This window comes from Acinetobacter sp. BIGb0196 (assembly GCF_011759595.1).
Lineage (GTDB): Bacteria > Pseudomonadota > Gammaproteobacteria > Pseudomonadales > Moraxellaceae > Acinetobacter > Acinetobacter guillouiae.
Map to the genome: position 1 here is coordinate 1,730,138 of NZ_JAAOZA010000002.1, position 115,343 is coordinate 1,845,480.

The window sequence follows — 115,343 nt, forward strand, 5'->3', positions numbered from 1 at the left end:
CGTGAATTACCGTGTATTTTAACGTTATTGGATTTGGTGAAAGAACCCATCGATATGATTGTGATTGATGGCTATGTCTATTTAGGCACTGAACAAACAGCAGGTTTAGGACAGCACTTATATGCTGCCTTAGCTGATAAAACCCCTGTGATTGGGGTGGCTAAAAATGAATTTAGAGGAACACCAAAGGAATTTGAAATTTTACGTGGACAAAGTGTTAAGCCATTATACGTCTCTGCCATCGGAATAGAATTAGTGCAAGCGAAACATAATGTACAGTCCATGTACGGGAAATACCGTATTCCTGAGCTACTCAAGCAAGTTGATCATTTAAGCAGAACAACGCAAAAATAATTTTTTGTTATCCTATATTTAGTGGTTTAAATGTATTATCAATTGACTCATATTTTATTTTCTATAGAACAATATTTTATAAATTTAAGGAGAAACATCGATGGATCAGTCAGCGGCTCGTCAAAAAATTTCCATTAACTATATTGAATTTAAGGTGAAAGACGTCGTACAAAGCAAAAGGTTTTATCAAAACTTAGGCTGGACTTTTACCGACTTTGGTCCTGAATATTGTGAGTTTGATTCAGGGGAGATAAAAGGGGGCTTTGCTCAGTCTGATGATGTGCAAAGTTCTGGTGGTGCATTAATTGTTTTGTTTAGTGCTCAGTTAGAACAAAGCTTAGTGTGTGTGAAAGAGGCGGGTGCAACCATCGTACAAGAGATTTTTAGTTTTCCTGGTGGACGTCGTTTTCATTTTAAAGATTTAGATGGATATGAAATTGCAATTTGGTCGCATTAAATAAAAATCTACAAACACAAAAACCTATACATAAAATCTAATGCAAAAAAACCACGCTAAAAAGCGTGGTTTTTTTATGTGTTGAGGGTCTGTTGATATTTCATAAATGGCTTGCGTTGTAGGTTAAAATTGAGCAGGCAAGGCATGAAACGAAGAGAATAGCGAGACTATTTTCGAGTTTCATAACGGAGGCTGAGATAATTTTAGCCACAACCCTTCGGGACTAGCGTGTTTTTTGCCGTTACGTCGTTACGAACTACTTATTTAGAATGACTAAATTTCGTATTTCGCGCCTAGTATCGCCTAAAAAACACAGGTTGTCGCAAACATAGACGAATTGTCAACAGACCCTAATCTAATTCAAGAATTAGATTTTACCAACTAAGTCGATTGAAGGTGCAAGAGTTGCATCGCCCTCTTTCCATTTAGCTGGGCAAACTTCTCCAGGATGACCGTGAACGTATTGAGCTGCTTTAACTTTACGAAGAAGTTCAGAAGCATCACGACCAATACCACCAGCATTGATTTCGATGATTTGGATTTTACCTTCAGGATCGATAACGAAAGTACCACGGTCAGCAAGACCAGCAGATTCGATTAAAACTTCGAAGTTTTTAGCAAGAACCCAAGTTGGGTCGCCAACCATTACATATTCAATTTTTTTGATTTCTTCAGAAGAATCGTGCCAAGCTTTGTGCGTGAAGTGTGTATCTGTAGAAACAGAGTAGATTTCAACGCCTAATTTTTTAAATTCAGCATAGTTGTCAGCAAGGTCACCAAGTTCTGTTGGGCAAACAAAAGTGAAGTCAGCTGGATAGAAGAAAACTACAGACCATTTACCTTTAAGATCGGCTTCTGTAACTTCGATGAATTGGCCGTTTTGGAAAGCTTGTGCTTTAAAAGGTTTAACTTCAGTATTAATTAAGCTCATCATTATCTCCATGATTGAGGTGTTTATCTAATATTTAACTAGAATAATGAATTTTAGATTATTGGGGAAATAGTATTTTTTTATCGCTAAGATCGGAAAATCAAATTAGCGTGCTCCAGATACATTTCACCAAAAACCGTTGTTTTGTCAGTATTTCATCAACTAAAGCAAATAAAGATGATGTTTGAATGACAAAGCATCCTTTTTTAATCTGTTACAAACATGATGCTTCTGGGGCTATATTTCAAGGGCGATTTCTAAAAAAGATATAAAATTTATTTCAAAGTATAGAATTTGTTCATATAAGATAAATTGAATTTTAACTACATCACATTTCAATGTTGTACAGCGAGCAAATGATACGGGTGGCTGCTGTTTTGTACTTAAGCATCACTTCAAGCAGCCTGATTGATGTAGATCATACAGCAATAGATTTAGGTCTATATGAATATTTGCAGCCACAGACAGTTGCTTAGTTGAGTGAGCTTTAGCAGCTTTTAAATATTATTTTTATAATACATGTATAACGCAAACGTGAATTCACTTTGATTGGACTATCTCTCCTGTGCTTTACAGCGTAAAATATTCCGTTCAATTTTAAGTATTAGGATAATGCATCTGTGCCAAATCAGTTAAATGTCGATCAATGGGTTATGGTACGAGATCGCCATCGTTTAAATCGACTGAAAAAAGGAAAAGATGCTCATCCTGAAAAATTCCAAGAACTGTTTGAGAAATCAAACCATCAAGTCAAAAAAAGATTAGCCAGTCTACCGACAATCAAACTCAATCAGGATCTACCGGTTACCCAGTATGCAGATAAACTGATTGAAGCGATTCAAAAGCATCAGATTATTATTGTTGCAGGGGAAACGGGTTCTGGTAAAACCACACAATTACCACAGATCGCAATGCTTGCAGGTCGTGGTTTAACTGGGATGATTGGTCATACTCAGCCTCGACGTCTGGCAGCACGAAGTGTATCGCAACGTATTGCTGAAGAAGTTGGTGAAAAGCTGGGTGAAAGCATCAGTTTTAAAGTGCGTTTTAATGAGCAAGGATCAAATGATTCGATCGTTCGCTTAATGACGGACGGTATTCTTCTTGCTGAACTTTCTAATGATCGTTATTTAAATAAATATGACACGATTATTATTGATGAAGCGCATGAACGTTCATTAAACATTGATTTCATCATGGGTTACCTGAAGCAACTGGTAAAAAAGCGTCCTGATTTAAAAATCATTATTACTTCAGCGACATTAGATGTGAATCGCTTTAGCGAATATTTTAATGGCGCACCGATTTTTGAAGTGGAAGGACGTAGCTTTCCAGTAGAACTGCGTTATCGTCCGATTTCTGAGATGACGATCGGCGGCAGTGATGATGATGACTTTGATGATTTTGAAGAAAATTTACCACGTGCGGTGGTACAAGCTGTAGAAGAATGTTTTAAGGATGCTGAATCTAAGGGGCATCCTGAACATGCGGATATTCTTATTTTTTCAAGCACTGAACAAGAAATTCGAGAACTACAAGAGACCTTACAAAAATTTGGTCCTAAACATACGCAAATTTTACCTTTATATGCACGTTTAGCTTTGGCAGAGCAGCAGAAAATCTTTAATCCTTCTGGTGGTGGGCGACGTATTATCATCGCGACCAACGTTGCTGAAACAGCATTGACTGTACCGAATATTCGTTATGTGATCGACAGTGGCTTTGCGCGTATTTCTCGCTATAACTATCGTTCACGGGTACAGCGTTTACCAATTGAAGCGATTTCTCAAGCTGCTGCAAACCAGCGTAAAGGACGATGTGGTCGTATTGCACCAGGTGTTTGCATTCGCTTATACAGTGAAGATGATTTTCAAAGTCGTCCAGATTTTACTGAACCCGAAATTAAACGGACCAATTTAGCATCAGTTATTTTACAGATGCAAAGTCTGGGTTTAGGTGCTGTAGAAGATTTTGATTTTATTGAGCCGCCAGACCATCGTTTGGTCAATGATGGGCGTAAGTTGCTGATTGAATTAGGTGCTATCCATGAAGTGCAAAATTCAAATAATCTTCCTCAAGCGGTTGCACAAAGTGAAAGTGAGGTTTCCCAACAGGGAGTAGTAGATGGTGCTAAAGCAAAAAAACTTGCTCAAACTGCTACTAAAAAAGCCGAACTTCAAAACAACAGTTTAACCAAAATCGGTCTACAAATGGCAAAAATGCCAATAGACCCACGCCTTGCACGGATGATTCTCGGTGGTGCTCATTTTGGGGTGCTGAATGAAGTTTTGATTATTGTTGCGGCGCTTGCAGTACAAGATCCACGCGAGCGTCCTGCTGATAAGCAAATGCAGGCGGATCAAAAACATGCATTATTTAAAGAAGCGGATTCAGATTTTCTATTTTATATTAAACTGTGGAATACACTGACTGAAAATCGTGAAACTTTGAGTGAAAGCAAAAGACGTAATTTTGCTAAACAGCATTTTCTTAGCTGGTTACGTTTACGTGAGTGGAAGAAAACTCATGAACAATTACTGGATTTAGCACAGGGCTTAAAACTTTCATTCAATGAAAAGACAGCCAGTTATGAAAATTTACATCGTGCTTTATTGACAGGATTATTGTCCTTTATTGCCAATAAAACTGACGAACGTAATATTTTCATGGCAGTTCGTCAGCAAAAAGCCCGAATTTTTCCTGCATCGACCTTACATAAAACCAATACCCCATGGGTAATGGCATTTGAAATGGTCGAAACCTCACAGGTGTATTTACGTACACTGGCAAAAATTGAGCCTGAGTGGATTCTTTTAGCTGCGCCTAACTTATTAAAACATCATTATTTTGAGCCACATTGGGCGAAAAAACCGGGTGTGGTCAATGCTTATGATCAGATTTCATTATTTGGGCTGATCATTGAACCGAAACGCGCCACCAATTATGAAAAAGTGGATCAGTTGGCTGCGCATGAAATTTTCTTAAGAGATGCACTAACCACAGGAAACTTGGGAACAACGCCACCATTCTTAAAACACAACCTATTAAAGCTTGAAGAAGTCGAGCGTGTGGAAGACAAACTGCGTCGTCGTGATTTGGTTGTCGATGAAGAAACCATTTATCAGTTTTATGCCGCAAAAGTGCCTACTGAAATTGCCAGTCGTCGTAGTTTTGAAGATTGGCGAGCAACAGTAGAACCGCAGAATCCTCGTTATCTGTTTGTTGATGATGATGATTTATGGATGAATGACCGTCCGACCACGCAACAATTTCCAGATTATTTACATAATGGACAATTACGTTTAGCTGCCAGCTATCGTTTTGATCCAAGTCATGATGAAGATGGCGCAACAGTAAAAATTCCGGTACAAGCCTTAGCGCAAGTTGATGAAAATATTTGGTCTTGGGGGATTCCGGGCTGGCGTTTGGATTTAATCGAAGCGTTATTAAAAGCCTTACCAAAAGATAAACGTCGTAATTTGGTGCCGATCCCAGATACAGCCAATAAATTGATCAAAGCAGTCGATGCGCAACATTTGCATCAGCATATTTTTGAGTTTTTGGCATTTCAATTACGTGGTGAACAAATTACCAGTAAAGATTTTTCTTTTGAACGTATTGATCAGTACTTAATTCCATTTATCAAAGTAATTGATGAAAAAGGCCGCGTGATTGAAAAAGGTCGTGATCTTGCCGAACTTAAAGCACGTTGTCGTACTGAAACACACAGTCCGGTCAAACAGTTAAAAGGTGAGTTTACTACTTTCCCTGAAAGCTTTGTATTTGAGGCCTCTCAGAAAGTAACCGGGGTTGTGGTTAAACAATATCAGGCACTGGTCCCAAGCAAAGACTTTGCTAAGTTAGAGTTGAAAGATGACTCTGGTATTGTGATTCAGACTTTTAATGATCAAAGTGAAGCGATTAAGCAGCATCGTGAAGGCGTAATTCGTTTGATTCATATGCAATTGGGGGATTTGATCCGTCAATTGAAAAAGCAAATTTCCAAGCCACTGGCATTGGCATATTCACCTTTGGGTGATAAAGCACAACTTGAGCAAATGTTGGTGTACGCAACATTACAAATGGCAATTCAAGATTTACCCATTAATGCTGAAGAATTTGCGATAGTCATGGCTGATGTGAAAAAGTCATTTTTAAGTCATGGTCAGGAAGCATTAAAGCTGATCAGTGAAATTTATATTCAATGGCAGGAAATACGTCAGCAATTGCTGATGTTGGATCAAGACGTATTTGCTAAAAATATGAATGATATTGAAGATCAACTGGATTTAATGAACTTATCCAATTTTGTTTATTCAAAATCTTCCGATATTTGGCAGGAATATCCACGTTATTTAAAAGCATTGTTATTGCGTTTAGATCGATTGCCGAATAATCTAAATCGTGATGATGCTGCAATTAAAGAAGTAGATCCTTGGATGGATAAACTGTTTAAGTTTAAGTCGGATGTTCGTGTTAAAGAAGTCTACTTCATGGTTGAGGAACTACGTATTTCATTATTTTCTCAACCGATGAAAACCAAGATGCCGATTTCGTCAACCAGAATACAAAAAGTATGGGAAAAGCTTGGAATCGGTTAGAATAGAAATAATTTGAAATATTTGTGAATTTAAAAAAGGAGTTTTACATGGGCATCCGTATTACAGGTACAGGTTTGTACCATCCTGAAGAAGTGATTACCAATGAAGAATTGGTGGATTGTTTAAATGCTTATGTGGAACAATTTAACAGTGAAAATGCTGAAAAAATTGAAGCGGGTGAAGTTGTTGCCCGTCGTGGTTCAAGCGCAGAATTTATTGAAAAAGCATCAGGCGTAAAGCGTCGTTATGTCATTGAAAAATCAGGTGTCCTAGACATTAATCGCTTACGTCCCCGTTTAGAAGAACGTTCAGATGAAGAGCTTTCAATCCAAGCAGAGTGGGGCGTAATTGCAGCAAAACAAGCGATGGAAAATGCAGGCGTAATTGCAGAAGACATTGATGTGGTGATTTTGGCTTGTTCAAACTTACAACGTGCTTATCCTGCTGTTGCAATTGAAATTCAAACGGCATTGGGTATTCAGGGCTATGCCTATGATATGAATGTGGCGTGTTCAGCTGCTACATTTGGTTTAAAACAAGCCTACGATGCTGTAAAAACGGGTGCACGTCGTGTGTTATTGGTTAATGTGGAAATTACCTCAGGCCATACTGACTATCGTTCACGTGACTGTCACTTTATTTTTGGTGATGTTGCAACAGCTTCAATTATTGAAGAAACGGACAGCAAAACAGGGTTTGAAATCGTAGATACCCATTTGTTTACCCAATTCTCCAATAACATCCGAAATAATTTTGGTTTCTTAAATGGTTCAGAATTAACTTCTCGTGATGATAAGCAATTCCGTCAAGATGGCCGCAAAGTATTTAAAGAAGTGTGTCCATTGGTTGCGAAAATTATTTCTACGCAATTGGAAAAGAACAGTATTCAACCTGAAAACGTAAAACGTTTTTGGTTGCATCAAGCCAATGCCAATATGAATGAATTAATTTTAAAACTCATTGTCGGCAAAGAAGTTGCAGAAGCGGATCCTGATTTGGTACCAATCATTTTAGATGAGTTTGCCAATACGTCTTCAGCAGGTGTGATCATTGCATTACATCGTAGTGCGGATCAGGTGAATGATGGCGAATATGGTGTGCTGTGTTCATTTGGTGCAGGTTATTCTGTGGGTTCAATCCTTGTGCAAAAGCATGTTGCTTAAATCATAATTTTATAAAATCTCCCTCCTTGTGCCGCGAAAAGTGCAGTTCAGCTACTTTGAAAAAAAGGGGGGGAGATTGTCGAGGATTTAAGTTATTTTATTTGTGTAAAGCTCTTCCCTGAAAAAGGAGGAGTCATACGCTTAAGGCCAAGATCAAATAATGTTGAAAAGTATTTGTAGAGATACAGCATGACTGAAAAAACCTTGAAAATACGACACAACGCTAAATTGATTCGATTAATAAGCAGCTTACAGCGCTTTTACTTTCGTCCAACATTTTTAGGTACTGAAAATTTAGTGCCGAATAAACCAGCCATGTATGTCGGTAATCACACCATCTATGGTGTTTTAGATTCTCCGATTCTGATTGATTATTTATTTACAGAACATAAAATCGCAGTGGTCAGTTTAGCTGATCATATGCATTTTCATATTCCGATTTGGAAAGAAGTGGTTAAACGTGTCGGTGGGGTTGATGGTGTACAAGAATATGCCAAAGAAGCGATGCGACAAGGTTATTCGATTCTGGTTTTTCCAGGCGGCGGTCGAGAAGTCATTAAACGTAAAGGTGAAGCCTATCAACTGATCTGGAAGCAACGCTTTGGTTTCTTAAAGTTGGCTCAGGAATTTGGTTATGAAATTGCTCCTTTTGTGGCTTTAGGTGGTGATGAAGTTTTTGATTTAGCTTTTGATGTAAACGTGCTGCTTAAACAAAAGTGGTTTAATAAAATATTATCAAATCCCAAAATAGGTTCATTGCTTAGACAAGGTGAAGTTATTCCTTCGATTCCGAAGCATATTATTCCAAAGCGAATCCCTTTTTATTTTAAATTTATGCCACGGTTATCTATTGACCAGATAGAAAACATGGACGATATGATTGTATTTCGTGATCAATTGCAAGCGAGCATTTATACTGAAATTGAGTCGTTAAAGTCCTATCGAGCACATGACTTGGAACAAAAACCTTAGAACAAAAACCTTAGAACAAAAAAACAACCTTTGAGATCGTATAATGTTTGAACTGCATACCAATTTTAAACAGATACTTAAGCTCTTTAATCCGCGAACTCAACCCATTCAAAGTACTGTGACTTTTCTTCAAGATCCTTATTATCTCGAATTTTTAGGACAGTGTAGCGATACTGAAATTACCCCTGATATTGATTTATTTGGCTATGAAACTACGATAAAGGAAAACCAGTATTTCGCAGAGCATGTGGAAAATTTATCCCAACAACTATGGAAAATTGGTCGTACAGGTCAAGGTGATGAATGGTTTTTAGATCGGAATAGTTTTGATATTTTATTCTATGATCATGATTTAGGTATGGACTTAGATGAGAATTTAAAACGCGATCAGTTTCAGTCGATGCAAATCAACTTTTTACAATTTGCTTTACTTCTGCAAGCGCTGGAACAACACTTGGATAAAAATCCATTATCTAAGGTGGAGTTGGAGCAATTTCAAGATACCGTGAATCGCATTCATCCTGAACTTTTTTCACGTTATCCATTTGATTATTTATAAGTTATAAGCGTTACAATTGATTGATAAAATGAGTTTACTCACAATATAGAGGAATAAAAATGTATACAGCTTCATGCCTTTGTGGTGGTATTCAACTGAGAATTCATAGTGAAATCCCTCAAATATTTGTCTGTCATTGTCAGCAATGTCAAAAAGCCCAAGGTTCAGCATTTGTAGCGATTGCTCCTATTCAGACTAAAGATTTAGAGATTGTTCAAGGACAGGCATTGTTTCAAGAATATTATGCCACTGAAAATAAAAAGCGAACGTTCTGTAAAAGATGTGCATCCCCATTATTTAGTGCGCGTTTAGACCTACCTGAGGTCGTGAGATTACGTGTAGGCATTGTAAATGAGCCTGTTCAAGGCAAGATTGTTTCACATGCGTTTACTGATAACAAAGCTGCTTGGTTTGAAATTTTGGATGATGCCCCACAATTTGCTCAAGCGCTTTGTTAAAGAGTGAAGTTATATGTGAACAACAAGAATGCTGGATATTTATTGTTTAAATAAGATTTTGTGCGCTATCTTACTTATTTTTAAGTATCTGAATTTTATATTTTTATAAATAATTCAGAAATCAGTTTAAGTCATTTGTATATATAAATACCTTCTGTATAATTTTAAAAAAATACACTTTAAATCAATAGAAGGTATAAATGACAAGAATAGTCGTCGCTGCAAAACAAGACAAAATATTACTACAGGATTCTCAAGCAAAAACGGTCAGTTTAGATCAACCCGCTATTATTCAAATTGGTGTCACACAACAAGATGTGAAAACACTAGAGCGACTAGGCGATAAGCTGATTATTAGTTTAAATAATGGTGAGCAAATTGTTTTAGAGGGTTTTTTTCAAGCCAATTCAACCACAACGCATTCTTTAACGTTCCCCAAAGCAGATGGAAGTTTCTCACTTGCTCACTTTGATGCCAATGGAAAATTTACAGACTATAGCGGTTTGCAAAAACTCGATACTTTACTCTATGAAGGCGCCAATACTGCGGCTGTTCAACAAGTCTCTGCCTACGAAGACTCAACCCCTGAGTTTTCATTTTCAAATCTATTTTCTTCAAGTGCAGTGAAAGCAGGTGTCGGTCTTGTTTCTGCAATTGGTTTAGGTTTGGCATTGATTGATGATGGTGGAGGTAATCAATCAAAGGGTGTTACTGACATTATTGCACCGAAAACACCGACTGCAACATTGAATGCAGAGGGGACTGAAATTAAGGGTACCGCTGAAGCGGGTGCGACTATTTATGTGATTGATAAAAACCAGAAAGTGATTGCCACAGCAGTGGTCGATAAAGATGGAAATTATTCTTTGACATTGCCAGAGGCTTTGCTAAACAACAATACTTATTATATCAATGCAAAAGACAAAGCTGGAAATGCTTCAACCTATACCTCGGTTGTTGGCACGAAAGATACCATTGCACCCAATGAGCCTCAAGGTCAGTTAAATGAGCAAGGAAATATTGTTACTGGTAAAGCAGAAGCGAATGCCACAATTAATGTGTATGACTCAGCAGGTCAACTGATTGGTACTGCAAAAGCCAATGCGCAGGGACAATTTTCTGTTGCCATTTCTCCTGCTTTAACCGCAGGCCAGATCGGTACAGTCGAAGCAATTGATGCATCTGGAAATAAATCAGAAAAACATAATATTGAAGTGGGTAAAGATACTATCGCACCTGATCAACCCAAGTTTGAGGTGTCTAAAGAGGGGACATCAATACACGGAACAGCAGAAGCAAATGCTAAAGTGATTATTCAAGACTCAACAGGTGCGGTGATTGCAACGGGTACTGTAGACGCCAATGGTAAATTCAATATCACTATTTCTCCTGCTTTAGATGCAAGCAAGACTGGCAAAATTATTATTGAAGATGCTGCAGGAAATAAGTCGAGTGCTGTAGAAATTAAAGCAGGACAAGATGTTTTAGCACCAGATAAACCCGTGGCCAATTTAAATGCTGAAGGCACTGTGATCACGGGTACCGCTGAAGCAAACTCTAAAATTTCAGTCTATGACAGTGCAAATAAATTATTAGGCACAGCAACAACGGATGCAAACGGAAATTATTCTGTCACGCTTTCAACAGCATTGACTGAAGCAAAAGTTGGCAGTGTATATGCAACAGATGCAGCTGGAAATCAGTCAGTGCTTAGCTCTGTAACAGGTACCAAAGATGTAACCGCGCCTGCAAGTCCAAAAATCACAGATGTGGTTGATGATGTGGGGACAACTGTAGGTTCTGTTGCTGCAAATGGGACGACAGATGACAAGCGCCCTGTGATTTCAGGAACCGGAGAAGCTGGGGCAACTTTGATTATTTATGATAATAATCAGGCAATTGGAAAGGTCACAGTCGGTGCAGATAGTAAATGGTCATTTAGTTTTGCTTATGATTTAACTCTGGGGAGTCACAGTATTACTACTGTACAAACGGATAAAGCAGGGAATACCAGTTTAGTGAGTGATGCTCGAACATTTACTGTAGTCGAAATCGCCGCAAAAATGGCAGTTTTTGATGAAGCGTCAGCTTTTCATGCTGATTTAGCTAATTCGAATATTGATTCAGTTAAAAGTGCTGATGCGATTGGGTCAGGTGTTTTAAATTCTGAGCCAGAAAGTAGCGCTCAAGTATTTGATCAATCGACACCAATAGAAAATCAATTCTCGCAGCTCCATTCAAATGTTTCAGATTTAGATCATACCGCTATAGCTGGCAGTTCAGCTATTCTCAGTACAAGCATAGCGACTGTACTGCAAGATGCGCTTGAGAATACCAAGACAGGCAATACGGATTCTCATGGAAGCACGACCATTTCAGTCGATGAATTGTTAGCAAAGGCTTCAGTCAATGATTTAACTGCAAATCAGATTGATGATGTGCTTGCTCGAACAATTGATCAAAGTGCTACATCCGTTGTCGATGATGCTAAAAATACTGAATTGGTCGCTTTCAATAAAGCCGAAAATCTATCAGCGCAAGATATACCTGTATTGCAATCTGATCTGATCAAAGACTTGTTTGATCCACAATTACTGACCTTTTGATTGAAAATAACCAGATAAGCACCTACGGGTGCTTTTTATGGAAACCAGATTTTATAGCGCTGGTTTAGCTTAAAATTGATGCATAAGGCTTTCAAATAAACGCTGAATAATTTTATTCAGCGTTTATATTTTTATCTAAAACGTGAACTTATACATATAAAATACCCAATTTCAGGTATATCTCTATATTTCCCCATTTGATCTAATGATTGATATTTGATCAAAAACTAGATTTGGGGATTGTCATGAACAAAATTTATAAAGTTATTTGGAATTCACAACTTAGGTGCTGGCAAGCTGTTTCAGAATTGGCAAAAAATCATAGCACTTCACAAAGTACTGTGGATCATAAAAACGCGCTGACGGGCACTGTTCAAAAAGTATCTGGGATAAATTTAATCCGATTGGCTTTTTGGGGGCTAGCTTTATTGCCATTATCGATTTATGCCGCAATTTCTAATACGGAACTGCCTACAGGCGCCAATATCACTCAAGGTTCAGCCAATATTTCCCAAAATGGCAACGTTTTAAATATTCATCAGAATAGTCAAAATCTTTCGACCAACTGGAATACTTTTAATATTGGTAAAGATGCGACGGTTAATTTTAATCAGCAAAACCAGTCATCTATAGCCATTAATCGGGTTTTGGATAGCAATGCATCGCAGATTATGGGACGTTTAAATGCCAATGGGCAGGTGTTTTTACTCAATCCAAATGGTGTGATTTTTTCTAAGACGGCTCAAGTGAATGTTGGTGGTTTGGTTGCTTCAACTTTAAGTTTGAACGATGCGGATATTCAAAATGGCAAATATACTTTAAAAGCCAATGCCAATAGCACAGCAACGATAGAAAATAACGGTACTATTCAAACTTTATCAGGTGGAACGGTTGCGCTGATTGCGCCCAATGTTAAAAATACCGGCTCTATTGTGACACCAAACGGAGTTACCCATCTCACTGCTGCCAGTCAAGTCACTCTTGCTTTACAGGATGGTTCACTCACCCAGTACCAAGTTGATCAAGGGGTATTAAAAGGCTTGGTGGACAATGGCGGTGCAATCCTTGCCGATAATGGGGCTGTATATTTAACTGCAAAAGCCAAAGACAGTTTAAGTAAAGCCGTGGTCAATCATAGCGGGATTATTGAAGCCAATCGTTTAAGCCAAAATGCCAAAGGTGAAATCATTTTGTTAGGTGATATGCAAAATGGTGAAACAAATGTCAGTGGTCTGCTTAAAGCTGAAGGGAAAAATGGTCAAGATGGTGGGTTTATTGAAACCTCCGCAGCTCAAGTAAAGATTGAGAATAGTACCGTGGTGTCCTCTCATTCTGAGGGCGGGAAAATCGGAAACTGGTTGATCGACCCTACCGATTTCAGTATTAATTCGGGTAATGCATCAGCAAGCAGTAGCGGCATAGGCGCAACCACTTTAGCAAGCAGTCTTGCAACCAGTAATGTCATATTGCTAACCAGCACTACGGGTAACCAGAAGGGTGATATCAATGTTAATGCTGATGTGACTTGGGGGAGTGCGAACAGCCTGACTTTAAATGCACAAAATGACATCAACATTAATGCCAACATCACAGCGACCAATAATAGTGGCAAACTTAATTTGATATATGGACAAAACACGGCCAATACCAGCGCAAATTATTATATTAATAATGGTGCAAAAATAAACTTAAAGGCTGGGCAGAATTTTAGTACCAAAAAAGGAACGGCTGCTACGATTAACTATCAAGTCATTACGGCTTTGGGCGCACAGGGTTCGACTACAAGTCAAGATTTACAAGGGATCAACGGTAACCTGAGTGGTAATTATGTGTTGGGTGCAGACATAGATGCCAGCAGTACATGGCAGTGGAATGGTTATACCGGATTCGACCCAATTGGCTTTTATAATGCAAATTTGAGTCCAACGGATCTCTCACAGCAGGCTTTTCGTGGACGGTTTGATGGATTAGGTCATGCGATTAGTGGATTAAGTATTGAGTCTATGTATCAGGGGATTGGACTGTTTGCGATTACGCATCAGGATACACTTATACAAAATGTTGGATTGAATAATATAAGTTATTCAGGTTATGGGAAAACAGGCGGGATCGTGGGGATTAATCTTGGCACGATTAATAATGTTTATGTCAATGCAGGCTTAGTCACAGGTAATACCGAGCAATATGGCGGATTGGTGGGCTGGAACTATAATTCAGGAAATATCTTAAACTCTTATGCAAATGTAACTGTAAAAGGAAAATATTCGAATAATAATTATATTGGCGGTCTGGTTGGTTATAGTGATGGTGTTGTAAGTTCTTCTTTTGCAACAGGCGCGGTGACAGGAAATAATTATATTGGTGGTTTAGTTGGTGGAATATCAGGACAAATTAACAACTCTTATGCAACAGGTACTGTTATTGGAAGTCAGTATGTTGGAGGGTTGGTTGGGTTCAATGGCGGTAGGGTTGACAAAAATTATTCTTCAGGAAGTGTAACTGGTGGGCAGTATGTTGGTGGTCTTGTTGGTGGTGGTAACGGTACAACCACAAATAGTTTCTGGAACACCAGTACTTCTGGAAGAACAAGCAGTGGGGGTGGTGTAGGAAAAACCACAACAGAACTTCAGCAAATTTCTACTTTTGCAGGTTGGGATATTGATGATGCAGGTGGTACAGGAAAAGTTTGGCGTATTTATGAAGGACGATCTGCGCCATTACTACGTCATTTCCTAAAGCCCTTGGTCACAGAAATTGTCGCTAATTTTTCTGACAAAATTTATGATGGATCGATAGCTTCTGGAACGCTGGCTTCAGGGCTGAATTATAAAACAACCAGTAAAAATGCAGGGATTTATAGTTTAAATGATGGCTCAATCCTGATTAGTGGTGTTCCAATCGCGGCTAATACAACTCAGTTTGGTGATGATGTAATTTATAAAGAAAATGGTGGTTCGGGCTCATTAACAATAGCAAAAAGAGATTTAAATATTAATGGCTTGAGCGTTGCTGACAAAGTCTATGATACATCAAAAGTAGCAACATTATCGGGTACTGCTGGAGTGACAGTGCTGTCAGGTGATTCAGTGACACTTTCGGGTATTGGATTTGGATCATTTACTGATAAAAATGTGGGGAATAATAAAAATGTGATTGTGTCGGGTTATACGCTGACTGGAACAGATGCTTTAAATTACAACTTGCTACAGCCGACAAATCTTAAAGCCAGTATAACGCCTGCAGTTTTAACCATTAATGGAATAAGTGTTGCAGATAAAACGTATGATGGCTTGTTCAATGCGACCTTAAATGGTACTGCTTCAATCAATCCATTTGCTGGAGATTTTGTTGGATTGACTGGTAGTGGTATAGGCACATTTACAGATAAGAATGCAGGAATCCGGTCTGTGATCGTAACAGGCTATAACTTAACAGGTGCGGATGCAGGAAATTATACTTTTAGTCAGCCTATAGGTTTAAGTGCCACAATTCACAAAGCACAAGCCATTGTAACGGCCAATAGTTTAAATACAGTCTATAACGGTAAAGATCAAACGGCTGCTGGCTTTAGTGCAACAGGCTTGGTCAATGGTGAAACTGAATCTGTATTGTCAGGTGTTTCGGCAACTGTCACAGGCAAAGATGCAGGCAAATACACCAACACAGTAACAGGCGTAGATAAGAACTATGATCTGACACTTATTGATGGCTCATTAGATATTGCGAAAGCGAAAGCCACCGTAACCGCCAATAGCGTATCAACCACCTATAACGGTAAAGATCAAACGGCTGTTGGCTTTAGTGCAACAGGCTTGGTCAATGGCGAAACTACAACTGTATTGTCAGGTGTTTCGGCAACTGTCACAGGTAAAGATGCTGGTAGTTATGCCAATACAGCCACAGGTACAGATAAGAACTATGAGCTAAGTTTTGTTAATGGCTCTTTGGATATCGCCAAAGCTAAAGCGACAGTAACAGCCAATAGTGTAACAACGACCTATAACGGTAAAGATCAAACAGCTGCTGGCTTTAGTGCAACAGGCTTGGTCAATGGCGAAACTACAACAGTATTGTCAGGTGTTTCTGCAACTGTCACAGGTAAAGATGCAGGTCAGTACACCAATACCGCCACAGGTATAGACAAGAACTATGAGCTAAGCTTTGTTGATGGCTCTTTGGATATCGCCAAAGCCAAAGCAACCGTGACTGCCAATAGCGTATCAACCACCTATAATGGTAAAGATCAAACGGCTGCTGGCTTTAATGCGAAAGGCTTAGTCAATGGTGAAACAGAATCAGTATTATCAGGTGTTTCATCAACGGTGACTGCTAAAGATGCAGGCAAATACACCAACACAGTAACAGGTATAGACAAGAACTATGATCTAACGCTTATTGATGGCTCTTTGGATATCGCCAAAGCTAAAGCGACAGTAACAGCCAATAGTGTAACAACGACCTATAACGGTAAAGATCAAACTGCTGCTGGCTTTAGTGCGACTGGTTTAGTCAATGGTGAAACTACAACAGTATTGTCAGGTGTTTCTGCAACTGTCACAGGTAAAGATGCAGGTCAGTACACCAATACCGCCACAGGTATAGACAAGAACTATGAGCTAAGCTTTGTTGATGGCTCATTAGATATTGCCAAAGCGAAAGCCACCGTAACCGCCAATAGCATATCAACCACCTACAATGGCAAAGATCAAACGGCTGCTGGCTTTAGTGCTATAGGTTTAGTCAATGGTGAATCAGAATCTGTACTCTCAGGTGTAACTGCAACGGTTACCAGCAAAGATGCTGGCAAATACACCAATACCGCAACAGGTCTAGATAAAAACTATGAGTTAAGTTTTGTTGATGGCTCATTAGATATTGCTAAGGCTAAAGCCACTGTTACGGCTAATAGTGTATCAACCACCTATAACGGTAAAGATCAAACGGCTGTTGGTTTTAGTGCAACTGGTTTAGTCAATGGTGAAGATACATCGGTACTCTCAGGTGTAAGCGCATCGGTGACTGCTAAAGATGCAGGCAAATACACCAACACAGTAACAGGTGTAGACAAGAACTATGATCTGACGCTTATTGATGGCTCTTTGGATATTGCCAAAGCCAAAGCCACTGTAACCGCCAATAGTGTATCAACTACTTATAATGGTAAAGATCAAACGGCTGTTGGTTTTAGTGCGACAGGCTTAGTCAACGGTGAAACTGAATCTGTATTGTCAGGTGTTTCTGCAACTGTAACAGGCAAAGATGCAGGTAGTTATGCGAATAAAGCCAGTGGAGCAGATAAAAACTATGAACTTAGTTTTGTCGAAGGCTCACTAGATATTGCTAAGGCTAAAGCGATAGTAACAGCCAATAGCGTAACAACGACCTATAACGGTAAAGATCAAACGGCTGTTGGTTTTAGTGCGACAGGCTTAGTCAACGGTGAAACTGAATCTGTATTGTCAGGTGTTTCGGCAACTGTCACAGGTAAAGATGCCGGTAGTTATGCTAATACAGCCACAGGTATAGATAAGAACTATGAGCTAAGTTTTGTTAATGGCTCTTTGGATATCGCCAAAGCTAAAGCGATAGTAACAGCCAATAGTGTAACAACCACCTATAATGGTAAAGATCAAACGGCTGCTGGTTTTAGTGCGATTGGTTTGGTCAATGGCGAAACTACAAGTGTATTGTCAGGTGTTTCTGCAACTGTCACAGGTAAAGATGCAGGCCAATACACCAATACCGCAACAGGTCTAGATAAAAACTACGAGTTAAGTTTTGTTGATGGCTCGTTAGATATTGCCAAAGCGAAAGCCACTGTTACAGCCAATAGCGTATCAACCACCTATAACGGTAAAGATCAAACAGCTGCTGGCTTTACTGCGACAGGTTTGGTCAATGGTGAAACTGAATCCGTACTCTCAGGTGTAAATGCTACAGTTACTGCTAAAGATGCAGGTCAATACACCAATACCGCAACAGGTCTAGATAAGAATTATGATTTAAGCTTTGTTGATGGGGCTTTAGATATCGCCAAAGCTAAAGCCACCGTAACTGCCAATAGCGTATCAACTATTTATAATGGTAAAGATCAAACTGCTGCTGGCTTTACTGCAACAGGCTTGGTCAATGGCGAAACTACAACTGTATTGTCAGGTGTTTCGGCAACGGTGACTGCTAAAGATGCTGGCAAATATACCAATAGTGCAACAGGTCTCGACAAAAATTATGATTTAAGCTTTGTTGATGGCTCTTTGGATATTGCTAAGGCTAAAGCCATTGTTACTGCCAATAGTGTATCAACCACCTATAACGGTAAAGATCAAACGGCTGCTGGCTTTAGTGCTATAGGTTTAGTCAATGGTGAAACTGAATCTGTATTGTCAGGTGTAAGTGCAACGGTGACTGCTAAAGATGCAGGCCAATACACCAATACTGCAACAGGTATAGATAAAAACTACGAGCTAAGCTTTGTTGATGGCTCTTTAGATATCGCGAAAGCTAAAGCCACTGTGACCGCCAATAGCGTATCAACCACCTATAACGGTAAAGATCAAACAGCTGCTGGTTTTAGTGCGACTGGTTTGGTCAATGGCGAAACTACAAGTGTATTGTCAGGTGTTTCGGCAACAGTTACCGCTAAAGATGCAGGCCAATACACCAATAGCGTAACAGGTGTAGACAAAAATTACGACTTAAGTTTTATTGATGGTGCATTGGATATTGCTAAGGCTAAAGCCACTGTGACCGCCAATAGTTTAAATACAGTCTATAACGGTAAAATTCAAACGGCTGCGGGCTTTACTGCGACAGGTTTAGTCAATGGTGAAACTGAATCAGTCTTATCAGGTGTTTCAGCAACGGTGACCGCTAAAGATGCAGGCAAATACACCAATACCGCAACAGGTCTAGACAAGAACTATGATCTTAGTTTTATTGATGGCTCTTTGGATATTGCTAAGGCTAAAGCTACTGTGACCGCCAATAGTGTATCAACTACTTATAAAGGTAAAGACCAAACTGCTGCTGGCTTTACTGCGATAGGTTTGGTCAATGGCGAAACTGAATCTGTATTGTCGGGTGTTTCAGCAACGGTGACTGCTAAAGATGCTGGCAAATATACCAATAGTGCAACAGGTCTCGACAAAAATTATGATTTAAGCTTTGTTGATGGCTCATTAGATATTGCCAAAGCGAAAGCCAGTGTTACAGCTAATAGTGTAACAACTACTTATAACGGTAAAGATCAAACTGCTGCTGGCTTTACTGCGATAGGTTTGGTCAATGGTGAAACAGAATCAGTATTATCAGGCGTAACTGCCACGGTGACTGCTAAAGATGCAGGCAAATACAACAACACAGTAACAGGTGTAGACAAGAACTATGATCTGACGCTTATTGATGGCTCTTTGGATATTGCGAAAGCTAAGGCGACTGTGACTGCCAATAGCGTATCAACCACCTATAATGGTAAAAATCAAACTGCTGCTGGCTTTAGTGCGACAGGTTTGGTGAGTGGTGAAAATGAATCAGTACTCTCTGGTGTCAGTGCAACGGTTACCGGCAAAGATGCAGGTCAATACACCAATACCGCAACAGGTGTAGATAAAAACTATGAGCTAAGCTTTGTTGATGGCTCTTTGGATATCGCCAAAGCCAAAGCCATTGTAACTGCCAATAGTGTATCAACTACTTATAACGGTAAAGATCAAACGGCTGCTGGCTTTAGTGCTATAGGTTTAGTCAATGGTGAAACTGAATCTGTATTGTCAGGTGTAATTGCAACTGTGACTGCTAAAGATGCAGGTCAATATACCAATACGGCAACGGGTCTAGACAAGAACTATGAGCTAAGCTTTGTTGATGGCTCTTTAGATATCGCCAAAGCTAAAGCGACAGTAACAGCCAATAGTGTAACAACCACCTATAATGGTAAAGATCAAATAGCTGCTGGCTTTAGTGCAACAGGCTTGGTCAATGGTGAAACAGAATCAGTACTATCAGGTGTAACTGCAACGGTGACTGCTAAAGATGCAGGCAAATACACCAACACAGTAACAGGTGTAGACAAGAACTATGATCTGACGCTTATTGATGGATCATTAGATATCGCCAAAGCGAAAGCCACTGTGACTGCCAATAGTTTAAATACGGTTTATAACGGTAAAGATCAAACGGTTGCTGGCTTTACTGCAACAGGTTTAGTGAATGGTGAAACTGAATTAGTACTCTTAGGTGTAAGTGCAACAGTTACCGCTAAAGATGCAGGTCAATACACCAATACCGCAACAGGTCTAGATAAAAACTACGAGCTAAGCTTTGTTGATGGTTCATTAGATATTGCTAAGGCTAAAGCCATTGTTACTGCCAATAGTGTATCAACTACCTATAACGGTAAAGACCAAACGGCTGCTGGTTTTAGTGCGACAGGCTTAGTCAACGGTGAAACTGAATCTGTACTCTCAGGTGTAACTGCAACGGTTACCGCTAAAGATGCAGGCCAATACACCAATACCGTAACAGGTCTAGACAAGAATTATGATCTTAGTTTTATTGATGGCTCATTAGATATTGCTAAGGCTAAAGCCACTGTTACAGCTAATAGTGTATCAACTACTTATAACGGTAAAGATCAAACGGCTGCTGGCTTTAGTGCGACAGGCTTAGTCAATGGTGAATCAGAATCTGTACTCTCAGGTGTAACTGCAACAGTGATTGCTAAAGATGCAGGCAAATACAACAACACAGTAACAGGTGTAGACAAGAACTATGATCTAACGCTTATTGATGGCTCATTGGATATTGCTAAGGCTAAAGCCACTGTAACCGCCAATAGCATATCAACTACTTATAATGGTAAAGATCAAACGGCTGCTGGTTTTAGCGCGACTGGTTTGGTCAATGGTGAAGCTGAATCAGTCTTATCAGGTGTTTCAGCGACGGTTACCGCTAAAGATGCAGGTCAATACACCAATACCGCAACAGGTCTAGATAAAAACTATGAGCTAAGCTTTGTTGATGGCTCTTTGGATATCGCCAAAGCCAAAGCCACTGTAACTGCCAATAGCGTATCAACTACCTATAACGGTAAAGACCAAACGGCTGCTGGTTTTAGTGCGACTGGTTTGGTCAATGGCGAAACTACAAGTGTATTGTCAGGTGTTTCGGCAACTGTCACAGGCAAAGATGCAGGCCAATACACCAATACCGCAACAGGTCTAGATAAAAACTACGAGCTAAGCTTTGTTGATGGCTCATTGGATATTGCTAAGGCTAAAGCCACTGTTACGGCCAATAGTGTATCAACTACTTATAACGGTAAAGATCAAACGGCTGCTGGCTTTACTGCAACAGGTTTAGTCAATGGTGAAACTGAATCAGTACTATCAGGTGTCAGTGCAACAGTTACCGCTAAAGATGCTGGTCAATACACCAATACCGCAACGGGTCTAGACAAGAACTACGAGCTAAGCTTTGTGGATGGTTCATTAGATATCGCCAAAGCTAAAATTAACCAAGTGACAGGCATTAGCGCCAATAATCGTATTTATGATGCAACCACCAACGCAACATTAAATACTGGATCAGCACAATTCACTGGTATGGTTGCAGGCGATGAATTGAAAGTTGCTTCAGCAACAGGACAATTCAGTGATAAAAATGTGGGTATAGCAAAACAAGTCTCGATTCAGGGTGTCAGTTTAAGTGGTGCAGATGCACACAACTACGAGTTGGTGAATAACACTGCACAAACTACGGCAGATATTCGCCAAGCCAATATTCAAAGCATTGCTGGAATTACGGCCAACAATCGTACTTATAATGGATTAACTGCCGCTGAGCTTAATCTCAGCAACGCACAATTCAACGGCATTTACGCTGGGGATAATTTAAACGTTGCAACAGCAACAGGACAATTTGACAGTGCGACCACAGGGCAAGCAAAAAATGTATCGATTACAGGTTTAAGTCTAGGTGGCTTAGATGCTCAAAACTACAAACTTGTGGATACCACCGCTGTGACCACAGCTGATATTTATCTGTTAACCCCTGTAGCGTATTTACAAGCCATACAATTCAAACGACCTCGTTATTTGCCTGAAACCAATAACGTCTTAAATACAGTTGATTTAGATGTACGCCAAGGTGGAGTTAACACTGCAGGTATTCAAATTTTGGCAGGGGAGCACTAATTGATGAAACAACAACATAATATATTGGCAATATCTGTAGCTGCTTGTCTGATGCTTTTGACCAGCAGTAACTATGCAGCGCCAGCACCTAATGCGGGTCAACTGTTACAACAACAGCAACAAGGACAAAGCCTTGAACCACAGGCTGCTGTTCAGGTAGAAAGTTCAGCAAGTAATAACGTACCCAATTCACCTGATATCCAAATCTCTGTACGCAAAATTGAAATCACTGGAAATAGTCGTTTTAGCACAGCGCAATTGCATCACTTAGTGGCGGATGCCGAAGGTAAACAATTGAGTCTTCAGCAACTTTGGCAAGTTGCCCAAAAGATTACCACTTACTACCAGCAACAGGGCTATGCCTATAGTCGGGCTTATCTGCCTCAGCAGAATCTAAGTCAGGGCGTAGTACGTATCAATGTACTCGAAGCGTATTATGATCAAACCCAGATTGACAATCAAAGTCGAACGCAAAACTGGCTGATTGAACAAACCGTTGCGCCACTTAAACAAGGTGAGCGGATCAACAGTGACCAGATGCAACAACAACTCAAACTGCTCAATCGTTTAAATGGAGTCAATACCCGAAATGTTTTGACCCCTGGTGCAACAGTCGGAAGTAGCCAACTCAATGTTGAAGTACAAAATGCAGCCATGTTGAATGGTTATATTGGCGCAGATAACTTTGGTAATCGTTATACCAGTCAAGTGCGTGGAACCGCTGGAATTTCGGCCAACAATCTTGCAGGCTTAGGTGATGAACTGAGCTTTGATGTGATGACTGCGGGTAAACGCATGAACTATGGACGTGTGGGTTATGCCTTTACTTTTACAGGAATGGGTACTCGGGCAGGCGCAAGTTATTCTTATTTAGATTATGAACTTGGAAAAGAGCTGAAAAACATTGGCGCAGAAGGGAGTGCTGCACAAAGTAGCGTATTCATTAGCCAACCTGCCTTACTGACCAATAATGCAGAAGTCCTTCTCAGCTTACAATACGATCATAAACAACTGAAAGATGATATTCAGCTCAATCAATATTACAAACATCGAAATATTGACGTGGTGACTGCCCGACTGGATGGCTCGCAGTTTGATCAATTCTTGGGTGGAGGCTTAACCCAATATGGTGCCTCAACCAGTTATGGTCGTGTGAAATTTAAAAACGATGATGCTGCTGCTTTAGATGCGCAAACAGCGAAGACAGCTGGAGACTACTATACAGCTACATTGAATCTGTCACGCTTACAAAACCTAAGCAATAAGGGCACGCAAGGATATTTGGGAATTTATGGACAATACAGTCCTTATAATCTAGACAGTGCAGAGCAATATCTAGGTGGTGGTCCATTTAATGTTCGTGGTTATGAATCGAGTCAATTTGCAGGCTCTACAGGTTATTTGGCCACAGCAGAACTGAGACAAAGTTTATTTGCCGATGCAAAGCATCAGCTAACAGCGAAAGTATTTATCGATACAGCAGAAGTCAAGTTAAATGCTAAGCGTTGGGCAGGTGTGACAGGCGATAATCAAGTTCAAATCAGTAGTGCAGGTTTAGGTTTGAACTGGACGAGTGCGTGGAATATTCAAGCCAATGCAGAAGTTGCCTTTCCAATTGGAAATACCCCAGAGCAGTTGCAAGACCGCGATAATCACCAGTACTGGTTGAGTTTAAGAAAGACTTTCTAATTTGATTGAATAAATAAGGAGGCTTTTGCCTCCTTATTTATGTCGCCACGCGATAGCAAAACGCTGTATGGTTAAACTCAATTTATTTGAGTAACGAAAAACTCCCTCCTTTAAAAAAGGTGAGAAGTATTAACTTTGCATGGGGGAGGATTCAAACAATCTGAGTAAAAACTTAGCAAAAGGGATTTAAAAACCTAGCTGATGAGAATAAAACTTACACAGCCACACTTTACATTTAAAGTTTAAATTCTTTTGCGTAGACGAAGTCAAACCTTGCGCTGCAAACAAAGCCGATTAATATTCGTTGGGTGACCGCTACACCATCTATGATTAAATGATGCAAAAGCAAAATGATTAAATTGATATAAGTTGGAATGCCATTGATGAGTAATGGATATTTTTATCATGATTATTTGTATAGGCTTGTATATACAAATAACATCGACTCAAGATACAATGATTTAGAATATTTTGTATGAGTTTTAGCCAATGTCAAGAGCGTCAAAGCACAATGATCTAGACTTATCTCTAGAAGAAGATAGTCCTGTTCCTTTGTATTTGCGCGTGAAGCAAATGATTTCACAAAAAATTTATGAAGGAACATGGACTGTAAATAAAAAAATTCCTTCAGAAAGTGAGTTGGTGAATTTACTAGGCTGTAGTCGTATGACAGTCAATCGGGCATTGCGCGAACTGACCAGTGAAGGCTTATTAGTCCGTATACAAGGTGTTGGCTCTTTTGTCGCTGAAGGACAAGGTCGTACAGCATTATTTCATGTGAACAATATTGCAGAAGAAATTATTGCGAGAAATCATAAACATCATGCTGAAGTATTGGTACTTGAACAAATTCAAGCCAATGAAGAACAAAGTCGGTTAATGCAAATTCGAGAAGGACAACGCTTATTTCACTCGATCATTGTGCATTATGAAAATGATGTGCCTGTGCAGATCGAAGATCGTTTAGTTGATCCTGTGCTAATTCCAGATTACTTGGCACAAGATTTTAAAACAATCACACCTAATGCCTATTTAATGTCAAAAGCACCTGTTACTGAAGGTGAGCATGTGGTTACTGCGATTCTTGCTTCAGCACAAGAATGTAAATGGCTAAAAATCAATAAAACAGAGCCTTGTTTATTGATCCGCCGTAGAACATGGTCCAATAAACAACTGATTTCCAGTGCAAGGCTAATTTATCCTGGCAGTCGCTATTATTTGGAAGGTAAATTTACCCAATGATTGAGCTTTTAAAAGCCAGCCATTACAAAAAAATGCGATGGAAAAATGGCGAAGGCTATACGCTTGAAATCGCCCGTAGTGTCGGTGAAAGCTTAGCTGAGTTTGATTGGCGGATTTCGATGGCCGATGTGAAAACATCAGGGGATTTTTCCAAATTTAATGGGATGAATCGCTTTTTGACGGTATTGGAAGGTCAAGGTCTTTCACTGTGTATAGATGATGATTTTAAGCATTTAAAAACATTGCAGTCCGTCGAGTTTGGTGGAGACAGTGTGGTCAGTTGTCAATTGCTGGCAGGGCACATTCGCGATTTTAATTTGATTTATAATCCAAAAAAGTTTGATGCACAGTATCAGTGGATTTTCTCTCCAGAAGCCTTAGAAATACCTATATTATCTGACGTGATGTTTATTTTTAATCAGAGTGTTGAGGTGTTAGTTATCGAAATTGGTCAACAGATTTTTCATTTGGAACATCAGGACAGTCTTAAACTTGAAAATGAAAAATCATTGCAAGCTATCACATTAAATCAGCAATTTTTAAAGCAAACTTGTCTTATACAGCTCACAAAAATCTAAATTTTATTGATTTTACTTAAACGCATACAACCTGAAGTTGTCTGCGTTTTTTTGTTTTTATGAAAAATAAATCTATTTATTTTATATGTTTATAAATTTTTTTAAAAATAATTAGAAAAGCATCTTTTCAATATTAAAGATTTGTGTAGTATATAGATGTATATACAAGTTAGTACATTGCTATACAGTGAATGCAGTTTAATTTGCTGGTTTAAACTCAAAGGAAGGAGTCCTATTGTGACAACAACGACAACAAAATTTCGTGATGTAGAAATTCGCGCACCTCGTGGTACTAAGCTCAATGCAAAAAGTTGGTTGACTGAAGCTCCACTGCGTATGTTGATGAATAATCTTGATCCTGATGTCGCAGAGAATCCAAAAGAGCTCGTTGTTTACGGTGGTATTGGTCGTGCTGCACGTAATTGGGAATGTTATGACAAGATTGTTGAAACACTTAAAACTTTAGAAAATGACGAAACTTTATTGGTTCAATCAGGTAAACCAGTTGGAGTGTTCAAAACACATAAAGATGCACCACGTGTTCTTATTGCCAATTCAAACTTAGTTCCACATTGGGCAAATTGGCAACATTTCAACGAGCTAGATGCTAAAGGCTTGGCAATGTATGGCCAAATGACCGCAGGTTCTTGGATCTATATCGGCAGCCAAGGCATTGTACAAGGCACCTATGAAACTTTTGTTGAAGCTGGTCGCCAGCACTACAACGGTGACTTAACAGGTCGTTGGGTGTTGACTGCTGGTTTAGGTGGAATGGGAGGGGCTCAGCCTTTAGCTGCGACTTTGGCAGGCGCTTGCTCGCTCAATATCGAATGCCAGCAAGCCAGTATTGATTTCCGTTTACGTACACGTTATGTCGATGAACAAGCTACAGATTTAGATGATGCTTTGGCGCGTATTGACCGTTATACCAAAGAAGGCAAGGTGATTTCGATTGCGTTACATGGCAATGCAGCTGAGATTTTACCTGAATTGGTTCGCCGTGGTGTTCATCCGGACATGGTGACGGATCAAACCAGTGCACATGATCCTCTCAATGGCTATTTACCAATTGGTTGGACATGGGAAGAATATCGCCAACGTGCCAAAACTGAACCAGAAGCAGTGGTAAAAGCTGCAAAACAATCTATGGCAAAGCATGTACAAGCAATGCTGGATTTCCAAAAAATGGGTGTTCCAACCTTTGACTATGGCAATAATATCCGTCAAATGGCGCAGGAAGAAGGCGTAGAAAACGCATTTGATTTCCCAGGTTTTGTACCAGCCTATATCCGCCCATTATTCTGTCGTGGTATTGGACCATTCCGTTGGGTTGCACTTTCAGGTGATCCAGAAGATATCTATAAAACAGATGCAAAAGTTAAAGAATTGATTCCAGACGATGAACATTTACATCGTTGGTTAGACATGGCAAGAGAACGGATTAGCTTCCAAGGCTTACCAGCGCGTATTTGCTGGGTTGGCTTAGGACTACGTGCAAAATTAGGTCTGGCATTTAACGAAATGGTACGTAGCGGTGAGCTTTCAGCACCAATCGTCATTGGTCGTGATCATTTAGACTCAGGTTCGGTTTCCAGTCCAAACCGTGAAACTGAAGCAATGCAAGATGGTTCTGATGCTGTATCTGATTGGCCATTGCTGAATGCCTTACTTAATACAGCAGGTGGTGCGACTTGGGTTTCATTACATCATGGCGGTGGTGTAGGAATGGGCTTCTCTCAACACTCAGGTGTCGTGATTGTTTGTGATGGTACGGATGAAGCAGCAGCACGTATTGCTCGGGTGTTGACCAATGACCCAGCAACAGGCGTGATGCGACATGCAGATGCTGGTTATGATATCGCCGTTGAATGTGCCAAAGCGCAAGGTTTGAACTTGCCGATGATCACCAAATAAAAGACATGGACATTACGATGCTTTTTGCAATTGTGTAAGCGGCATCGTAAGAGAACAATATAGCGCAAAACAGGACGTCAAAATGGAACTCTTAATTCAACCAGGCAAGCTCACACTCGCAGATCTTCGCCAAGCGTATTTAAATCCAATTAAAGTTAAACTGGATGACAGTGCTTATGCTGGCATCAATGCAAGTGTTGCGTGTGTCGAAAAAATTGTGAATGAAGGACGCACAGCTTACGGAATCAATACTGGTTTTGGCTTACTCGCTTCAAGTAAAATTGCCCCTGAAGACTTAGAACAATTACAACGCTCATTGGTACTTTCTCATGCCGCTGGTGTGGGCGTACCTTTAGATGATGCGATGGTTCGCTTAATTATGTTGTTAAAGGCCAATAGTTTGGCACGTGGGTTTTCTGGTATCCGTCCTAAAGTGATTGATGCAATCCTTGCCTTGATCAATGCAGAAGTCTATCCGCATATTCCATTAAAAGGTTCAGTCGGCGCTTCTGGTGACTTGGCACCCCTTGCACATATGTCTCTGGTTTTACTCGGTGAAAGTAAAGCACGCTATAAAGGGGAATGGTTACCAGCAGTGGATGCACTTAAAATTGCAGGTTTAGAACCTATTACTTTAGCGGCTAAAGAAGGTTTGGCACTTTTAAATGGTACTCAGGTTTCAACAGCATACGCATTACGTGGTCTATTTGAAGCAGAAGATTTATTTGCTGCTGCGACCGTTTGTGGTGGATTAAGCGTTGAGGCTATGCTCGGTTCACGTGCACCATTTGATGCACGTGTCCATGAAGTTCGTGGTCAGCGTGGTCAAATTGATGTTGCCGCTGCATATCGTGACTTATTGACTGAATCAAGTGAAATCGCTCATTCACATGAAGATTGTAGCAAGGTTCAAGACCCGTATTCACTGCGTTGCCAACCTCAAGTGATGGGGGCTTGTTTAACGCAAATTCGTCAAGCAGCAGAAGTATTAGCGATTGAGTCGAATGCAGTTTCAGATAACCCATTGGTGTTTGCGGCAGAAGGTGACGTAATCTCAGCAGGTAACTTCCATGCTGAACCCGTTGCAATGGCTGCTGATAATTTGGCCTTAGCGATTGCTGAGATTGGCTCACTGTCTGAACGTCGTGTTTCCATGATGATGGATCGCCATATGTCACAGCTTCCTCCATTTTTGGTTGCCAATGGTGGGGTGAATTCGGGCTTTATGATTGCTCAAGTAACAGCCGCTGCGTTGGCCAGTGACAATAAAGCACTTGCACATCCTGCCAGTGTTGATAGTTTACCGACCTCTGCAAATCAGGAAGACCATGTTTCCATGGCGCCTAATGCAGGAAAACGCTTGTGGTATATGGCTGATAACGTTCGCGGCATTCTTGCAGTTGAGTGGTTAGGTGCATGTCAAGGACTTGATTTCCGTGAAGGATTGAAAAGCTCTCCTAAACTTGAACGTGCCCGCAAAATTCTGCGTGATCAAGTGGCGTATTACAGTGAAGATCGTTTCTTCGCGCCAGATATCGAACAAGCAAGTGAATTGCTCGCAAGTGGTTGCCTGAACGAATTGCTCATTGCGAAGCTATTACCGAGCTTGTCTGAAGTGTGATCAATAAAACGGTCACATGGAGTGACCGAATCTAACTAAATTTCCTCAAGGATTGGAGATTATAATGTCACAACACTCCACATTACAGCGGGGGTTAAACACCCGTCATATCCGCTTTTTGGCATTGGGTTCAGCGATTGGCACGGGGCTTTTCTATGGATCAGCAACGGCAATTAAAATGGCAGGTCCGTCTGTTTTAATTGCTTATATGGTTGCAGGGATTGCAATTTATATTGTGATGCGAGCATTAGGGGAAATGGCTGTTCATAACCCCGTATCAGGTTCTTTTAGTGAATATGCCTCAAATTATATTGGTCCTTTAGCTGGTTTTACCACAGGTTGGACCTACGTTTTTGAAATGATCATTGTCGCCTTGGCTGACGTGACTGCTTTCGGTATCTATATGGGGTTTTGGTACCCAGATGTACCACGATGGATCTGGATTTTATCGCTGATTATGTTCTTAGGGGCAATTAACCTGATTCACGTTAAAGTCTTTGGTGAAGTCGAGTTCTGGCTATCCATCGTCAAGGTCAGCGCTATTGTTGCCATGATTTTGGGTGGTTTTGGTCTGATGTTCTACGGCTTTAATGCAGATCACACAGGCTTTGTACCCGGTATCCAAAACCTATGGATACATGAAGGTTTTATGCCCAATGGGATTATGGGTTTAGTTGCCTGCTTATCAGTTGTGGTATTTGCATTCGGTGGCATCGAAATCATTGGGATTACAGCGGGTGAATCACAAGATCCGAAAACGTCGATTCCTCGTGCGATTAATGCGGTTCCTGTACGTATCTTACTTTTTTATATTCTGACAATTTTTGTATTGATGTCGATTTTCCCATGGAATCAAATTGGTAGCCAAGGCAGTCCATTTGTACAAATTTTTGAAAATTTAGGCATCAAATCTGCAGCAACTGTTTTAAATATTGTGGTGATTACAGCTGCAATTTCCGCGATCAATAGTGATGTATTTGGTGCAGGACGTATGCTGTATGGTATGTCTAAGCATAAACAAGCACCTCAAGTGTTCCAGAAACTCTCACGTAATGGTGTTCCTTGGATGACTGTTGTAGTGATGGCTGGTGTGTTACTTGTCGGCGTCGTGCTTAATTATCTGATCCCCGAAAATGTATTTATTATCATCGCTTCAATTGCAACATTTGCAACGGTTTGGGTATGGTTAATGATTTTACTTTCTCAAGTGGGCATGCGCCGTAAACTGTCTAAATCAGAAATTAAAGCATTAGATTTTCCTGTGATTGGCTGGCCTTATGCACCTGCATTTGCCATTGTATTTATGTTGTTTATTTTAGCCATGATGGGATATTTCCCAGACTCAAGACCTGCACTTTATGTCGGTATAACATGGTTGGTTTTACTCTGGATTGCTTACACGATATGGGTGAAGCCCAAGCAAAATTCAGTAAAAGAAAAACCAGACCTCCAACAAAACATCGAAATGGAAAGCTGATACTGAAGCTGCTCAAGCGCGCTTAAAGCATGAGCAGCAAGAGGAAATATCAATGAAAAAACTTTGGACAAATTGTCATATTGCAACCATGCAAGATGGGCAATATTCCAGTATTGAATCTGCTGCAATCGTCACTTTAGCACAACATATTCACTGGATTGGCGCAGAAAAAGATGTTCCTGTAGATGACTATGCTGAGATCATTGACCTCAATGGCGCATGGGTGACTCCCGGTTTAATTGATTGTCATACGCATAGTGTATTTGGCGGAAATCGCAGTGTTGAGTTTGAAAAACGTTTGCAAGGTGTCAGTTATGCGGAAATCGCAGCGAGTGGCGGTGGTATTGCAAGCACTGTAAGAGCAACACGAGAAGCAAGTGAGGAACAGCTCCTTGCTTCGGCACTCAAACGTATTCGTTGTATGCTTAAAGATGGTGTAACCACCATTGAAATAAAGTCGGGATATGGTCTGGACTATAGCAATGAACGTAAAATGCTCCGTGTGATTCGTCAAGTCGCTCAAACTTTACCGATGACCGTAAAAAGTACGTGTTTGGCAGCGCATGCTTTGCCACCTGAGTATCAAGATCAAAGTGATGCTTATATTGAACATATCTGTACCGAGATGTTACCCAAACTGCATCAAGAAGGTTTAGTCGATGCTGTCGATGCTTTCTGTGAGCATTTGGCTTTTTCTCCTGCGCAAGTTGAACGTGTTTTTAAAGTAGCTCAGGCATTAAACCTACCTGTTAAATTACATGCAGAACAACTTTCGTCCCTCGGTGGTTCAACGCTTGCTGCACGTTACCATGCTTTATCCGCAGATCATTTGGAATACATGACTGAAGCTGATGCCAAAGCCATGGCTGCTTCAGGCACAGTTGCTGTGTTATTGCCGGGAGCATTCTATTTTCTGAGAGAAACCAAGTATCCTCCTTTAGATAGTTTGCAGCAACATGGTGTACGTATCGCATTATCCAGTGATTTAAATCCAGGAACATCGCCAGCCTTGTCATTACGTTTAATGCTGAATATGGGTAGTACATTATTCCGTTTAACACCAGAACAAGCACTCGCAGGTGTCACAACGCATGCTGCTTATGCACTCGGCTTACAAGATACGCATGGCACATTAGAACAGGGTAAAGTGGCGGATTTTATTGCTTGGGATATTGAGCATCCATCTGAGATTGTGTATTGGCTTGGCGGTGATTTATCAAAACGAATCATCCAACATGGAAATGAAATCTTGATCTCAGCTTGAGATTGATTTTTATAAAGTGATATTAATAATGAATCATTCATTTAAGTGGCAAGGACGACAAGATGGGGAAGGTGATGCACATCTACGTCTCCATCAAGTGATCAATACCAGTCCTCAAGCATCTTTTGCTTTTATTGGTTTTAGTTCAGATGAAGGTGTTAAACGCAACCATGGACGTTTAGGTGCAGCGGATGCACCAGATATGATTCGTGCTCAATTGGCAAATTTACCTGTGCATCAACCTGTGACCATTATCGATTTAGGCACCGTGCTTTGTGATCATGCTGAACTTGAAATAGCACAGGCGGAATTGGCGCATCAAGTCGAACGTAGTTTAAATTCCGATATGAAGCCGATTGTGTTAGGCGGTGGGCATGAAGTTGCCTTTGGGAGTTTTTCTGGTTTATTTCAATACATTCAAAATAATCATCTGAATAAGAAAATCGGCATTATTAACTTCGATGCACACTTTGATTTGCGTGAAGCTGAACAGGTCACTTCAGGCACACCTTTTTTAAATGCAGCTAAACTATCAGAACAGTTTCATCAAGAATTTAACTACATGTGTATCGGTGTTGCCAAGCATTCAAATACTAAAATTTTGTTTGACACAGCAGAGCGTTTAAACTGTAATTATATTTACGATTATGAATTAAAACTGCAAAATGTTGAAAATTTAATCTTAAGAATAAATAATTTTATTAAAAAAGTAGACTATTTGTATATTACGGTTGACCTTGATGTATTTAACGCTAGCATTGCGCCGGGTGTCAGCGCACCTGCGGTGAAAGGAATCGATTTATCTATTTTTGACCCATTATTAGAAGCCATTAAAAAAACTGGCAAGATCAAAGTTTTTGATGTGGCTGAATGTAATCCGCGGTTTGATTTGGACAACAGAACTGCCAAATTAGCCGCTTATATTATTTTTAACTACATATTTGATTGATGATTCAAGTGACTTCATCAAAAGGATAAGCAAAGTATGTCTAATTTATCTTATATCTCTCAAAATAACGGTCCATGGTCTACCTACCTCGAACAGATTGAGCGAGTTACACCGTATTTAGAACATCTGAAAGATTATGTCGACACGTTAAAGCGACCAAAACGTGCTTTGATTGTCGATGTACCGATTGTAATGGATGATGGCACAATCCGTCATTTCGAAGGCTATCGCGTTCAACATAACTTATCGCGTGGTCCAGGTAAGGGCGGTATTCGTTACCATCCAGATGTAGATCTCAATGAAGTGATGGCACTTTCTGCATGGATGACCATTAAAACTGCGGTTTTAAATCTACCTTTTGGCGGTGCAAAAGGTGGTGTTCGTGTTGATCCTCGTCAGCTTTCTCCACGTGAGTTAGAGCGCTTAACACGTCGTTATACCAGTGAAATTAGCCATATCATTGGCCCACAAAAAGATATTCCAGCGCCGGATGTTGGCACCAATCCTAACGTTATGGGCTGGATTATGGATACATATTCTTCGGGTCAAGGCCATACCGTAACAGGTGTTGTTACAGGTAAGCCGATTCATTTAGGTGGTTCTTTAGGACGTATTAAAGCAACGGGTCGTGGTGTATTTATTACCGGTCAACAAGTTGCCGCAAAAATTAAACTTCCTTTAGAGGGTGCACGAGTTGCTGTCCAAGGTTTTGGTAACGTTGGTAGTGAAGCTGCATATCTATTTGCCGATTCGAAATCTATTATTGTAACGATTCAAGACCATACAGGGACGATTTATAATCCTCAAGGTATTGATTTAGCTGCTTTAAAAACTTATCTAGAAAGTAATCAAGGTGTGGGGGGCTTTGCTGGTGCTCAAGCGATTAGCGATGAAGATTTCTGGGATGTTGAAATGGATATCTTGATTCCTGCCGCATTGGAAGGTCAAATCACGGTTGAACGTGCACAGAAATTAACAGCGAAATTGGTACTCGAAGGCGCAAACGGTCCAACTTATCCAGAAGCAGATGATATCTTAATCCAACGTGGTATCACGGTTGTACCAGATGTGATTTGTAATGCGGGTGGTGTAACGGTCAGTTATTTTGAATGGGTTCAAGATATGTCGAGCTACTTCTGGTCGGAAGAAGAAATTAACCAAAGACTCGATAAATTAATGATTCAAGCGATTAATGATGTATGGCAGACCTCAAATGATAAAGTATGTAGTTTAAGAACGGCTGCCTTTATTTTAGGTTGTGAGCGTATCTTAAAAGCACGTATGGAACGCGGTATTTTCCCAGGCTAATTTATTTGTTGTAAACGTGACCTTAGCGTATCTTCGCTAAGGTCATTTTTTTATCTGTTTAAAATGTATTTTAACGGTCTATTTAAATAGTGAATTTTACAGAATCTATTGAATAATAATTATCTTATATAGCGTTTTGTATTGCAGAGTAATAACATTTCAAAAATCTGAGTTCATCTTAGCATCAACTTTGTACTGCCTTATTTTGTATATAGATTTGTGCTGTTAATTAGATAGAGTAGTCAAACCACCTCATTGTTCATACAAATTATTTCTATAAAACCTTTGTTGATAAAAGAGGATTATGTTTTTGTGTGAACTTTTAGAAACTGTTGGTTATCAATTCATTTTTTTGTAATTTTGAATCCTAGATGGTTATTCTACCGTGGGGCGACAGGGATGTCGCCGTTGGGCGGGGGCACAGGACGTACCCCTCGCCAAACATGAGCAAAAATAAAGCACAGCTTTGTTTGCAGCGCAAGGTTTGGCATTCCTAAGAAAAGTGAGGCATCGCCTACGCAAGGGTATTTAAACTTTGAAAGTAAGGTGTGGCATTGTAAGCCTTCTTACAATCAAATAATTTATTTTTCATGTAATTGATTTAATTGAAAATAATTAATTAGTAGAAATTATATTTATGCGTCTGAGTTTTTCTAACAGGTTGGCTATAGAAACACATTCTAACCTTACGCTACTGCTTGTGCTTTAAGCAAAGAAAAATTTTGTTCTCGTTCAGCATACAATGTAATAAAAATTTATAGGCTTAATTTTAGCAAGGCCGAATTGTATGGATAAGACTAAATATAGTCTGAATAAAATGTCTTAAATTTTGTAAAGTATTTGCCTTTTTATGGTTTTAATTTCACATGAATTAAACTATAAAGTATATCTAGTATGTGAATAAATTATAGACACTTCTGCAATAAACCTTTTTAGAAAGTAGTTAAGAATATGAATAAAATATACTCAAAATACATCTATATTTTGAGCATTGGTAGCTTATGTAGCTTTGCGACTTTGTTATCAGCTGCACCGACATTGCAATACTCAAAAACCTACCAAAGCTGTATAAATACAGCAAAAACCACAGGGAACAAGCAACTGTGTATTAGTGCAGAGCATTTAGGTCAGAATGAAAAATTAAATCAGGCCGTAAAAAACTAACACCCAAGCTCTCAGCATATCAACAAAGCAGATTAGCTGATGCTCAAGTAGAGTGGCAATCTTTGCAAAATTTTAAAGATGATCAATGTGATCAAGCTGCATTTGATGATGAAAATGCAGTTAAACCTTCGGGTAAAAACTTGACCGCATTGGATTGTGACCGACATTCGCTTGAACGTGTGGCTGAACGCGCTTATGAGTTGGAACAAGGCAATGTGCGGGCTGAATATTATCTTGATCCATAATTTATGATTGCTCATGATGTCTAAAGCATCGAAGTGTTTTAAAAAAAAATTTTATTGGTTTTAGTGTAGATAAATCATCAGCGTAAGCAAAAGGAAACTTTCTTATGATCAGTAAACAACAATTGACAATCAGTACAAGCAATAACCGACAACGCCAGAGTAAGGGAGATAAACATAGAGTCGCAGGTATTTTGGCTGTATTCACATTAGGCTTGTTACTCACTGGTTGTGTTTCAACACCTAATCCTGTACAACAGGCTGCTGATAAATTGGTTGGGCAACATGTAAATAAAGCAATCGGAATCTTTGGCTCACCAACTTATCGCGTCCCAGCGAGTAAATTAGGTGGCTCTGCAATGTGGGAAAATTCGATTGTTTCACAACGTGTCGTACAGCAATTTGTACAAACGGGGACTGAATATGCGGGTCAGCGTGTCGTTGGTCAAACAGGCGGGCAAGGTGTTGTTGGCGCTATTTATGAAAATCAATATCGTCCAACAGGATACTATCAAAACGCTGTACAAGAGCATGCTCAATACCTTTGTAATATCACAGCACTGACGGGTCCAGGTGATATTATTACGAGTATTATGGTGATTGGATGTAAACAGAGTAAAGATGGTTTGTGATCCTTAAAAGCCAAATATAGCTTTAATCTGACAGATATACGATAAAATGGATAACTGTCAGATAAGGTTGACGAGAGTATCATTTTTAGAAGACAACGATGATCAAAATATTCTGTTCAAAGGCTCATAGATCCATTGAGTAAAATAATTCTTATTCATGTGCATTTTCTATTTATTTTTCTCTATTTTTCTAGGATAGAAACGTTAAAATAAAAAAGATAATGGTGTGATTTAAATCATTTTAAGCATTTCACTTAATAGAACATATGACTTCCGAAATACGCTAAAATGATATGCAAATTCAAGCAATTCTTAGTTAGCCTCATGATATCTGTAGTGCCTATAGTAAAGGCATATAGCCATGGGGAAATAAAATAATACAGGTATTTTTTTGGTTTAATTTACACCTTATTCAGTTTATTTTTATGAGGCAATATATTCGTCATTTGTATACTTTCGCATGGTTTATATACTGAGTTAAAGTCGCTAAAAATTCATTGAGCAAAGCCTGATGATTATCTTCAACAAATTTTCTTAAAAATTATGTTAAGGGAAACCATTTAAAAATCATGAAAATAAATTAAACAATGGTAAAAATATTGTAGTAATACTAAGTAAAAAAGAATAAAATTCAATCAAATGCTGTTTTGCAAATGACCTCATGAAACTGAAAAAACTCATATTTTGTTTAAAGTTAAATCTGAGAAAACTTATTCTTTTTTTAGCAATATTCAGCATCGCTATTCTATTTATTGCTTCACTTTTCGTGAATTATTCTATTCAAAAAAAAGAACTACTAGATACTTCTCTTTCAGTAAATATGGAATATGCCACTAAGATTGCCCAAAAAACGGATTCTCAAATTCAGACTGTGTTAAAGCAGTTAAATTATAGTGCCACTTTGCTGGGGGATTCATTTAATGATGAGCAATTTAAACAGTTGGAAGTGGATCGACTAAAATTTCAATCGAATTACTTTGACAGTGTGATTATTTCGGATAAATACGGGCATGTACTGAATTACTCACCTTCAAAAATTGCCATAAATAAAAATGTGGTGAATACAACACTTGGGTTTAAACAATCCATTGAAACGCAAAACACGGTGATCACAAGTCCATATTATTCAATCAAAAACAATTTAATTGTTTTTATTTCACAGCCTATTTTTGATAAAGACAAAAAGTATTTGGGCTTTATTGGTGGTGCAATTTATTTAAAAGAAAAAAATATCATTAACGAGTTATTGACACTGAGCTTTAACTATAAAGACAGCTATATGTATGTATTGGATAGCAACAGAAAAATTATTTTTCATCCTGATGCGAGTCGAATTGGTACTCTTGCAACAGACAATACCGGTCTTAACTATATGACCAGTCATATGATTGGAAAAATAAGACTCATCAATAGCAAAGGCGTAGATAATTTAGCGGGCTTTGCCAGAGTCAGTCATACCAACTGGATCATAGTTTCACAACAACCGACCCATAAGCTTTTAGAAAAAGTTCCATATCTGATTTATAAAATTATTGCTTATATGCTTGGTTTTTATATTTTGATCTTTTTGATTATTTGGAAGATATCATATTATATCTCAGCGCCTTTAAACCGCTTAGCAACCATGGCGAGTCATCTCAATAACCCAGAGACTGCAACTCAAATTAAAGATGTAGATGCTTTATATTATGAAGTGAGAAATTTTAAACGCTCACTGTTACAGAGTTCTTCAAATTTTAAGAAAAAAATCTCTACACTCAATCATTATGTAAATACAGACCCGTTAACAGGATTTTATAACCGCAGAGGGATGGAGTTACATATTGAACGCTTAATGAAAAATGACGCACCATTTGCAATTATTGCTGTGGATATCGATTATTTTAAAAAAATTAATGATCAATATGGACATGAAAAAGGCGACTTAGTCCTGACCAATACTGCACAAAATATTAAAGATTGTGTGAGAAGTATTGATGTTTGTTGTCGGATTGGTGGAGAAGAATTTGTGATTCTAAGCCCGATTGATAGCCAAAATTTAACGATTAATATTGCAGAACGGATTCGGCAGGCATTAGAAGTAACGCCAATCGGAGAAATACCTGCGATTACCGTGTCAATAGGGATTGCGCATTGGCCTGAAATTTCTACCGACATCCATAAGGTGTTTAAAGCTGCTGATGAATATTTATATCTGGCAAAAAAAGATGGGCGTAATTGTATTCGTTATAAAAAATAGCATTTAAAAATGCAAACTTATCTTCAATAAAGATCTTTCATAAATCAAAAAATGATCATGTGGAGTGAATCATATTGGTATTGAAAGTTCCTTCTCCCTCTGGGAGAAGGCTAGGATGAGGGGGATTTTATATTGATTTATGGTTTTAAAAAGGACTTATGAAAGAAGTCTAATATTTTATCTCGTTAAAAACTGCCCATAATCTATGTTATGGGCAGTTTTTGAGTAAATTTAAGTACTATTTCAATCTTAGGATGAAAAGTAAAAAACTGTGTTGAGGCTATATCTCCGTCCAAGGGTGATATTCATGTCTTCACAAGATAACCATAACCCGTAGGATTGAATGAGATAAAGAAAACAGTTTAATTTATATTCTGTTGATTGCTATAAATCAGGCTGATGGCTTAGCAACTCCACCAATGATTAACTCAATAATCGAATCGCCATAGTTTTTTAAACCTTTGAGATCTTCAGGATTGGCTAAAAAGCGTAAAGCTCCATTGGTAATCATCCCAATGATATTATGCCCCGTATTTTCACAATCTAAATTCTCACGAAAAAAGCCAGAATCTACCCCATGCTTTAAATAGTTGGCAGTAAAAATACCCGCCATTTGCATCAAGTTTTGAATAAATCTGGTCATTTCAGCATCTATTGAGGTTGCTTCAAGTAATAATAATTTTAGAGTTAGAGGATTCTCTTGTGCAAAAAGACGGAAGCGTTCAGAAATTCGCTGACATTGTTCACGGTACTCTTCAATATTATTCACTGCTTGAGGTGCATTTTCACCGGTAAGCAATGCCATGATTCTTTGCATAGTATCGGAAATAACATGCTGCAAGATATCGCGTTTATTTTCAAAATGGCGATAAAAAGTACCATGACCAATGCCTAAGCGTTTGGCTATATCTGAAATCGCTGTTTGATGGTATCCACGCTCAGAAAATTCTAAAAACGCAGCTTCTAAAATATCAGCTTGTAATTGGATACGTTGACGTTCTGCACGAGTTAAAGTTGGTTCATTCATAGGCAAAGAATACCAAATAAATATTCAAAATTGTTAAACAATGGAAATTGACAAGTCATTCCGTTTTTGACATTGTATTCCTATTGTTTATATTCTAAGCGATTTTCAACATGGAACAAATGAAAAAAAGCACTAAAGATAAAAACTTTTATAAAGTGATTATCGTGGGTGGTGGTTTTGCTGGTCTTGGTGCCGCAATCAAATTAAAACAAGCAGGGATTGAAGATTTTATATTGCTGGAAAAGGCTGCTGAAATGGGCGGGGTCTGGCGTGAAAATACCTATCCAGGTTGCGCCTGTGATGTACCATCGGCGCTCTATTCATACTCTTTTGAACAAAACCCTGCATGGTCACGGGTCTTTGCACAGCAAAAAGAAATTAAACAATATTTATTTGATGTGGTCGATAAGTACAAGGTCATGCCACATGTGCATTTGAATCGTGAAGCTTTACAAGCACAGTGGTCCGATGTGGAAAATTGCTGGATTATCCAAACCGTACAGGGCGAGTTGCGCTCTCAATTTGCAATTCTTGCTTGTGGCCCTATGCATGAACCTGTATTGCCTGATGTTAAAGGTATTGAAAGCTTTAAAGGAGAAATTTTCCATTCTTCACAATGGCGGCATGATTTGGACTTAACAGCTCAACGGGTTGCGGTGATTGGAACAGGTGCTTCAGCCATCCAGTTTGTACCGCAGATTCAACCCCAAGTTAAACAACTGACGATCTTTCAACGTACTGCACAATGGATTTTGCCAAAGTCAGACATGCCATTACTTGCACCTGTTCGTGCCATGTTTAAGCTGTTACCGCTGACTCAACAGCTGATGCGAGGCTCAGTCTATGGAATTTTTGAAACGATAAATGGTGGAATTCAAAGTCCTGCGGCTATGAAGCAATTTCAAAAATTAGCCAAATGGCATTTAAATTACCATATTAAAAATCCACAACTACGAGAAAAATTAACCCCCAATTTTATTATTGGTTGTAAACGTATTTTGCAATCCAACAATTGGTATCCCGCTTTAGCACAAAACAATGTTGAGGTGATTGCCAGCGGTTTATCTGAAATTAAAGGGAATACTTTAATTGCAAGTAATGGTGAACGTTGTGAAGCTGATGTGATTATTCTTGGTACAGGGTTTGAGATTGCTGAACCACCCATTGCCAATCGTGTCTATAACCGTTTTGGGCAGCGTATGTCCGATGTTTGGCAGGGTAGTCCTGAAGGCTATATGGGGACAATGATCGAAAATTGCCCAAATGTTTTTTTGATGTTTGGTCCCAATGTCGCTGTAAGTTCTTCAGCATTTATTATCATTGAAGCTCAGCTTGATTACATTATCGATGCTTTGAAACAGGCAATTCAATTGGGCATCAAGACCATTGAACCAAATCCCAAAATTACCAAAGTTTTTAATGAAAAAGTCCAAGCAGCTTTGCAAACTACGGTCTGGAACAAGGGCGGATGTCAAAGCTATTTTATTGATCGCAATGGGCGCAACAGTACAGTTTGGCCGTGGTCAACCTATAAACTCCGAGTAAAAATGAAACATTTTAATTTAGCTGAGTATTTGATTGATCATCAACCTGAACCAAGCACAAGCTTAAAGCAAGCAGATGTCGTATGAGAAAGGAATTTTAACTTTCATCATATTCAATTCCATAAAAGAGGCGTGTCTATAAAAGAGGCAAGCCTATAAAAGAGGATGGAATGGATATGAAATTTACCAAGATTTTAAATAAAGGATAGCGCAATGTTAAAAAAACAAAAATTAAAAGGCAGAGTGATTGCAATTACTGGTGCCGCACGTGGCATTGGTTTAGCTACCGCAGAAGCTTTAATTGCACAAGGTGCAAAAGTCAGTATCGGTGATCTTGATTTAGCACTTGCTGAAAAAGAAGCCCAACGTATTGGTGCCAAAGCTTTTAAAGTGGATGTGCGTGATCGTGAATCATTTGCCCAATTTATTCAAAACACCATTCAACATTATGGCAGTCTTTATGCTTTAGTGAATAATGCTGGGATTATGCCGATGGGGGCTTTTCTGGATGAAGATCCCGCTTTAGCAGATGCACAAATTGATATTAACTTTCGTGGTGTCATCATTGGTATGCAATTGGCACTCCCTGAATTGCTTAAATATAAACAAGGCCATATTGTCAATATCGCATCACTTGCAGGGCGTTTTGCCTTACCTGGTTCTGCGGTTTATTCTGGAACTAAATTTGCTGTGATTGGTCTCACCGAAGCGGTTGCAGGTGAGTTTCGTGATTCAGCTATTCAGTTCACGGCAATTTTACCCAGTAAAGTACTGACAGAGCTCACCGCTGGGACTGAAAATGCGGCAAAAACGATTCCAGCAGTGACACCGCAACAGGTTGCCAATGCAGTTGTGAGTGCTTTGATTAAGCCTCGGTTATTTATTGCAGTACCTGATTACTTACAAGCAGTACATGGTGCTTATGCTTTATTACCACAATGGGTGCAAACAGGTGCACGTCGTATCTTGGGGGATGATGGTATCTTGACCAAACTTGATCATTCTGCCCATTCAAGTTATGCCAAGCGAATTCATAAGTTGGCAGAATAATTGCTTATCAAAAAGAAACTTTTTAAATTAGTACAGGGTGTCTGTAGACATTTCATAAATGGCTTGCGTTGTAGGTTAAAATTGAGCAGGCAAGGCATGAAACGAAGAGAATAGCGAGACTATTTTCGAGTTTCATAACGAAGGCTGAGATAATTTTAACCACAACCCTGAGCAAGAACAAAGCACTGCTTTGTTTGCAGCGCAAGGCGCAGCGGGGGACTAGTGTGTTTTTTGCCGCTACGTTGTTACCTTGCGAAACGATGTTTCTCATCATTTAGAATGACTAAATTTCGTATCTCGCGCCTAGTATCGCCTAAAAAACACACGTAGTCGCAAACATAGACGAATTGTCAACAGACCCTATTTGACTCAAAGTAAATACTCCACTTTGAGTCGTTTTTTATGGGTGTGGCTAAGATGGATATCATTGCATATAGGTGAATTTATATCACTAGTTTTTATTGTCTATCTTGCTGATAATGTTTAAGTTTATATTGGATTGCTTGGTATTATCTTTTGGAGCTCAGTATGATTTGTGTTGCTAAGCCAAAAAACACCGTACCCATAAACCATTTTTGTACTTTTAGCCAAAGTACGTGACGATTTAAAAATTGAGTAAATGAACTGGCGGTAAAAATAAACAGCATGTTGATGAGTAGACTAATCACAATTTGCACAAAACCTAAACCCAGCGTTTGCACCAAAACATCGCCTTGGTGTGGTTTGATAAATTGTGGCAGCAAAGCTAAGTACATCATCGCAATTTTAGGATTGAGTAGATTGGTCAAAAAGCCCATTAAAAATAGTTTTGAATTAGAATAAGACTGTTGACTGGCAATCTCAAAAGGCGAATGAGGAGAGCGAATTGCTTTCCAGCCGAGATAAGTCAGGTAGAGCGCACCAGCAATTTTTAAAACATCATATGCAACTGGAATCGTCATTAATAAAGCGGTGATCCCAAAAGCAGCACACAGCATATAAAATACAAAACCGAGCGCTGTGCCGCCCAATGAAACCATTCCCGCAGTTTTGCCCTGACACAAGGACCTTGAGATCAGATAAATCATATTTGGGCCAGGGGTGAGTGCCATACCTAAGGCAATCAAGGCAAAAGCGAATAAAGTAGAGTCCATATGTTCAATATCAATTATTCTGTAGGGTGATGTTCTGTTGAATACATTCAGCCAGTTTGACTTTATCTTGTGGATGTAAGGTAATGAAGTAAGCACCTACACGATATTGCTCATTTTCAGCAGGTTCCGAGTACGCAATTTGTGCCGTTGCTGCAATATGGAAGAAATTTTCAGGATGACTCAGGGTGACATGAATAAAGCTACCTTGTTTCAGGTATTGCTGACTGGTAAAACTGAAGCCACTTTCAGAAAAATTGACTTTTTGTGGCGTTGGTAACATGGTTTGTACAATAGAATCGTAAAGAGAACCAGTAATAAGGTTTAACTTTTGGTTGAATAAGGATAAGATTCGAGCAATTTGTTGATCTTTTTCATTTAATTGTTCTAATTCGTAGTGAAGTGCATGATCAAATTGATCTAATTCTGCAAGTAGTAGAAAATAGCGCGGTAATACAAAATTAGCATCATATGGATCGTTCAGCGCAACTTCTTCAGAAATGATTTGATAGTTGATCCTTAACGCAGCATCGATTCGTGACATGACACGACGTTCATTTGCTTCATTTTGATGCTGTAACGCTTCCATAAAACACCTCGGACTAGAATGGTATGTTTAAACCAATCTCGCTGTATATAGGGTTGAGATACACTCGCGCACGGCGTAGTAATCACTTTATTTCTTTTATCGCTTTGGTTTCCATGATCGGTCTAACCTTAGGGGTTGCTGTACTGATTACAGTTTTATCTGTTATGAATGGTTTTGACCGAGAGTTAAAGAACCGTGTTTTAGGTATGATACCTCAAGCCACTGTTTCTTCAACACAAATTCTAACAGACTGGCCTGTACTTGCAAAGAAAATTGAACAACATAAGCATGTGACTGGTGTTGCTCCATTTACCCAACTACAAGGTATGCTTACTGCACAAGGACAGGTCGCCGGCATCATGGTGACTGGTATTGAACCTCAATATGAAAAGAAGGTTTCAATTATCCAAAATCATATGGTGGAAGGTAGCATAGATCAACTAAAAAAAGGTGAATATGGCATTGTTCTAGGCAAACAAATGACTGATGCGTTAGGTCTTGGTCTAAATGACAATGTCACCTTGGTTTTACCTGAAGCAACCCCTTCGCCAGCAGGCGTTGTACCACGTTTTAAACGTTTTAAAATCGTCGGTATTTTTAGTATTGGTGCAGAAGTTGATTCGAGTTTAGGTTACATCGCACTCAATGATGCATCTACACTATTACGTCTACCTGACGGTGCACAAGGTGTGCGTATGAAACTGGATGATATTTTCCAAGCGCCACAGGTTGCGAATGAAATTGTTCGTGAGTTACCGAGCGGTTTCTATGCCTCAGATTGGACCTATACGCATGGTAATTTATTCAGCGCAATCCAAATGGAAAAGGCAATGGTCAGTCTATTGTTATTCCTCATCGTACTTGTTGCTGCATTTAATATTGTTTCTTCATTGGTCATGGTTGTGACGGATAAAAAATCAGACATCGCGATTCTAAGAACATTAGGCGCGTCACCAGCAACAATTACCCGCATTTTTATGGTGCAAGGTACTGTGATTGGTGTGGTTGGAACGGTTGCTGGTGCAATTTTGGGGATTATCTCTGCATTAGGAATCAGTAACTTTATTGGCTGGTTGAATACTGCATTTGGATTACATTTATTCGATGCCTATTTTATCAACTACTTACCTTCTTATTTAAGATGGCAAGATGTAGTGGTGATTGTGAGCTTGTCCTTGGGTTTAAGTTTTATTGCAACCATTTATCCTGCATTGCGAGCAGCTAAAATTCAACCTGCGGAGGCGCTTCGTTATGAATAGTGCTACACAAAGTCCAGTGGTTTTAGAGGCGCAAAATATCTATAAATCGTTTACGGATGGCAAGTCGCATGTAGACGTCATTACAGGTTTATCTTTGCAAGTCGCGCAAGGTGAGTTTGTCTCTATCGTGGGTTCAAGTGGTTCAGGTAAAAGCACACTCTTGCATATTTTGGGCGGACTCGATCGTCCTACCCAAGGTCTTGTCAATTTAAATGGCAAACGTTTTGATAACTTAGGTGAAGCTGAACGTGGTTTCTTACGTAATGAACATCTAGGATTTGTTTATCAGTTTCATCATTTACTGCCTGAATTTACTGCCCTTGAAAATGTCGCGATGCCGTTGATGTTAAGAAAAGGTGCCGAGTATAAAAAGGTTAAAGAACGTGCTGAATATCTACTTGAACGGGTTGGATTATCACATCGTTTAACGCATCAACCTGGTGAGTTATCAGGCGGTGAACGCCAACGTGTGGCTTTAGCACGTGCTTTGGTCACTCAACCGAAGTTAATGTTAGCCGATGAACCGACAGGAAACTTGGATCGCAAAACAGCAAAATCTATTTTTGAATTACTGCGTGATTTACGTGAGGAATTTAATATGGCTATGTTGATTGTGACGCATGATGAGCAACTGGCAAAATCAGCAGATAGAATCCTACATATGCAAGATGGTATCTGGATCGATGGTTAAGTCAGCATTTATTTTGATGATATCATGCTGAATTGATGTATAATTTTTAAAGTTAAGCCCAATCTGATTGGGCTTAATCAATAAATAAACACTGAAAACAATAAATAGAAAAACTATGTATATGTACATTGCTTTAATCGGATGGATATTGGGTATCTCGTTTATGGGATATTATTCACCCGCTTACTTTAATCTCTTGATTTGGATCAGCTTAGCATTAAGCCTAGTGTTATGTGTATGTCGATGCTTAAACTATAGCTTGATCAATTCTGTTGTATTTAAGTTGGTTTCTCTCAGTGTAGTGGGGATATCAAGTGGTCTCCTTGGTTTTTATTATGCAGATTTCGCACTCGAAAAAAGATTAAGTTTACGTGATACACCAGCTCATCAAATTGAAAAAATTATTTATATTTCTCGTATAAATACCATAAAGCAAACAGATTCATCCTCCAACACTCAATTGCCAAAAGCTCAACAGCGTATTCAACAAAAAGCATTGCTACTCGAACCCAACAAAGTCAGACAAATATTGATGTATCTGGATGACTCACAGTCTGAAATGATCCAACTGGGGCAATATTATCGGGTTACAGGGCAAATTAAACCGATTCATGGTTATGCTGTAGCTGGAGTTTTTGATAAAGAAAAATGGTTTTTACAAGAAAATATTCTGGCTGTAGTCAAGGCCCAGTCGGTTGAACATATCGATGAAAATCAAGTGAAGCAATTGGGCTATAGCACATTTGTTGAGCAACAAAATAGCGTGCGATATAGAATTCAACTTAGTATCGAGAACTTACGTTTAAAGTTTCGCGATTTAATTGCTGATTCTTCTTTAAAAAATAAGGGCTTAGTCCTCGCATTATTGACAGGGGATGAAAGTTTATTGGCAAAAGAAACTCAAGACTTATTCAAAACCATGGGTATTTCTCATTTACTTGCAATCTCTGGGCCGCACGTATTAATTTTTGCCATATTGTTTTGCTTTTTATTTAACTCAAGCATTAAAAGAGTTTATCCACAGATTTTTTTGAATATTCCACAACCTTATTTATTGGTTTATCCATTTTTAGCTTGTGTGGTGTTTTATAGTGCTTTTGTTGGTTTTGAAATACCTGCATTAAGAACCATGCTAACAGTTTCAATTCTAAGCGTTATTATTTTATTCAAGCAAAAAATTCAACCGCTTAAACATTTATTATTGACGGCCAGTATTTTATTGCTGCTTGATCCTTTTAGTATTTTATCTTCTGCTTTTTGGCTGTCCTTTGGTTCCTGTTTTATTTTGATTCGCGTCTATCAAACAGTTCAACAACATGCTCTCCCAACTGTAGAGACATGGAAGACCAAGGCCAAGCTATTTATACGGGTATTGATTGATTCCCAATGGAAAATATTTATTGCATTACTGCCAGTGGTGCTGTGGATTTTTCAACAATTTTCGTGGATTACACCCTTGAGCAATTTGCTTGCAATTCCAATGATCGGTGCACTGATTGTTCCCATTGAAGTTTTGGCCGCATGTATAAGTATGCTGTTTGAACCTTTAGGATTATGGCTCTTTAAAATTTCTGATCTTTTATTGTCTATATTGCTGTACCTACTGGAAAGATTAGATCAGCTGCTCAATTTTAAACTGAATTGGTGGGCATTTAATTCGCTAGAAATTGTTTGCATCGCTTTGGCTGTTTTTATTTTATTTTTGCCCAAAGGTGTACTGCCAAAATTTTGGGCAATACTTTGTTTAATCCCCTTAGTGATCTCGCATAAGAGTTCTGCAATATTTCAACTGGATATCATAGATGTTGGGCAAGGGCAGGCCATTTTTTTAAACCTACCCCAACATAAAATGCTGATTGATACAGGAGGTTCATTTGATGAAGCAAGATTTAGTATCGGCAAAAATGTCATCATTCCATATCTAATGCGACAAGGGATTGCCCAATTGGATCAGGTGCTTTTGACGCATTTAGATCAAGACCATAGTGGTGCATTTGCAGAAATAGAGAAAGTAATCAAAATGAACAAAGTCTATTCAAATGAAACAGATACACGTTTTAACCTGCATGACTTTGACTATTGCCATCAAGGGCAATATTGGCAATATGAAGATGTTCGAATTTCAGTTCTGGCACCTGATAAAAATAGCCTAAGTAAAGCTGCCTATGATCGAAATGAACTATCTTGTGTGATCTATATTCAAGTCCCTCAATCAAAGTCATATCAAAACTTTTTATTGATGGGGGATGCGGGATGGGAAACGGAATTTAATCTGTTAAGACAATATCCCGATTTAAAGGTAGATGTCTTAGTACTGGGTCATCATGGCAGTAAAAATAGCTCTTCTTATGCCTTTTTAAAGCAGTTACAGCCTAAACTTGCGATTGTATCGGCTGGATATGCCAACCGTTATGGTCATCCACATCCGATTGTATTAAGACGGCTAGAGGTGTTGAATATTCCAGCCAAAACCACGATTGAGCAAGGCTCTATCCAATTTAAGCTAAATCCACAAGGGCAGATGGATGTGACTGGTTATCGCCAAACTTTAAAGTGGCTCGCTTTCCGTGATCGCATCATTGCGGACTGAAGTGACCATTTCCATCGCTTCTTTATTGGGTACATTATAAATCTGTTTGAGTTTTGGATGAGCTTTAAAGCGTTTATAACTCCAGTGATAATGTTCTGGATATTGGCAAATTAATTTTTCCAGCGCAGTGTAAATGATATGCGTACCTTGATTGGCATCCACCTGATAGATCTTTTCATCAATCGGCTGAACCACCATATCAAAACCCTGATTGTCATTTCGGATTGCATATAAGAAAAGTGCTTTGGATTTGGTTTTTTGGATCAGTTTGGCACTTAAATTACTCGAAGAGAGTGGAATCCCGAAATATTCAATCAGTTCTCCACCTTGGTGGGGTGAATGATCAGGCAAAATCACAGTTGTACCACCTTGTTTTAACGCCCTAAATATTTGTCGTACACCAGATTCATCTGTTGGAACTAAGCTGGCATTTTCACGACTTCGCGCTGCACGTACAAAACGATCCGCACTCTCATCCTTAATCGGTTCATACATAATGGTCATTTGGGTATATTGGGCAAACCATGCATTCATAATTTCCCAAGTACCAAAATGAGGCACGATTAGTACGAGGCCTTTTTTTTCAGCAATGGCCTCATGGAAATAATGTTCACCTTCAATATGATGAATACGATCGATATTTTTTTGATTGGAACTGCCCCAAACCGTAAAAAACTCCATATAGGATTGTAGTTCGTTACGGATCGCCTGTTCTGTAATTTTCTCGCGTTTAGGTTTATCAAGATCTGGAAAGCAAATTTCAATATTTAGACGAATGGTTTCAGATGTTTTTGTGATATGTAATAAATTGACCAGTCCTGCCAAAATGCGCGCAATAAAACGCGCGATTGGGATCGGCAGTCGACTGAAAAAATTGAGAAGTCGCGAAGTAGTGGTCTTATGTTTATCAGTCATCCGGATCTAAAATTAAAGCAAAGGTTAAGTAATAGTGAGATTTAGCGAATTATTATAAGTTAAATCGTAATGATTAAATAGATTATACGGATTCCGTGTATATAATGAAGCATGAAAAATTAATTTGGATGGTATAAATGTCAGATTGGCCGCCGAAACCTCAAAATGACAATACAAATTTGAATTCCTCTGCAGGCCAACAGCCTACAGGACAGGAATGGAAGATCTTAGAGAAAGCAGTTCTTGCTTCAGTTGAAGAGCAACGTCGTACTCGTCGTTGGGGGATCTTCTTTAAAATACTCACTTTTCTTTATATTCTGTTTGTTTTAGTTGCACTAGGTAAGAGTTGTTCATTATCTGGGGCAGATGATGGAACAATAACCTCAGAGAATCATTTAGGGGTTGTCAATATCGTTGGTACGATTGATTCAAGTAGTCAAGGTGTAAATAGTACCGATACAATTAAATCATTAAAGAAAGCCTTTGAAGCAAAATCTGCGAAAGCTGTTGTACTGAATGTGAATTCACCAGGTGGGTCACCGGTTCAGTCTGATGATATTTGGCAAGAGATTCAATATCTTAAAAAACAAAATCCAGAGAAAAAAGTCTATGCTGTGATTGGTGATATGGGCGCTTCAGGTGCTTACTATATTGCATCAGCAGCAGACGAAATTTGGGTGAATCCTTCGAGTTTGGTGGGGTCAATCGGTGTAATTATGCCGAACTATGGTGTAAATGGTTTAGCCCAAAAATTAGGTGTTGAAGACCGTACCATGACGTCGGGAAGCAATAAAGACATACTTAGTATGACCAAGCCGATTAATCCAGAACAACGTGCGCATATTCAAGCTTTATTGGACAATGTCCACGATCACTTTATCGATGCTGTGAAAAAAGGCCGTGGTGAAAAGCTGAAATCGAAAGATCCAGCGATCTTCTCTGGCTTATTCTGGACAGGTGACCAAGCCATTAAATTGGGAATCGCAGATAAAGCAGGAAATATCGAAACATTGAAACGCGAATTAAAAGTGAAAAAGACAGTCAATTATACAGTTGAGCGTAGCCCATTTGACTCCGTTCTAGGCCGTTTAGGTTCAGAAATGGGTAATGGCTTAGGTGAAGCTGTGAGCCAAAAACTGGGTATGAACCAAGATGTGAAAATGCAATAGTCTAGGTTTTATGGATCAGTAAACAGTAATAGAGCAGTAGCATTGCTGTTTACTGATCCAACCTGTATGAAGTAAAAACAAAGTGTATGAAAAAAAAGAAAAATGAAAAATTAAGCCAAGCACAATCTTAAAGCTCTATTTTCTTGTTACCTTAAGCCTTTATAACTGCTTTAGACCTGTTTAACTCATTTGAATGGCATCACTGAGTACAAAACAAGAGCACGGGGTTCACTTAAAATGTTTAACTGAATCCTATTTATCAGCTACAGTATTTTCAATTCATCATATTTAGAGTGTAAAGCAAGACATGGTTAGCCTATCTCACATGAAACCTGTTATTCATTTTGCCCATGCCAATGGTGTGCCATCTCAAGTCTATACCAAGCTATTTGATTTACTGAAAGATCAATATGATGTGATTTATGTTTCTTTATTAGGCACAGATCAACGTTATCCTATTGATAACAATTGGTCGAATTTTGCAGATCAAGTGATTGATAGTATTGTGCAACAGTCTAATGGACGTAAAGTGATTGGTTTAGGTCATTCATTAGGCGCCGTTGCAACCTTTTTAGCCTCATTTAAGCGTCCAGATTTATTTGAACAAGCAATTTTATTGGATCCTCCTTTGATTATGGGGACAGCCTCCTTTATTTTTAATCTTGCAAAGAAATTTTATCCTCAAAAAATCGATGTAATGACACCAGCGCATCTCAGCATACGCCGTCGAGATCATTGGGATTCACGTCAACAAGCTGCAGAGTTGTTACGTCCAAAGGGGTTTTATCAGCATTTTGATGCAGATTGTTTTCAGGCTTATATTGATTATGCGTTGACAGAAGATCATGTGCGCGGTGGGGTGACTTTGACCATTCCTAAAGATGTTGAAGTTGCAATTTTTAGAACAGGTCCTTCTTATTGGTGGTTACCTCATCCACAACCGCAAATTCCTGTACATTTGGTCATTGGTTCAGAGAGTCCTTTTTTAAAACGTAAATTTCCACAAATTACCAAAAAGAAATTTAATATTCCTTTTACCCTGACGGCTGGAGGACATATGTTTCCTTTGGAACATCCAGTTGAAACTGTTGACTTAATTAAAAAGCTGATTCAACAAAATTTATCTAATACCCATTAATCAGTCGTTGAATGAGTGGCAGGTTGTACCTCTCGCTAAATAAAGGTTTTTTATTACGGCCTAGCGCTAAAAAGTCAGCTGTTTTTCCCATAAATTGATTCAAATCTTTTTATGTCAAACGTTGCAGTTCAAGCGACGGTGCTGCTATAAACCTATTGTTATATAAGGTTACTACACAGACAAATTTCTTTTAGCCATAAAAAATGCATCCGAGGATGCATTTTTTCGACAGTATTTTGAATCAAGCAATACTTAAAGCTGGCAAAATTGAATTGGCTGTTTAAGTGCTTGTCCCTTATATAAGACCTGACCATTTTCCAAGTGTTGAATGGTGCCATTACAGATCCACTCAACTGCTTGAGGATAAATTAAATGCTCAAGTACATGTACACGTGCTGCAAGGGATTGCACATTATCATGTAGATCGACTGTTAAAACACCCTGAGTCAACGCTTGTCCAGCATCTAACTCAGCAGTGACATAATGCACAGTACAACCGTGTAAAACATCGCCTGTATTTAAAACGCGTTGATGTGTATGCATGCCTTTGTAATAGGGCAATAGTGAAGGGTGGATGTTGACCATTTTCCCTTCCCATGCCTGGACAAATTTGGCACTGAGAATACGCATAAAACCAGCGAGAATGACTAAATCAACATCCCAATCCAGTAATTGTTGATGCATGACAGCATCAAAAGTTTCACGATCAGGATAGTGTTTATGCTCAATCACCGTGGTTGCAATGCCTGCTTTTGCAGCGCGCTCTAAGGCAAATGCTTCAGGTTTATTGGAAATGACCCCCACGATTTGCCCTGAAAGATTGGCATCAATCAAGGCTTGAAGGTTACTTCCACTGCCTGAGACAAGTACAGCAATTTTAATCATGTGAGAGACTTATGCAAAAATCACACGAATTTTTTCATCTGCGCCTTCAATAGAAGCCGCATTTTCTTGAATATGACCAATTGTCCATGCTTTTTCGCCTTGAGCAGTCAAAACTTCAATAGTTTTGTCAGCATCAGCAGCATCAACTGCAATGACCATACCCACACCACAGTTAAATGTGCGGTACATTTCAAATTGTTCTACAGCACCTTCACGTTGTAAAAGTTTGAACAATTCAGGCCATTGCCAAGACGATTCATTAATCACCGCTTGAGCGCCATTTGGAAGTACGCGAGGTAAATTACCAGGTAAACCGCCGCCTGTGATGTGTGCCATTGCATGGACATCAACTTGTTTGCACAGCTCAAGTACTGGTTTTACATAAATACGTGTTGGTTCCATTGCAACATCTGCAAGCGGACGACCATCTACAATTTGAGTTAAATCGACGTTTTTCACGTCTAAGATTTTACGAAGTAAAGAATAACCGTTTGAGTGTGCACCAGAAGAGGCTAAGCCGATAAGAACATCACCTGCTTTTACTTTCGTACCATCAATGATTTTGCTTGCTTCAACCACACCCACAGAGAAACCTGCGAGGTCATAGTCTTCACCTTCATACATTCCTGGCATTTCAGCAGTTTCACCACCGACCAATGCGCAGCCTGCAAGCTCACAACCTTTACCAATACCCGTCACAACATTTGCAGCAACATCAACATTTAAATGTCCAGTTGCGTAATAATCGAGGAAGAATAGAGGTTCAGCACCACATACAAGAAGATCGTTTACACACATTGCAACCAAGTCTTGACCAATCGTGTCATGACGATTTAAGTTCAATGCTAAACGTAATTTTGTACCGACACCATCTGTACCAGATACAAGAACAGGTTCTTCATAACCTTTAGGGATTTTGCAAAGTGCGCCGAAGCCGCCTAAACCACCCATTACTTCAGGGCGTGTTGTACGTTTAGCGACAGATTTGATTCGATCGACAAGTGCGTCGCCCGCTTCAATATCGACACCAGCGTCTTTATAGCTTAAACCAGTGTTTGGGGTAGAAGTTGAGTTGCTCATAATTGAAGTCTCCGCATTCGCGCGGGGATTATACCCGAATATACGAAACTCTTATGTTATTTCTGCACTAAAATGCTATCTTTATGAAAATATTTTCCCCTCCATAACGAATAAATTTGAAAAAGGCGTGATTCGATGCACGATCGGACTTTAAAACGAATTTTTATCCTTGCTGGAATTGCTTTAGTTTTATGGATTTTATATTTATTAAAACCTGTAGTGATTCCTTTTGTTGCGGCTTTTCTGGTTGCCTATTTATTTAGTCCAGTGGTGGATAAGCTGTCAAAAGTTTTACCAAGGTGGCTCTCTATTTCGGTGGTTTTTATTGGAATAGGCGTGTTACTGACTTGGGCAATATGGTTTGTTGTGCCCTTGGTTTGGAAACAATTAATTTATGCCCGTGACAGTATTCCTGCGGGAATCCATTGGGTGAATTCTACTTTCTTACCGTGGTTATCCAACAATTTCAATGTTGAACATATGGAATTGGATACAGACCAAATTTCTAAAGTGGTGATGGAGTATGTTCAGACCAACTATAGTGCGGACAGTATTCAAGCGATGGCTTTAAAAATTGCCCAATCTGGACTGAGTTTTATTTCGATCGGCGGAACAATTGTTTTAATTCCAATTATTGCATTCTATTTCTTGCTTGATTGGAAGCGGATGTTGGAACACTTAAAAAGTTTTATTCCCCGTCAATATGAAAGCAATGTACTTAAAATTGTCGGTGAATGTCATAGCGTTTTGGGGGCTTTTGTCAAAGGACAATTCCTTGTGATGATTTTATTGGGAATCGTCTATGCTGTAGGCTTGCAGTTGGTGGGTTTAGAGGTTGGATTAATTATTGGTATGATTGCGGGACTGTGCAGTATCATTCCATATCTTGGTTTTGGCGTCGGAATTATTGCGGCAGTGATCGCCTGTTTTTTCCAGTTTGGTCTAGATCCAAAGCATTTATTGATGGTTCTGGCTGTATTTGGTGTAGGGCAGCTCATCGAAGGATATATTCTTCAACCGTTCTTATTGGGTGATAAAATTGGTTTATCTCCTGTAGCTGTGGTATTTGCAGTACTTGCGGGGGCTCAGTTGGGTGGCTTTGTGGGGATGTTGATCGCACTGCCAGTTGCAGCTGTTATCGTGGTTTTACTCAAGCATCTCAAAGATTTATATCAAGAAAGTCAGTTCTTTAAAGCGGAGGATACTTTAGTGACTATACAAAATAATGGCACTACTGAAACAATTTCAGTCGAAAGCGACAAAGTTGATCTTGATATTGAAGTTAAAAACACGCAAGATACTGATCAATCGATTAAAAATGATCAAAATCCACTTTAGGAATGATTTGAATATATGCGTCAATTACAGTTGGATATAGAACCACAACTGGATGCCAGAATTAGTGATTTTTCTGGGCCAGGTTGGGGACCTGTAATTGATGCTGTGCGTCAGCTTCATGCAGGGCTGATGAATCGTTTCTACATCTATGGTGGTGCTGGAACAGGGAAAAGTCATTTACTCACGGCGATTTGCGATTCTTATTTAGAGATTGGAAAATCTGCGATTAAAGTTTCGCTCTTAGAACTACTTGATGCACCTATAGAAGCAATTACCTCATTAGAAAGCTATGATTTGGTTGCCTTGGATGATATCGAGGCCATTAGTGGCGTACCACATTGGCAAAAAGCGGTATTTCATCTGATTAATAACAATAACGAAGATGGCGGACAGTTGGTGTTTTCATCACGATTTGCGCCGATAGAATTAAAGCTAGAATTACCAGACCTACAATCTCGCCTTACTCAGGCAGTCAGTGTAAAAGTACCGAGTGGACAGTCCTATGCAGATCGACATGCTTTATTGCATTCTGTGTTGGAACGTCGGGGTGTACATTTTGACCCACAAATAACGGAATATTTGCTATTACATGGGCCACATCAAACGAGTACACTACTTCAGTCTGTTGAACAGCTAGAAAAGTTATTAAAGGGTGAGAAGACTAAATTATCTCATGCAACTTTAAGGCAGCTCTATGCATTGATTGATGAATATCGACAATAGTTGATTTTTACTATTGTTGAGTGCGCGTAACACAAGAGGTGAAGTCAATAGATCGGCCGATGAAAATTCTTGAGAATTTTTATTGTGTGTGACAAAGTACGCAAAAAGGACTGATAGCAAAGCGTAATGCTGGCTAATAAGAAATAATTAAAAGAAATCAAGGAGACTATAATGCTCAAACGGGGCATAGGCTTAGGATTATTATGTATTACTGGTCAGGCATTTAGTGCAAGTATTACTGTGACTACCACAGATGATATTGTAAAAGCTGATAATCAGTGTTCATTAAGAGAAGCAGTTGAATATGTCAATCAGGGAAAGCCTGAAGCTGGCTATAATGGTTGTGGTGGTGGTAAAGATGTTAATTCGGAGATTAGACTACAAGGCAATAAAGAGTATTTATTAAATAGCCAAATCCGAATATTAAAAGATGTCGCATTTGGTTCGACTTATGAGAGTAATGTAAATAATACACAATCACTTGTAGGTAAAAACAATGCCATTATTAAAATGGTTGGAAAAGAACGTTTATTTCAGATCGAAAAAAATATAGATTCGACAGAAACACCACCACCGGCAATGCTGAAAGTTTCATTCAATGAAATTACCTTAAAAGGTTGTGGTCAAGAGTTATGTGCTAAGCAAGGTGGCCTGATCTATAACAAAGAGGCTTTACTTATAAGTAATAGCCAGCTTTTAGAGGGTCATGCTGAAGAAGGTGGGGCAATCTATAACGCAGGTATTTATGCTGCGAATACCGCATTAAGTATCGTTGCTATTAACAAGACCTTAATCAAAGGCAATAAAGCGGTACGCGGTGGTGTCATTTATACCGAATTACCTGCATTTGTTATCACACAATCATTGATTCGAGATAATGAAGTTACCGATGCTACAAGTTCAAACTTTGAAACAAAAAATCAATTTTCTGAAGATGCACTAAAAGCCTTTGGTTCTGCTACGCCCTATGGGATTGAAAATAGTACGATTTTCAGCAATAAAGGCTATGTGGTTAAAGTTTTCGATGCTATGCAGCTCAACAATATCACCATGATCCTCAATAGTATGGGTCTCATTGTAGATGCCCCTCAAAAGAAAGGTTTTGTTGCAAATAGTATTATTGCCAAAAATGGTACACAAGATTGTACGATTGTGTCTGGTGGTGAGGCAGAACAGATCAAGAATAACCTTTATTCTTCAGGATGTAATGGTTTTAAAGCGACAGCTTTGGGCAATATACAACTGATTGCTGGAAGTACCACAGAAGGCAAGTGTGACTTCAATACCAATGGGATTTTATGCCCATTTACTGAGGCACCGAGTGTAGCTTTAGGTTATTTTTTACCAAGAATTTTACCGAGTTATAATTCTGCTCAAGACTCTTTGATTATTAATCATGGTCCAGAACCTGAAGATAAAATAACCCCTTGTTCACCTGTTGATCAGCGTGGCAAAAAAAGATATACCAATTCAGAATTATGTGATCGTGGTGCAATTGAGCTGGTGATTGATCCCGCAGATATTTCAGCAGTTGGGCAAGATATTTTATATGGTGAGACAGCTAAGTTTTCAATCTCAAATCAATTACAAGATGGTGAACTTGTTAGTGCTGAAAAGTGTAAGCAAATTTTTAATCGCGAATTAGATGATAACGGTAAGCCTTGGCAAATGGGTTGTTTAAAGATTATTCAAACCAATACGCCATCTAAAGGCACCATGACGATAAATCAGACAGGTGATATTGTGTATACGCCGAATGGTCAATGGCAAGGTTCAGATGAATTTAAAATTAATGTGGTGACTTCAACCACAAGTTTTAATAAATCGGATAATCCCTATATTACGATCCCTGGAAAAGTTGTACAAAGAAAGCCTGATGATTTTAAAAACTATAAAGTAAAGACCTCTGGTGGAAGTTTAGGATTTCTTTCAATTATTGGGCTGATTGGTTTAGCAGGCTATCAACGGATCAAATATAAGTAAAGGATTACATATGAAAAATTATAAAAAAGGATTTCTGACACTTGTTGTATTGTCGACCATGACCCTTATGGCTGCAGAAGGTGAAAAACCGATTTATGTAACCACCTTTGACGATGAGGATGGCACAAATCCTGACAAGTGTTCATTAAGAGAGGCGTTACACGCTGCCGCTACACATAAAGCTTATGGTGGCTGTAGTGCAGGACAGGTTTATTCAACAGTACCCAATGTAATTCAGTTGGAAGCAGGTGAATATAAGCTGACTAAAGAATTAAGACCCAACTCAGATGTTTCCATTGTGGGTAAAGAGCCTGCTGATTATAGCCGACCAGATGTATTAACCAATAGTTTTCCTGCTGCAACCCCAATAAGAACCACAATTTCAGGACAAGGGAGCTCACGTATTTTCAATACCATTTATGAAAATAAGCCGAGTCTAACACTGAATGATGTAATTTTAAAAAATGGTTCGAGTTTAAATGACAGCAATAATAAGGTGGGTGGGGCAATTTATGCTGGTGGTGCGCTCACCTTAAATAATGTAAACATTATAGATTCCAATGCGAAAGCAGGTGGGGCAATTTATTTAAATGATGTCTCAAGTTCATTGACCATAAATTATGGTGTATTCCAGACCAATAAAGCTGAACAGGGCAGTGCACTTGGAATGACTTGTGATGATAATTTAGGATCTACGATACGTAGCATTGCAGTGAGTGGTGCAACTTTTATTGGTAATGGTGCTACAGATAGCCTCAGTATGCTTAGTTTTTGTGGACAACCTACAGTGGCCTTTACAGCAAATACCATGACTCATAATACCGCAAGCCCGAGTCAAGGTAGCATCATTCAGTTTAGTAAATTGACACCACAAGGCGATGTTAGTTTGAGTGACCAGTCTTCTTTGTTTCTGCTCAGCAATACCATTGTAGAGAATGATGCTTGGTCAACCTTATTGTATAGTAAAAATAGTCTGAAGAGATTAAGCCATAATATATTGGCTTACAATAAAGGAAAATCTTGCCGTTATGCAAATGGGGATGTCAGTAAAGTTGAAGGTTCGGGTGTAATACTTACGTATAATGCTTTAAAGTTGGCTGCTGGTGATGATCAATGTGAAGTTGCAGAGCAGGTGACTAAAGAGGGCAAAGATTATACGTTGGATGTGAGTAATATTGAATTTTCGTCCATTTTAAGTAAGTTAGAACCGCCGAGTGAGTCTACTGGCTTTATGCCGATGTATTTCCCTCAAAATTTAGGCACGGATAAAGATTTAGTTGATATAGGATACAATGGCTGTAGTGCAACTGATCAGCGTGGTGTCACGCGGGTGATTGCAGAAAATTCAAATGGCCCCAATGATGTGGCCAACTCATGCGATATTGGTTCTACAGAGGTTTTACGTCTCACTGCCAATAACCTGATTGCAATGAATACTTCGGTTGTTGTGGCACTTAATTCTTATCAGAGCATATTGGATAATTATAATAAGTTGATTGCTGATCCAGCAACCAATCAAGATTATCTCCCTTATTATAAAATTCAGTCAGAACTATATAGTAAATTAATCAAATACACCAAATCTGACCAGCAATATCGCACGATTTTTATGGATCCTTTTGTTGCTAATCTACCTGCAGAAATTATAACCAAAGATGATAAAGGTAATGATGTTCGGGTGGTAAAACATTTAACTGCTGACAATTATGATGTGATTGTAGAACCACTTGGTGTCGGTATGTTGGACGACAAGAATGTGTTTGTAGGAAACAAAGATCCAAACTTTCTGTGTAGATGGAATCCAGACTTAAAGAGAATTATGTTATGGCGTAAAGATGACAGTGTTACACCATCGGGTGATAGTGAGTTCTGTAGCTATAAACTTGAGTTAAAGACAAATCCAAGTATTAAATCTTCAGGTTATGTAATTGGAAAATTTACCAATATTGCACCTATTGCTAAAGATGCGACATTTAATATTGAATATGGCTCAACCAAAGCGATTGATGTAGATTTACTGCAATACGCCAATGATGATGGTGATGGTAATGCTGCTGCGTTAACAGAGAAGCCCAATAAACCAAAATTTTATGTCAATGCGGATGGGGTTGAATTGCCAATTCGAATTGGTAAGGATATTGACCCAGTTGTTATTACCGCGGATCGTAGTGGGCCTTGTCCTGGTGAAGACAATAAATATACTTGCTATGGTGGTAAAGTCCATATTCAACTCAGAAGTACGCTTGATCCATTTAGTTATAAATTTACCTACTATGTGTATGATGCTGATGGAAAAATTTCTACTCCTGAAAATACAAAGTTTGACGCGGCTACAGTCACCTTGATTAACTCGGGTACTGCGCCGGGAAGCCCACGGGTCAGTGGCGGTGGTTCATTGGGTTGGTTGAGTCTTCTTGGGTTATTAGGGCTGACAGGTTATCGTCGTTATCAAGCGAATAGACAACCAAGGCCGTAACAGTCAAATCAATACAGATAAAATGATCGTTTTTAACACATTGTGTTATAGCAAAAAGCCAGTTTATAAAAACTGGCTTTTTGCTATCTGTATGTTTTTTGCTATTTGTATGGGCTTTCTTCCTAATTTGTATTATAAGTTTTAAATAGAAAGGGTTTGTTGATTGATTTCCCTTAAATCATTGAAAAGTTATTCATTTTGAACTGATATGAAGCAATTTACTGTACTTACACCGCTTGAACAGATCTCATGTAGTTCTGATGAATTACTTTCGATTAAAAGAAATGATTTGGTTCCATTACTCGACAATCAAACACGACTGAATTTATATGCCGATCAGTTGATTCAAGCACAATCGGTACTGTTAAAATCCATTGATCCAAGTTTGACACAAAAGCTGAGTCAAATTATTGCACAAATTATTCAACAATTATCTGCATCCAAAAAAAAGCTAAATCAACGTAAATTCAATGCGATACAAAAATGGTTAGGCTTGGATTTGGAGTTTAGTGTCGGGCAAGTCAAATATTTAAATGATTTAGAAAGTTTAATTGATGAAGCCAAACATTTGAGTCAAAGATTACAAATCGAAATTCAAAAGTCGGAAGCAAGATTCCAACAAGCCAATGGTTTAAGAGAGCAAATGGCGAAATATATTCGTGCAGCGCAGGAATTTTTACATGAATATCCTGCTTTTGTACAACATCGTCATCCCTTGGATAACTTTGCAGAGCGGTTGTCTAAGAAAGTCAATACGCTACAAACGTTACAAGCCAGTAATGATATTGCGTTAGCACAAATGCAGTTAACACAACAACTTTCATTGAGCTTACTTGATCGCTTTAATGAAGCTCAGCATGTGCTGATTCCTGCATGGCAATATCATGTCAAACAGAGTAGTGCGCAGAATTCTTTTACAAGGACTGAAGAACTGGATAAAAGTCGTGATAAATTAATTCAATCATTAAAGAAATCATTAGAAAATAAATAGGATACAAGTATGAGCGATTCGAATCATCAAGCATTAACTGAACAATCCAATACGCCGTTGGAATTGCAAAAGTTTGAACAATTGAATTTGAAAGAAATAGGTTTAAATACTGAAGATTTTAATGAAGTTGTAAATGCGCATAAAGACTTGGCCAATATTAATCATGCATCTGTTGCTGAATATGGTAAAAATATTGCGACCAAAACATCCTCATATACAGATGAATTACTCAACTTGGTCAAAAATAAAGACTTAGATGTGACTGGGCAAAAATTAAATGAAGTTGTGCAAGTTGCTCAGCAATTGAATACATCCAGCATTTTGAATCAATCAAAAAACTCAGGATTTATTGGTAGTATACTCAGTAAATTTAAAGGTGCTAAGCAAAGCTTTGATCAACATTTTAATACCACCAAAGAGCAAATAGATTCATTGGTCAAAGAAATTGAAACATCACAAACAGGTTTGAAAGCGCGGGTAGATACATTAGATCGAATGTTTAATGGGGTACAAGAGGAATATCGACAACTGGGTATTTATATTGCCGCAGGTCGAATTAAGCAAGTCGAAGTGCAGCAAGAAATTGCGACTTTATCTCAGCAAGAGCAAGATCCTAAAACCAATCAGCGTGTTTATGACCTTAACCATTTAGCCAACAATTTAGAAAAGCGGGTCAGTGATTTACAAGTCTTGCAACAATCTGCAATGCAAACCTTACCGATGATTCGTATTATTCAATCTAATAATATGATGTTGGTCGATAAATTTTATGCGATTAAAAATATTACTTTACCCGCATGGAAAAACCAGATCAGCTTGGCAATTTCTCTAAATGAGCAACGTAATAGTGTACAACTTGCCAACACGATTGATGATGCAACCAATGAGCTATTAAAACGCAATGCAGATTTACTTCATCAAAATTCTGTGGATACTGCCAAAGCCAATCAACGTTCAGTGATTGATATTGAAACGCTTGAACATGTTCAAAATACCCTGATTAAAACTGTAAATGATGTCATTCAAATTCAGAAAGAGGGCATGCAAAAACGTGAAGAGGCTTCGACTCGGATTAAAGCGCTTCAATCGAATTTACAACAGTTGGTATTAGATACCAGTACGCATCAATCCTAAGCCAAAGCTTAAATCTTGGCACAATCTCATCTAAAGGTGTAAAGGTTGACTGAAAAAACTCAATATCCTGTAGATATTCAACAGATCGAACATGGATTAAAAATACTTCAGCATCGAAAACGGAATTTGATGGTTTCGACTGTGGTTTTATCCTCTGTGGGTATCGCAAGTTTAGTTTCTGTTTTTTTTCAACAGGAATTGGTTTTTAACTTGTTTGGTGTAGCACAACAGGTTCATCAATTACACTTGCCATATATTCTAGATCAGCAGTTAAGAGAATATATTCATCAACCAGACTACCTGATGAATGCATTGTCATGGTTTGGCTGGTTGATCTTAAAATTAATTGTATCTTTTATTGGCGCATTTATTATTGTGGGTGTATTAAAAAAAATTCGCTTTTTAAAAGTGCGCTTTCAATCTTTTATCCTTAAATTTGTTGCATGGCTGTTATCCTTGATTGTGCTATGGTCTGGTTTGACTTATGTGCAATATGATCTTAAAGATGATGAAGACAAAGAGTTAAAATCATTTATAAAGTATGATCAAAACATTCAGCAAAGCGATATTTATCAATATCTGCAAAGATCTGATGCGCCTGAAACAGTACAAAGCTATTTATTGGCACAAACTGCGTTGATGCATAAACCTGTTGATAAGGTTGTGGCTACGGTTTACACAGAAAAATTGATTAAAGCGGAGCAATCCGATTCGCGCTTTTTAGAATATGGCTTTAAACCTGAGCAATTATGGACAATTCAACATCAGGTATTTAATCGAGCGCTTTCCCCGATTGCGCAAGGTGTTGAAGCGCAAGTGAGTCGTGCAAGCTTTTGGTCGAACATTGTTGAAAAGATTTTATGGGGAATTTCAGCACTCAGTTTATTTTTTAGCTTGATGATTTATTGGGTGGCAAGTCGAATTGCCAAACGTTTACACCGAATTGGTCATCGTATCGGTTAGTGCAACGCTACAAAGCTTATACTTTGTAAAAATCTTGATAAAAAAGCACTTTTGCTAATCACAAAAGTGCTTTTTTATTGTTCTAAAATTAAATCTCGTTGTCCTAAGCGACATCTTTCGCTCGGTTGGTAATCAGATCTTTCAGTTCTAAGGTATCAAAGGTTTTATCCCAAATTTCACCATCCACAATATAGTAGGGGGTAGGGTGTTTACCGAAACCTTGTACATAATGAGTAATCTCAGTTTGTTTATCTGCGATTTCCTTATGTTGAATAGAACGTAGAACTTTCGTGCCATCCAAGCCCATACCTTCAATGATTTGTTTCAGCACTTCAGGGTTGGCAATGTCTTTACCATGGGCGAATATGGCATGGAATAAAGCCTGCGTTAATGCGAATTGGTCAAAGATATTATCTAAAGCCAATATCGCCTGATGGGCTAAGCGGCTATTGGGCATACGCTTCATATGCTCAATATCCACGGTTAAATCTTGACTATAGGCAGCAAATTTTGCCATATCAAGTTTACGATTGGCTTCTTTGGTTCCATATCTTTCAGTTAGGTATTGATAAACATCTAAGCCTTGTTCTGGAATTTCTGGTAAAACTTGCACAGGTAATAATTCGATTTTTTTCGCCATGGGTTGATTCCAATGTTGTTTGAGTTTTTCAAACGCCACATAACTCATTGGATAGACGATATCGAATACGAACTCTATTTTCATTGTTTTACCTCTTCACTTATTTATTCAGGAATTGTGAATAAGTACACCTTGTTGTACTTAATTGGAGAAACCACAACATAAATTTAGCTTAAAACTTTGTGGCTTGGCTGCGCATGATTTTTTGTAGAGAGATGGTCGAAGAAATATTATTTTTGTTGAAAATTAATCTAATTTTAAGTTTCGAGGAAGTCGGGGGGATGTCTATTGATTTTCTAGTCAATGCCCATATATATACCAGCATTAAAGAATTTAAATTTGAGAATAGGGGGATATGCTGATGAGAAAGTCGTTGATTTTTGTTAAACTAAAAAACCGATTGATTTAATAAAAACAAACTGTTTTATCTATTTTTTAAATAGACGTAATATACATTCAACGAAAGAAATTTACTCCCTTGGAGATTGTTAGCATGTTAGATACAAATACTTCTGCTCAATTAAAAACATTGTTAGAGCGTCTTGAGAGCCCAATTGAAATTGTTGCTTCTTTAAATGGTTCTGATAAGTCAGACAAAATTAAAGAATTGGTGACTGAAATTGCTGCACTGTCAGATCAAGTGACTGCACGTTTCGATGGTCAGAATGATCGTAAACCGAGCTTTGGTATTGCAAAAGTAGGTGAACAACCTCGTGTATTCTTTGCTGGTTTACCGATGGGGCATGAGTTTACCTCGTTAATTTTAGCTTTATTACAAGTATCAGGTTATGCGCCAAAAGTTTCTGATGAAATCTTGGCTCAAGTTAAAGGTTTAAACCTGACTGCAAATTTTGATGTATTTGTTTCTTTAAGCTGCCATAACTGCCCAGATGTTGTTCAAGCACTTAACTTGATTGCAATTAATAATCCAGGCACTACAGCAACCATGATCGATGGTGCATTCTTCCAAGATGAAGTTGAAGAACGCAAAATTTTGGCTGTACCTATGGTTTTCCAAAATGGCGAACATATTGGTCAAGGTCGTATGACTTTGGAAGAAATTGTTGCGAAATTGGACAGTGGTGCTGCAGCTAAAGATGCTGAAAAGCTGAATGCTAAAGACGCGTTTGATGTATTGGTGATTGGTGGTGGGCCTGCTGGTGCAACATCTGCGGTTTATGCTGCACGTAAAGGGATTCGCACAGGTATTGTTTCTGAGCGCTTTGGTGGTCAAGTCATGGACACCATGGATATTGAAAACTTTATCTCAGTACAGAAAACACAAGGTCCTAAGTTTGGTTCAGATATGGAAGCGCATGTACGTGAGTACGGTGTGGACATTATGAACTTACAAAAAGTGAAAAACATTGTCGGTGCAGATCAAACAGCCAACGGTTTAGTTGAAATTGAACTGGAAAATGGTGCAAAACTTGAATCAAAAACGGTCATCTTATCTACAGGTGCGCGTTGGAGAGAGATGAATGTACCGGGTGAGAAAGAGTATAAAACACGTGGTGTTGCGTATTGCCCACACTGTGATGGCCCATTATTTAAAGGTAAGAAGGTTGCCGTGATTGGTGGGGGTAACTCAGGTGTAGAGGCCGCAATTGATCTTGCAGGTATTGTTGAACATGTCACATTGATCGAGTTTGATACTCAACTTCGTGCTGACCAAGTGCTTCAAGATAAATTGAATAGTTTGCCAAATACCACGGTGATTTTGAATGCACTATCTACAGAAGTGATTGGTGATGGTTCGATTGTGACAGGGTTGAAGTATAAAGACCGTGCAACAGACGAATTGCATACCATTGAACTTGCGGGAATCTTTGTACAAATTGGTTTATTACCAAACACAGATTTCTTAAAAGCAACTGCTGTAGAGCTCTCAAACCGTAATGAAATTGTGGTGAATGATCGTAATGAAACCAATGTAAAAGGTGTATTTGCTGCGGGTGACTGTACAACAGTGCCTTATAAACAAATCATTATTGCAGCTGGTGAGGGTGCAAAAGCGTCTTTATCTGCATTCGATTACATCATTCGTTCAGGTCAATAATCTTTCGATGATTGCACGTTGAAAAGCAAGCCAAAGTGTCCCAATGAGCACTTTGGCTTGTCTTAACATTTATCTCATGTTTTACCCTTGATAGGAATTGAGTTGCTAACAGCTCAATTCCTTTTTTTGTTGGAGATTGAATGCTATTGAATAGAGCTTGCGAAAATAAGCTTTGTTAATGTTGCAGCTCTTGAACAAGTGCAATGGTTTTCTGTTCTGCTGCTTGGATCGATTGTGCTAACAACTCGCCACCAAATTCCTGATACTCAATCGCAATTTCATGAAATTTTTCGATACCAATAAAATTGAATGCTGTTTTTATTGCGGGTTCAGCATGATTGGGAAATGGCGCATCAACTGCATCAAAGTCATGCCCACCACGGGCAGAAAGGATAATCATGGTTTTTTGATGATCTAACAGCCCTGAGTAAGGTTGTTCTTTGCTGAGATCAAATGTGTAGGTTTTATTCATTCTCACGATGTGATCAATATAGGCCTTTAAATGTGCAGGTGGGCCAAAGTTATACATTGGCACACCAAGCACAATAATATCTGCCCAGTGCAATTCCTCGATAAATTCATTACTCAGTTGTAAGCGTTGTTGCGCCTTTTCTTCAGATTCTGCATAGCCAAATTCAGAAATGATCCACTCTTCATCAATATAAGGCGGTGGGTTTTGACCTAAATCACGATGTTTAACTTGTACAGATGAATCAATTTCATTCCATTGATCAATAAATAATGCGGTTAAGCGTCGGCTTAAAGAACCATGTGGGTGTGTACCTGAAATACCTGTTCTTAAACTAGTATCTATTTTAAGTATATTTGCCATGATCATTACTCAATTTGTTGTTTGTTCAAATTGATTTTTATAGAATATGGAAAAAACAACAAACGATAAAAATACATGTTATAACTGAATATAATTCATTTATATTTTACACGGTGATCTTTGGTGGTTTTGCATAATTCCTTGGAGCAGTTGTTGGCCTTTCAGTATGTTGCTGAACAACTCAGCTTTAAAAAAGCAGCAGACCAATTGTTTTTAACACCTACCGCCTTAAGCCATCGTATCAAGAAGCTGGAACAGCAATTGAATATTCAATTATTCGAGCGGCGTACACGCTCGATCAGCCTGACGCCAGAAGGAGAGTATTTGCTTAAGCATGTGCAATCAGGTTTTGGGCAGATTCAAACGGCTTTGTTTCAACTTGAGCAAAATAAACAAAGATTATTTACCATTACCACAACACCATCCTTTGCAAGTGAGTGGATTATTCCCTATTTGCCAGAGTTACAAAGTCGCTTTCCCAATATTATGTTTCGGGTACACGCAAGTTATGACCTCGTTAATATGACGTCTGGTCTCTATGATTTAGCGATTCGGTATGGTTCAGGGGGCTATCAAGATGTTGATGCAGAATTATTAGCAGTTGATGAATATGTTGCAGTCGGGCATCCCTCTTTGGATATTGCAACTATGAACTGGACGACTGTGCCATTGATTCACTTTACCTGGGGAGATGAATACTGTCCAAATCGAGTCAATTGGCAGAAATGGTTTGAAAAACAAGGCTTACATATTCAAGCAGGGCAAGCGCAGGTATTTTATACGCAAGAAAGTCATGCAATTCAGGCTGTATTGTCTGGGCAGGGGATTGCATTATTAAGCCGCATTTCGATTGCCAATGATTTACAACAAGGACGGCTGAAAATTGTATCGCCGTGTGTTGAAACGGCATGGAATTACTATTTTTTAACTTTGCCAGATGCTGATTTTATTGTGAATGAAGTCAAACAGTGGTGTAAGGAGAAGTTTTCGCAAAATTTTGCCTATGAATAAAGATCTATGAATTTTTTCGTCGCTTAGCTTTTTGCTTAAATTACCTATCTTGAAATTAAAATTTAAATCAAACGTGATTTTTTAAATAAGAAAAAAGCCAAAGTGTTCCCCAAATACACCTTGGCTTTTCCCTAATGTTATTGTTTTCCCCTTTTTATGAGCTGTGTTGCCATACAGCTCAGCTCCATTTTCTTTATTGTTATTATTATCTGAACCTATGCGTTAACTAAGCAAAATACGTTCCAAGATTAGAATTGGTGTCGCATTTTGTCTTAGCCAAACAAACTTAGATAATGAAAGCGATTTAATAATTGCGCTTTGCTTTCTATATGTTGTGGATTTTGAACAATACATTCAATCGGACAGACATCCACACAGGTTTGATGTTCATAAAATCCGACACATTCAGTACAACGCTGTGTATCAATTTCATAGAACTTTTCGCCCTCAAAAATTGCCTGATTGGGGCATTCTGGTACACACATATCACAATTGATGCACTGGTCTGTAATCATTAAAGCCATTTCGATATCCTAAACTGCTTGGTAAGCCAATGATGATGCTGAAATATCAGCAGTCGAATTTGGTAAGTTTCTAATTAATAAGGCATATTGCATATCAATATCGGCAGGAATTGGAATTTCTACAATATATCCTGAGCCTTTTGCATCTATGATCGGTTGTCTATTTTTATCTAAAATTTCATAAAGAATAAATGTGATGTTGCCAGATGTGGTCATGAGTTCCATGGAGTCACCCACAACAAAACGATTCTTTACCTCAATCTTGATGTAATCATCGTTGCGTTCAAGCACTTCACCAACAAATTGTTGATGATCAAATTGAGAAGATCCCGTTGCATAGTTTTGATATTCGGCATGGACATGGCGGCGTAAGAAACCTTCGGTATAACCTCGATTGGCTAAACCTTCGAGTTGTGACATTAACGCCCGATCAAAAGGTTTTCCTTGTAGCGCATCATCAATCGCTTTGCGATAAATTTGTGCTGTTCTAGCGCAATAAAAGTAAGATTTGGTGCGTCCTTCGATTTTTAAGGAATGAATGCCCATCTTGGTTAAACGATCTACATGTTGAACTGCACGTAAGTCTTTAGAGTTCATAAAGTAAGTGCCATGTTGGTCTTCTTCAGCAGCAAACATGTCTTCTTTATGACGTTGTAATAAAACCGGTTCGCCAAATTGATGTTGTTGTATAGCGTGTTGCTCGTCGGCATCTTTATTGTTGCAACAGTCTGATGCTGTCTCCAGTTGTTGGACTGGAATGACATCCCCAGATGCATCTTCTGTTGCTTCGTGAATATTGTATTCCCAGCGACATGCATTGGTGCAAGCGCCTTGATTTGCATCACGTTTATTCATATAGCCTGAAAGTAAGCAACGACCGGAATAAGCCATACAGAGTGCACCGTGTACGAACACTTCGATTTCCATATCGGGTACATTCTGTTTAATTTCTTCAATTTCCTCGATAGATAACTCACGTGACAAAATGACACGGGTGAGTCCCATATTTTTCCAAAATTTTACGGTTGCCCAATTGACCGCATTTGCCTGTACAGACAGATGGATGGATATTTGTGGGAAATTTTCTCGAACCAGCATGATCAAGCCAGGATCTGACATGATCAGTGCATCAGGTTGCATGGCGACCACAGGTTCAAGATCACGAATAAAATTTTTTAATTTAGCATTATGTGGTTGAATATTCACCACCACATAAAATTTTTTGCCTAAGGCATGCGCTTCAGCAATCCCTATTTTTAAATGATCATGATCAAACTCATTATTACGAACTCGCAAGCTATAGCGAGGTTGACCTGCATATACCGCATCGGCACCGTAAGCAAATGCATAACGCATATTCTTCAATGATCCAGCTGGTGATAGGAGTTCAGTAATGTGTGAGATGCTCATATAAATTTAAAAGGCATACTAAAAATATGGTTTTATTGTAAGGGTTTGAAAATAAGATTCAACCTAGTAAAACACTCAGGATTAACTGGGTGAATTTTCATTAAAACACTTAATATTCAATATTTTATGTTTAATTAATTGGGTTTTTTGAAAAACCCTAAAAAATTATTTAAGCCTTTTTAATTGCTGATCGATAATAATTTCACCATCTTCTTTACTAAAAGCAGCACGCTGTGGCACAGATAAGAGATCTAAAACCAATTCAGATGGTCTACATAAACGAACACCCAATTCAGTCACGACAAAGGGGCGATTGATTAAAATCGGGTATTGCAACATGAAATTAAGCAGTTGATCGTCAGTCCATTCTGTTTGATCTAGTTTTAAGGTTTTATAAACATCAACATTTTTACGTATTGCATCTCGTACCGACAAAGCAGATTGCTGAATCAAATCGATGAGTTGTGCTTTGCTTGGCGGATACTGTAAATACTCGATCACTTCAGGTTCGATACCTGCATTTCGAATGAGTGCAAGGGTATTACGTGAAGTCCCACAGGCAGGATTATGATAAATCTTAATTTGAGATGGCATCGATCGACTCTCTGTTAAAAAGCAATATTGCATTTATATATGGATATGCGTATATTCGCAATAGTGAATATGATAAACCATAAAATTGAGTAATTGCGATGGATCAACCTGATTTCTTTAAGTGCTTATCTGACCCAACTCGTTTGGATATTTTAAAACTTGTGTTGGCACAGGGGAATGTTTGTGTTTGTGAAATCACCGAAGCCTTAAATTTAAGCCAGCCAAAAATTTCTAGACACTTGGCCTTGTTGAGGAATTTGTCCATTTTACTTGATCAACGCAAAGGCCAATGGGTGTATTACCGTTTAAATCCTGAATTACCAGAATGGGCCAATGCTGTATTAAAAATAATTGCAGCGCAAACTGCGAATTCAGTTGTGGGTCGTTCAGACTTGATCCAGATCAACAGTTGTTGTGAGTAAGCTGTTATGAACTCAAATCAGTCAACTTCGCGGCTCTCTTTCTTAGATCGAAATTTAACTTTATGGATCTTTATTGCGATGGGATTGGGGATCTGCATCAGCGTATATTTCCCGCAGGCTACTGTGGCTTTAAATCGTTTAAGCCTAGATTCAGTCAATATACCCATTGCGATAGGTTTAATTTTGATGATGTATCCGCCACTTGCCAAAGTGGATTATGCGACCTTAGCTGAAGTCTTCAAAGATAAACGAACGCTGACTTTGTCTTTGCTACAAAACTGGTTAATCGCGCCGTGCCTGATGTTTGCCTTAGCGATTGTGTTTTTACATGCTTATCCTGAATATATGACGGGTTTAATTCTTATTGGTTTAGCACGTTGTATTGCGATGGTATTGGTATGGAATAATTTAGCATGTGGTGATAACCAATATGTCGCAGCTTTGGTTGCTTTTAATAGTATTTTCCAAATCGTCTTTTTTAGTACTTATGCTTGGTTGTTTTTAACAGTTCTACCACCGTATTTTGGTGTAGCAGGAAAAGTTATTGATGTTAGCTTCTGGACGATTACACATGCGGTTTTAATCTATTTAGGTATCCCATTTTTATTGGGCTTTCTAAGCCGGATCATTCTAGTTAAACGTAAAGGATTAGATTGGTATCAACATACGTTTATCGCTAAAGTCAGTCCGCTAAGTTTATTGGCATTGTTATTTACCATTGTAGCGATGTTTAGTTTAAAAGGGGCGGATGTAGTTAGCTTACCATTCGATGTACTGCGAATTGCCATCCCATTAACCCTGTATTTTGTGGTGATGTTCTTCCTGAGCTTTTTTATGAGCAAATGGATGGGCAATGATTATCCTAAAACTACGGCGATTTCTTTTACCGCAGCAGGAAATAACTTTGAGTTGGCACTTGCTGTCGCGATTGCAACATTTGGATTGGCTTCACCTGTCGCATTTACCACGATTATTGGTCCTTTGGTTGAAGTCCCTGTATTGATTGCGTTGGTCAGTGTTTCGCTATGGCTGCGCAAAACTGTTTTTAAATCGGCAGATGGGCTCAATCAGCAGAGGGAATAGCCGAAAGACCCATTCAACACAATGTAAATTATTCCGAAGCTTCAAGTTTTTTGACAATCTGACAATGATCAATGGTGGTGTTTGATGAGCAGGATTGACGTAATTCATGCAGTTGCGATTTAAAATGCTGTAATTCATATATTCGAGTTTCTACATGTCGAATATGTTCTTCAATCAATTGGTCAATGATTTTACAACCTTGTTCAGGATGTTGTAGATGCTCTAAAAGTTGAGTAATTTCATGTAAGGTCATATCTAATGCGCGGCAACGTTTAATAAAAATAAGCCGCTTTAATGTTTCATCATCATAATATTTATAATTATTATCTGCACGGTAACTGGATCTGATTAAATTTTTTTTCTCATAAAAACGCACAGTATCCGTCGACAGCTGAGTTTTTTTAGCGAGGTCACTAATTAAGTATTGCTGCATGGCTTATTTTCCTGAATCAACTTGACCTTGGACTAACTCCATAGTTTTAAATAGCAGTATAGCTGATTTTTTCATCATTGTTGACGCATGTGCTGATTTTCTTTAAAGCGCCAACTTGACTGAAAATAAGCAGATAAGTCCATTTATATTGAATCAAGGAGAAGTGTCATGGCGTGTACATGTAGTCATGAACCTGCACCACAGAAACCGAATAGCAAGTTTAGAACGGCTTTGTGGATTGCACTGTTTATTAACCTTGCCATGTTTTTTGTTGAATTGATTGGTGGGGCGTATGCACATTCTTCTGCACTTTGGGCGGATTCTCTGGATTTTTTTGGTGACTCGGTCAATTATGCCGTCTCTTTAGCGGTGTTAGGCGCAAGTCTGTACTGGCGAGCGACCGTTGCCTTATTTAAAGGGGCAATCATGGCAATTTTTGGTTTTGTCGTGATTGGCAAAACGATTTATGCTTATACGAAAGGGATCCCTCCAGAAGCGATTACCATGGGAGCGATTGGTGTATTGGCTTTAATCGCCAATGTGATTTCAGCCCTTGTGCTTTACGCTTTTAGAGATGGGGATTCCAATATGCAGTCTGTTTGGCTGTGTAGTCGTAATGATGCGATTGGAAATGTCGCAGTAATCTTTGCAGCACTTGGGGTGTTTGGTACAGGAAGCATGTTGCCAGATATTATTGTGGCTGTGATTATGGCGACTTTAGGCTTAACAGGCGGTTATCAGGTGATGAAGAAAGCATTACAAGAACGTAAACAAAATATGCCGACTCAACAAGTACTACAATGACGCTCATCTAAACCACAATAAGGTATTTTTGATCTCAGCAATGGGATCAAAAAACCATCATGAGGCAAGCGTTTAAATTTCAGTTATACGGGTTGCCATTTTGCTCCAAAAATTATTCCAGAGTTCTAAATACTCAGACTGGACTTGGTCCAAATACTGTTGGTTGTTTTGATCATAGCATTGTATCAGTAGGGTCCAAATGTCATCTTGATGGTTGTCATCATTGGCAAGGGTCGCGTCATTTTGATCAGCCAGCCCATGACAAGCATAATAACCTTCAATAAATTTACTGTTGTAAATCGACATGTTGTTGCGGAGTGCTTCACTAAACTTTATGACTTGCAATTCTGTACAAGCCAAAATGAGCAATAATTCTGTATAAGAATTGATATGTTGGTGAATAAATTGAGCCAATGCGAAAGCTTCTATTTCAGTCTGTTGCTGATCTAATGGATCTAATGGATCTAATTCCAACTGCTGCATCAATTTTAAAAAATAAACCAGATGTGATTTGGATGCAGCGCTTTTTTCGAGTTGGTGTGTATTGAAACCCAGTTCATCAATTAAGTTTAGCGACAGTAAGTAGCGTGCATATATTTTAGCTGCAATCCTATTTTCTGGATGAATATTATGGTTTTTTTCGAGGCTAACGGCTTGATAAATTACCATGCTAAGTGCATCTGTAAAATTTTTAACAATCGCGGTAAAATAATTAATATGAATGAATTTAAGCTGTTCAAGCGTCAGCTGGCTTTGATTCAACTGGACTAATATGGGATGCTTAAATAAAATATGACAGTGTGTTTGCCGTTTTAAGTTTGCGATAGCTTGAGTATTTTGCTGCCATAATTCAGGTTGCAAGGAATTTTGAATGAAATGCAGCAACTCGAAACGAGTATGTTCAGATTGCGTGAAAGATAATATGCTCATATGCTGCATTAAAATTTTAATTTTGCCGTTTTTATAATAGTAAAAAACAATTTGTTTTGCTAGTATTTATACAGGTTTAATATTTTATATTTCATATACTTGCCTTTGTAGTCTTGATGTTTTTTTATAAAAACTCAGTATTCATATGAATTTAAGATATAATTCTTAGCATACACTTGAAGTAATTCGTATTTATGTGCTGTTCTTATAAGCTAATGCTTTAATTTTAATCTTAAATTTTTGTACATCAGGTAAAAACAAATGTCAAAAAAAGAGGACATCATTAATACAGCGTTGAATCTCTTTAATACATATAGTTATAATTCTATCGGTATAGACCGAATTATTAGTGAGTCTGGCGTTGCAAAAATGACTTTTTATAAATATTTTCCATCTAAAGCCAAATTGATTGAAGAATGTTTGGTCACGAGAAATCTCAATTTGCAAGAATCATTAGATGCTGCAATCGCTAAATGTGATCCACAAGATTATTTATCTCATATTAAAGCCATCTTTACATGGTACAACGCATGGTTTCATAGCGAAGATTTTAATGGTTGTATGTTCCAAAAAGCCGTAGAAGAAATTTCAAAAGTTTATCCGTCATCACTCCAACCTGCAACTGACTATAAAGAGTGGTTAAAAGGGCATTTGAGTAATGCGTTGCGTCATTTAGGTGTTAAACAAGATATTCAACTTGCTTCTTTCTTGTCGAGTCTTCTTGACGGAATGACGATTCAGGCGCAAATAGATCCTCAGCAAGTGTGTTTGGATGATTATTGGAGACGGGTAGAAACCCTGATTCAGATGGAATTGGCTTTAGCTCAACCGAGTTCAGTTTAACCTTTAAGTTTGTTGAAATCCTAGGTTGCAAGCATAAGTAATATTGATTTGCGCTTGCTGATCTGTTTAATTTACTACTTAAACTTGAAAATAAAAAAGCGCGACCACTTGAAGTGAATCGCGCTTTGCTGATAAGTTTTTTATATACCTAACAATTTATTGTCATAACAATAAATTGTTAGGTAAAGAGATGCTTGAAGCATCTTCTTATATTTATTCTTATACCCTCTGAATGCACTGGTCATTCGTTTTTTTCAGCAAATTATACAGACTTGTCTGTTTAGTTGGATTATAAAGATTTTGTTGTTTTTTACAACAGAATCTTTGTGAATTTGTTTGTTTTTTTATCAAACAGCTTAAAAGTTAAAAAAAATATCTAATTTTTGGTACTTTGCGTTTAATTTTATGAGTGCTGATCGAGTTTAAAAGCCAGTTCTTGACCTTGTTGATTAGGCTAGCAGAATTCTATTTATCTTTAAATGGCAGTAAATTGTTATACGCGAAGCATGTGGTCAAGAATTTGAAAATTGAAATGAATAATTGTAAATAAATATTAGAGATAAAAATAAAAGACCTTGAAAAATGCCTATACTGTTGGGAATATCAATATTTAAGCATTAATGATTCATTCTTCGGGCTAAAATTCTAGGATCATTGCTATTGAGGATTTGTTCAATTTTGCCATTAGGGCGCTGAAGAATCGTTTGATCATGCGTATAGACTTTGCCATTGCGAGCAACCGCATTTTGATCATTGGGCGGGGTAAATAACCAAGTTTCATTTTGTGTTAAAGGATGAACCAATAAATTGAATTCAGTATTTGCTGGATATTGAATATCGCCTAAGGTTAATTTTTCTGTCAGTGTGCCATTTTCAATTCCGATGAGTTGTTTATTTTGATCCAAATAGACATTTGCCCATTGTAGGGAAACAGCTTTGTATTGGGTGAGAGGATTGTGAATCCGCCAGTAATCTGTAGAAACAAAGTTGTCTGGATATTTTTGATATTTAGAACGTTCAATATCTGCCTGTGCCACAAGTATAATATTTTCTAGCTGCGTATCTTGAGCAAGATTACAGTGCTCTAAACCAATGATGTTGCCAGCATCATCTAAATAGACTTGAATATAGCTCATCAGCTGACAATTCCAACCTTCGATCGTATCCTTACCTGTACCCATTAATGTGGTTGAACGATCATCAAAAAGTTCCAAATCAATACCACGAGGAATTTTCATGCTGTTAATTTGCAGCTTTCCAAATAATACGGGTTGAGGAAATTTGGCTTGTCTCAATGAGGACAATTGATTGGGTGTAAATAATTCAAGTTCAGTCCCTTGCGGCATTTGAATGCCTAAAATTTTCTCAGACGAACTTAATGTTTTATGTATGGAATGATGCTCTTTTTCAATCTCATTTTTTGTATATAGAACAAGGAAATAAAGTATCAAGCTCAAAAAAACGCAGAGTACACTACAGACAAATAGAGACTGAATAAAAATATTGCCATGCCTAAGGGTATTTCTGAATTTTGAGCTAAATATTAATCCAATCGCAAATAGACTAAAAATAATAGTCCCAAAGCCAACGACAAAGAAAATCCAAAGATAGTTAAAAGAAAGTGGAATCATGCTATTGAGAATCGTATTTTTATATTTGCTAAGATTCAGGATATTGTATGCAATATCCTGAATTATTTTCAATCAATCAAAAATCTTATGAAGCGCTTGGAACGGTAACGTCACTACATCAAAAGCGACAGCAAAAGGGAATAACATCAGTTTATCTGCAGTTTTACTGCCAGCCTTTGAGTAATCTTTTACCTCTTGAGTGGTATAGATACTGACTTGATAGGGTTTACTCAGTGCTTTTAGTGATGAAATATTAGAAGCAGAAGGGTAAACCAGACCAGATAAGGTAATGTTAAAACAGAAACGTTGCGCTTTTAGACGTTGATCACTTGAGGTGGTGCATTCTTCTGCACCATTTTCAATAAAGAATGCACGATCTTGTTTAGTGACATCTTCCGAAAGTTTGACATATTTGAGTGGTAGGATTCCTGAAAAATGCCCATCATTTTTTTCTGAATTGAAGGTCAGCGCTTTATCAATTTGAATAAATTTTGGATCAAGTCCTGTGATCACTTTGACAAATCGAGCACCACCACTGGTGATGACATAACTATTTTTTTGCCCTGCAATGACAATGCTGTCAGAAGGTAGGGCCGAAATTGCTTGTGATGGTTTGCCAAATGCTAAAACCGTATCATTGACCAATACGGTTTGAACATTACGGGTACGAACACCATTGTCTTTCTTTAAAAGGGTTGAAGTTGCACAGCCGGTCATGGCAAATGCGGAAATAATACAAATGGACAATGTAGATTTATAATTTAATTTATTCATATTTTGCTCATTTAATCTTAAGGTATTGTTTATACCATTAAAAAAATAGGGTGTTAAGTTTTTAACTTACCAAAAAATAGACAATAATTTATTTTTTCAATGAATTAATCCACTTTCCCCACAATTGATTGGCAAAATGTATCTAAAGTTTTTGATTGTCTTGTAAATTGCCAATGAATTTAAAGCAATTGTACGATTTATTATTCTTTCTTTAGAATAATCGAATAAATCAGATAATTTTGATTGTAATTTCATTCCAAGATTCTTAGAATTGCCTGCTTGTTTGCGTGATCATTGGAACTGAACTTTGAGTAATTTTCTAACCGAACACCTGATCCATCGTGATGATGATTTTATGGTGATCCATAAGCCAGCAGGTATACTCACAGTTCCAGGAAAAACAGCAGATTTGCAAGATTGTGTTATCAACAGATTATTAAAAATCGAGCCTAAGATTTTACTCATTCATCGTTTAGACCGCGATACCTCTGGGATTTTGGTATTTGGACTGAGTAAATGGGGACAAAAAAGTATTTCTAGACAGTTTCAAGAACGTCAAACCTCTAAAACCTATCAAGCTGTTGTTGCTGGCACTTTACATGGTGAAGGCACAGTTGATGTTCCTGTGATTTATGATCCAGAACATCCACCCTTACATATTGCAGATCCAGAACATAACAAGCCTGCATTAACACATTGGAAAGCAACCCAATATTTTCAAATTCAAGGACAGGCTGTAACCCGTGTTGAGTTAACACCAATTACAGGACGGTCACATCAGTTACGCGTGCATATGCAATATTTAGGACATCCTATTATTGGTGATACTTTATATGCAACTGTAGAACAACAGCAGCTTATGCCACGACTTTGTCTACATGCACAACAACTGAGTTTTCATCATCCTAAAACAGAGGAGCTTGTACAATTTGATTGTCCAGTTCCGTTTTAGTTTAGATTTTTAAGTTGAAATTAAGTCGCTCAAAATTTAATGAGCTTTATGTCAAAAAGTATTGCGTAATGGGTATAAACTTTGTTCAAATATTCTCCTGATTTGAGCAACCGTGTTTTAGCCCTAACATGAGATAAAGGTGGAAAAATTGCAACAATTTGCTATAGGTCAACGTTGGTTATCGGACACAGAAACTGAGTTAGGTTTAGGTGTATTGATTGACGTCGATGAACGTTCAATCAGTATTCTTTTTCCAAAAAGTGACGAAACTCGTGTCTATGCACGTAATAATGCCCCATTATCTCGTATTGTTTTTAATATCAATGATGAAGTTCAAGACCAAGAAGGCATCAAGTGGATTGTCGAGTCTTTAGACGATCGCAGTGGTGTGATTCGTTACAATGTTATTCGTACATTGGATAATGGTGAACAAGAGAAGAAAGCATTAAACGAAACGCGTATTGGCGCACAAATTCAATTGTCAAAGCCTTTAGAACGTTTATTGGCAAGCCAAATTGACTATAAAGAATGGTATGACTTACGTATTGAAGCGATGCAAATGCAAGCCAATATGCAAACGTCACCATTACGTGGTTTGGTTGGCGCGCGTGTAGGCTTGATTCCACACCAGCTGTATATTGCACATGAAGTGGGTAAGCGATTTGCACCTCGTGTATTACTTGCAGATGAAGTCGGTTTAGGTAAAACAATCGAAGCGGGACTCATCATCCATCAACAACTCAAAACCGGTCGTTCTGAGCGAATTCTGATTCTTGTGCCAGATTCATTACAATATCAATGGATGATTGAAATGCGTCGTCGTTTCAATTTGAATTTCTCATTGTTTGATCTTACTCGTACAGCTTCAATCAAAGAACATGATCCTGAACTCAATCCATTCCTGACTGAACAATGTATCATTGCTTCAGTAGATTTGATGATTGACCATGATGATTTGCGTGAGCAAGCCATTGAAGCTGGTTTTGATCTATTGGTGGTCGATGAAGCGCATCATTTGATGTGGAGTGAAGAGGAAGGCGGTAATGACCGTTATGATCTTGTTGAAGAGCTTGCTGAAAAAACTGAAGGTGTACTGCTTTTAACTGCAACACCTGAACAGTTAGGTGTAGAAAGCCATTTTGCCCGTTTACGTTTACTTGATCCACAACGTTTTAGTTCGCTTGATCGTTTCCTTGATGAAGAAGAGCAATATCATCACACTGCTAAAATTGCTGAAGTGTTGATGTCAGATTTGCCACTTGAAGCGGAACATTTGGCAGCAGTTGAAAAATTATTAGGTCATCCGATTGAAGATCAGCCTGAACATCGTTTCCGCGCGATTCATGAACTTTTAGACCGTCATGGTACAGGTCGTATCTTGTTCCGTAATACCCGTGAAGCAATTCAAGGTTTCCCTGGACGTGATTGCCAACCAGCACCATTACCAGCACCAGAAAATTGGTCTAAAGATGGAAAATTACGCGAACAAATGTGGCCAGAAGAGCTGCAACTTGATGGCGCATGGATGGAAACAGACCCACGTGTTATGTGGTTGATGGAACGATTACGTTCTGATTTAAAACATAAAAAAGTATTGCTGATTGCACGTAGTGGTCCAGTTGTTGAAGCACTTGAAAATGCTTTACGCATCCACGCGGGTATCCGCACCGCAATGTTCCATGAAGGCATGAGCTTATTGGAACGTGACCAAGCAGCGGCTTATTTTGCTGAAGATTCTTATGGTGCACAGATTTTACTGTGTTCTGAAATTGGTTCTGAAGGGCGTAATTTTCAGTTTGCTTCTGATCTTGTGTTGTTTGATTTACCAGCAAATCCAGATGTACTTGAACAACGTATTGGTCGTTTAGACCGTATTGGTCAGGAAAATCGTATTCAGATTCATGTGCCTTATCTTGTAGGTACAGCGCAAGAGCGTATGTTCCGTTGGTATAATGAAGCGCTGAATATTTTCAGTAATATTTCGCCTACAGCACAAACCTTACAAGAAAACTTTATTGTCGATTTAAAAGATTGCTTATTGGATGATAAAGGCCAAGCCTTTGAAGAACTTCTTGAAGCGGTCAATGTACAGCGTCAAGCACTTGAAGTTGAATTGCAAGATGGTCGTGACCGTTTATTGGAATACAACTCATGTCGTCCGATCGTGGCACAAGAAATTGTTACTGCGCTTGAAGACTATGATGACAATACTTTGTTGCCAATGTTTATGAAGCGGTTTATGGCATCAACCAACATTGACTTTGATGAGCAAAGCAATGGTACGGTGATTATTAAACCAACCGATCAAATGCAAGTGCAAGGCTTGGATATTGACGAAGAGGGTATGACTGCAACCTTCTATCGTGATCAGGCACAGATCCGTGAAGACGCGCAATATTTAACACTTGAACATCCGTTTACTGAAAGTGTGATGGAAATTATCCGTACCCAATCTTTTGGTAGTACCAATGTTGCGATTCTAAAAACCAATGCACTTAAACAAGGCACGATTTTGTTGGAAGTTTGGTTTAAAGTGGATGTGGTTGCGCCTAAAGCATTAAATTTACCTTCTAGCTTACCGACACAATTGATTCGAGTGTTATTGACTGAAACGGGCCAAGATATTACTGCCAAGCTTGATCCAGAAATTATTAAGCCGTATTTACATCATTTAGATAGCAATAGCTGTCGTCAAGTGGTTAAAGCACGTCGTGAAGTGATTGAAGAACGCTATGCACAAGCTTTAGATATTGCTAAAGGTGTTTTACCGCAGTTAAAAGAGCAAGCTAAAGAAATTTATGGTAGCAAATGGCAATATGAAATTGATCGTTTAAGCTACTTAAAGCAATTTAATCCAAGTATTCGTGCAGATGAAATTGAACGTTTACAGAAATTCCAGAAAGAAGGTTTAAGTCTATTGGAAGGTATTTCTGTGACGCCAGAAGCGATTCAGGTATTGGTTGTGGTTAAACCTTAATTTAGTGTAATTTTATCTAGATTCTAAAAGCTCCTTCGGGAGCTTTTTTGATGTATATGTTATGCATATTTAAATAATCAATTATTGGGTTATTTTTATTTATTTGATTTTAAATGTAAAAGTTATAACCATTTATAAAAATTAATTCCTATTATTGCACCATTTATATGGTCATATCTTGTATGAGGGGCTATAGACCATGCTTCAATGTCACCACGCGATAGAAACGCCATGTATCATTGGATGAGATCTACTTTACAACAATAATCAATGAAGGATTTACAGGGAGTTTGTTGTATACATCGCAACCGTTTTTATGCTATTAAAATAGTCTACTTTGATCTAGATTTGTTCCTTAGAGATAAAGTTTACTCACCCATGTAATTTGATCATTCAGTATTGTGTATCCAAATAGACAAGTTCGAAAGTAACCGTCTATAGCCAAGATAAAAACTTAAAATAATGGAAGAAATGATATGGAAAACAAGGATTTTGTTGAGTTTCATGATACCCATGTGCACTATCTACTTCATTGGGAAAAGCAATTACCGCAAAAAGATGTGTTTGTACAACCATTGGCCAATGGCAATGTGGTGCATTACACATGGTCGGAAGTTGCACAACAAGTTCGCAGTATGGCGAGTTATTTACAGTCTTTAAACTTGCCTGAAAAGAGTGCGATCGCAATTTATGGTAAAAATAGTGCGCATTGGCTTATGGCAGATTTAGCGATCTGGATGTCAGGTCATATCTCAGTCCCACTCTATCCAACACTCAATGCGGAAGGTGCAGCTTATGTACTCAACCATAGTGAAGCAAAACTCTTATTTATTGGAAAATTGGACGGTAAAGCGGATAGCTGGAATGAGGTAAAAACAATCATTCCACAAGATTTAGCTTGTGTGCGTTTGGCATTATCACCTGAATTCGACGCACCGCAATGGAATGATATTGTGCAATCTGTTGCGCCACTAGAAAACCCAGTATTACCCAATAAAAATGATTTAGCGACCATCGTTTATACGTCTGGCAGTACTGGTGTACCTAAAGGGGTTATGCAAAGTTTTGCGACGCTTTTATCTGGCGCTCGTGAACTCAGATTGACTTATCAAGTGACAACATCTGATCGGGCCTTATCTTATTTACCACTTGCACATGTTGCTGAGCGAATTTTTATTCAATCTTCATTGATGGTTTGCGGTTTTACCGTGTATTTTGCAAATTCAATTGAAACCTTTGTCGAAGATTTGAATCGTGCCAAACCTACATTATTCTTTTCAGTGCCACGCTTATGGACCAAGTTCTATTTGGGGGTTAATGAAAAAATACCCCTCCATATACAAAAGATTTTATTCAAAATACCTGTGTTGGGTAAATTGGTCAAAAAGAAATTACTCACCAAGCTCGGGCTAAATCATGTCCGTTATGCATTTACTGCTGCTGCACCATTACCTACAGATATTATTTTATGGTATCGAAATTTAGGTTTAGAGTTACTTGAAGTCTATGGTATGACTGAAAATTGTGGTTATTCGCATGTGACACGTGTGGGGCAGTTTGCCAGTGGTTATGTGGGGCATGCCCAACCTAAAGTGGAGTGTAAAATTGATGAAAATGGTGAAATTCTGGTAAAAAGCCCAGGAACTATGTTGGGCTATTATAAAAATCCAGAAAAAACCGCAGAAGATATGACCGAAGATGGATTTTTACGTACTGGGGATTTGGGCGAGATCGATGCAGAAGGGCGGTTAAAAATTACGGGTCGAATTAAAGATATTTTTAAAACAAGCAAAGGCAAATACATCATGCCAGTCCCGACTGAGCAAAAAATCGGAAATCAGGCCTTAATTGAATCTGTATGTATTGGTGGTTCAAGCCAACCACAACCAGTTGCCTTTATTATGTTGGCTGAAGATATCCGTAACAGTCTGAAGCAGAACCCTAAGCGAGATGAAATTGAAAACACCTTAAAAGCATTAAGGCTGAAGATCAATGAAGAACTGGAGGCCCATGCAAAAATCAGCTTCTTTGTTGTAGTCAATGAACCATGGACCATGGAAAATGATTTACTCACTCCAACGATGAAAATTAAGCGTAATAAAATTGAAAGTCACTATGAGCCATTTTTAGACGCTTGGGCACAACAGAAAAAAGAAGTGGTCTGGGAATAAAAGTTTTTAACTACATTCGCATTATTAGGAAAAAAGCCTGAATTGTAATATTGTTCAGTTCAGGCTTTTTTTAATTCTCTTCTTTTACAAAGTAATACTTCTTACCTTTAAAAAGAAGGGTTTCTTGATGACTCAAATGAACTATGCTTTAAATCATTTCAGCTTTAAATCATTTCGGCTTGTTTAAGTTCTAACTTGATATAGGCATAGAAAATGGGTGCAACAATTAAACCCGCTAAGCCAAAGAACGACTCAAAGACTAACATTGCCAATAACACTTCCCATGACGCTGCATGGATTTTTGTGCCAATAATTTTGGCGTTAATAAAGTATTCCAGCTTATGGATAAAAATCAGATAAAGTAATGCTATACCTGCGGTAGATACTGAAATGGTTAAACCTGCCATAACAATAATGGTATTGGAGAGTAAGTTTCCGACAATTGGAATTAATCCAAAAATAAAAGTCAGGATCACCAAGGTATTGGCAAAAGGTAAATGTATATCAAATATAGGGAGGATCAAGTGAGAGAAAATCAAAAATAAAAAGGTATTGATTAACGAAATTTTAAACTGCGCAAACACCACATTTTTAAAAGATGACGAAAGATTCTCAATACGTGTGATCATGGCACGCTTAAATTCTGGCTGATCCGGCTGTGGACGCAGTTGGTTTAATGAGACAAGGATCCCCACAATCATACCAATCAGCATGGTGGCTAAACTATGTAAAAAGCCTGTTCCGGTACTTTTTAAGGTTGATAAATTATCTTTGATTAAATCAAAGGTTTGATCTTTTAATTCAGTGAGTGAATAAGGAATAAATCCGGGAATATATTGTGCCACTTCAAGTTGTAGCTTTTGTAAGGTTTTATCGACTTGGTCACTGATGGCATTGATTCCCGCACCTTGCAAATCATGTTGAACAAAGCTGATTAACCCTGTGATGCTGAGCACAATCAAAGAAATAATAAAGATGGCTAGAATAATGCTAATGGTCAGGCGAGCTCTTTGACCATCAATATATCTTTCTGTAATGCTACCTAAACTATTGATGATTTCAAAAACAACAAAACCTGCAAAAAATGATGCTAAAAGATGCAAGGGAATCAGTAAAGACAAAAAGATCAGCATGAGTACGTAACTTGCAATAATACTTTGACGATCATTTAACAGTTTCATGTGAATAGAGCTCAATTATACAATTGATGTATAGGGGAATATAAAAATACCAAGTTAGATTTATATCACTCTAACTCGTGGCGAGATAGCTATTTTTAAATACAAAGCTTAATTCAATGTGAAAATATTTGGCCTGAATACTGGGTGAAAAGTCTTTAAAAACTTTAAAGAAATATAAAAGATCACTATCGCGTGATTGAGCAAAAAAATTAATGCTGCGTACATTGAGCAGTATATCTAATAGTACATAGAGCGCTATTAAAGCGAGTGGTTCAAATGAATCACGTCATACATGTTGTATAAGCCAGCGGGTTGAGAAATACACCACATTGCGGCACGAATTGCACCAGTCGCAAAGTTCATCCGATTGCTTGCAATATGTTTGATTTCGACCTGTTCCCCATGACCATAAAATATTGTGTTATGTTCACCAACAATGTCACCACCACGTATAGCTTGTAAACCGATCTGTTGGTGTGCTCGCTCAGCAACCTGAGCATGGCGTTGATAGACCGCTAAATCACTGAGCAATTGCGCTCTGACTTGAGCAATCGCTTCTGCATACATCAATGCCGTACCAGATGGCGCATCTACTTTTTGCCGGTGATGCGCTTCGATGATTTCAGCTTCAAATTCTGTACCTAATAATTGGGCGGCAACTCGAACCAGATCAACACTAAGATTGACACCAATGGAATAATTGCCAGAATGCACGATAGCAATATCTTGCGCTGCTTGAGCAATGTGTTGATTTAATTGCTCAGATAAACCAGTGATACCAATAATCATCGGCTTTTTAGCATGCTGGCAAATTTTTAAATGTTGCGATACTGCTTCTGCTGTAGTGAAATCAATCACCACATCACAATGCTGAATGACGTCTTCCAAACGATCTGAAATAAGCACATTTAATGGTGCTAGATTGAGATATTGCCCTAGTTCATGACCAATCGCTGCACTTGCAACTCTTGCTGTAGCAACAGTAATGTTTAGTCCCGCATTGAGACAGGCCTGAACTAGCATTTGTCCCATGCGGCCAGTCACACCAAGTATGCCTACACGAATATTTTGTTGATTGTGACTGATCATTGGGTCTTGATACTTATATTTAATAGGCTATGAAAGAATAGGTATTATTTAATTTGCGCTTCGTCTAAATGACGCGAACCTTCGAGTAACATGCGAATCATCACCATGGTTTGTTCAGCGACTTCTTTACGTTCAGCAATTGGCAAATCAATCACCTTGGCACCCATATTAAATACCAGCTGAGTAATGGCTTTGGCGACTAAATCAGGATGGGTTAATTTACTGTGATTGATGCGTTCTATTCGAATCAAATCCTCTTGGAGTTCTTGTTGGAAATAATTAAGTTGTTTGTCTACAGCAAGTTTATATTGCTTTGATCCTGTATAACCTTCACGCAGTAGTAAACTTAGGTTGCCTTCATCGGCATCTAGTTGTTCAATAAATACTTCAACTGAACTGCGAATAATACTGCTTTGTCTAATTGCCTTGATTCGAGCTTCATGCAAAATTTGACGGAGCACCACGCCTGAACGATCAATCAGTTCAATCGCCAACTCATCAATATCTTTAAAGTGACGATAAAAACTATTTGGCGCAATCCCAGCTTCACGAGCAACTTCTCTTAAACTTAAAGAGGAAATACTTTTTTGCGGTCCAATCAAATTTAAGGCGGCTTGGAATAATTCTTCTTTGGTAATTGTCGCTTTGCGTCCAACAGTACGTACAGAAACTTTTTCAAGCTCATGAATTTGATCTTGAAGGGTAGCTGGGTTCTGAGGTAATACGGACGTTGGATTCATAAAGTATCAAATAGTTAAAATATTTTTTTCATTATAGCCTTTGTCATTACATAAATGAAATGTCTAGATACAATACACGCGTATATACAAATATATATACATGTGTATAATAATTAAAAATCACTCAGATGGTGAGCCTAGTATGCACGCTATTGAAAAGCAAAAATCTCCCGTAAACGCTATATTTGATATGGTGTTAGGAACTCATACGACTAATTTTTGGCTACAGAAAATTAATCCATTGTGGTCAGTTCAACAAGCTTTGGGGATAATTGTTGAAAAAGAACAATCCGCCGCAGATACGATCAGCTTAACCATCAAAATTAACCGTTTGTTTAAAATGGGGTTGGCTGGGCAGCATCATCCGATCACTGTCGAAATCAATGGCCGTCGTTATGAACGTACCTATAGTCTGACTCAATTAGATACGCAACATGTATTACTCACGGCAAAAAAAGTAGAAAAAGGCATTGTGAGTAACTGGTTGTTTGAACATGCCCAAGTGGGTGAGGTGATTGAATTTGGTCGACCTTATGGTGATATGTTATTGCCTCAAGTTGCTAGTCCACTGATTCTGGTCGCAGCGGGCAGCGGTATTACACCGATGTATAGCTTGATTCAGGCCTTGGCAGCCAACCAGCAACTTGATCGTCAGCCAGTACATTTGATGTATTGGGTTAAAAAAAATGCAGACGTTGCCTTTAAACAACAGTTTGAGCAATTTGCTCAACAGTATCCTGATTTTAAATTTGATGTGTTCTATACCCAAGAAGTACCCGCAGACGCGCGTTTAAATAATGAATATTTACATATCATTAAAAATCTTGAGCAAAGTACGGTGTATGTATGTGGTCCTTCAGGTTTTGTAGCAACAGCTGAACAATTATTTGAACAGGCCAAAGTACTCAAAAGCGAAGCATTTAGCCTAAGCCCAGTGATTTCTGATGACACAGGTTTTATCAATGTCACATTAACCAAATCCAATAAAGTGGTTGCAATCCCCAAAGGTCAAGCCATTTTAGTCGGCTTAGAACAACAAAATATCAAACCAGAACATGGTTGTAGAATGGGTATTTGCAATAAATGCGCGTGTAATAAAGCACAGGGTGCCACAAAAAACTTAGTTAATGGTCAAGAAAATTTTGAACCAAATAATTTGCTGAGAATTTGTGTAAATACTGCCAAAACTGATTTAGTTATTGATCTTTAAGCGAGTTTTATCATGAATATGCCAGTTAAAATTCAATATTTTAAAAACACCAAAAACCGTGAACTGACCCAGACTGAGCTAGATGCTTTAGCGCGCGAGCTAGATGCGATTAAGCAAGAAGTCTTAGATGATATTGGCGAAAAAGATGCCAAATATATCAAAAAAGTATATGCCGCTATTCGTTATAGCAGTATTTTAGGCCGAGCATGCTTATTTGCGGGTTGGTTTCCACCAGCATGGTTACTGGGTACAGGTTTACTGAGCTTTGCCAAGATCATGGAAAACATGGAACTCGGTCATAATGTCATGCACGGACAATATGACTGGATGAATGATCCACGCTTTAAAGGTACAACTTACGAATGGGATATTGTTGGAACCTCTGACAACTGGCGCCAGACCCATAATTATAAGCATCATACCTATACCAATATCAAAGGTATGGATGATGATATCGGCTATGGTTTATTGCGTTTATTTCCAGAACAACGTTGGAAACCGGGTTTTTTATTGCAGCCTTTATATGCAATTCCGTTCTGTTTATTGTTCCAATGGGGCGTTGCGGTTCAAAACCTTGAAATTGGCAAACTAGTTTATAAACGTAAAACTTGGGCGCAATTTAAAGAAGTGTGGAAGCCAACTCAAAAGAAAATTGGTAAACAGTTTTTTAAAGATTATCTTTTCTTTCCCGTGATTGCTGGTCCTGCAGCTTTACCTGTATTTACAGGTAATTTAGTTGCTAATGGTATCCGCAATATTTGGACATTTAGTATCATTTTCTGTGGTCACTTTACCAAAGATGTCGAAGTGTTCCCTAAAACTGTTTTACAGGATGAAAGTCGTGGACATTGGTATATGCGCCAGATTCGCGGTTCTTCGAATTTAACCGGTTCAGAAGCATTTCATATTTTGACGGGACATTTGAGCCATCAAATCGAGCATCATTTATTCCCTGAAGTGCCTGCTCGTCGCTATCGTAAAATGGCGCCCAAAGTTGAAGCGGTATGTAAAAAGTATGGTTTAAACTACAACAATGCAAGTTTGTTTAAGCAGTATGGTCAAGTCCTTGGACGTATTGTGAAATATGCATTTCCATTTAAAAAGTAGTTGATTTGCTAAAGCTATAGCCACTTTTAAGTGGCTTTTTTATTGTCAATGATTGGGTTTTTCAGTAAAGTTTATTTGACTGTTATAAGGGTTTGTTGACAATTCGTCTACGTTTGCGACTGCGAGTGTTTTTTAGGCGATACTAGGCGCGGAGTATGAAATTTAGTCATTCTAAATGATGAGAAACAACGTTTCGCAAGGTAACTCGTAACGGCAAAAAACACTCTAGTCCCGAAGGGTTGTGGCTAAAATTATCTCAGCCTGTGTTATGAAACTCGAAAATAGTCTCGCTATTCTCTTCGTTTCATGCCTTGCCTGCTCAATTTTAGCCTACAACGCAAGCCATTTATGAAATGTCAACAGACCCTAAGATAAATGAGAAGAACATGATTCAAAAACAATTAGAAAATATACAAAATTGGTTAGTGCAACATGCGGCAAAGATCGCAAATCAATCACTCAATCCTGCTGCAAGTATTGCAGATATAGAACAATTTGAACAAAGGCTTTCTAAACACTTACCTGAAGATTTTAAACAGTTGTACTGTTGGCATAATGGGATGAATGAAGAGGAAAATTTAGGCAGTTTATTTTATGGTATGGAATTTTTATCGCTGACGAATATTGAAACTAAACGTGCCGATCTTGCGGATCTAGTTGATGAGTTGTTTGTTCTTCAACATGCTGACCCACAAATCAATCCAACCAATGCCCACCATCGAGATTGGGTTCAGTTTGCACATGACGGTGGGCGAACAGGTTTGTATGTGGATTTAGCACCCACCGCCGTAGGTCAAATTGGGCAAGTGATCTTTATTGATCATGAATATGATGTTGGGATTTTGGTCGCTAACTCGATTACCGATTTACTTCAACAATTTTCAGATGATTTAGACAATGACTTGTATCAGTTGAATGAAGATGCTTTAGAAGATGAAAATGAGTTTTTAGAAAGTGATGCAGCTATTGATCTGGTCAATTGGCATATGAGTGAATGCTGGGCGCGTCCTGATTTTACTTAGCTTTTTTTTAAAAATCATTTTATAAAATTATGTTTGAACGCTTTACCAGTAAAAAGTGTATCAATGGCGATTATTGCTACACACTCAATTTTGAACGCATTACATTTCTAATCGAATCAATTTTACAAAATCAAGTAAGCTCTAATTTTTAAACGAGCTAAATGATGGATCATAAAATAACGGTTAATGAGGTTGTAGCACGTTCAGTAAAAATCAGAGAGCGTTATCATGAGCTAGAGCGAATAAATCATCATGCTGAATGGACAGTGCAAGAGGATGCGTTGGCATTTTTATCTGATGCTGGATTGGTTGGGAGATTAGTCATGGCGCAGACAGGGAAGTGGTTACACAAAGGCGATGCTCAACAAGAGTTGCAGCATAAGTTAGGTGAATGTGTCTGGTGGTTAGCCATTATTGCCAATGAATTAGATATGGATTTAACTGAAGCCACACAATACTTTTTAGATAAAGCTGAAAAGATTTAAATTTTTGGAAAAACTTCCATAGGAAGTTTTTTTATAATGTTAGTTTAGAAGCCCGCATTTTGGCTGGCTTGTTTCAATTTGTATATTTAGTATGAATGACTAATTGATAAATAAGTCATAGCCCATTCGGCCAATTAAAAACACCAGTAAAATTAAAAAGAAAACACGAATAAAACTACTTCCATATTTAAATGCTAAAGCTGTACCCGCAAGTGAGCCTAAAACATTGCAAACTGCTAAAATGATGCCAGCCATCCATAAAATATGCCCAGAAGGGATAAAGAAAAACATGGCAGCAATATTGGTGGCGACATTGACCAATTTGGCAGATGCAGAAGCATTTAAAAAATCAAAAGCAAATACTTTCACAAACAGAAAGAGTAAAAAACTGCCTGTCCCAGGGCCAAAAATTCCATCATAAAATCCAATTAAGGCGCCAAAAAATAAACCTAACGCAATTTCTTTCTTACCCGTCTGTAACACAGTATGGACTTTACCTAAGTCTTTTTTGGCAAAGGTGTAGATCGCAATCAAGATCAGTAAAAAGAATACGATATAACGCATCAACTCTTTAGGTATCAACGAAACTGACATTGCGCCTAAAAAAGAAAATATAAATGCTGCCAACATTGTGGGTAGTATAAGTTTCCAATTGATCGTAACTTTCTTAAAGTAAGCAAATGCAGAAGACACAGTCCCTGCCATGGCAATGATTTTATTGGTTCCAAAAACTGTGGCGAGACTTTGATTGGGAAAGGCATGCATTAGTGCTGGGAGTAGAACTAATCCACCTCCACCCACCGCAGCATCAATTAAACCCGCACAAAAAGCGAAGAAGCCTAAACTCAGAAGTATTGTCTCGTATTCCATTACAGATTGTTCTAACTGCTATTTTAAGAGAATAATCATAGAATATATTCAAATAAAAGTAATTAAAAAGCGCTAATCTCAGTCTATGAGATTAGCGCTTTAGTTTTAAATGCTTTGTAAATCTACAAGTTTTTTAAAAAATTAGAAATCAACAGAAGTTTGTAGATAGAAAGTACGCGGTTGCCCTACGTATTTACCACCTGTAGAGTCAGATGAGCGAGTAAAGTATTCTTGATCAAATAGGTTTTTAATCCCACCAGCAACTTTTAAACCGTAAAAATCTTGTCCAAAATCATAACCAGTACGTACCGCAAAAGTTGAATAACCTGGGATATCACCAGTACGACCATCTGCCGTTTCAACAGTTTGGTAAACATTGCCTGAACCCGGCGCATGTTGTTTAGATTGAGCAAACATATCTGCATTGACAGACCATTGGTCAAAGCTATAACCAAGCCCTAAATTTCCAACATGTCGTGAATAATAAGGTAAGTCCTTACCAGCAAATTTACCTGCTTCAGACATTGCTTTGGTAAAGGTATAATTACTATAGACTTTTAAGCCTTGCAGCGAGTCGTTGAGATTACCAAAGTCATAACTTAGACCGAGTTCTACGCCTTTATGAGTCGTTGCCCCCAGATTGGTCCAAATGCCTGTTCCAATAGTGTCTGGGCGCTCTAGTGATAGCTCTTTGTCGAAGTCTAAATAGAACACTGTAAATTCAGCATTTAAGCCATTGCCGAGATATTTAGTACCAATTTCGTAGTTGTTGGATTTTTCAGGATGTAAACCATCTAAAGTGGTTATCGCTTTATTTCCTTCGACTTTAGCCAACTGGTTATATTGTTGAGGGCCAAAAGAAACCGCTGCATTGGCAAAAACATTCCATTGTTCATTGAAATTGTATTGCACTGCAAGGCTTGGTAAAAACTCATCAGAATTGATTTTTGGATGCACTGTATTGATAAATTTACCATTTTGATAAGCGGTATAATCATTATGGGTTTTAATGGACTCAAATCGTACACCCGGAGTGATGGTCAGTGCACCTAGACCAAAACGGTTATCAATATACACGGCATGGGCTTTGGTTCCGCCCTCACTACTGGTATTAGCAAGACGTTCACCCGGTGTACCTGTTGCAGTGTTATATTGTGCTGTACGACCCGAAAACTCTGAACTATCTTCTTGTAAGTAGCGATAACCGACAGTGACTTCATTATTCATATTGCCCAAAGTGTAGGCGCGTGAATAACGCGGTTCAATGCCAAAATATTTATAATCACGTGGAGAGTTACTAATTCGACTATTTGCAGTACCTTCTACAGCAGACTCTAGATCACTGGTACGGAATGAATCGACATAATAACCAAGGATTTCAAAGTTATTGAGTTCATCTTTATGGCTATATTTAACAGAAACATCTGAACGACGGCCAGCAAAATAGTTACGGTATTGGTTTGACTGGTATGGGTTTTTGGCATAATCCGCAGTCGTTAAGCCTTCTGGCATTTCGCCACGACCTTCATAATGATGCAAATTAAGTGCAATCGAATCTGCATCTGTAAACTGATATGACGACTTTAACATGACGTCATCAATATCTATGTCGTTATTGGCTTCGCGATAGCCATTTCCTTTGGTTCCTGAATAAAGTAGCGCAAGACCTAAACCATTATCCATCGTACCGCCAATAAAGAGGTTTGGGCTGTACTTGAGTTGGTCGGTACCTGTGGCGAATTCTGTGGTTAAACCAACAGAGCCTGATAGTTTTTCAGGGATTGCACGGGTATTAAAGTTGATGATTCCCCCCACGTTTTGAGGCCCAAAGCGGACTGAACCTGCGCCACGAACAACGTCTACAGATTCAATATTGCCCATTGAAACAGGTGCCATAGACAATTGAGGTTGACCATAAGGTGCGAAGGATAATGGAACACCATCCATCAAGACCGTGGAGCGCGGTGATAGGCGAGAAGTTAAGCCACGTACACCCAGATTGAGTGAAACATCACTCCCCCCTGTACCATTGCTGTCCTGAACCTGAACCCCTGGCACTTGTTTTAGCGCATCACGGATAGAGGTCACCGCAGATTCGTCCAATTTTTTACGATCGATAATGGTCCGTGCACCTGCATGCTTGTGAACTTTTTCAGCATTGGCTGCTTCAAGCCAGTTTCCTTCAGCTTGTACGGTGATTGTTTTAAGTGTTTGCGTTGAAGTTTCTTGATTGTCTTCGGCAAAGGCAGCATTGGATATAAAGCTAAGTGAAACAGCAATTGCAAGGCTGAGATGTGAGGGTTTAAACAGGGTGAAGTCAGGTGTTCTATGGCTTGAAATTTTCATAAAGAGATAGGCATTTGAAATTGTGCGTATCTTAATCTCTTCAAGCATATTTTTAAATCAGGATGATTATCATTTAAAACTATTGTTTAATTCAAATTAATAGATTTTTTAATCAAATATTCACTTTTTTATATTGCAATAGCAAATTTATATAGCGCAATAGCAAAAAACCGTGCATAAGCACGGTCTTTATACTAATCAAAAAATTATTTAAACTGGATCGAACCATTGGCATTGACTGTGATTTTTGATTCACCAGCGGCCATGTTCTGACCACCGACTGCATCGGCAGCTTCGAACTTAGCCATAGATGCACGCGCTGCATATACTGGTTGCGGATAAGAGTTACTGGTGTTGATGTTGATATTGACCAAGTTATAAGACGATTTATTCCACGCTTGCGTTAAAATTTGCGCACGTTGCTGAAAGTTCTTTGAAGCTTCAACCATCAACTCATTTTCAACTTTTTTACGTTGTTCATCAGACACTGTGAAATTAATCGATTGTGTTTGGAAGCTAGTTTGCAATTCGTTGATTAATTGGCTTGCCGCTTTAAAATCTTTACTTTCAATTTGAATTTCTGCACGACCACGCCATTCTTTCAATTTTTGGTTGTCATTGTCATAAACAGGATAAGTGGTTTGTGAGCCTGTTTCGACTTTAACTTGTGGATACTTTTTCGAAATGCTAATGGCTTGATTCATTAACTGGGTGATTTGAGAAGATAACTCAGCAGGTTGCTTGTTGTTTTTCTCAATAAAAAGTACAGCATGCATTTCATCATTAGACACTTGACGTGTCGCATCTGCTTGAACGTTGACAATATTGTAGTTTAACGGGTCATTTTCTGCTGCCATCGTCATTGTGCTCAGTGTGGTTCCCAAGAGTAAAGTAGTTAAAGCTAAATAACGCATAATGAATCCTTAAAATTGTTTGACTAAATTTTATGACCGAAAGATATATTGTATAAATTGAATCTGTTTTTAATCATAAATCTGGTTTGCGGAAAACTATGGCAGATTTTGTGGTGCATTTGTAATAATTTGCATATAAATTGCAATTTTGTTTTGATTAAAATATTTTAAAAATTAAAAGCTTATCGAGTTTGATTGTGATAAAAAATGATCAGAAGGGTTGAGATTTATAAAGTGATTTTAATTATCGGCTTTTCTTTGCTTTGTCACATAGTATGATGATAATAACTAATTAGATTTAGCTAAATGTTTTTTTCGATAAATGGAGTGTGGATAAGTACATAAAAGATATTTATTTTCTTGTAAAAAACTGTATTATCGCGCTCCTAGTTATGAAGATTAAAAGCACTCTAACTAGATTTCTATAAAGCACCGAGTCAAAGGACCACAAGTCACCCGACTTATTTCTTTCAACCCATATCAGAGATGGTAATTCGATATGAGCGTTACTTCTGTAAATCCTGCTGCCACTTCCACAAACGAATACTACTTGACTCGCCAAAGTCAGATGGAATCGAATGTTCGTAGTTATCCACGTAAATTACCGTTAGCGATAGCGGAAGCACATGGTTGTTGGGTTACCGATGTTGAAGGTACAAAGTACCTCGATTGTTTAGCTGGGGCAGGAACATTGGCATTAGGCCATAACCATCCTGCGGTGATTAAAAGTATTCAAGACACTTTAGCGAGTGGTCTCCCTTTACATACTTTAGATTTAACAACGCCTTTAAAAGATGCTTTCACTGAAGCACTGCTTGCACAACTTCCGGGTGGGCAAGAAGAGTATTGCTTACAGTTCTGTGGCCCATCTGGTGCAGATGGTACAGAAGCAGCGATTAAATTGGCGAAAACCTATACAGGTCGCAATACAGTTATCAGTTTCTCTGGCGGTTACCATGGGATGACTCATGGCGCGTTAGCGATGACAGGTAATTTATCTGCTAAAAATGCGGTAAATGGCTTAATGCCAGGCGTACAATTTATGCCATACCCGCATGAATACCGTTGCCCGTTGGGTGTTGGCGGTGAAGCAGGTGTTGATGCCTTAACTTATTATTTCGAAAACTTCATTGAAGATGTCGAAAGCGGTGTAACTAAGCCTGCAGCTGTGATTCTTGAAGCAATTCAAGGTGAAGGCGGTGTGGTTACAGCGCCTGCGAAATGGTTGCAAAAAATCCGTGAAGTGACTGAGCGTCATAACATTGTGTTGATTTTGGACGAAGTTCAAGCAGGCTTTGCACGTTCAGGCAAAATGTTTGCTTTTGAACATGCTGGTATTGAACCTGATGTTGTGGTGATGTCAAAAGCAGTGGGTGGTAGCTTACCATTGGCTGTTTTGGGTATTAAACGTAAGTTTGATGCTTGGCAACCTGCAGGTCACACAGGTACTTTCCGTGGTAACCAACTTGCAATGGGTACTGGTCTTGCAACGATCAATACCATTAAAGAGCAAAACCTTGCACAAAATGCGCAACAACGTGGTGATTTCTTACAAGCTGAATTGAAAAAATTAGCGCAGGAATTCCCATGTATTGGTAATGTTCGTGGTCGCGGTTTAATGATCGGTATCGAAATTGTGGATGAGCGTAAGCAAGCGGATCATATGGGTTCTCTTCCTGCGGATTCACAGTTGGCTGCTGCAATTCAAACGGCATGTTTTAACAATAAATTATTGTTAGAAAAAGGCGGCCGTAGCGGTACGGTGATCCGTTTACTTTGCCCATTGATCATTACTCAAGAAGAATGTGAAGAAGCTATTGCGCGCTTTAAGAAAGCGGTTGCAGAGGCTCTTATTGCAGTTCGAGGCGCTTAATTCATGGTAGATTTTGCAGAACATCGTAAAGCGTTACTCTGCAATGATGCTCAATCTATTGCTGACTATGAGTCAGCAATGGGTGAGGCGACCAAAGCGGTCGCAGCATGGTTGCAAAATGACAAAATGTATACAGGTGGGAGCATTAAAGAACTTCGTGAAGCGATTTCTTTTGCACCGTCTAAACAAGGTCTAGGTTTACACCAATCGCTTGAGCGTATGGTTGAGCTTTTCCTGAACAAAAGTTTAAAAGTACATCATCCGCATTCTTTAGCACATTTGCATTGCCCAACCATGGTGACAAGTCAAATTGCTGAAGTCTTGATTAATGCGACCAACCAATCAATGGACTCATGGGATCAAAGCCCAGCAGGTTCTTTGATGGAAGTTCAATTGATCGACTGGCTGCGTCAAAAAGTAGGTTATGGTGCAGGTCAGGCAGGTGTGTTCACCTCTGGCGGCACTCAATCTAACTTGATGGGCGTATTGTTAGCGCGTGACTGGTGTATTGCCAAGAACTGGAAAGACGAAAATGGTCTGCCTTGGTCTGTGCAACGTGATGGCGTTCCAAGTGATGCCATGCGGAATGTCAAAGTGATCTGTTCTGAAAATGCACATTTTTCTGTGCAAAAGAACATGGCGATGATGGGCATGGGCTTCCAATCTGTGGTGACTGTTCCAGTCAATGAAAATGCGCAGATGGATGTTGATGCGCTCGAAAAAACCATGGCGCATTTACAGGCTGAAGGTAAAATTGTTGCTTGTGTTGTTGCGACTGCTGGGACAACCGATGCAGGTGCGATTGATCCATTGAAGAAAGTGCGTGAAATCACCAATAAATATGGCGCGTGGATGCATATCGACGCAGCATGGGGTGGTGCACTGATCTTATCGAATGACTACCGTTCAATGCTTGATGGCATTGAATTGTCTGATTCGATTACATTGGATTTCCATAAGCATTATTTCCAAAGTATTTCATGTGGTGCGTTCTTGTTGAAAGATGAAGCGAACTATCGTTTCATGCATTATGAAGCTGAATATTTAAATTCTGCTTATGATGAAGAACATGGTGTACCGAACCTAGTGTCTAAATCTCTACAAACTACACGCCGTTTTGATGCGTTGAAATTGTGGATGACGATTGAAAACCTAGGTGAAGAGCTTTATGGTTCAATGATTGACCATGGCGTTAAGCTAACTCGTGAAGTGGCAGATTACATCAATGCTACTGCTGGTTTAGAAATGCTGGTTGATCCACAATTTGCATCGGTATTATTCCGTGTAATACCTGATAATTATCCAGTTGAATTGCTTGATACTTTGAACCAAAACGTTGCAGATGAATTATTTGCGCGTGGTGAAGCCAATATTGGTGTAACTAAAGTTGGACAGGTTCAATCTTTGAAAATGACCACTTTAAGTCCAGTTGCAACTTTAGAAAACGTCAAGAATCTTCTTGCCTTGGTGCTAGAAGAAGCTGACCGTATTAAAGATGCAATTGCTGATGGTACCTATACGCCTGCAATTGACTAGATTGATATCCAGTTGATTGACGTTTGAAATAGATTAATTTTATTTCAAAAAACGCCCGATGAATTTCATTGGGCGTTTTTTATTTAAGGCTGTTTTGATCTAAAATATGATCAGTGATCAAATACTTGGTCATAAAAAAGAGATCTTATCGATCTCTTTTAAATTGAATATGGAGTATTAAAAATTACACATTGAGCTATTACGGGTGAGATCAGGTCCCCAAGTACGATAACCTTGAGTATCAATATGGATTTGCCCTGAAGCATACAGTCCTAAGCCCATGTTTAAGCTTTGACCATACTGCGACCAGAACTGGCATAATTTGAATTTGGTATGTTCAATATACGCATAATCTTGAGGTTGCGGATTTTCTGGCCCAATACGGAAATCAATGGCTGAATTGAATAGGTGACGTGAAGATCCAGCACCACCGGCACATTGGTTTAAAGGTAAGTCTCGATATACTGAGGTTACAGTAAAATCAGTCAGAACTTTAGAAGCAACCAAGTATTTGAATACTTTTAATGTCGGTAATTGATTACTCCAAAGCTCACGGCTTGGAATCATATATTCAGACTTACCACACTTGTCCCAATCCCGTGCAGTTTTAAATAACTCAAAACTAGGAATAATATTTCCAGCATTATTTTGTTCAAGAAAACGTTCATAATCACGTGCACGTGATTGATTGTCTCCATAGATCAACCATTGGCGATAAGATGAAGGCATCGTTTTAGGAGGAATAGGTCGCTCAATCGTAATTTTTTCTTCGGGGATGTAAATACGCTGACCATGCGACGTGCTAATTGTTGGATTCTTTTGAGGGGAAGATGTACATCCAGCCAGAATCATTGTAGTAACACCGACAGCAAGTAAACCTTTCAAAATAAATTTCATTCTCAATATTAGCTAAAGCAAGTAACGGGCTATTTTAGTCTAGTTTGGCGCGTGTATTATGGATAAATTGCAAATAAATGTACAATTTACATATTAAAATGCAAAAAGATCAGCCTAAGCTGATCTTTTTTATACAATACTTATTTTTCTAAGTATTGTAATTTATCGGCTTTACCATTCCACTCTTCACGATCTTCAGGTTGATCACCGATTTGAGTAATATTTGGCCATTTTTGAGCAAGTTCAGCATTCAGTTCAATAAATACTTCTTGACCTTCAGGGAGTTCATCTTCAGAGAAAATTGCATTTGCAGGACACTCAGGTTCACATAGCGCACAGTCAATACATTCGTCTGGACTAATGACTAGGAAATTTGGACCTTCATAAAAACAGTCTACTGGACATACTTCTACGCAGTCTTGATATTTACACTTAATACAATTTTCAGTGACAACAAAGGTCATGGCGTCAGCTACCTAAAAATATGGTTCTAATTAATAATGCTGTATTTTAGGGAAAACGCCGCAAACTAACAATTGCTTTTATTGATATTTAATATAGAAGAACCTGCTAAATCAATTTTTTTTATAGAAAATTCTTCTAACTTGTGATGAATTATGCATTTTTTAAAATATGCGCTGTAATTTTGATGTTGCCATAGGTGAAAAAATGCTAAACATATTCAAAAAAGAACATAAATATGAGACTAAATCACAGAAGCGAAATGGGGTTATTACCTTAGTATGCTGTTTTTTTAGCCAATTGCTATATTCAGAACTATTTAGAATTCTTTAGACCTGTATTTTCAGTATGAGTCAGATCATCACAAAGTATAGATAAGATGAATATCTTCAGGTTCTAATTCCCATAACTGCTGATCAGGTTTTTCTAAGACCAGCGCGCCTTGTTTAAGATAAAAGTCGACAGTACGCTGGGTTGGTGTTGCTGAAATATACAGTTGTTGTGCACCAAGTTGCTCAGCTGATTTTATCGCGGAGTGCATAAGCTGTGTACCAAGACCAAGGCCTTGATGATTTGCATCGACATAAAAATATTGTAATAGCTTTGCCTCTGGATAATCAGTGATGACTTGATTAGATACCAGTTGTACACCAATTAATCGATTCAATTGATTAAATGCGCCCACACATCGTCCACCTTGAATAAGATGCTGCTTTAACAGCGGGGGATCATTTTCTAAATGATATTCATCCCAGCTTTGCACATCATAAAAACAATCGACCAAATGTAATTTTTGCTTTTGTTGTAGATACATTTGAGTGATTAATTCACGTCGATCAATATGTTGCCAAATGAGATCTATATCGGAAAGCTGCAGGGGCTTAAGTGAGATATTGATATTATTCTCCTAAAACTTAGAGGGTCTGTAGACATTTCATAAATGGCTTGCGTTGTAGGTTAAAATTGAGCAGGCAAGGCATGAAACGAAGAGAATAGCGAGACTATTTTCGAGTTTCATAACGTAGGCTGAGATAATTTTAGTCACAACCCTTCGGGACTAGAGTGTTTTTTGCTGCTACATCGTTACGAACTACTGATTTAGAATGACTAAATTACGTATTTCGTGTCTCGTATCACCTAAAAAACACACGTAGTCGCAAACATAGACGAATTGTCAACAGACCCTATTTAATCACCTATTGTGGATTGCTTTAAATTATCGTCTAGATTGCTCTTTAAAGATTAATAGACGCAAGTTATTTCCAGCCTAAGTAGAGGATTTCAAACTTACTTAGACTGGATAGCTGTTACTGCTTATGCATTTAGTGCTGCTTTTAATGCATAGAGGTGATCAAGCGCTTGGCGAGGGGTTAAATCATCGACATCAATATTTGCTAAAGCATCGAGTACTGGTGATGACTTTTCAACTTCAACGACTTTTTCAATTTCAATGATGTGTTCAAACTTTTCAGGCTCAACGGTTTCAACTTCTGCAAATAAGTCATTTTGCACAACGGATTGCAATTGTTGCTGTTGTTGTTTCTCTAAAATTTTTAAACGCTTTTGCGCTTCTTTAATCACTCCCGCAGGGATCCCTGCAAGTTTTGCAACTTGTAAACCATGACTTTGGCTGGCAGGACCTTGTTGTACTTTATGCAATAGAATCAAATTACCATTTAACTCTTTGGCAGTCACATGGTAGTTATCAATTGCCACTTCTTTTGAAAGTTCAGTTAATTCAAAATAATGTGTGGCAAAGAGACATAAACATTTGATTCGTTTGGTTAGATCAAGCACACATGCCCAAGCTAGGGATAGTCCATCATAAGTACTTGTACCACGACCAACTTCATCCATAAGCACCAAAGACTGATTGGTTGCATGGTGCAAAATCTGAGATGTTTCGGTCATTTCCACCATAAAGGTAGATTTACCCGTAGATAAATCATCTGCAGAGCCTATTCGAGTAAATATACGGTCAATTGGTCCTAACTTCGCAGTTTTAGCAGGGACGAAGCTACCACAATATGCCAGCAAACTAATCAGTGCAGTTTGACGCATAAAGGTTGATTTTCCGCCCATGTTTGGCCCTGTAATGATCGCCATACGATGATTGAAATCGAGTAGGGTATCATTAGGGGTAAATGGCGTTTTACTGAGTGACTCAACTACAGGGTGGCGACCTGCGGTAATTTTGATCCCGATTTCTGGGCTGTATTCAGGTCGATTCCAATTATTCAAACGGGCTTGATGGGCAAAGTTTGCCAATAAATCGATATGGGCAATCGATGCACTCATCATTTGTAAATTGGCAATATCCGCTCTTAACTCATCTAATAACATTTCAAAGAGTAGTTTTTCTCGCGCAAGCGCACGTGATTCACTGGAAAGTATTTTATCTTCAAAAGATTTTAATTCTGGGGTGATATAACGCTCGGCATTTTTCAGCGTCTGACGACGGATGTAATGATCAGGCGCTTGTTCTGCTTGGGCACGGGTGAGTTCGATATAGTAACCACTGACACGGTTATAACCAATCTTCAGGGTATTAATGCCCGTGTTTTCTCGCTCTTTGATTTCTAAATCAATCAGGAATTGGCCTGCATGGTCACGAATTTTACGCAGTTCGTCAAGCTCATCATCAAAACCTTCTGCAATTACATTGCCATCACGCAATAGTACAGGAGGATGTTCAACAATCGCAGACAGTAAACGTTGGTGTAATCCATTAAAATCGCCCAATTCTTCATTCAATTGCACAATCAATTTAGATTGCTGAGTCTCAAGAATCGGTTGGATTGCATGTCTTAAAAATGGGATTTGTGCACATGCTTGACGAAGCTGCACCAAATCACGAGGACGTGCACTGCCAAGTGCAACACGACTTAAAACCCGTTCAATATCGCCAATTTCTTTTAAGACTAAGCGAACAGGACTTTCATGGTAGCCTTTGAGTAAAGTATCCGTTGCATCTAAACGTGCATCTAAGATTTGAGTATCACGAATGGGCTGCATCAAAGTACGTGCCAGCAATCGTCCGCCCATTGCTGTTTGGCAATCATTGATTAAGCTAAACAGCGAAGTGCCGTGCTCAAATAAAGGATCAATAATTTCTAAATTACGGCGTGTAACAGGATCAAGTGCAATAAAATCTGAGCTTTGTTCTAATTTAATTGAACGAATATGTGGTAACGCAGTTTTTTGAGTTTCTTTGGCATAATGAATCAGTGCAGCGGCAGCCGCTTTAGCCAAGGGTAGATGGTCAATACCAAAACCAGAAAGTGTGGAAACTGCGAATTGGTCACATAAGGTTTTTTGTGCGTTATTTAAATTAAAATCGACATTGGGCCGTTTGGTAATCGGGCATTCAATTTGTCGTTTAATATCTTCAATAATATTTGGGTCGACAATGTCCTCATCGACCAATATCTCACTTGGCATTAAGCGAGCTAATTCAATCGCCAAGCTTTCAGATTTAAATTCTTGTTGTTGAACTTTAAAAATACCCGCACTTAAATCCAGTAGTGCCATACCAATTTGGTTTTGTTGAAAGCAGATTGCAACAAGATTCGATGCTTGTGTTGCGGTTAACAGGGCATCATCGGTCAATGTTCCAGGGGTAATAATTCGCACTACACCGCGTTCAACAGGTCCCTTACCTGTGACTTCACCAATTTGCTCACAGATGACAACCGCTTCGCCTTTTTTAACCAAACGCGCCAAATAGCCTTCCGCAGCATGGTATGGAACACCTGCCATTGGAATAGGTTCACCATTGGCTTTACCACGATGAGTGAGGGTAATACCCAAAAGTTTTGCGGCTTTTTTTGCATCGTCAAAGAACAGTTCGTAAAAATCGCCCATGCGATAGAACATTAAAGAGTGTGGATGCTGCATTTTTACTTTTAGATATTGCTGCATCATAGGGGTGTGGGATTCTATGTTTGCTATGATACTATTAGTATTTATCATTGTTATGTCCTTTAAAAATAATGATTTTATGAATATTTAGCATAAACATGTGATCCGAGGGAGTATGAAGGAATATGAACAAATATGACCTAATCTAAAATAAAAGTGTAGGTTTTAGTGTAGGTTTTTTTAGTCTAAACTAGTAACCAGTCCATTATCAATATTGAAAAATGAACAATTGAAAGGATAACAAATAATTTAATCTATCTGTGAGGATTTAAAGTGGTTAGTTCAATAGATCAACAAACAACGATAAAAAAAGCACTTTCCGCTAGAACTATAGACAAAATGAAAATAGGCGATTCTGATAAGTCAGATATTGGAGAGTATGCTGGGCTTCGAATACATTGTGGAAAGACAGGGATGAAAACTTTTTTTTATCGCTATCGTAGCCCTTTGGACAATTTAATCAAACAGTTTAAGATTGGTACATATCCTCATATTTCACTAGCTGAAGCCAGGTTGGAGTTAATTCGTTTAAAAGTTGAAAGAAGCCAAGGTATTTGTCCAAAGCAAAAAAAAGAACAGGAAAAAATACAACAACAGATTGAACAGGATGATGCCGAAAAAAAATCATCTCAACTCACTATTAAAGAAATGATAGATATGTACTTGATGGAGGTAATTGAAGATCACTGGGTAAATGATGGCAGAACTGATGAAAAGAAAAAAGTTTTAGGTGTAAGAAAGCCAAAAGGACAGGCTGAAACACGTAGGACCTTATATGGTGATGCAGTTCGAGTTTTGGGCAATCATGAAGCATTAGAAGTTACCCGAAAGGATATAGTGAATTTAATTAAAGAAATTATTGATCGAGGTTCAAATGTTCAAGCAGGAAGAGTGCTGTCTGAATTAACCTTAGCCTATGAATATGCAATTGGTTTGGAGAGGTTTCCTGATAATTTTGCCAACCCAGCTTTATTAGCTAAAATGAGTATAAGACAAACGAGATTGAAAATAACATCTAAAAAGGGTGTGCGTGTTCTAAATGATCAAGAGTTGAAATTACTTTTAAATTGGTTACCAAAATCAGGATTTACAACACATCAAAAAAATGTTCTGTTTTTAACTCTTTGGACAGGTTGTCGCACAGGAGAGTTATGTGAAGCAAAAATTTCTGATTTTGATTTGAAAAATAGTACATGGCATCTGAGAGATTCAAAAAATGGAGCAGAGAGATATGTTCAATTATCAAGGCAGTGTGTAGATTTTTTAAAGACTTTATATAAACCAGAACAAGAATATTTATTTGCATCTTCTCGTACAGGTCTTCCTATTCAACAGAAATCTTTAACTGAAATGAAGTGGCAACTTAAAAACCCACATAAAACACGAAATAAATATCGCCCTGAACAAATGTGGTTGGATAGATTTGATGATTGGAATCCTCATGATCTTCGCCGTACAGTGCGAACAGGATTATCTCGTTTAGGATGTCCGAGTGAAATAGCAGAAGCTGTATTAGGTCATTCTAAAAAGGGTATAGAAGGTACTTATAACTTGCATAAGTATGAGAGTGAATGTGCAGAGTGGCTTCAAAAATGGGCGGATTATTTGGATGAAATTTTAAAAGGTGCATAAATTTAAGCCTATAATTTTATTTTATGAAAAGTTATGTTCTTATTAAAATTTTAATCAAAAAGGTTTTGTTGCACAAACTTATCTCAAAGGGTTTATTCAATAATATAATTCTTATATGAGTAAGCCTACATCCAAAATATATCGTACAACGAATTAGTCTTCTTACAACCAAGTTTTAATTAATCATGGAAATATCACTATTTGGTTTGATTACAATACTCAAGGGTATGCACAATCAACACAAACATGGACGGAATCAAACCTAATCAGATACAATTAGTCAGTGCTGTTTAATGATAGAAGTTTTATTCCAGTTAACTTTACGAAGGCATATTCTATAGCTTTTTAAGTACAAGGGGGTACTGGGCATTGCTTTAGTCATTAAATTGGCAGCCAGTCTTGGACATTGCCATCCTGCTGTGATTGATGCAATTCATGCACTAATGCAAAAGCTAAATACACATACCCGTTATTTACATGAAACGATTCTAGAGTATACCGAGCAACTTCTGGCTACAGCACCTGCTGAAATTAATAAAGCCTTATATATGTGTACTGGTTCTGAAGCCAATGATTTAGCGATTCCTATGGCACGTGAGTACAGTGGTGGTACAGGTATTATTGTCACCCAAGAGTCATATCATGGCACCTGCGATTTGACCTCGGATTGCTCACCTGCTCAGGGAAGTGGACAAGTGCTTGCTACAAGTACGCGCTTAGTGCCTGCACCAGATTAATATCGTCTAGGTGGCGAACATTTGGCAGACTGGTTTTGCAGATCAAATTCAATTGCAAATTAATAATATGCGGCTTAATGGGATCAAATTTGCAGGTTTTCTTGCCGACTCGATTTTCTCATCAGATGGTGTCATGCCAAACCCAGTAGGCTTTTTGCAAAAAACAGTGGATGTTGTGCAGTCCAATGGTAGTGTGTTTATTGCCGATTAAGTTCAACTGGGCTTTGCATGTATAGGTGATTCATTTGGGGGTGGCCGACATGGCTTGGTGCCTGACATCACTACTACAGGTAAACCGATGGGCAATGGGATTCCTGTATCGGGTCTACTCGCCAAAGCCGATGTTATGGCTGCCTTTACTGACAATATCCCTTATTTCAATACCTTTTGGGGGGAATCCAGTCTCAATGGCCGCAGCACAGGTAGTATTAAAGGTGATTGAAGAAGAACAGTTACAAGCACATGCCAAATATGTCGGTGGGTTGTTAGAAGTTGAATTAAAAACTCATGCTCAAGCATGATTGTGTAGGGGGTGTACGTGGTACAGGTCTATTCATTGGATTTGAATTGGTCACCGATCAAGTATCAAAAACACCCAATAAAGCTTTGGCATTGGATTTGATTGAAATGCTTCGCGTTGAATATCTTGTTTTGACCTCGACCACACGGCAATGTCATAAAACTGCGTCCATCATTAGCATTTCAAGTTCATGATATTGATTGGTTAGTAGGTGCACTTGACCAGTCGTTACAGAAGTTAATCCAGTATTATAAGGTCAATGAATTGCCATGATCTGATGTTGGATGTGTGATTTTCCGAAAAGGAGGTAGAACTTTATAAAATTGAACGGCTGATTTGATAATTAAAGGATTATTATCTTCCAAATTACTCCTTTTGAATTTGAAATACATTTTTATTTAACACTTTTAGTGATTCTTCTCGGTATCTAACCGATTCAAGAATAAGGAGTATTTATGTCCGAAATTTGTCTTCATATGGCGGCAATATTTAAAGCAGAAGTAGCTATCTGCCTTGTCGTATTGGCCAGTAACATTTTCACCACGACTCAGGTGCATGCTGAAGAAAGCCAAAATTTAGTTTTGAATGGTTTTATTTCTGCCAACAGCCAAATTCGTAGTCGCGGTATTTCACTCACAGGTGAAAGTCCAAGTTATATGGTTAATCTCAACTTGATCGATAAAAGTGGATTCTACGGTATTATCTATGGCTTTGCAGTTGATGGGTAGGTACCTATGATGGTGAAGATTTAGAAATCGATTATTTATTGGGTTATGGCACTCAAATCGCATCAGTTGCGGTTGATGGAGGTGTGTGATTGTATTCATTCCCAGGTACCCGTGGCTTTACTTTTAATGAATTTTACCTGTCAGGTAGCAAAAAAATTCAAGATATTGATACAAAATTGAGTCGTATGTATGTGCCTGATCGTCAATCTGTTGGTGAAAATGACAAGTTATATGTATATTTTGATTTGAAAAAACCAATTGTTGGCTTGCTGCTCTCAGCCAAAGCACATATTGGTTATACCCGTGGTAAAGGGAATATCTATGCAGGGCCGACAGGTGAATTTTTTGATTAATCAGTCGGATTAGATTACACGTGGAAACAGTTCATTGTGAATGCCACCTATATTTGTACTACAATTAATAAAGCCAAAGCCAATACTTACTATGCCGTACCGAATGCTAAAAAAGGGAGTGACATTGTGGGAAATTCATTGATGGTCTCAGTCACGTATTTATTTTGATAAATGATATTTCAAAAATTATGAGGCTATTTTAAATAGCTTCATATCTTTTATGATCTTGAATGAAAATTAAAGAAAAATAAATCTTATTTAAACTCTTCGAATATTGATCCTAGTCAAAGTAAGAAGTGTTGGAAAATAAAGCCTTGAGTTTGTATGTCATCCTTAAGAGACATTAATAAATTATTTGCTGCTTTCGATAAAGGAATACGATGTTTCTTTTCAGCTTTTATCCGTTCTTCAGGAATAATCTATACTTTAGATTTAAGGTCGATTTTCTGCCAAGTTGATTCAAAGGTCTAACTAGAATTACAAATTCTAGCGTTTTTGGTGAGATGCTTTTTTCCTACTTTAATGATCCTTTTTAATAGAAACTACATTGTCAAAGATAAAATTTCCTAGCGGATTTAAAGCAAAATCTATTATAATAGTAGGCTTGAAAAAGAATGCTAAATTTTTAATAAGTTGTGACTCGAGCCTTGGTAGATATAGGAAATTATATGGATATTGATAAAAAAATAGAGATTATAGAAAGTTGTTTTTTATTTTATTTGTATCGAATGTGCAGTAGTCGTGACCCTGAGAGAAAAGCAATAGTACTTACGACTGAGAAGATTGTATTAAGCTTATTAGAAATTGAAAAAATAAGTTTGCAACACCAATATGGTTTGGCGTTATCGAAAGAAAAATGTGGTAGAATTTTGACTTGTTTAGATAATTTGAAATCGTTACAAACTATAAATAAAAATAGATATTATTATCCTGTTAAGAGTGATTTTAATGATGAAATTTCATTTAGTGAGGTTACATATTCTGCTCGAATTTCTTTACAGACTCCACTTAAGTCATACTCAATATCGATAAATATTGCCGAGCAAGCTAATGTGAATAACGCAGCTGTATTAGCGTTTTTGAAGTTTATTTTTTTCAATGAAGCACATCCTTTAGATTCAGGAAATGGATATTTTTTGCCCTTATTGAAGAAATTAGATACATACTTTGAGCAGGATAAATCTCTAAAAGCTGTATATGTAGATTTGAACTATAACTTTAATTGGATTTCTAAAGAATTTATCAAAAATCACTTTCGGTTTTTTTTACAGCTACTTAAAGAACACAGGCAATATAGAGGGGATTTTCATAAACTTGACTATAGCGTCACGACAGGTTTTACTATCTTTTTTATTGGACTTTTTGAAAATTTAAAAAGTATAACTGTTAACCATTATTACAGGTATATCGAACAAATATGGCAAAAGGCTTTTGAAAAATTTAAAGGTTCATCTCCTAGATTTGAATGGTCATCAGGTTTGACAGCTGTAACTAAATTTAGAAATGTAATTACTGATAGTTCTCCTCTAACGAATAATATTGCGATAGTAGGTAAGGAAGGACGAAATTATCAAAAATTTATTGAAGGGCCACTAGCCTATATCGCGTTAATTGATGAGTTTCTTCCGATATTTTTGAATGGTGAAAAGCTAGAAGGTGATCTATGTGTAACTGCCTATCCTTCAGTTCATGATTTTCAAGATTTAGATACCCCTAAAAAAACACGAAAGCACAAACCCCAAAAAATTTACCAAGTACAAAAAGAGAGCCTTTTTAAAAAATATTTTTCAGAAATTAGATTATTGAAGCCACTAGAGAAAGATATTAAAGATATATGTTTTTGTTACGAGTATATTGGCCAGTTTATAGCACAAGAAGAAAAAGAGATATGGGAAAAATTACTACAGATAGAGGTGATTACATTATTAGCTCAACATTGGAAGCAACCAGCTTCGGAAATAATTGATGGGGAGATTGTTAATCATGATCTGGGTAAATTGCTAATTAGGGTAATTGGAAATAACCCAACTTTATTTAGAGCTACTGTAATTAAAAAATCTAATCTATTCGGGATTCGTACTTCTATTTTTTTCAAGGCATTCAAACATATTGAAAACAATAATTCATTAGATAAATCAATTTTAAATAAGTATTTATGGTTCTGGCGTGATTTAATTAATGAAATCAGAAATACTTTAAATTTACCGATCCAAAGTTTTTTACCAAAATTGGAGTTACTTTTAAAAATAAAAACCCTCCCTCTGGAAAGTGCACGATTAATATTAGAAAAGAGACCACAGATACAAATAACGAAAGAGCAAACCGTACAGGAATGGCTAAGTATTCAAGAGCGTTCAAGACGACAGTCTTTCCGCAAGCTAGATGAATATTGTTGTGCAATGCTGAGTTATAAAAATGTGCATAAAGTAATTCGTATTCAATTAGGTTCAGAAGCTACTCAGGATATAAAGATACTTCCATTTTTCGATAAGTTGATTAGACAGTCGATGGATCCTTTGCAAAGATCATTTTCTGCTATACAGGGTTATTTAGGATGTTGGGAATTTGATTTTAAAAATCAATATTACTATCTTGAATTAAACTTATTCTTGGATGCTCATTACGTTGATGGAAATTTACAACCATTGCTAGAATCCTTTCATAAAAAAATCAATGAGAAAATTAAAAAAAATAACGGGCCCACTTCTTTGTTGTTAAGTAATTCTCAATTGTTTGAAATTAACTTAAATGATCAATCAAATGGTATTATCCATATTCTTGAAGAGTTTATGCCAGAAAAAATTACTCCCAAAAAAGTAAATCTGAAAAAGTACTTAAGAACTTGGTGTTTCTATTTAGCACATCGTGATCTTTACTGCCTAACTTACTTTCTTCCCGTATCTCAAAAATCTATAAGAGGGAAACTAAGTTATAGGGATAGGAACTCTTCTAAACGTAGATTTTCACCATAATTAACTATCGAACAAGTGACTAACACAACTCATCGTTGTGCTAGCTTTGATTCAATCCACCCATTAATTTCAAATGCAGACCAGCCAACACGGTTTGCGGTTAAACGAACCTGTTTAGGGAATGTCGGATCATAATAATCTGATTTAGGGTCTAACAAACTGTAGAGCGTGGCACGGCTTAGACCAGTAAATTCTATTACTTGTTTAATGTTGATGATTTTGTTCATCACGAGGGTTGTTTGAGTTAAAGACGCATTCATGGTTTATTCCTTTCGAGAAATGCGTGCGTTATTTGCACATATCATGGGCATCTCAATAAAAAATAAATGCTTGTAATTTGGAGTGGAAATAAGACTGGGCTTGGGGCCATATTAGAATGTTTGTATCGCTCTCGTATGTATTGCCTATTGGGTTGAAAAATTACAATTTGAGATAAAATTTTTTAGGTATTTGTACTTTAACTTCCGCTTACCGCTCTAACCAATGATGACTTAGGAATACCGATAAGTTCAGACTTATCCTCCATGCAAACCTGAGGTATCCAAATCCATGTTGCAGTGGGTATATGATATTATTAACTATATATCTATATTAATTAATAACCTACTCCAATAGATATAATTATCCGTACTAGTTATGTGACTTATGCTCGTATATCGATATGCATATTTTAGACTGCTAATACTCATAGAAATGCATTGCTGGTATTGATGTACAGTAATTTGACTCTAGACTATCAACTGGCCTATACCTGCTATGGGTGTTCTCAGAAATGCTCCTTTTCCTCCTATTCAAGTTCGAGTAGTGGAACAAACTACTCGAAAGGACTACTTGCCTAATCAAAGTTTCGTTTAAAAAATAATTGAATGGTTCTACCTATGATATTCAATTGGTAGATTCAAATGAAAAGCGAAATATTAACCGTAATGGCGATTGAACAACTCGTGCAAGATGTAGCTCGTATTCATGAGCAAACGCGATGTACGATTTGGAGAAAAGAGCAATTACTTAAAGAATGTGTACAACGCTGTTGTGAGCTGATTCCTGCGTTTCTAGAGCTAGAAGCATTGGGATTCCAGCTTCAGTTTCCAATATCGAATTTTAGACGGGTAGTATCTGTAATACAGACTCTTTGTCAGACACATCAGCTAAGGCCACAAGAAGTCCATTCTAGCCCCTATTGGTTTGATGTCATTAAAGTGCTTTATATCGGGCAATGGGAGTGGGAGTTAGATCGAAATGCATTCTATGCACAGGAAATCAGTAACAGTTTAAGTATGGAGGCCTATCTAAGCGAAGTCTTACAACGCTATTGTAAATCGTTGATTGTTCGAGTAGATCTGAAGTATGCACAAGCGGTTAGAGATTCTATCTCGATTGCTGATGTCCATTTACACCTATCGAAACTATTAAAGCGGATATCAGATCGAGATACCTGTTTTAAAGATTTAATCGGTTATGCATGGGCATTAGAACAAGGTGGAAAATGTTGCGGTTATCATGTTCACTTACTTCTGGTCTATAAGGGTTCAAAGCATCAAAACAGTTGGTATTTTGCCGATCAAGTTTCGCAGCTGTGGAATAAAATTACTGAAGGTAAGGGCTGTCACTTTAATTTACATGATAAGCAATACCGCAGACGTTTTATTGAAAATGGGGTTGATGGCTTGGATAAGTTGGTTAGAGGGGATGAGTTAAAATTACAGCACGTACTCCGTATAGGCCGATATTTAACTGACCCTACTAAGTATGACCAGCGTTTACGTATTAAAAAGAGGCGAATGAAAACCTTTGATCATGGGCAACGACGGTTATCCATTGAAGTGTGTTAGTTAAGGCAATTGATTAATTTTTTTTGAAAAAATTAAAAATAATTGCATTGGTCTTTCTATGAATTAAACTATAGGAAGATCGTCATGCAGCCAATGAATTTCACCTCTCTCGAACACCTAATTGCCCCACGTCTGGAACGTGATGTTCATGAACTCTTCTTGAGTATACGAAGTAAACGTGGTGAATATGATGTTAATCACTGGCACAAACGGCTGTTAGAAGATATCCAAAATTGGCATTTAATCTTCGCAACCAATGATTACCGTTATGGATTCTGGTTAGAGACCTTGATGAGTTGTTATCGAGCCAGCCAATTTGAATCAGGAATACGAAATATTCGTGATCCAGAACAAGCTAAAATGCTCATTACTATGACCTTGGGTAAATTAGAGCGTATTTTCTTAAGTGCTGAAATTTTAGAAGAGCTGAAAGAACAAAATGAAAGACATGTTAAGCAAGTTCAACGATATCAAGATGAGTATGACAAAGTCACTCAGTACTGCTTTGATCTGAATAAAATTAATCTGATCTGTGCATATCAACCTGAGCTTGCAGGCACAATTTCTATCTTAGAGATGAATAAACATATTCAACACTTTAATAAACATCTTAAGCAACAGGAATATTTTCCTGTAAATTATTTGTATTGGTATAGACGAGTGATTCGTATCCCAGAAAAAAATCAATACATCATGCTTTTATCGATCACAGTCAATGCAAGAATTTATTCAGATACTTCTTATTATGTAGATCGATTGAAAGCGTTATGGAATTTCTCAACAGGTTTTCAGGGACTCGTGATTGACTTAAATGATGATAATAACCAAAGCCATGAATTGGTCAATCAATTGTTTACCGAGTTTGATGATCAGGAGGACCTTGAAGGTTTGCTCAAGCGCGATATTGTCAATACCAGCAAAGACTCAATGGGTGTACGAGTATGGCCTGTAGGCTTTAAGCATTTTATTGGAACCTCAGGGAAATGACATTGAAATTAAAGGATGGAATCAATCAACCATCCTTTAATTTTTACTCAGGTATTGTGAGTGTAAGACTTGTAAAGCAAGTTGATATGCAAAATTACGGGAAATAGATTCAGCCACAAAAAAATCTTGAGGTGGTTTAAAGTCTAAAGTGTGTTTGCGGTATACAATCTTTTTACCTGTATGTTGATCAAGAAAGGTGAATTCATGATATGGGTGTGAATATTCTTGCCCATACAGTGGACCACCAATACATTTGAGTCGCAACATTTATCTCCGTCAAGCTTTGCTACCAGTACATTATAGATCAGAATAGAACACTAAGATTTTGTACATATCAAATTTATTCGTCACTCAAAATGACAAATATAATCTACGACTTTACTGGTTTTAATCTTGAATTGACTCTGGGCTGGGATTTGAAAAGATTCACCAGATTTATAGATTTTTATGTCAGGCGCATCACCAATTTGCACACTACATTCTCCAGAGAAGATTTCAATACGTTCAGCTAGATGAGTTTTAAAGATTAGGGGTTCTTTGGATGGAAGAATTACACCTAAAGTTTTTTTAGTTCCATCTTTTAATTCAATAGCATGGCTAATCGATGTGCCATTAAAATGAACATTGGCTTTCTTTTTTATTGAAATAAAATCAAATTGCTCTGTCACAAGTTGCTTCCTAAATTTTTATAATGGATTGAGGCTATTTTAATAAATAGCATTCACTCATTTCAAGATTTTAATACTAGGTAAATTTAAAACAGTTTAATGTTGATCTAGACTTGTATTGTGGCATGTAGAATGGCCTATCTATATCTGTACGTATTGACACTCTAAATCACGCAGATTATTCTTTGCGTGCTGGCCTACATTGCCAGTCGGTTTTGACGGACCGTCCCTTAAGAGCATTAAAAGAGTTTCTTTTAGTGTTTGTACCTTCGTGCACCCCTCTGCGGTGGAACGGGAGGGGGACACCTTCGGGTGTGCTGGGATCTTAAGGCCAGTCCGTCAACCCTCTTTCGTTCTGCCACCATAAATCTAAAATGCTTTGGCAGAATTCCGACAGATCAAGGAGTTTGCTATGCGCACTATTGTCTTTTTATTAGTCCCCCACTTCATTTAAGTGTTGCTGATGTCTTGTGCTAAGCAGGATATAGCGACGAACAAATTAAATAAAAAACTTAAATTGAAGTGAGGTGATCATGATTCATGGCCGTATTTTAACGACATGTTTACTGTTGCCTTTGTGTATCAGTGCATGCTCAAAACAAGATTCCAAACTTTATATCCCCGATAAAGAAGATCAACTGTCCAAGCGTATAGATGTAATTGCTCATTCAAGACCAGTTGTTATTGCTGGGCAAAAGATCACAGCTTTGCATTTAGATAAAATGAGTGATGAAATTTTTTTACAAGATTTTCAAAACTATATTGTGGATACAAAGGGCGCAAAAAAATCATTTATTGCGTTAAGACAGCAATTAAAACTCCGCCCTGATCAGATCCTTTTATTTGGGGTACGAAAAAAAGATTCCATTGGAATCCCTATTGTCGATCTGGCCAGCCCTGATTTGTTTAGTCGCGCGAATAGCTTAGCCATCCAGCATTTGGCTTTGCTTAAACGTAGTTCTATTCCAGATAAAGATCCCTACGAAACAACTGATACTTATCAACAGCGTATCAAAGCCAATCAGCAACAAACTGAGAAATTGACAGCAAAAGCCAATATAGATTTAGGTCGTATTGAAGATGCTTTGAACTTTGGCAATCGCTGGATTGAGATTCCTGATTATTTCGATCAGTTGAATCGAATTGATTATGATGCTGATCAAGCATTATTAACCATCCAAACCACAGCACCTGTAATTCATGAAGATGATTTGAGGATGGCATCTGAGGATGCGCTTATCAGGTTGATACGCTTTCAAGTTAAGACATCAGTAGAGCAAGCTAAAAGTTTAATTAGCGCATGGGATAATCGAGAACAAACCTCAGTCTATATGGCCTTTGTATTGGATTATCAGCCTGAAGGATTAGTGATCGACCGCATTGTACTGATGGAATATTTGGGGATGGATCAACAGTTTCGAGTGATTGAACAATTTAAACCTCAACAGATTTATGTAGAGGATGTAAGACCTGATTTAACCTTGGTACAACAACAGGTGATACCACTGCAACAGATCAGACCCTTCCAATTTGGAATGTCTACATACGCTGAAACCCAAGGAAAAGCACCATGAAAATAAAGGGTTCCTTAATTAGTTTGATGTTGATGGCAATGATTTGTTCAGGCTGTGGCTTATCTGGAGAAGAGATAGTCCCACCCAAAGCCGATGATGTTTTAGAGGCATTAAGACAGCAAGATGAATCAGTTGTGCAAATTCAACTCAAGCAATGTCAGCGCTCTAATATGTATGAGGGGCAAGAGCGTGCACACCCTTATTTTGATTTATATCACTGTGCAGTCAAGGTTGAGCGTTATGACCCGATCCTCAATCAAAGTTTTATAAAAAATGAAATCTATATATTGAATTTAACCACATCAAATG

General features: G+C 38.2%; 88 protein-coding genes and 2 pseudogenes (2 of these 90 running past the window's edge). 61 read left to right on the forward strand and 29 right to left on the reverse strand.

From position 1 onward, the window contains the following. Nucleotides 1-354: the 3' portion of an endonuclease V gene (locus tag FHR28_RS20820; protein WP_004721827.1), read on the forward strand. It extends 150 nt beyond the left edge of the window; only the last 354 of its 504 coding nucleotides appear in the window; its start codon lies beyond the left edge, outside the window; its stop codon occupies nt 352-354. A 100-nt stretch (nt 355-454) separates the two neighbouring features. Then, a complete protein-coding gene (locus FHR28_RS20825) occupies nt 455-811 on the forward strand; it encodes a VOC family protein (RefSeq protein WP_056515960.1) in 357 nt (118 codons plus the stop codon). Between the two features lie 367 nt (nt 812-1,178). On the opposite strand, the gene ahpC is transcribed toward FHR28_RS20825, so the two are convergent. After that, on the reverse strand, nt 1,179-1,742 hold the full coding sequence (ahpC, locus tag FHR28_RS20830; protein ID WP_004721823.1) for an alkyl hydroperoxide reductase subunit C: 564 nt from the start codon (nt 1,740-1,742) through the stop codon (nt 1,179-1,181). 620 nt (nt 1,743-2,362) lie between these two features. On the opposite strand from ahpC, the gene FHR28_RS20835 reads away from it, so the two are divergent. The 20 genes from FHR28_RS20835 (at nt 2,363) to FHR28_RS20930 (ending at nt 38,613) form a co-directional block, all read left to right on the forward strand. Continuing rightward, nucleotides 2,363-6,343, forward strand: coding sequence for a DUF3418 domain-containing protein (locus FHR28_RS20835; protein WP_004721822.1), 3,981 nt, complete (start codon nt 2,363-2,365; stop codon nt 6,341-6,343). Between the two features lie 47 nt (nt 6,344-6,390). Beyond that, nucleotides 6,391-7,506 carry a beta-ketoacyl-ACP synthase III gene (locus FHR28_RS20840; protein WP_151957287.1) on the forward strand — a complete coding sequence of 372 codons (1,116 nt, stop codon included), beginning with the start codon at nt 6,391-6,393 and terminating at the stop codon, nt 7,504-7,506. A 189-nt stretch (nt 7,507-7,695) separates the two neighbouring features. Continuing rightward, nucleotides 7,696-8,478, forward strand: coding sequence for a lysophospholipid acyltransferase family protein (locus tag FHR28_RS20845; RefSeq protein ID WP_151957288.1), 783 nt, complete (start codon nt 7,696-7,698; stop codon nt 8,476-8,478). Nucleotides 8,479-8,521: 43 nt separating this feature from the next. After that, a complete protein-coding gene (locus tag FHR28_RS20850) occupies nt 8,522-9,037 on the forward strand; it encodes a hypothetical protein (protein WP_166783460.1) in 516 nt (171 codons plus the stop codon). 59 nt (nt 9,038-9,096) lie between these two features. Then, nucleotides 9,097-9,495 (forward strand): GFA family protein, encoded by a 399-nt coding sequence (locus tag FHR28_RS20855; RefSeq protein ID WP_056515949.1) that lies wholly within the window; start codon nt 9,097-9,099, stop codon nt 9,493-9,495. A 200-nt stretch (nt 9,496-9,695) separates the two neighbouring features. Continuing rightward, the gene (gene blp2 / locus FHR28_RS20860) at nt 9,696-12,101 is read left to right on the forward strand and encodes an Ig-like repeat protein Blp2 (protein WP_166783461.1); all 2,406 of its coding nucleotides are present in this window, start codon (nt 9,696-9,698) and stop codon (nt 12,099-12,101) included. A gap of 245 nt (nt 12,102-12,346) precedes the next feature. Then, on the forward strand, nt 12,347-22,294 hold the full coding sequence (locus tag FHR28_RS20865) for an MBG domain-containing protein (protein WP_166783462.1): 9,948 nt from the start codon (nt 12,347-12,349) through the stop codon (nt 22,292-22,294). Between the two features lie 3 nt (nt 22,295-22,297). After that, nucleotides 22,298-23,983 carry a ShlB/FhaC/HecB family hemolysin secretion/activation protein gene (locus FHR28_RS20870; protein WP_166783463.1) on the forward strand — a complete coding sequence of 562 codons (1,686 nt, stop codon included), beginning with the start codon at nt 22,298-22,300 and terminating at the stop codon, nt 23,981-23,983. Between the two features lie 489 nt (nt 23,984-24,472). Next, the gene (hutC, locus tag FHR28_RS20875) at nt 24,473-25,225 is read left to right on the forward strand and encodes a histidine utilization repressor (protein ID WP_004721807.1); all 753 of its coding nucleotides are present in this window, start codon (nt 24,473-24,475) and stop codon (nt 25,223-25,225) included. Continuing rightward, nucleotides 25,222-25,803 carry a HutD family protein gene (locus FHR28_RS20880; protein WP_166783464.1) on the forward strand — a complete coding sequence of 194 codons (582 nt, stop codon included), beginning with the start codon at nt 25,222-25,224 and terminating at the stop codon, nt 25,801-25,803. Before hutC ends, FHR28_RS20880 begins: the two co-directional genes overlap by 4 nt. A 237-nt stretch (nt 25,804-26,040) precedes the next feature. Continuing rightward, entirely contained in the window at nt 26,041-27,717 is a 1,677-nt protein-coding gene (gene hutU, locus FHR28_RS20885) for a urocanate hydratase (RefSeq protein WP_004820229.1), read from the forward strand. A gap of 82 nt (nt 27,718-27,799) precedes the next feature. Next, a complete protein-coding gene (gene hutH / locus FHR28_RS20890; RefSeq protein WP_004721800.1) occupies nt 27,800-29,338 on the forward strand; it encodes a histidine ammonia-lyase in 1,539 nt (512 codons plus the stop codon). A gap of 64 nt (nt 29,339-29,402) precedes the next feature. Continuing rightward, complete coding sequence (locus FHR28_RS20895; protein ID WP_004721798.1) at nt 29,403-30,815, forward strand: amino acid permease; 1,413 nt, start codon at nt 29,403-29,405, stop codon at nt 30,813-30,815. A gap of 52 nt (nt 30,816-30,867) precedes the next feature. Continuing rightward, complete coding sequence (gene hutI / locus FHR28_RS20900; RefSeq protein ID WP_056515927.1) at nt 30,868-32,079, forward strand: imidazolonepropionase; 1,212 nt, start codon at nt 30,868-30,870, stop codon at nt 32,077-32,079. A 28-nt stretch (nt 32,080-32,107) separates the two neighbouring features. After that, nucleotides 32,108-33,028, forward strand: a complete 921-nt coding sequence (gene hutG, locus FHR28_RS20905) for a formimidoylglutamase (protein WP_004721794.1) — start codon at nt 32,108-32,110, stop codon at nt 33,026-33,028. A gap of 36 nt (nt 33,029-33,064) precedes the next feature. Beyond that, the gene (locus tag FHR28_RS20910; protein WP_166783465.1) at nt 33,065-34,336 is read left to right on the forward strand and encodes a Glu/Leu/Phe/Val family dehydrogenase; all 1,272 of its coding nucleotides are present in this window, start codon (nt 33,065-33,067) and stop codon (nt 34,334-34,336) included. A gap of 951 nt (nt 34,337-35,287) precedes the next feature. Further along, entirely contained in the window at nt 35,288-35,500 is a 213-nt protein-coding gene (locus FHR28_RS20915) for a hypothetical protein (RefSeq protein WP_166783466.1), read from the forward strand. Between the two features lie 62 nt (nt 35,501-35,562). Then, nucleotides 35,563-35,745: a hypothetical protein gene (locus FHR28_RS20920; RefSeq protein ID WP_166783467.1), complete on the forward strand. Its 183-nt coding sequence runs from the start codon at nt 35,563-35,565 to the stop codon at nt 35,743-35,745. A gap of 104 nt (nt 35,746-35,849) precedes the next feature. Next, the gene (locus tag FHR28_RS20925; protein WP_004721788.1) at nt 35,850-36,374 is read left to right on the forward strand and encodes a hypothetical protein; all 525 of its coding nucleotides are present in this window, start codon (nt 35,850-35,852) and stop codon (nt 36,372-36,374) included. Between the two features lie 661 nt (nt 36,375-37,035). Continuing rightward, on the forward strand, nt 37,036-38,613 hold the full coding sequence (locus FHR28_RS20930; protein WP_166783468.1) for a sensor domain-containing diguanylate cyclase: 1,578 nt from the start codon (nt 37,036-37,038) through the stop codon (nt 38,611-38,613). A gap of 391 nt (nt 38,614-39,004) precedes the next feature. On the opposite strand, the gene FHR28_RS20935 is transcribed toward FHR28_RS20930, so the two are convergent. After that, nucleotides 39,005-39,640: a TetR/AcrR family transcriptional regulator gene (locus tag FHR28_RS20935; RefSeq protein WP_105714244.1), complete on the reverse strand. Its 636-nt coding sequence runs from the start codon at nt 39,638-39,640 to the stop codon at nt 39,005-39,007. 110 nt (nt 39,641-39,750) lie between these two features. On the opposite strand from FHR28_RS20935, the gene FHR28_RS20940 reads away from it, so the two are divergent. Both FHR28_RS20940 and FHR28_RS20945 read left to right on the forward strand, forming a co-directional pair. Further along, nucleotides 39,751-41,271 carry a flavin-containing monooxygenase gene (locus FHR28_RS20940; RefSeq protein ID WP_166783469.1) on the forward strand — a complete coding sequence of 507 codons (1,521 nt, stop codon included), beginning with the start codon at nt 39,751-39,753 and terminating at the stop codon, nt 41,269-41,271. Nucleotides 41,272-41,397: 126 nt separating this feature from the next. Continuing rightward, nucleotides 41,398-42,234, forward strand: coding sequence for an SDR family oxidoreductase (locus FHR28_RS20945; RefSeq protein ID WP_105714246.1), 837 nt, complete (start codon nt 41,398-41,400; stop codon nt 42,232-42,234). Between the two features lie 509 nt (nt 42,235-42,743). Here FHR28_RS20945 and FHR28_RS20950 read toward each other — a convergent pair. After that, complete coding sequence (locus tag FHR28_RS20950) at nt 42,744-43,367, reverse strand: LysE family translocator (protein ID WP_166783470.1); 624 nt, start codon at nt 43,365-43,367, stop codon at nt 42,744-42,746. Between the two features lie 10 nt (nt 43,368-43,377). Further along, complete coding sequence (locus FHR28_RS20955) at nt 43,378-43,953, reverse strand: PilZ domain-containing protein (protein WP_004721776.1); 576 nt, start codon at nt 43,951-43,953, stop codon at nt 43,378-43,380. Between the two features lie 23 nt (nt 43,954-43,976). Here FHR28_RS20955 and FHR28_RS20960 point away from each other — a divergent pair, with 23 nt between their 5' ends. The 3 genes from FHR28_RS20960 to FHR28_RS20970 all read left to right on the forward strand — a co-directional run bounded on the left by FHR28_RS20960 (nt 43,977) and on the right by FHR28_RS20970 (nt 48,493). Beyond that, a complete protein-coding gene (locus tag FHR28_RS20960; protein WP_004721775.1) occupies nt 43,977-45,212 on the forward strand; it encodes a lipoprotein-releasing ABC transporter permease subunit in 1,236 nt (411 codons plus the stop codon). Continuing rightward, nucleotides 45,205-45,903: a lipoprotein-releasing ABC transporter ATP-binding protein LolD gene (gene lolD, locus FHR28_RS20965; RefSeq protein ID WP_166783471.1), complete on the forward strand. Its 699-nt coding sequence runs from the start codon at nt 45,205-45,207 to the stop codon at nt 45,901-45,903. Before FHR28_RS20960 ends, lolD begins: the two co-directional genes overlap by 8 nt. Before the next feature lie 115 nt (nt 45,904-46,018). Further along, nucleotides 46,019-48,493 (forward strand): DNA internalization-related competence protein ComEC/Rec2, encoded by a 2,475-nt coding sequence (locus FHR28_RS20970; RefSeq protein WP_166783472.1) that lies wholly within the window; start codon nt 46,019-46,021, stop codon nt 48,491-48,493. On the opposite strand, the gene FHR28_RS20975 is transcribed toward FHR28_RS20970, so the two are convergent. Beyond that, a complete protein-coding gene (locus tag FHR28_RS20975; protein WP_004721768.1) occupies nt 48,452-49,408 on the reverse strand; it encodes a lysophospholipid acyltransferase family protein in 957 nt (318 codons plus the stop codon). The two genes, FHR28_RS20970 and FHR28_RS20975, sit on opposite strands and share 42 nt — an antisense overlap. 137 nt (nt 49,409-49,545) lie before the next feature. Between FHR28_RS20975 and sppA the strand changes: the two genes are divergently transcribed. Together sppA and FHR28_RS20985 are read left to right on the forward strand one after the other, a co-directional pair. After that, on the forward strand, nt 49,546-50,577 hold the full coding sequence (gene sppA, locus FHR28_RS20980; RefSeq protein WP_004721766.1) for a signal peptide peptidase SppA: 1,032 nt from the start codon (nt 49,546-49,548) through the stop codon (nt 50,575-50,577). Nucleotides 50,578-50,902: 325 nt separating this feature from the next. After that, on the forward strand, nt 50,903-51,715 hold the full coding sequence (locus FHR28_RS20985; RefSeq protein ID WP_171500347.1) for an alpha/beta fold hydrolase: 813 nt from the start codon (nt 50,903-50,905) through the stop codon (nt 51,713-51,715). Nucleotides 51,716-51,967: 252 nt separating this feature from the next. Here the strand turns inward: FHR28_RS20985 and purN are convergent, their stop codons facing one another. Together purN and purM are read right to left on the reverse strand one after the other, a co-directional pair. Beyond that, nucleotides 51,968-52,600, reverse strand: a complete 633-nt coding sequence (purN, locus tag FHR28_RS20990) for a phosphoribosylglycinamide formyltransferase (protein WP_004721762.1) — start codon at nt 52,598-52,600, stop codon at nt 51,968-51,970. 9 nt (nt 52,601-52,609) lie between these two features. Beyond that, on the reverse strand, nt 52,610-53,680 hold the full coding sequence (gene purM, locus FHR28_RS20995) for a phosphoribosylformylglycinamidine cyclo-ligase (protein WP_166783473.1): 1,071 nt from the start codon (nt 53,678-53,680) through the stop codon (nt 52,610-52,612). Nucleotides 53,681-53,815: 135 nt separating this feature from the next. Here purM and cxpE point away from each other — a divergent pair, with 135 nt between their 5' ends. The 7 genes from cxpE (at nt 53,816) to FHR28_RS21030 (ending at nt 63,288) form a co-directional block, all read left to right on the forward strand. Continuing rightward, nucleotides 53,816-55,018, forward strand: coding sequence for a chloramphenicol efflux transporter CxpE (cxpE, locus tag FHR28_RS21000; protein ID WP_004721760.1), 1,203 nt, complete (start codon nt 53,816-53,818; stop codon nt 55,016-55,018). A 15-nt stretch (nt 55,019-55,033) separates the two neighbouring features. Then, nucleotides 55,034-55,741 carry a DnaA regulatory inactivator Hda gene (gene hda, locus FHR28_RS21005; protein WP_004721759.1) on the forward strand — a complete coding sequence of 236 codons (708 nt, stop codon included), beginning with the start codon at nt 55,034-55,036 and terminating at the stop codon, nt 55,739-55,741. A 171-nt stretch (nt 55,742-55,912) separates the two neighbouring features. Further along, nucleotides 55,913-57,724 carry a rhombotarget A gene (rbtA, locus tag FHR28_RS21010; protein ID WP_166783474.1) on the forward strand — a complete coding sequence of 604 codons (1,812 nt, stop codon included), beginning with the start codon at nt 55,913-55,915 and terminating at the stop codon, nt 57,722-57,724. Nucleotides 57,725-57,734: 10 nt separating this feature from the next. Continuing rightward, nucleotides 57,735-60,200: a CSLREA domain-containing protein gene (locus tag FHR28_RS21015; RefSeq protein ID WP_166783475.1), complete on the forward strand. Its 2,466-nt coding sequence runs from the start codon at nt 57,735-57,737 to the stop codon at nt 60,198-60,200. 208 nt (nt 60,201-60,408) lie between these two features. After that, the gene (locus FHR28_RS21020; RefSeq protein WP_166783476.1) at nt 60,409-61,191 is read left to right on the forward strand and encodes a tellurium resistance protein; all 783 of its coding nucleotides are present in this window, start codon (nt 60,409-60,411) and stop codon (nt 61,189-61,191) included. A gap of 9 nt (nt 61,192-61,200) precedes the next feature. After that, nucleotides 61,201-62,325 carry a toxic anion resistance protein gene (locus FHR28_RS21025; RefSeq protein ID WP_004820278.1) on the forward strand — a complete coding sequence of 375 codons (1,125 nt, stop codon included), beginning with the start codon at nt 61,201-61,203 and terminating at the stop codon, nt 62,323-62,325. Between the two features lie 45 nt (nt 62,326-62,370). Next, nucleotides 62,371-63,288, forward strand: coding sequence for a hypothetical protein (locus FHR28_RS21030; protein ID WP_166783477.1), 918 nt, complete (start codon nt 62,371-62,373; stop codon nt 63,286-63,288). A gap of 103 nt (nt 63,289-63,391) precedes the next feature. Here the strand turns inward: FHR28_RS21030 and FHR28_RS21035 are convergent, their stop codons facing one another. Then, nucleotides 63,392-64,012, reverse strand: a complete 621-nt coding sequence (locus FHR28_RS21035; protein WP_004721747.1) for a DsbA family oxidoreductase — start codon at nt 64,010-64,012, stop codon at nt 63,392-63,394. A 409-nt stretch (nt 64,013-64,421) separates the two neighbouring features. On the opposite strand from FHR28_RS21035, the gene ahpF reads away from it, so the two are divergent. Beyond that, nucleotides 64,422-65,987 (forward strand): alkyl hydroperoxide reductase subunit F, encoded by a 1,566-nt coding sequence (gene ahpF, locus FHR28_RS21040; protein WP_151956868.1) that lies wholly within the window; start codon nt 64,422-64,424, stop codon nt 65,985-65,987. Between the two features lie 175 nt (nt 65,988-66,162). On the opposite strand, the gene FHR28_RS21045 is transcribed toward ahpF, so the two are convergent. Continuing rightward, nucleotides 66,163-66,819: an FMN-dependent NADH-azoreductase gene (locus FHR28_RS21045; RefSeq protein ID WP_056515873.1), complete on the reverse strand. Its 657-nt coding sequence runs from the start codon at nt 66,817-66,819 to the stop codon at nt 66,163-66,165. Between the two features lie 153 nt (nt 66,820-66,972). Here FHR28_RS21045 and FHR28_RS21050 point away from each other — a divergent pair, with 153 nt between their 5' ends. Beyond that, nucleotides 66,973-67,830, forward strand: coding sequence for a LysR substrate-binding domain-containing protein (locus FHR28_RS21050; protein ID WP_166783478.1), 858 nt, complete (start codon nt 66,973-66,975; stop codon nt 67,828-67,830). A 272-nt stretch (nt 67,831-68,102) separates the two neighbouring features. Here FHR28_RS21050 and FHR28_RS21055 read toward each other — a convergent pair whose 3' ends face one another. The 3 genes from FHR28_RS21055 to arsC all read right to left on the reverse strand — a co-directional run bounded on the left by FHR28_RS21055 (nt 68,103) and on the right by arsC (nt 70,358). After that, nucleotides 68,103-68,354: a YfhL family 4Fe-4S dicluster ferredoxin gene (locus FHR28_RS21055; protein ID WP_004721738.1), complete on the reverse strand. Its 252-nt coding sequence runs from the start codon at nt 68,352-68,354 to the stop codon at nt 68,103-68,105. 9 nt (nt 68,355-68,363) lie between these two features. Next, nucleotides 68,364-69,764: a tRNA 5-hydroxyuridine modification protein YegQ gene (yegQ, locus tag FHR28_RS21060; protein ID WP_035371560.1), complete on the reverse strand. Its 1,401-nt coding sequence runs from the start codon at nt 69,762-69,764 to the stop codon at nt 68,364-68,366. Nucleotides 69,765-69,929: 165 nt separating this feature from the next. After that, on the reverse strand, nt 69,930-70,358 hold the full coding sequence (arsC, locus tag FHR28_RS21065) for an arsenate reductase (glutaredoxin) (RefSeq protein ID WP_151956870.1): 429 nt from the start codon (nt 70,356-70,358) through the stop codon (nt 69,930-69,932). A gap of 98 nt (nt 70,359-70,456) precedes the next feature. Here arsC and FHR28_RS21070 point away from each other — a divergent pair, with 98 nt between their 5' ends. Both FHR28_RS21070 and arsB read left to right on the forward strand, forming a co-directional pair. Continuing rightward, nucleotides 70,457-70,780 carry an ArsR/SmtB family transcription factor gene (locus FHR28_RS21070; RefSeq protein WP_151956871.1) on the forward strand — a complete coding sequence of 108 codons (324 nt, stop codon included), beginning with the start codon at nt 70,457-70,459 and terminating at the stop codon, nt 70,778-70,780. Between the two features lie 6 nt (nt 70,781-70,786). After that, nucleotides 70,787-71,863, forward strand: a complete 1,077-nt coding sequence (arsB, locus tag FHR28_RS21075) for an ACR3 family arsenite efflux transporter (protein ID WP_151956872.1) — start codon at nt 70,787-70,789, stop codon at nt 71,861-71,863. A 28-nt stretch (nt 71,864-71,891) separates the two neighbouring features. On the opposite strand, the gene FHR28_RS21080 is transcribed toward arsB, so the two are convergent. Next, nucleotides 71,892-72,296: a Cd(II)/Pb(II)-responsive transcriptional regulator gene (locus FHR28_RS21080; protein WP_004721728.1), complete on the reverse strand. Its 405-nt coding sequence runs from the start codon at nt 72,294-72,296 to the stop codon at nt 71,892-71,894. Nucleotides 72,297-72,464: 168 nt separating this feature from the next. Between FHR28_RS21080 and FHR28_RS21085 the strand changes: the two genes are divergently transcribed. Further along, nucleotides 72,465-73,100 (forward strand): cation transporter, encoded by a 636-nt coding sequence (locus tag FHR28_RS21085; RefSeq protein ID WP_004721726.1) that lies wholly within the window; start codon nt 72,465-72,467, stop codon nt 73,098-73,100. Between the two features lie 72 nt (nt 73,101-73,172). Here the strand turns inward: FHR28_RS21085 and FHR28_RS21090 are convergent, their stop codons facing one another. After that, entirely contained in the window at nt 73,173-74,030 is an 858-nt protein-coding gene (locus tag FHR28_RS21090; protein WP_166783479.1) for a hypothetical protein, read from the reverse strand. A 261-nt stretch (nt 74,031-74,291) separates the two neighbouring features. On the opposite strand from FHR28_RS21090, the gene FHR28_RS21095 reads away from it, so the two are divergent. After that, nucleotides 74,292-74,873, forward strand: a complete 582-nt coding sequence (locus FHR28_RS21095) for a TetR/AcrR family transcriptional regulator (RefSeq protein WP_004721722.1) — start codon at nt 74,292-74,294, stop codon at nt 74,871-74,873. 617 nt (nt 74,874-75,490) lie between these two features. Here the strand turns inward: FHR28_RS21095 and FHR28_RS21100 are convergent. Together FHR28_RS21100 and FHR28_RS21105 are read right to left on the reverse strand one after the other, a co-directional pair. Next, entirely contained in the window at nt 75,491-76,219 is a 729-nt protein-coding gene (locus FHR28_RS21100) for a hypothetical protein (RefSeq protein WP_228722116.1), read from the reverse strand. A gap of 357 nt (nt 76,220-76,576) precedes the next feature. Then, nucleotides 76,577-77,278, reverse strand: coding sequence for a hypothetical protein (locus FHR28_RS21105; protein WP_166783481.1), 702 nt, complete (start codon nt 77,276-77,278; stop codon nt 76,577-76,579). A gap of 307 nt (nt 77,279-77,585) precedes the next feature. Here FHR28_RS21105 and FHR28_RS21110 point away from each other — a divergent pair, with 307 nt between their 5' ends. The 3 genes from FHR28_RS21110 (at nt 77,586) to FHR28_RS21120 (ending at nt 83,378) form a co-directional block, all read left to right on the forward strand. Next, complete coding sequence (locus FHR28_RS21110) at nt 77,586-78,230, forward strand: RluA family pseudouridine synthase (protein WP_166783482.1); 645 nt, start codon at nt 77,586-77,588, stop codon at nt 78,228-78,230. Nucleotides 78,231-78,369: 139 nt separating this feature from the next. Next, the gene (rapA, locus tag FHR28_RS21115) at nt 78,370-81,207 is read left to right on the forward strand and encodes an RNA polymerase-associated protein RapA (protein ID WP_105714262.1); all 2,838 of its coding nucleotides are present in this window, start codon (nt 78,370-78,372) and stop codon (nt 81,205-81,207) included. A gap of 476 nt (nt 81,208-81,683) precedes the next feature. Continuing rightward, nucleotides 81,684-83,378 (forward strand): AMP-binding protein, encoded by a 1,695-nt coding sequence (locus tag FHR28_RS21120; RefSeq protein WP_166783483.1) that lies wholly within the window; start codon nt 81,684-81,686, stop codon nt 83,376-83,378. Nucleotides 83,379-83,542: 164 nt separating this feature from the next. Here FHR28_RS21120 and FHR28_RS21125 read toward each other — a convergent pair whose 3' ends face one another. The 3 genes from FHR28_RS21125 to fabR form a co-directional block, all read right to left on the reverse strand. After that, nucleotides 83,543-84,559, reverse strand: a complete 1,017-nt coding sequence (locus FHR28_RS21125; RefSeq protein ID WP_166783484.1) for an AI-2E family transporter — start codon at nt 84,557-84,559, stop codon at nt 83,543-83,545. Between the two features lie 258 nt (nt 84,560-84,817). After that, nucleotides 84,818-85,648, reverse strand: a complete 831-nt coding sequence (gene dapB / locus FHR28_RS21130; RefSeq protein ID WP_166783485.1) for a 4-hydroxy-tetrahydrodipicolinate reductase — start codon at nt 85,646-85,648, stop codon at nt 84,818-84,820. Nucleotides 85,649-85,692: 44 nt separating this feature from the next. Then, the gene (gene fabR, locus FHR28_RS21135; protein ID WP_004721706.1) at nt 85,693-86,388 is read right to left on the reverse strand and encodes an HTH-type transcriptional repressor FabR; all 696 of its coding nucleotides are present in this window, start codon (nt 86,386-86,388) and stop codon (nt 85,693-85,695) included. A 142-nt stretch (nt 86,389-86,530) separates the two neighbouring features. On the opposite strand from fabR, the gene FHR28_RS21140 reads away from it, so the two are divergent. The 4 genes from FHR28_RS21140 to FHR28_RS21155 all read left to right on the forward strand — a co-directional run bounded on the left by FHR28_RS21140 (nt 86,531) and on the right by FHR28_RS21155 (nt 90,212). After that, nucleotides 86,531-87,598 carry a ferredoxin reductase gene (locus tag FHR28_RS21140; RefSeq protein WP_166783486.1) on the forward strand — a complete coding sequence of 356 codons (1,068 nt, stop codon included), beginning with the start codon at nt 86,531-86,533 and terminating at the stop codon, nt 87,596-87,598. A 12-nt stretch (nt 87,599-87,610) separates the two neighbouring features. After that, nucleotides 87,611-88,705 carry a fatty acid desaturase family protein gene (locus FHR28_RS21145; RefSeq protein WP_166783487.1) on the forward strand — a complete coding sequence of 365 codons (1,095 nt, stop codon included), beginning with the start codon at nt 87,611-87,613 and terminating at the stop codon, nt 88,703-88,705. Nucleotides 88,706-89,091: 386 nt separating this feature from the next. Beyond that, nucleotides 89,092-89,727 carry an SMI1/KNR4 family protein gene (locus FHR28_RS21150; RefSeq protein ID WP_166783488.1) on the forward strand — a complete coding sequence of 212 codons (636 nt, stop codon included), beginning with the start codon at nt 89,092-89,094 and terminating at the stop codon, nt 89,725-89,727. A 164-nt stretch (nt 89,728-89,891) separates the two neighbouring features. After that, nucleotides 89,892-90,212 (forward strand): MazG-like protein, encoded by a 321-nt coding sequence (locus tag FHR28_RS21155; protein ID WP_166783489.1) that lies wholly within the window; start codon nt 89,892-89,894, stop codon nt 90,210-90,212. A gap of 99 nt (nt 90,213-90,311) precedes the next feature. Here FHR28_RS21155 and FHR28_RS21160 read toward each other — a convergent pair whose 3' ends face one another. The 3 genes from FHR28_RS21160 to FHR28_RS21170 form a co-directional block, all read right to left on the reverse strand. After that, on the reverse strand, nt 90,312-91,082 hold the full coding sequence (locus FHR28_RS21160; RefSeq protein WP_166783490.1) for a sulfite exporter TauE/SafE family protein: 771 nt from the start codon (nt 91,080-91,082) through the stop codon (nt 90,312-90,314). A gap of 141 nt (nt 91,083-91,223) precedes the next feature. Continuing rightward, nucleotides 91,224-93,428 (reverse strand): TonB-dependent receptor family protein, encoded by a 2,205-nt coding sequence (locus FHR28_RS21165; protein WP_166783491.1) that lies wholly within the window; start codon nt 93,426-93,428, stop codon nt 91,224-91,226. A 206-nt stretch (nt 93,429-93,634) separates the two neighbouring features. Beyond that, nucleotides 93,635-94,342: an SIMPL domain-containing protein gene (locus tag FHR28_RS21170; RefSeq protein WP_004721692.1), complete on the reverse strand. Its 708-nt coding sequence runs from the start codon at nt 94,340-94,342 to the stop codon at nt 93,635-93,637. Nucleotides 94,343-94,841: 499 nt separating this feature from the next. On the opposite strand from FHR28_RS21170, the gene FHR28_RS21175 reads away from it, so the two are divergent. Beyond that, nucleotides 94,842-96,215 (forward strand): diaminobutyrate--2-oxoglutarate transaminase, encoded by a 1,374-nt coding sequence (locus tag FHR28_RS21175; RefSeq protein WP_004721690.1) that lies wholly within the window; start codon nt 94,842-94,844, stop codon nt 96,213-96,215. Nucleotides 96,216-96,218: 3 nt separating this feature from the next. Beyond that, nucleotides 96,219-97,751, forward strand: a complete 1,533-nt coding sequence (locus FHR28_RS21180) for a pyridoxal phosphate-dependent decarboxylase family protein (protein ID WP_004721689.1) — start codon at nt 96,219-96,221, stop codon at nt 97,749-97,751. Between the two features lie 177 nt (nt 97,752-97,928). Here the strand turns inward: FHR28_RS21180 and FHR28_RS21185 are convergent, their stop codons facing one another. The 4 genes from FHR28_RS21185 to mutS all read right to left on the reverse strand — a co-directional run bounded on the left by FHR28_RS21185 (nt 97,929) and on the right by mutS (nt 103,082). Further along, entirely contained in the window at nt 97,929-98,648 is a 720-nt protein-coding gene (locus FHR28_RS21185; RefSeq protein ID WP_004721687.1) for a D-Ala-D-Ala carboxypeptidase family metallohydrolase, read from the reverse strand. Nucleotides 98,649-98,788: 140 nt separating this feature from the next. Further along, a complete protein-coding gene (fdxA, locus tag FHR28_RS21190; RefSeq protein WP_004721686.1) occupies nt 98,789-99,112 on the reverse strand; it encodes a ferredoxin FdxA in 324 nt (107 codons plus the stop codon). A 359-nt stretch (nt 99,113-99,471) separates the two neighbouring features. Continuing rightward, complete coding sequence (locus FHR28_RS21195) at nt 99,472-100,002, reverse strand: GNAT family N-acetyltransferase (protein ID WP_374759593.1); 531 nt, start codon at nt 100,000-100,002, stop codon at nt 99,472-99,474. A gap of 422 nt (nt 100,003-100,424) precedes the next feature. Next, nucleotides 100,425-103,082: a DNA mismatch repair protein MutS gene (mutS, locus tag FHR28_RS21200; protein WP_171527384.1), complete on the reverse strand. Its 2,658-nt coding sequence runs from the start codon at nt 103,080-103,082 to the stop codon at nt 100,425-100,427. Between the two features lie 222 nt (nt 103,083-103,304). On the opposite strand from mutS, the gene FHR28_RS21205 reads away from it, so the two are divergent. The 6 genes and pseudogenes from FHR28_RS21205 (at nt 103,305) to FHR28_RS21230 (ending at nt 109,973) form a co-directional block, all read left to right on the forward strand. Beyond that, entirely contained in the window at nt 103,305-104,663 is a 1,359-nt protein-coding gene (locus FHR28_RS21205; RefSeq protein WP_166783492.1) for a tyrosine-type recombinase/integrase, read from the forward strand. A gap of 115 nt (nt 104,664-104,778) precedes the next feature. After that, nucleotides 104,779-104,989 (forward strand): annotated as a pseudogene (locus FHR28_RS21210) (transposase); the annotation flags it as partial. 66 nt (nt 104,990-105,055) lie between these two features. After that, a pseudogene (locus FHR28_RS21215) lies at nt 105,056-106,193 on the forward strand (aspartate aminotransferase family protein); the annotation flags it as partial. A gap of 182 nt (nt 106,194-106,375) precedes the next feature. Then, nucleotides 106,376-106,648: a hypothetical protein gene (locus FHR28_RS21220; protein ID WP_166783493.1), complete on the forward strand. Its 273-nt coding sequence runs from the start codon at nt 106,376-106,378 to the stop codon at nt 106,646-106,648. A gap of 89 nt (nt 106,649-106,737) precedes the next feature. Continuing rightward, on the forward strand, nt 106,738-107,001 hold the full coding sequence (locus tag FHR28_RS21225; RefSeq protein WP_166783494.1) for a TorF family putative porin: 264 nt from the start codon (nt 106,738-106,740) through the stop codon (nt 106,999-107,001). Nucleotides 107,002-107,669: 668 nt separating this feature from the next. Further along, nucleotides 107,670-109,973 carry a hypothetical protein gene (locus FHR28_RS21230; RefSeq protein ID WP_166783495.1) on the forward strand — a complete coding sequence of 768 codons (2,304 nt, stop codon included), beginning with the start codon at nt 107,670-107,672 and terminating at the stop codon, nt 109,971-109,973. A gap of 29 nt (nt 109,974-110,002) precedes the next feature. On the opposite strand, the gene FHR28_RS21235 is transcribed toward FHR28_RS21230, so the two are convergent. Further along, the gene (locus tag FHR28_RS21235; RefSeq protein ID WP_166783496.1) at nt 110,003-110,233 is read right to left on the reverse strand and encodes a helix-turn-helix transcriptional regulator; all 231 of its coding nucleotides are present in this window, start codon (nt 110,231-110,233) and stop codon (nt 110,003-110,005) included. A 642-nt stretch (nt 110,234-110,875) separates the two neighbouring features. On the opposite strand from FHR28_RS21235, the gene FHR28_RS21240 reads away from it, so the two are divergent. Together FHR28_RS21240 and FHR28_RS21245 are read left to right on the forward strand one after the other, a co-directional pair. Further along, the gene (locus tag FHR28_RS21240) at nt 110,876-111,805 is read left to right on the forward strand and encodes a YagK/YfjJ domain-containing protein (RefSeq protein ID WP_166783497.1); all 930 of its coding nucleotides are present in this window, start codon (nt 110,876-110,878) and stop codon (nt 111,803-111,805) included. Between the two features lie 84 nt (nt 111,806-111,889). Further along, nucleotides 111,890-112,792: a hypothetical protein gene (locus tag FHR28_RS21245; protein ID WP_166783498.1), complete on the forward strand. Its 903-nt coding sequence runs from the start codon at nt 111,890-111,892 to the stop codon at nt 112,790-112,792. Between the two features lie 36 nt (nt 112,793-112,828). Here the strand turns inward: FHR28_RS21245 and FHR28_RS21250 are convergent, their stop codons facing one another. Continuing rightward, nucleotides 112,829-113,059 (reverse strand): hypothetical protein, encoded by a 231-nt coding sequence (locus tag FHR28_RS21250; protein ID WP_166783499.1) that lies wholly within the window; start codon nt 113,057-113,059, stop codon nt 112,829-112,831. Nucleotides 113,060-113,139: 80 nt separating this feature from the next. Continuing rightward, entirely contained in the window at nt 113,140-113,460 is a 321-nt protein-coding gene (locus FHR28_RS21255) for a pyrimidine/purine nucleoside phosphorylase (protein WP_166783500.1), read from the reverse strand. Between the two features lie 533 nt (nt 113,461-113,993). Here FHR28_RS21255 and FHR28_RS21260 point away from each other — a divergent pair. Both FHR28_RS21260 and FHR28_RS21265 read left to right on the forward strand, forming a co-directional pair. Then, nucleotides 113,994-115,034, forward strand: coding sequence for a hypothetical protein (locus FHR28_RS21260; RefSeq protein ID WP_166783501.1), 1,041 nt, complete (start codon nt 113,994-113,996; stop codon nt 115,032-115,034). After that, nucleotides 115,031-115,343, forward strand: the 5' portion of a protein-coding gene (locus FHR28_RS21265) for a hypothetical protein (protein ID WP_166783502.1). The gene runs 23 nt beyond the window's last position; only the first 313 of its 336 coding nucleotides appear in the window; it begins with the start codon at nt 115,031-115,033; the stop codon falls past the right edge of the window. The genes FHR28_RS21260 and FHR28_RS21265 overlap by 4 nt, the downstream gene beginning before the upstream one ends.

Coding starts and splice junctions, on each gene's coding strand:
- FHR28_RS20825 (WP_056515960.1), top strand. CDS start 455: ATGGATCAGTCAGCGGCTCGTCAAAAAATTTCCATTAACTATATTGAA.
- ahpC (WP_004721823.1), bottom strand. CDS start 1,742: ATGAGCTTAATTAATACTGAAGTTAAACCTTTTAAAGCACAAGCTTTC.
- FHR28_RS20840 (WP_151957287.1), top strand. CDS start 6,391: ATGGGCATCCGTATTACAGGTACAGGTTTGTACCATCCTGAAGAAGTG.
- FHR28_RS20845 (WP_151957288.1), top strand. CDS start 7,696: ATGACTGAAAAAACCTTGAAAATACGACACAACGCTAAATTGATTCGA.
- FHR28_RS20850 (WP_166783460.1), top strand. CDS start 8,522: ATGTTTGAACTGCATACCAATTTTAAACAGATACTTAAGCTCTTTAAT.
- FHR28_RS20855 (WP_056515949.1), top strand. CDS start 9,097: ATGTATACAGCTTCATGCCTTTGTGGTGGTATTCAACTGAGAATTCAT.
- blp2 (WP_166783461.1), top strand. CDS start 9,696: ATGACAAGAATAGTCGTCGCTGCAAAACAAGACAAAATATTACTACAG.
- FHR28_RS20865 (WP_166783462.1), top strand. CDS start 12,347: ATGAACAAAATTTATAAAGTTATTTGGAATTCACAACTTAGGTGCTGG.
- FHR28_RS20870 (WP_166783463.1), top strand. CDS start 22,298: ATGAAACAACAACATAATATATTGGCAATATCTGTAGCTGCTTGTCTG.
- hutC (WP_004721807.1), top strand. CDS start 24,473: ATGTCAAGAGCGTCAAAGCACAATGATCTAGACTTATCTCTAGAAGAA.
- FHR28_RS20880 (WP_166783464.1), top strand. CDS start 25,222: ATGATTGAGCTTTTAAAAGCCAGCCATTACAAAAAAATGCGATGGAAA.
- hutH (WP_004721800.1), top strand. CDS start 27,800: ATGGAACTCTTAATTCAACCAGGCAAGCTCACACTCGCAGATCTTCGC.
- FHR28_RS20895 (WP_004721798.1), top strand. CDS start 29,403: ATGTCACAACACTCCACATTACAGCGGGGGTTAAACACCCGTCATATC.
- hutI (WP_056515927.1), top strand. CDS start 30,868: ATGAAAAAACTTTGGACAAATTGTCATATTGCAACCATGCAAGATGGG.
- hutG (WP_004721794.1), top strand. CDS start 32,108: ATGAATCATTCATTTAAGTGGCAAGGACGACAAGATGGGGAAGGTGAT.
- FHR28_RS20910 (WP_166783465.1), top strand. CDS start 33,065: ATGTCTAATTTATCTTATATCTCTCAAAATAACGGTCCATGGTCTACC.
- FHR28_RS20915 (WP_166783466.1), top strand. CDS start 35,288: ATGAATAAAATATACTCAAAATACATCTATATTTTGAGCATTGGTAGC.
- FHR28_RS20925 (WP_004721788.1), top strand. CDS start 35,850: ATGATCAGTAAACAACAATTGACAATCAGTACAAGCAATAACCGACAA.
- FHR28_RS20930 (WP_166783468.1), top strand. CDS start 37,036: ATGAAACTGAAAAAACTCATATTTTGTTTAAAGTTAAATCTGAGAAAA.
- FHR28_RS20935 (WP_105714244.1), bottom strand. CDS start 39,640: ATGAATGAACCAACTTTAACTCGTGCAGAACGTCAACGTATCCAATTA.
- FHR28_RS20940 (WP_166783469.1), top strand. CDS start 39,751: ATGGAACAAATGAAAAAAAGCACTAAAGATAAAAACTTTTATAAAGTG.
- FHR28_RS20945 (WP_105714246.1), top strand. CDS start 41,398: ATGTTAAAAAAACAAAAATTAAAAGGCAGAGTGATTGCAATTACTGGT.
- FHR28_RS20950 (WP_166783470.1), bottom strand. CDS start 43,367: ATGGACTCTACTTTATTCGCTTTTGCCTTGATTGCCTTAGGTATGGCA.
- FHR28_RS20955 (WP_004721776.1), bottom strand. CDS start 43,953: ATGGAAGCGTTACAGCATCAAAATGAAGCAAATGAACGTCGTGTCATG.
- FHR28_RS20960 (WP_004721775.1), top strand. CDS start 43,977: ATGTTTAAACCAATCTCGCTGTATATAGGGTTGAGATACACTCGCGCA.
- lolD (WP_166783471.1), top strand. CDS start 45,205: ATGAATAGTGCTACACAAAGTCCAGTGGTTTTAGAGGCGCAAAATATC.
- FHR28_RS20970 (WP_166783472.1), top strand. CDS start 46,019: ATGTATATGTACATTGCTTTAATCGGATGGATATTGGGTATCTCGTTT.
- FHR28_RS20975 (WP_004721768.1), bottom strand. CDS start 49,408: ATGACTGATAAACATAAGACCACTACTTCGCGACTTCTCAATTTTTTC.
- sppA (WP_004721766.1), top strand. CDS start 49,546: ATGTCAGATTGGCCGCCGAAACCTCAAAATGACAATACAAATTTGAAT.
- FHR28_RS20985 (WP_171500347.1), top strand. CDS start 50,903: ATGAAACCTGTTATTCATTTTGCCCATGCCAATGGTGTGCCATCTCAA.
- purN (WP_004721762.1), bottom strand. CDS start 52,600: ATGATTAAAATTGCTGTACTTGTCTCAGGCAGTGGAAGTAACCTTCAA.
- purM (WP_166783473.1), bottom strand. CDS start 53,680: ATGAGCAACTCAACTTCTACCCCAAACACTGGTTTAAGCTATAAAGAC.
- cxpE (WP_004721760.1), top strand. CDS start 53,816: ATGCACGATCGGACTTTAAAACGAATTTTTATCCTTGCTGGAATTGCT.
- hda (WP_004721759.1), top strand. CDS start 55,034: ATGCGTCAATTACAGTTGGATATAGAACCACAACTGGATGCCAGAATT.
- rbtA (WP_166783474.1), top strand. CDS start 55,913: ATGCTCAAACGGGGCATAGGCTTAGGATTATTATGTATTACTGGTCAG.
- FHR28_RS21015 (WP_166783475.1), top strand. CDS start 57,735: ATGAAAAATTATAAAAAAGGATTTCTGACACTTGTTGTATTGTCGACC.
- FHR28_RS21020 (WP_166783476.1), top strand. CDS start 60,409: ATGAAGCAATTTACTGTACTTACACCGCTTGAACAGATCTCATGTAGT.
- FHR28_RS21025 (WP_004820278.1), top strand. CDS start 61,201: ATGAGCGATTCGAATCATCAAGCATTAACTGAACAATCCAATACGCCG.
- FHR28_RS21035 (WP_004721747.1), bottom strand. CDS start 64,012: ATGAAAATAGAGTTCGTATTCGATATCGTCTATCCAATGAGTTATGTG.
- ahpF (WP_151956868.1), top strand. CDS start 64,422: ATGTTAGATACAAATACTTCTGCTCAATTAAAAACATTGTTAGAGCGT.
- FHR28_RS21045 (WP_056515873.1), bottom strand. CDS start 66,819: ATGGCAAATATACTTAAAATAGATACTAGTTTAAGAACAGGTATTTCA.
- FHR28_RS21055 (WP_004721738.1), bottom strand. CDS start 68,354: ATGGCTTTAATGATTACAGACCAGTGCATCAATTGTGATATGTGTGTA.
- yegQ (WP_035371560.1), bottom strand. CDS start 69,764: ATGAGCATCTCACACATTACTGAACTCCTATCACCAGCTGGATCATTG.
- arsC (WP_151956870.1), bottom strand. CDS start 70,358: ATGCCATCTCAAATTAAGATTTATCATAATCCTGCCTGTGGGACTTCA.
- FHR28_RS21070 (WP_151956871.1), top strand. CDS start 70,457: ATGGATCAACCTGATTTCTTTAAGTGCTTATCTGACCCAACTCGTTTG.
- arsB (WP_151956872.1), top strand. CDS start 70,787: ATGAACTCAAATCAGTCAACTTCGCGGCTCTCTTTCTTAGATCGAAAT.
- FHR28_RS21080 (WP_004721728.1), bottom strand. CDS start 72,296: ATGCAGCAATACTTAATTAGTGACCTCGCTAAAAAAACTCAGCTGTCG.
- FHR28_RS21085 (WP_004721726.1), top strand. CDS start 72,465: ATGGCGTGTACATGTAGTCATGAACCTGCACCACAGAAACCGAATAGC.
- FHR28_RS21090 (WP_166783479.1), bottom strand. CDS start 74,030: ATGAGCATATTATCTTTCACGCAATCTGAACATACTCGTTTCGAGTTG.
- FHR28_RS21095 (WP_004721722.1), top strand. CDS start 74,292: ATGTCAAAAAAAGAGGACATCATTAATACAGCGTTGAATCTCTTTAAT.
- FHR28_RS21100 (WP_228722116.1), bottom strand. CDS start 76,219: ATGCCGCAAGGGACTGAACTTGAATTATTTACACCCAATCAATTGTCC.
- FHR28_RS21105 (WP_166783481.1), bottom strand. CDS start 77,278: ATGAATAAATTAAATTATAAATCTACATTGTCCATTTGTATTATTTCC.
- FHR28_RS21120 (WP_166783483.1), top strand. CDS start 81,684: ATGGAAAACAAGGATTTTGTTGAGTTTCATGATACCCATGTGCACTAT.
- FHR28_RS21125 (WP_166783484.1), bottom strand. CDS start 84,559: ATGAAACTGTTAAATGATCGTCAAAGTATTATTGCAAGTTACGTACTC.
- dapB (WP_166783485.1), bottom strand. CDS start 85,648: ATGATCAGTCACAATCAACAAAATATTCGTGTAGGCATACTTGGTGTG.
- fabR (WP_004721706.1), bottom strand. CDS start 86,388: ATGAATCCAACGTCCGTATTACCTCAGAACCCAGCTACCCTTCAAGAT.
- FHR28_RS21140 (WP_166783486.1), top strand. CDS start 86,531: ATGCACGCTATTGAAAAGCAAAAATCTCCCGTAAACGCTATATTTGAT.
- FHR28_RS21145 (WP_166783487.1), top strand. CDS start 87,611: ATGAATATGCCAGTTAAAATTCAATATTTTAAAAACACCAAAAACCGT.
- FHR28_RS21150 (WP_166783488.1), top strand. CDS start 89,092: ATGATTCAAAAACAATTAGAAAATATACAAAATTGGTTAGTGCAACAT.
- FHR28_RS21155 (WP_166783489.1), top strand. CDS start 89,892: ATGGATCATAAAATAACGGTTAATGAGGTTGTAGCACGTTCAGTAAAA.
- FHR28_RS21160 (WP_166783490.1), bottom strand. CDS start 91,082: ATGGAATACGAGACAATACTTCTGAGTTTAGGCTTCTTCGCTTTTTGT.
- FHR28_RS21165 (WP_166783491.1), bottom strand. CDS start 93,428: ATGAAAATTTCAAGCCATAGAACACCTGACTTCACCCTGTTTAAACCC.
- FHR28_RS21170 (WP_004721692.1), bottom strand. CDS start 94,342: ATGCGTTATTTAGCTTTAACTACTTTACTCTTGGGAACCACACTGAGC.
- FHR28_RS21175 (WP_004721690.1), top strand. CDS start 94,842: ATGAGCGTTACTTCTGTAAATCCTGCTGCCACTTCCACAAACGAATAC.
- FHR28_RS21180 (WP_004721689.1), top strand. CDS start 96,219: ATGGTAGATTTTGCAGAACATCGTAAAGCGTTACTCTGCAATGATGCT.
- FHR28_RS21185 (WP_004721687.1), bottom strand. CDS start 98,648: ATGAAATTTATTTTGAAAGGTTTACTTGCTGTCGGTGTTACTACAATG.
- fdxA (WP_004721686.1), bottom strand. CDS start 99,112: ATGACCTTTGTTGTCACTGAAAATTGTATTAAGTGTAAATATCAAGAC.
- mutS (WP_171527384.1), bottom strand. CDS start 103,082: ATGATAAATACTAATAGTATCATAGCAAACATAGAATCCCACACCCCT.
- FHR28_RS21220 (WP_166783493.1), top strand. CDS start 106,376: ATGTCCGAAATTTGTCTTCATATGGCGGCAATATTTAAAGCAGAAGTA.
- FHR28_RS21230 (WP_166783495.1), top strand. CDS start 107,670: ATGGATATTGATAAAAAAATAGAGATTATAGAAAGTTGTTTTTTATTT.
- FHR28_RS21235 (WP_166783496.1), bottom strand. CDS start 110,233: ATGAATGCGTCTTTAACTCAAACAACCCTCGTGATGAACAAAATCATC.
- FHR28_RS21240 (WP_166783497.1), top strand. CDS start 110,876: ATGAAAAGCGAAATATTAACCGTAATGGCGATTGAACAACTCGTGCAA.
- FHR28_RS21245 (WP_166783498.1), top strand. CDS start 111,890: ATGCAGCCAATGAATTTCACCTCTCTCGAACACCTAATTGCCCCACGT.
- FHR28_RS21250 (WP_166783499.1), bottom strand. CDS start 113,059: ATGTTGCGACTCAAATGTATTGGTGGTCCACTGTATGGGCAAGAATAT.
- FHR28_RS21260 (WP_166783501.1), top strand. CDS start 113,994: ATGATTCATGGCCGTATTTTAACGACATGTTTACTGTTGCCTTTGTGT.